The sequence below is a fragment of the Bradyrhizobium sp. USDA 3364 genome (assembly GCF_054056355.1).
Genome location: NZ_JBSRYG010000002.1, coordinates 4348397 through 4461907, shown reverse-complemented (window position 1 = coordinate 4461907; position 113511 = coordinate 4348397). Strand labels below are relative to the sequence as shown.

100 protein-coding genes and 3 pseudogenes (2 of these 103 only partly in view) are annotated in these 113511 nt (G+C 65.3%); 58 read left to right on the top strand and 45 right to left on the bottom strand.

Going from position 1 to position 113511, the window contains the following annotated elements:
• Window positions 1-108, bottom strand: partial view of a hypothetical protein gene (locus tag ACVILL_RS21040; protein WP_456730802.1) — the 5' end (the start) only. 255 nt of this gene lie to the left of the window's left edge; only the first 108 of its 363 coding nucleotides appear in the window; its start codon is at window positions 106-108; the stop codon falls past the left edge of the window.
• Between the two features lie 180 nt (window positions 109-288).
• On the opposite strand from ACVILL_RS21040, the gene ACVILL_RS21035 reads away from it, so the two are divergent.
• Window positions 289-660 carry a DUF4118 domain-containing protein gene (locus tag ACVILL_RS21035; RefSeq protein WP_456730801.1) on the top strand — a complete coding sequence of 124 codons (372 nt, stop codon included), beginning with the start codon at window positions 289-291 and terminating at the stop codon, window positions 658-660.
• Window positions 661-721: 61 nt separating this feature from the next.
• On the opposite strand, the gene ACVILL_RS21030 is transcribed toward ACVILL_RS21035, so the two are convergent.
• Window positions 722-862 (bottom strand): hypothetical protein, encoded by a 141-nt coding sequence (locus ACVILL_RS21030; protein WP_244071759.1) that lies wholly within the window; start codon window positions 860-862, stop codon window positions 722-724.
• A gap of 181 nt (window positions 863-1043) precedes the next feature.
• Here ACVILL_RS21030 and ACVILL_RS21025 point away from each other — a divergent pair, with 181 nt between their 5' ends.
• A complete protein-coding gene (locus ACVILL_RS21025) occupies window positions 1044-1268 on the top strand; it encodes a hypothetical protein (protein WP_456730800.1) in 225 nt (74 codons plus the stop codon).
• 329 nt (window positions 1269-1597) lie between these two features.
• Here ACVILL_RS21025 and ACVILL_RS21020 read toward each other — a convergent pair whose 3' ends face one another.
• Together ACVILL_RS21020 and ACVILL_RS21015 are read right to left on the bottom strand one after the other, a co-directional pair.
• Window positions 1598-2134, bottom strand: a complete 537-nt coding sequence (locus ACVILL_RS21020) for a hypothetical protein (protein WP_456730799.1) — start codon at window positions 2132-2134, stop codon at window positions 1598-1600.
• 50 nt (window positions 2135-2184) lie between these two features.
• The gene (locus ACVILL_RS21015; RefSeq protein ID WP_456730798.1) at window positions 2185-3732 is read right to left on the bottom strand and encodes an acetolactate synthase large subunit; all 1548 of its coding nucleotides are present in this window, start codon (window positions 3730-3732) and stop codon (window positions 2185-2187) included.
• Window positions 3733-3957: 225 nt separating this feature from the next.
• On the opposite strand from ACVILL_RS21015, the gene ACVILL_RS21010 reads away from it, so the two are divergent.
• The 4 genes from ACVILL_RS21010 to ACVILL_RS20995 all read left to right on the top strand — a co-directional run bounded on the left by ACVILL_RS21010 (window position 3958) and on the right by ACVILL_RS20995 (window position 7910).
• On the top strand, window positions 3958-4530 hold the full coding sequence (locus ACVILL_RS21010; protein ID WP_456730797.1) for a L,D-transpeptidase: 573 nt from the start codon (window positions 3958-3960) through the stop codon (window positions 4528-4530).
• Window positions 4531-4637: 107 nt separating this feature from the next.
• Window positions 4638-5438, top strand: coding sequence for a DUF2927 domain-containing protein (locus ACVILL_RS21005; protein WP_456730796.1), 801 nt, complete (start codon window positions 4638-4640; stop codon window positions 5436-5438).
• 357 nt (window positions 5439-5795) lie between these two features.
• Window positions 5796-6827 (top strand): MerR family transcriptional regulator, encoded by a 1032-nt coding sequence (locus tag ACVILL_RS21000; RefSeq protein ID WP_456730795.1) that lies wholly within the window; start codon window positions 5796-5798, stop codon window positions 6825-6827.
• Between the two features lie 87 nt (window positions 6828-6914).
• Window positions 6915-7910, top strand: a complete 996-nt coding sequence (locus tag ACVILL_RS20995) for a LysR family transcriptional regulator (RefSeq protein ID WP_456730794.1) — start codon at window positions 6915-6917, stop codon at window positions 7908-7910.
• A 241-nt stretch (window positions 7911-8151) separates the two neighbouring features.
• Here ACVILL_RS20995 and ACVILL_RS20990 read toward each other — a convergent pair whose 3' ends face one another.
• Window positions 8152-8598 carry a hypothetical protein gene (locus ACVILL_RS20990; RefSeq protein ID WP_456730793.1) on the bottom strand — a complete coding sequence of 149 codons (447 nt, stop codon included), beginning with the start codon at window positions 8596-8598 and terminating at the stop codon, window positions 8152-8154.
• Window positions 8599-8752: 154 nt separating this feature from the next.
• Window positions 8753-8965 carry a hypothetical protein gene (locus ACVILL_RS20985; RefSeq protein WP_456730792.1) on the bottom strand — a complete coding sequence of 71 codons (213 nt, stop codon included), beginning with the start codon at window positions 8963-8965 and terminating at the stop codon, window positions 8753-8755.
• A gap of 396 nt (window positions 8966-9361) precedes the next feature.
• Here ACVILL_RS20985 and ACVILL_RS20980 point away from each other — a divergent pair, with 396 nt between their 5' ends.
• Complete coding sequence (locus tag ACVILL_RS20980; protein WP_456730791.1) at window positions 9362-10510, top strand: ABC transporter substrate-binding protein; 1149 nt, start codon at window positions 9362-9364, stop codon at window positions 10508-10510.
• A 25-nt stretch (window positions 10511-10535) separates the two neighbouring features.
• Here ACVILL_RS20980 and ACVILL_RS20975 read toward each other — a convergent pair whose 3' ends face one another.
• Together ACVILL_RS20975 and ACVILL_RS20970 are read right to left on the bottom strand one after the other, a co-directional pair.
• Entirely contained in the window at window positions 10536-11660 is a 1125-nt protein-coding gene (locus ACVILL_RS20975) for a M48 family metallopeptidase (protein ID WP_456730790.1), read from the bottom strand.
• Window positions 11661-11765: 105 nt separating this feature from the next.
• Window positions 11766-12917, bottom strand: a complete 1152-nt coding sequence (locus tag ACVILL_RS20970) for a DUF898 family protein (RefSeq protein ID WP_456734318.1) — start codon at window positions 12915-12917, stop codon at window positions 11766-11768.
• A gap of 353 nt (window positions 12918-13270) precedes the next feature.
• On the opposite strand from ACVILL_RS20970, the gene ACVILL_RS20965 reads away from it, so the two are divergent.
• The 4 genes from ACVILL_RS20965 to ACVILL_RS20950 all read left to right on the top strand — a co-directional run bounded on the left by ACVILL_RS20965 (window position 13271) and on the right by ACVILL_RS20950 (window position 18494).
• A complete protein-coding gene (locus ACVILL_RS20965) occupies window positions 13271-13594 on the top strand; it encodes a hypothetical protein (RefSeq protein WP_456730789.1) in 324 nt (107 codons plus the stop codon).
• Window positions 13595-13838: 244 nt separating this feature from the next.
• Window positions 13839-15110: a cytochrome P450 gene (locus tag ACVILL_RS20960; RefSeq protein ID WP_456730788.1), complete on the top strand. Its 1272-nt coding sequence runs from the start codon at window positions 13839-13841 to the stop codon at window positions 15108-15110.
• A 72-nt stretch (window positions 15111-15182) separates the two neighbouring features.
• Window positions 15183-16457 (top strand): cytochrome P450, encoded by a 1275-nt coding sequence (locus tag ACVILL_RS20955; RefSeq protein ID WP_456730787.1) that lies wholly within the window; start codon window positions 15183-15185, stop codon window positions 16455-16457.
• A 180-nt stretch (window positions 16458-16637) separates the two neighbouring features.
• Window positions 16638-18494 (top strand): methyltransferase domain-containing protein, encoded by a 1857-nt coding sequence (locus ACVILL_RS20950; RefSeq protein WP_456730786.1) that lies wholly within the window; start codon window positions 16638-16640, stop codon window positions 18492-18494.
• 10 nt (window positions 18495-18504) lie between these two features.
• Here ACVILL_RS20950 and ACVILL_RS20945 read toward each other — a convergent pair whose 3' ends face one another.
• On the bottom strand, window positions 18505-19014 hold the full coding sequence (locus tag ACVILL_RS20945) for a MarR family winged helix-turn-helix transcriptional regulator (protein ID WP_456730785.1): 510 nt from the start codon (window positions 19012-19014) through the stop codon (window positions 18505-18507).
• 105 nt (window positions 19015-19119) lie between these two features.
• On the opposite strand from ACVILL_RS20945, the gene ACVILL_RS20940 reads away from it, so the two are divergent.
• On the top strand, window positions 19120-20019 hold the full coding sequence (locus ACVILL_RS20940; RefSeq protein ID WP_456730784.1) for an alpha/beta fold hydrolase: 900 nt from the start codon (window positions 19120-19122) through the stop codon (window positions 20017-20019).
• A gap of 72 nt (window positions 20020-20091) precedes the next feature.
• Entirely contained in the window at window positions 20092-20901 is an 810-nt protein-coding gene (locus ACVILL_RS20935) for an isocitrate lyase/PEP mutase family protein (protein WP_456730783.1), read from the top strand.
• A 1-nt stretch (window position 20902) separates the two neighbouring features.
• On the opposite strand, the gene ACVILL_RS20930 is transcribed toward ACVILL_RS20935, so the two are convergent.
• Window positions 20903-21856: an ABC transporter substrate-binding protein gene (locus tag ACVILL_RS20930; RefSeq protein ID WP_456734317.1), complete on the bottom strand. Its 954-nt coding sequence runs from the start codon at window positions 21854-21856 to the stop codon at window positions 20903-20905.
• A gap of 170 nt (window positions 21857-22026) precedes the next feature.
• The gene (locus tag ACVILL_RS20925; protein WP_456730782.1) at window positions 22027-23754 is read right to left on the bottom strand and encodes an adenylate/guanylate cyclase domain-containing protein; all 1728 of its coding nucleotides are present in this window, start codon (window positions 23752-23754) and stop codon (window positions 22027-22029) included.
• Between the two features lie 375 nt (window positions 23755-24129).
• Here ACVILL_RS20925 and ACVILL_RS20920 point away from each other — a divergent pair, with 375 nt between their 5' ends.
• Window positions 24130-24690 carry a thiamine pyrophosphate-binding protein gene (locus ACVILL_RS20920; RefSeq protein WP_456730781.1) on the top strand — a complete coding sequence of 187 codons (561 nt, stop codon included), beginning with the start codon at window positions 24130-24132 and terminating at the stop codon, window positions 24688-24690.
• Window positions 24690-25283, top strand: coding sequence for a thiamine pyrophosphate-dependent enzyme (locus ACVILL_RS20915; RefSeq protein ID WP_456730780.1), 594 nt, complete (start codon window positions 24690-24692; stop codon window positions 25281-25283). The genes ACVILL_RS20920 and ACVILL_RS20915 overlap by 1 nt, the downstream gene beginning before the upstream one ends.
• A gap of 157 nt (window positions 25284-25440) precedes the next feature.
• Here ACVILL_RS20915 and ACVILL_RS20910 read toward each other — a convergent pair whose 3' ends face one another.
• Window positions 25441-26364: a LysR substrate-binding domain-containing protein gene (locus ACVILL_RS20910; protein WP_076867181.1), complete on the bottom strand. Its 924-nt coding sequence runs from the start codon at window positions 26362-26364 to the stop codon at window positions 25441-25443.
• A 152-nt stretch (window positions 26365-26516) separates the two neighbouring features.
• Here ACVILL_RS20910 and ACVILL_RS20905 point away from each other — a divergent pair, with 152 nt between their 5' ends.
• The 6 genes from ACVILL_RS20905 to ACVILL_RS20880 all read left to right on the top strand — a co-directional run bounded on the left by ACVILL_RS20905 (window position 26517) and on the right by ACVILL_RS20880 (window position 32137).
• Complete coding sequence (locus tag ACVILL_RS20905) at window positions 26517-27686, top strand: acyl-CoA dehydrogenase family protein (RefSeq protein ID WP_456730779.1); 1170 nt, start codon at window positions 26517-26519, stop codon at window positions 27684-27686.
• A gap of 12 nt (window positions 27687-27698) precedes the next feature.
• Window positions 27699-28799: a CaiB/BaiF CoA transferase family protein gene (locus ACVILL_RS20900; RefSeq protein ID WP_456730778.1), complete on the top strand. Its 1101-nt coding sequence runs from the start codon at window positions 27699-27701 to the stop codon at window positions 28797-28799.
• A gap of 27 nt (window positions 28800-28826) precedes the next feature.
• Window positions 28827-29681 carry an FAS1-like dehydratase domain-containing protein gene (locus tag ACVILL_RS20895; RefSeq protein ID WP_456730777.1) on the top strand — a complete coding sequence of 285 codons (855 nt, stop codon included), beginning with the start codon at window positions 28827-28829 and terminating at the stop codon, window positions 29679-29681.
• Between the two features lie 103 nt (window positions 29682-29784).
• The gene (gene hisC, locus ACVILL_RS20890) at window positions 29785-30837 is read left to right on the top strand and encodes a histidinol-phosphate transaminase (protein ID WP_456730776.1); all 1053 of its coding nucleotides are present in this window, start codon (window positions 29785-29787) and stop codon (window positions 30835-30837) included.
• Window positions 30838-30931: 94 nt separating this feature from the next.
• Window positions 30932-31822, top strand: coding sequence for an MBL fold metallo-hydrolase (locus ACVILL_RS20885; RefSeq protein ID WP_456730775.1), 891 nt, complete (start codon window positions 30932-30934; stop codon window positions 31820-31822).
• Between the two features lie 123 nt (window positions 31823-31945).
• Entirely contained in the window at window positions 31946-32137 is a 192-nt protein-coding gene (locus ACVILL_RS20880; RefSeq protein WP_456730774.1) for a hypothetical protein, read from the top strand.
• Between the two features lie 15 nt (window positions 32138-32152).
• On the opposite strand, the gene ACVILL_RS20875 is transcribed toward ACVILL_RS20880, so the two are convergent.
• Entirely contained in the window at window positions 32153-32758 is a 606-nt protein-coding gene (locus ACVILL_RS20875) for a VOC family protein (RefSeq protein WP_456730773.1), read from the bottom strand.
• Window positions 32759-32872: 114 nt separating this feature from the next.
• On the opposite strand from ACVILL_RS20875, the gene ACVILL_RS20870 reads away from it, so the two are divergent.
• The 4 genes and pseudogenes from ACVILL_RS20870 to mdlC all read left to right on the top strand — a co-directional run bounded on the left by ACVILL_RS20870 (window position 32873) and on the right by mdlC (window position 36970).
• Window positions 32873-33379 carry a winged helix-turn-helix transcriptional regulator gene (locus ACVILL_RS20870; protein WP_456730772.1) on the top strand — a complete coding sequence of 169 codons (507 nt, stop codon included), beginning with the start codon at window positions 32873-32875 and terminating at the stop codon, window positions 33377-33379.
• Window positions 33380-33491: 112 nt separating this feature from the next.
• The gene (locus ACVILL_RS20865; protein ID WP_456730771.1) at window positions 33492-33875 is read left to right on the top strand and encodes a tautomerase family protein; all 384 of its coding nucleotides are present in this window, start codon (window positions 33492-33494) and stop codon (window positions 33873-33875) included.
• A gap of 128 nt (window positions 33876-34003) precedes the next feature.
• Window positions 34004-34891, top strand: a complete 888-nt coding sequence (gene blaBJP, locus ACVILL_RS20860) for a BJP family subclass B3 metallo-beta-lactamase (RefSeq protein ID WP_456730770.1) — start codon at window positions 34004-34006, stop codon at window positions 34889-34891.
• A gap of 449 nt (window positions 34892-35340) precedes the next feature.
• Window positions 35341-36970 (top strand): annotated as a pseudogene (gene mdlC, locus ACVILL_RS20855) (benzoylformate decarboxylase).
• 248 nt (window positions 36971-37218) lie between these two features.
• Here the strand turns inward: mdlC and ACVILL_RS20850 are convergent.
• On the bottom strand, window positions 37219-38766 hold the full coding sequence (locus ACVILL_RS20850) for a 4-hydroxyphenylacetate 3-hydroxylase family protein (protein WP_456730769.1): 1548 nt from the start codon (window positions 38764-38766) through the stop codon (window positions 37219-37221).
• 82 nt (window positions 38767-38848) lie between these two features.
• On the opposite strand from ACVILL_RS20850, the gene ACVILL_RS20845 reads away from it, so the two are divergent.
• The gene (locus ACVILL_RS20845; protein WP_456730768.1) at window positions 38849-39469 is read left to right on the top strand and encodes a TetR family transcriptional regulator; all 621 of its coding nucleotides are present in this window, start codon (window positions 38849-38851) and stop codon (window positions 39467-39469) included.
• 365 nt (window positions 39470-39834) lie between these two features.
• Here the strand turns inward: ACVILL_RS20845 and ACVILL_RS20840 are convergent, their stop codons facing one another.
• Entirely contained in the window at window positions 39835-40629 is a 795-nt protein-coding gene (locus ACVILL_RS20840; RefSeq protein ID WP_456730767.1) for an SDR family oxidoreductase, read from the bottom strand.
• A 216-nt stretch (window positions 40630-40845) separates the two neighbouring features.
• On the bottom strand, window positions 40846-41541 hold the full coding sequence (gene trhA / locus ACVILL_RS20835) for a PAQR family membrane homeostasis protein TrhA (RefSeq protein WP_456730766.1): 696 nt from the start codon (window positions 41539-41541) through the stop codon (window positions 40846-40848).
• Between the two features lie 187 nt (window positions 41542-41728).
• Here trhA and ACVILL_RS20830 point away from each other — a divergent pair, with 187 nt between their 5' ends.
• Window positions 41729-43192: a YcjX family protein gene (locus ACVILL_RS20830; RefSeq protein ID WP_456730765.1), complete on the top strand. Its 1464-nt coding sequence runs from the start codon at window positions 41729-41731 to the stop codon at window positions 43190-43192.
• The gene (locus tag ACVILL_RS20825; protein ID WP_456730764.1) at window positions 43189-44220 is read left to right on the top strand and encodes a YcjF family protein; all 1032 of its coding nucleotides are present in this window, start codon (window positions 43189-43191) and stop codon (window positions 44218-44220) included. Before ACVILL_RS20830 ends, ACVILL_RS20825 begins: the two co-directional genes overlap by 4 nt.
• A gap of 136 nt (window positions 44221-44356) precedes the next feature.
• On the opposite strand, the gene ACVILL_RS20820 is transcribed toward ACVILL_RS20825, so the two are convergent.
• Complete coding sequence (locus tag ACVILL_RS20820) at window positions 44357-45907, bottom strand: glycosyltransferase family 39 protein (RefSeq protein WP_456734316.1); 1551 nt, start codon at window positions 45905-45907, stop codon at window positions 44357-44359.
• Between the two features lie 208 nt (window positions 45908-46115).
• Here ACVILL_RS20820 and ACVILL_RS20815 point away from each other — a divergent pair, with 208 nt between their 5' ends.
• The 5 genes from ACVILL_RS20815 (at window position 46116) to ACVILL_RS20795 (ending at window position 50478) form a co-directional block, all read left to right on the top strand.
• Window positions 46116-47870 carry an adenylate/guanylate cyclase domain-containing protein gene (locus tag ACVILL_RS20815; protein WP_456730763.1) on the top strand — a complete coding sequence of 585 codons (1755 nt, stop codon included), beginning with the start codon at window positions 46116-46118 and terminating at the stop codon, window positions 47868-47870.
• A 168-nt stretch (window positions 47871-48038) separates the two neighbouring features.
• Window positions 48039-48266, top strand: a complete 228-nt coding sequence (locus ACVILL_RS20810) for a hypothetical protein (protein WP_456730762.1) — start codon at window positions 48039-48041, stop codon at window positions 48264-48266.
• Window positions 48267-48475: 209 nt separating this feature from the next.
• On the top strand, window positions 48476-49675 hold the full coding sequence (sorA, locus tag ACVILL_RS20805; protein WP_456730761.1) for a SorA family sulfite dehydrogenase catalytic subunit: 1200 nt from the start codon (window positions 48476-48478) through the stop codon (window positions 49673-49675).
• An 11-nt stretch (window positions 49676-49686) separates the two neighbouring features.
• Window positions 49687-49998: a SorB family sulfite dehydrogenase c-type cytochrome subunit gene (gene sorB, locus ACVILL_RS20800; protein ID WP_456730760.1), complete on the top strand. Its 312-nt coding sequence runs from the start codon at window positions 49687-49689 to the stop codon at window positions 49996-49998.
• A gap of 279 nt (window positions 49999-50277) precedes the next feature.
• Complete coding sequence (locus ACVILL_RS20795) at window positions 50278-50478, top strand: cold-shock protein (RefSeq protein WP_029080322.1); 201 nt, start codon at window positions 50278-50280, stop codon at window positions 50476-50478.
• A gap of 187 nt (window positions 50479-50665) precedes the next feature.
• Here ACVILL_RS20795 and ACVILL_RS20790 read toward each other — a convergent pair whose 3' ends face one another.
• The 4 genes from ACVILL_RS20790 to ACVILL_RS20775 form a co-directional block, all read right to left on the bottom strand.
• Window positions 50666-52741: a tetratricopeptide repeat protein gene (locus ACVILL_RS20790; protein WP_456730759.1), complete on the bottom strand. Its 2076-nt coding sequence runs from the start codon at window positions 52739-52741 to the stop codon at window positions 50666-50668.
• Window positions 52742-52783: 42 nt separating this feature from the next.
• Entirely contained in the window at window positions 52784-52978 is a 195-nt protein-coding gene (locus ACVILL_RS20785; RefSeq protein WP_456730758.1) for a hypothetical protein, read from the bottom strand.
• Window positions 52979-53599 (bottom strand): hypothetical protein, encoded by a 621-nt coding sequence (locus ACVILL_RS20780; RefSeq protein ID WP_456734315.1) that lies wholly within the window; start codon window positions 53597-53599, stop codon window positions 52979-52981. It lies immediately after the preceding gene.
• 123 nt (window positions 53600-53722) lie between these two features.
• A complete protein-coding gene (locus tag ACVILL_RS20775; RefSeq protein ID WP_018273295.1) occupies window positions 53723-54187 on the bottom strand; it encodes an Lrp/AsnC ligand binding domain-containing protein in 465 nt (154 codons plus the stop codon).
• Between the two features lie 117 nt (window positions 54188-54304).
• Between ACVILL_RS20775 and putA the strand changes: the two genes are divergently transcribed.
• Together putA and ACVILL_RS20765 are read left to right on the top strand one after the other, a co-directional pair.
• On the top strand, window positions 54305-57316 hold the full coding sequence (gene putA / locus ACVILL_RS20770; protein ID WP_456730757.1) for a bifunctional proline dehydrogenase/L-glutamate gamma-semialdehyde dehydrogenase PutA: 3012 nt from the start codon (window positions 54305-54307) through the stop codon (window positions 57314-57316).
• Between the two features lie 214 nt (window positions 57317-57530).
• Window positions 57531-58736, top strand: a complete 1206-nt coding sequence (locus ACVILL_RS20765; protein WP_456730756.1) for a CaiB/BaiF CoA transferase family protein — start codon at window positions 57531-57533, stop codon at window positions 58734-58736.
• A 152-nt stretch (window positions 58737-58888) separates the two neighbouring features.
• On the opposite strand, the gene ACVILL_RS20760 is transcribed toward ACVILL_RS20765, so the two are convergent.
• The 3 genes from ACVILL_RS20760 to ACVILL_RS20750 all read right to left on the bottom strand — a co-directional run bounded on the left by ACVILL_RS20760 (window position 58889) and on the right by ACVILL_RS20750 (window position 61891).
• Window positions 58889-59053, bottom strand: coding sequence for a hypothetical protein (locus ACVILL_RS20760; RefSeq protein WP_456730755.1), 165 nt, complete (start codon window positions 59051-59053; stop codon window positions 58889-58891).
• Window positions 59054-59165: 112 nt separating this feature from the next.
• Window positions 59166-60713 (bottom strand): hypothetical protein, encoded by a 1548-nt coding sequence (locus ACVILL_RS20755; protein ID WP_456730754.1) that lies wholly within the window; start codon window positions 60711-60713, stop codon window positions 59166-59168.
• A 191-nt stretch (window positions 60714-60904) separates the two neighbouring features.
• Window positions 60905-61891 (bottom strand): hypothetical protein, encoded by a 987-nt coding sequence (locus tag ACVILL_RS20750; RefSeq protein ID WP_456734314.1) that lies wholly within the window; start codon window positions 61889-61891, stop codon window positions 60905-60907.
• Window positions 61892-62148: 257 nt separating this feature from the next.
• On the opposite strand from ACVILL_RS20750, the gene ACVILL_RS20745 reads away from it, so the two are divergent.
• From ACVILL_RS20745 to ACVILL_RS20735, 3 genes are all read left to right on the top strand, one after another.
• Window positions 62149-62523 (top strand): Crp/Fnr family transcriptional regulator, encoded by a 375-nt coding sequence (locus ACVILL_RS20745; protein WP_456730753.1) that lies wholly within the window; start codon window positions 62149-62151, stop codon window positions 62521-62523.
• Complete coding sequence (locus tag ACVILL_RS20740; RefSeq protein WP_456730752.1) at window positions 62520-63329, top strand: MBL fold metallo-hydrolase; 810 nt, start codon at window positions 62520-62522, stop codon at window positions 63327-63329. Before ACVILL_RS20745 ends, ACVILL_RS20740 begins: the two co-directional genes overlap by 4 nt.
• A gap of 97 nt (window positions 63330-63426) precedes the next feature.
• Complete coding sequence (locus ACVILL_RS20735) at window positions 63427-64032, top strand: glutathione S-transferase family protein (protein WP_456730751.1); 606 nt, start codon at window positions 63427-63429, stop codon at window positions 64030-64032.
• A gap of 105 nt (window positions 64033-64137) precedes the next feature.
• Here ACVILL_RS20735 and ACVILL_RS20730 read toward each other — a convergent pair whose 3' ends face one another.
• From ACVILL_RS20730 to ACVILL_RS20720, 3 genes are read right to left on the bottom strand one after another with little or no spacing between them, the layout of a single operon-like run.
• Window positions 64138-64632 (bottom strand): TPM domain-containing protein, encoded by a 495-nt coding sequence (locus tag ACVILL_RS20730; RefSeq protein ID WP_456730750.1) that lies wholly within the window; start codon window positions 64630-64632, stop codon window positions 64138-64140.
• Window positions 64633-64636: 4 nt separating this feature from the next.
• Window positions 64637-65536: a TPM domain-containing protein gene (locus ACVILL_RS20725; RefSeq protein WP_456730749.1), complete on the bottom strand. Its 900-nt coding sequence runs from the start codon at window positions 65534-65536 to the stop codon at window positions 64637-64639.
• A 21-nt stretch (window positions 65537-65557) separates the two neighbouring features.
• Entirely contained in the window at window positions 65558-66172 is a 615-nt protein-coding gene (locus ACVILL_RS20720; protein ID WP_456730748.1) for a LemA family protein, read from the bottom strand.
• A gap of 157 nt (window positions 66173-66329) precedes the next feature.
• Here ACVILL_RS20720 and ACVILL_RS20715 point away from each other — a divergent pair, with 157 nt between their 5' ends.
• The 3 genes and pseudogenes from ACVILL_RS20715 (at window position 66330) to ACVILL_RS20705 (ending at window position 69549) form a co-directional block, all read left to right on the top strand.
• A complete protein-coding gene (locus ACVILL_RS20715; RefSeq protein ID WP_456730747.1) occupies window positions 66330-67184 on the top strand; it encodes an enoyl-CoA hydratase in 855 nt (284 codons plus the stop codon).
• Between the two features lie 8 nt (window positions 67185-67192).
• Window positions 67193-68338 carry an acyl-CoA dehydrogenase family protein gene (locus tag ACVILL_RS20710; RefSeq protein ID WP_456730746.1) on the top strand — a complete coding sequence of 382 codons (1146 nt, stop codon included), beginning with the start codon at window positions 67193-67195 and terminating at the stop codon, window positions 68336-68338.
• A 13-nt stretch (window positions 68339-68351) separates the two neighbouring features.
• Window positions 68352-69549 (top strand): annotated as a pseudogene (locus tag ACVILL_RS20705) (acyl-CoA dehydrogenase family protein).
• 199 nt (window positions 69550-69748) lie between these two features.
• Here the strand turns inward: ACVILL_RS20705 and ACVILL_RS20700 are convergent.
• The 9 genes and pseudogenes from ACVILL_RS20700 to ACVILL_RS20660 form a co-directional block, all read right to left on the bottom strand.
• Window positions 69749-70861: pseudogene (locus tag ACVILL_RS20700) on the bottom strand (integrase core domain-containing protein); the annotation flags it as partial.
• Between the two features lie 128 nt (window positions 70862-70989).
• Window positions 70990-73314, bottom strand: a complete 2325-nt coding sequence (locus ACVILL_RS20695) for a xanthine dehydrogenase family protein molybdopterin-binding subunit (RefSeq protein ID WP_456730745.1) — start codon at window positions 73312-73314, stop codon at window positions 70990-70992.
• Between the two features lie 147 nt (window positions 73315-73461).
• Entirely contained in the window at window positions 73462-74550 is a 1089-nt protein-coding gene (locus tag ACVILL_RS20690; protein ID WP_456730744.1) for a S1C family serine protease, read from the bottom strand.
• Window positions 74551-74647: 97 nt separating this feature from the next.
• A complete protein-coding gene (locus ACVILL_RS20685) occupies window positions 74648-75523 on the bottom strand; it encodes a dihydrodipicolinate synthase family protein (RefSeq protein ID WP_456730743.1) in 876 nt (291 codons plus the stop codon).
• Window positions 75516-76472 (bottom strand): NAD-dependent epimerase/dehydratase family protein, encoded by a 957-nt coding sequence (locus ACVILL_RS20680; RefSeq protein ID WP_456730742.1) that lies wholly within the window; start codon window positions 76470-76472, stop codon window positions 75516-75518. The genes ACVILL_RS20685 and ACVILL_RS20680 overlap by 8 nt, the downstream gene beginning before the upstream one ends.
• A 23-nt stretch (window positions 76473-76495) precedes the next feature.
• Window positions 76496-78136, bottom strand: coding sequence for a phosphoglucomutase (alpha-D-glucose-1,6-bisphosphate-dependent) (gene pgm / locus ACVILL_RS20675; protein WP_456730741.1), 1641 nt, complete (start codon window positions 78134-78136; stop codon window positions 76496-76498).
• 137 nt (window positions 78137-78273) lie between these two features.
• On the bottom strand, window positions 78274-79926 hold the full coding sequence (locus tag ACVILL_RS20670; protein ID WP_456730740.1) for an acetolactate synthase large subunit: 1653 nt from the start codon (window positions 79924-79926) through the stop codon (window positions 78274-78276).
• 78 nt (window positions 79927-80004) lie between these two features.
• Entirely contained in the window at window positions 80005-80415 is a 411-nt protein-coding gene (locus ACVILL_RS20665) for an ERAP1-like C-terminal domain-containing protein (RefSeq protein ID WP_456734313.1), read from the bottom strand.
• Window positions 80349-82673, bottom strand: a complete 2325-nt coding sequence (locus ACVILL_RS20660) for a M1 family metallopeptidase (protein WP_456730739.1) — start codon at window positions 82671-82673, stop codon at window positions 80349-80351. Before ACVILL_RS20660 ends, ACVILL_RS20665 begins: the two co-directional genes overlap by 67 nt.
• A gap of 246 nt (window positions 82674-82919) precedes the next feature.
• On the opposite strand from ACVILL_RS20660, the gene ACVILL_RS20655 reads away from it, so the two are divergent.
• Complete coding sequence (locus tag ACVILL_RS20655) at window positions 82920-84374, top strand: GH1 family beta-glucosidase (RefSeq protein WP_456730738.1); 1455 nt, start codon at window positions 82920-82922, stop codon at window positions 84372-84374.
• 1 nt (window position 84375) lies between these two features.
• Here the strand turns inward: ACVILL_RS20655 and ACVILL_RS20650 are convergent, their stop codons facing one another.
• Window positions 84376-85443 carry a maleylacetate reductase gene (locus ACVILL_RS20650; RefSeq protein WP_456730737.1) on the bottom strand — a complete coding sequence of 356 codons (1068 nt, stop codon included), beginning with the start codon at window positions 85441-85443 and terminating at the stop codon, window positions 84376-84378.
• Between the two features lie 20 nt (window positions 85444-85463).
• On the bottom strand, window positions 85464-86444 hold the full coding sequence (locus ACVILL_RS20645; protein WP_456730736.1) for a helix-turn-helix domain-containing protein: 981 nt from the start codon (window positions 86442-86444) through the stop codon (window positions 85464-85466).
• Between the two features lie 152 nt (window positions 86445-86596).
• Here ACVILL_RS20645 and ACVILL_RS20640 point away from each other — a divergent pair, with 152 nt between their 5' ends.
• Window positions 86597-87322 carry an alpha/beta hydrolase gene (locus ACVILL_RS20640; protein WP_456730735.1) on the top strand — a complete coding sequence of 242 codons (726 nt, stop codon included), beginning with the start codon at window positions 86597-86599 and terminating at the stop codon, window positions 87320-87322.
• Here the strand turns inward: ACVILL_RS20640 and ACVILL_RS20635 are convergent.
• Together ACVILL_RS20635 and ACVILL_RS20630 are read right to left on the bottom strand one after the other, a co-directional pair.
• Window positions 87319-88812 carry a flavin-containing monooxygenase gene (locus ACVILL_RS20635; protein WP_456730734.1) on the bottom strand — a complete coding sequence of 498 codons (1494 nt, stop codon included), beginning with the start codon at window positions 88810-88812 and terminating at the stop codon, window positions 87319-87321. The two genes, ACVILL_RS20640 and ACVILL_RS20635, sit on opposite strands and share 4 nt — an antisense overlap.
• Window positions 88813-88928: 116 nt before the next feature.
• The gene (locus ACVILL_RS20630) at window positions 88929-89378 is read right to left on the bottom strand and encodes a cupin domain-containing protein (protein ID WP_050424788.1); all 450 of its coding nucleotides are present in this window, start codon (window positions 89376-89378) and stop codon (window positions 88929-88931) included.
• A gap of 250 nt (window positions 89379-89628) precedes the next feature.
• On the opposite strand from ACVILL_RS20630, the gene ACVILL_RS20625 reads away from it, so the two are divergent.
• The 4 genes from ACVILL_RS20625 to ACVILL_RS20610 all read left to right on the top strand — a co-directional run bounded on the left by ACVILL_RS20625 (window position 89629) and on the right by ACVILL_RS20610 (window position 92662).
• A complete protein-coding gene (locus ACVILL_RS20625) occupies window positions 89629-90657 on the top strand; it encodes an AraC family transcriptional regulator (protein ID WP_456730733.1) in 1029 nt (342 codons plus the stop codon).
• Window positions 90658-90757: 100 nt separating this feature from the next.
• Window positions 90758-91624 (top strand): S1C family serine protease, encoded by an 867-nt coding sequence (locus tag ACVILL_RS20620; protein WP_456730732.1) that lies wholly within the window; start codon window positions 90758-90760, stop codon window positions 91622-91624.
• Entirely contained in the window at window positions 91621-91995 is a 375-nt protein-coding gene (locus ACVILL_RS20615; RefSeq protein WP_456730731.1) for a response regulator transcription factor, read from the top strand. The genes ACVILL_RS20620 and ACVILL_RS20615 overlap by 4 nt, the downstream gene beginning before the upstream one ends.
• A gap of 454 nt (window positions 91996-92449) precedes the next feature.
• Entirely contained in the window at window positions 92450-92662 is a 213-nt protein-coding gene (locus tag ACVILL_RS20610) for a hypothetical protein (protein ID WP_456730730.1), read from the top strand.
• 44 nt (window positions 92663-92706) lie between these two features.
• On the opposite strand, the gene ACVILL_RS20605 is transcribed toward ACVILL_RS20610, so the two are convergent.
• Window positions 92707-94068 carry a metallophosphoesterase family protein gene (locus ACVILL_RS20605; RefSeq protein ID WP_456730729.1) on the bottom strand — a complete coding sequence of 454 codons (1362 nt, stop codon included), beginning with the start codon at window positions 94066-94068 and terminating at the stop codon, window positions 92707-92709.
• A gap of 152 nt (window positions 94069-94220) precedes the next feature.
• Between ACVILL_RS20605 and ACVILL_RS20600 the strand changes: the two genes are divergently transcribed.
• The 7 genes from ACVILL_RS20600 to ACVILL_RS20570 all read left to right on the top strand — a co-directional run bounded on the left by ACVILL_RS20600 (window position 94221) and on the right by ACVILL_RS20570 (window position 103165).
• Window positions 94221-95312 (top strand): mandelate racemase/muconate lactonizing enzyme family protein, encoded by a 1092-nt coding sequence (locus ACVILL_RS20600; protein WP_456730728.1) that lies wholly within the window; start codon window positions 94221-94223, stop codon window positions 95310-95312.
• 276 nt (window positions 95313-95588) lie between these two features.
• Window positions 95589-97007 carry a M20 family metallopeptidase gene (locus ACVILL_RS20595; RefSeq protein ID WP_456730727.1) on the top strand — a complete coding sequence of 473 codons (1419 nt, stop codon included), beginning with the start codon at window positions 95589-95591 and terminating at the stop codon, window positions 97005-97007.
• A gap of 330 nt (window positions 97008-97337) precedes the next feature.
• Window positions 97338-99128: a peptide ABC transporter substrate-binding protein gene (locus tag ACVILL_RS20590; RefSeq protein WP_456730726.1), complete on the top strand. Its 1791-nt coding sequence runs from the start codon at window positions 97338-97340 to the stop codon at window positions 99126-99128.
• Between the two features lie 255 nt (window positions 99129-99383).
• Window positions 99384-100340, top strand: coding sequence for an ABC transporter permease (locus ACVILL_RS20585; protein WP_456730725.1), 957 nt, complete (start codon window positions 99384-99386; stop codon window positions 100338-100340).
• Window positions 100306-101223, top strand: coding sequence for an ABC transporter permease (locus ACVILL_RS20580; protein ID WP_456730724.1), 918 nt, complete (start codon window positions 100306-100308; stop codon window positions 101221-101223). Before ACVILL_RS20585 ends, ACVILL_RS20580 begins: the two co-directional genes overlap by 35 nt.
• Entirely contained in the window at window positions 101220-102200 is a 981-nt protein-coding gene (locus ACVILL_RS20575) for an ABC transporter ATP-binding protein (RefSeq protein WP_456734312.1), read from the top strand. The genes ACVILL_RS20580 and ACVILL_RS20575 overlap by 4 nt, the downstream gene beginning before the upstream one ends.
• On the top strand, window positions 102197-103165 hold the full coding sequence (locus ACVILL_RS20570) for an ABC transporter ATP-binding protein (RefSeq protein ID WP_456730723.1): 969 nt from the start codon (window positions 102197-102199) through the stop codon (window positions 103163-103165). Before ACVILL_RS20575 ends, ACVILL_RS20570 begins: the two co-directional genes overlap by 4 nt.
• Before the next feature lie 208 nt (window positions 103166-103373).
• On the opposite strand, the gene ACVILL_RS20565 is transcribed toward ACVILL_RS20570, so the two are convergent.
• Complete coding sequence (locus ACVILL_RS20565) at window positions 103374-104342, bottom strand: LysR substrate-binding domain-containing protein (RefSeq protein ID WP_456730722.1); 969 nt, start codon at window positions 104340-104342, stop codon at window positions 103374-103376.
• A 99-nt stretch (window positions 104343-104441) separates the two neighbouring features.
• Here ACVILL_RS20565 and bla point away from each other — a divergent pair, with 99 nt between their 5' ends.
• The 4 genes from bla (at window position 104442) to ACVILL_RS20545 (ending at window position 110079) form a co-directional block, all read left to right on the top strand.
• Window positions 104442-105341: a class A beta-lactamase gene (bla, locus tag ACVILL_RS20560; protein WP_456730721.1), complete on the top strand. Its 900-nt coding sequence runs from the start codon at window positions 104442-104444 to the stop codon at window positions 105339-105341.
• A 153-nt stretch (window positions 105342-105494) separates the two neighbouring features.
• A complete protein-coding gene (locus tag ACVILL_RS20555) occupies window positions 105495-106409 on the top strand; it encodes an ankyrin repeat domain-containing protein (protein ID WP_456730720.1) in 915 nt (304 codons plus the stop codon).
• Between the two features lie 270 nt (window positions 106410-106679).
• The gene (locus tag ACVILL_RS20550) at window positions 106680-107915 is read left to right on the top strand and encodes a hypothetical protein (RefSeq protein WP_456730719.1); all 1236 of its coding nucleotides are present in this window, start codon (window positions 106680-106682) and stop codon (window positions 107913-107915) included.
• Window positions 107916-108120: 205 nt separating this feature from the next.
• Window positions 108121-110079: a tripartite tricarboxylate transporter substrate-binding protein gene (locus ACVILL_RS20545; protein WP_456730718.1), complete on the top strand. Its 1959-nt coding sequence runs from the start codon at window positions 108121-108123 to the stop codon at window positions 110077-110079.
• A 388-nt stretch (window positions 110080-110467) separates the two neighbouring features.
• On the opposite strand, the gene ACVILL_RS20540 is transcribed toward ACVILL_RS20545, so the two are convergent.
• The 3 genes from ACVILL_RS20540 to ACVILL_RS20530 all read right to left on the bottom strand — a co-directional run.
• The gene (locus ACVILL_RS20540; protein ID WP_456730717.1) at window positions 110468-111034 is read right to left on the bottom strand and encodes a c-type cytochrome; all 567 of its coding nucleotides are present in this window, start codon (window positions 111032-111034) and stop codon (window positions 110468-110470) included.
• Between the two features lie 219 nt (window positions 111035-111253).
• A complete protein-coding gene (locus ACVILL_RS20535) occupies window positions 111254-112963 on the bottom strand; it encodes an outer membrane protein assembly factor BamB family protein (protein WP_456730716.1) in 1710 nt (569 codons plus the stop codon).
• Window positions 112964-113378: 415 nt separating this feature from the next.
• Window positions 113379-113511: the final stretch of an ABC transporter substrate-binding protein gene (locus ACVILL_RS20530; RefSeq protein WP_456730715.1), read on the bottom strand. 1358 nt of this gene lie beyond the right edge of the window; 133 of the gene's 1491 nt are visible here — the last part of the coding sequence; its start codon lies beyond the right edge, outside the window — the gene reads right to left on this strand; it ends in the stop codon at window positions 113379-113381.

Genomic DNA, 113511 nt, shown 5'->3' with positions numbered 1-113511 from the left:
AACAGGCAACGGAGACCGCCGTTTGCGGCGCGAGATCAACTCCCGGACGCCGTACCCCGATACGAACCCGACCCCGGCGACGAGAACGACAATCAGAAATTCCAGCATTGTGCTGTCCCCAATCACCCTGCTGCGGCGCAATAAGCGCGACAATGCGGCAGGGACTTGACCGGGTCGGTTCCTTTTCACGGTATCGCGCAGAAAGCCGTCCCACGGAGTCCTACGGGGTTTTTTTCGCAGGCCTCCTCGGCTACCTTCCCGGAACTCGCGGGGGCCGGGGGAGTCTCGATGCGCAAGGGCAACGACTACATTCTGAAGCTGCGGCCTTGGTCGCTGTCGACGTTCGTCGTCGCCCTGCTCGCCGTGGTGCTGGCCACCGCGACGCAGGAGATGTTCGCGAGCTTCGGCATGCAATTCTATTTCGCGAGCTTCGTCCCGGCGATCCTGATCGCCGGCCTGATGGGTGGCGCGCCGGCCGGCGCCTTCGCGACCATCATCACGGTTCCGATTGTCTGGTGGGTCTTCATGCCCCCCTGTTTCGATTTCGCCTGGCCCACGGCCGACGACTATGACCGCATCGCGACGTTCCTGCTGTCGAGCGCGCTTTTGGTCTGTTTCTCCCAGCTCTACCGGGAAGCGCTGGTCATCCTGCGGAAGTAAGCGGCCGCGATCGGCCGTCGGCGGCGGCAAGCTGGCCGCCTACTGCGCGGATCGCTCGCCCTCAGATCCCGAACATCCAGACCGCGACGATGGTGGCCAAGGTCGCCAGCCCGCTGATGGTCCAGCCCACCGCGTAGAAGGTGTCGTCGGGGGCGGTGTCGAGCACCGTATTGGTGGTTTCCGTCACTGATCGCCAGCGCATGGCGTCTCTCCTCGGAACTCCTGCCCGGCGACATAACGCGGCGCGCGGTTCCCGGTTCCCTCCTCTTCGCGGCGGCCGCGCCGATCACGCACAATTCACGGACTGCTGATCGGCGCAGCGGAACCCTGCGACATTCTGTCCCGTTGAGGGGCGCTGGGGACCAACTTGGGAGAACTATCCGATGCGAACACTGATCCTTGCTGCCACCGCGCTCGCCTTCATTTCGTCCGCCGCACTCGCACAGGACAAGGCAGGCGGCAGTCCGGCCCCCGCAGCGCAAGGCGCCAACACGACGACCAAGGGCGAGGCGACCAAGATGGCGCCGAAGAAGGCGAAGAAGACCGCAAAGAAATCGAGCACCAAGTCCGGCGCCGCCGCGGCCGGCGACGATGCGGCCAAGCAATAAACAGAAACAATCGCGCTCACGGAAAAGGCCGCCCGAAGGCGGCCTTTTTGCTGTCCCGGTGCGGAGGTGCCTCCGCGCGTCACGTCGCAATCAGATGTGCCGATCGCTTGCGGCCGTGAGGCTTGAGGCAGTGAAATCAGGTGCGGGAGAGGGAGCGAAAGAGGCGCAGAGCCGATAATCCGCACCGCCATCGGATCGTTCTGAAAATTGACCACCAGCTCCAGTAATTGCTCCACCTCCCGCGACTTCTGTTGTGCCGCGTGCGCAGCAAACACGCATGATCCAAACGGGCTATCACAGCAACGCGTAGAAAGATTCACCGATAGACCTTAATGCTGAGCGCCATCGTCGCGCCCGCCCGCGAGCCCGCTCTCGCGCATCCGCTCGGCAAACCAGAGCGTCACGGCGCTGTCGATCGCTCCGCCAGTATAGACCTCGGAAAGGCTCACTCCGTTCGTGCCGACAATCAGCAGAACGCCCATGGCATAGGCGAACCAGACATTCGGATCGGTCAGCGCCTGCAGCTTGCGCTGATCGTGCTCGAGGAGCTGATGATTGCTGTCCTTGCGAAGCTCGATGGCCAGCAGATTGTTCGGGATGTCGCGCTGATGCACGACGATGTCGGGATAGATCGACTTGCCGAGATGGTCGTCGGTCGAGATCGTCGAGCCACGCGGCAGCCGCAGCGTGCGCTCGCCGAGCCGATCGTAGTTGCAATCGATCTGCCAGCCGGAAAATTGCCGCTCGACATAGACGGCGAGCCGGTGAGTAAGCGTTCGCTCGCCGACGTCGCGCTCCAGCAGGAACATCTCCTGCGCATAGAATTCCTGTACGGCGGCGATCACCTTGTTCAGCTCGGTCTGCATTGGCGCCTCCGACTGGACTGGACCGCCGCCGCGGCCATGAACTCGCCCTGCTACATCTGAACTTCGATCAGCCGCGGTCCCGGTTCGGCAACCGCTTCCGCCAGCGCCTTGTTGAACTCGTCGGCCGTGGTCACCGCCCTGCCCGGTACGCCCATGCCCCTCGCGAGCGCCACGAAGTCGAGCGTCGGCCGGTCGATCTTCAGCATGTCCTGCGCCCGCTTGCCCGGCTCGCCGGCGCCGACGCCGTCGAACTCGCCGCGCAGGATCTGGTAGATCCGGTTGGCGAACACGATCGTCACGACGTTGAGCCCTTCGCGCGCCTGCGTCCACAGCGACTGGATGGTGTACATGGCGCTGCCGTCGCCGACCATGCAGATCACCTTGCGGTCCGGACAGGCGATCGCGGCGCCGGTCGCGACCGGTGTCGAGAAGCCGATCGAGCCGCCCATGTTCTGCAACCAGTCATGCGGCGCAGCGCCCGCCGTCGGCGGGAAGAAGCCGCGGCCGGTGGTGACGGATTCGTCCACCATGATGGCGTTCTCGGGGATCGCGCACGCAATCGCCTGCGCGATCGTCGCGTGATTGAGCGCGCCGGTCGGCTTGACCAGTTCCGGATGCTGCTGCGGCTTGACGTCCTGCGCGGTTGCATGCAGCGCATTGGCGAGCGCCTCGAGGGCTGCGACCGAATTCTCGCCCCAGGCGGTCATGCGATGCACCTCGCAGCCTTCCGCCTTCAGCATGCTCGGCTTGTTCGGATAGGCGAAGAACGCCACCGGATCGTTGGCCTCGGCCAGCACGATGTGACGAAAATTCTTCAGGATCGGCAGCGCCTGCTCGATCACATAGGGAATCCGGTTGACCGAGAAGCGGCCGCGGCCGCGCGCCATGCGCGGGTGATAGGTCTGGCCCATCACGGTGCAGCCGGTCTTGCCGGCGATGCGCTCGGCGAGCGCCAACCCGTGCTCGGTCAGCGCGCTGCCGGTGACCAGCAGCAGCGTGTGCGCGGCATCGCCGTGCAGGATTCTTGCCGCGGTGTCGACCGCCTGCGGCGAGTAGCTCGGGCGCTGCGTATCCACGGGCACCTCAGCGACACCGTCGGCCTCGTTCCAGGCGGTGTCGGCCGGCAGGATCAGGGTCGCGATCTGCGGCGGCGCGCTCCTGGCCGCGGCGATCGCGGCGGCACCATCGGCGGCCACCGACTTGGCGTCCGGCGAGGTGCGCACCCAGGACGACATCGGGCGGGCCAGGCCCTCGATGTCTGATGTCAGCGGCGCGTTGTAGCCGATGTGGTAGGTGGCGTGCTGGCCGACGATGTTGACGATGCCGGAATGCGCCTTCTTGGCGTTGTGCAGATTGGCGAGGCCGTTGGCGAGACCGGGCCCGAGATGCAGCAGCGTCGAGGCCGGCGTTCCTTTCATGCGGAAATAACCGTCGGCCGCACCGGTGACGATGCCCTCGAACAGGCCGAGCACGCAGCGCATGCCCGGGACCTTGTCCAGCGCCGCGACGAAATGCATCTCCGAGGTGCCCGGGTTGGTAAAACAGACATCCACGCCGCCTGCGACCAATGTCCGCACCAGACTTTCCGCACCATTCATGATCTCGCTCCCGCCAATGACGTTTCTTTGGGTTGATCCAGATCAACCATTCTTCATCCGCTTCGTCAAAGGCTTGGCCGGACAATGCAGGTATCGCCTCCGATCTGTTGCCTTTTTAAACCGTGTTGGCCGAAACTGCCTGAAGTCACGGCTTCGTCGCTTGCGAAACGCCGGCAATTGTGGCCTGTCTGACTTGATATTTGATTGTTCGCGAGGACGACGACCATGCGCCCGTTTGCCTTGATGTTTGCCGCGCTCACGATCCTGGCAGGTGCCGGCCAGGCCCAGGCCCAGTTCTTCGACTCCCGGGGCTACCAGTCCGAGACCCCGAGTTTCTTCGGCGGCGGCGGCTCCGGTCCGATCCCGCGCACCACCGTCAGCTACCCGACCAACTACGCCCCCGGCACCATCGTGATAAGCACCGGTGAGCGGAGGCTCTATCTGGTGATGGCGAATGGCCAGGCGCTGCGCTACGGCATCGGCGTCGGCCGCGACGGCTTCCGCTGGAGCGGTGTCCACCGCATCTCCGCGAAGAAGGAATGGCCGTCCTGGACGCCGCCGTCGCAGATGCTGCGCCGCCGCCCCGATTTGCCGCGCCACATGAACGGCGGTATCGAGAACCCGCTCGGCGCGCGCGCGATGTATCTCGGCTCCACGCTGTACCGCATCCACGGCTCGAACGAGCCGGAGACGATCGGCCAGGCGGTTTCGTCGGGCTGCTTCCGCATGACCAATGAGGACGTCACCGACCTCTATAGTCGCGTCTCGGTCGGCGCCACCGTCGTGGTGAGAAATTGATCACGGCGATTTCATCGGAACCGAATTCCGCCGTCCGGCAAGATCGCTGATCCCGACGGCTTGATCCCTCCTTGCGCTGCCGCAGACCTTGCGGCAGCGTTGTCAAAATGCCCCAGCCCCGCCCCTCGATCCTGCTCCTTCTCGCGGCAGCACTCGCCGCCTGCCTTGCCGACGCCACCGTGCCGGCAGCCGCCGCCGAGGTGCCGGCCGTCGTCGCGCGTCAGCGCAGCGAGAAGAAGGTCTTCACCGACGCCGAGATCGTCGAGGGCTTTTTGAAGACCGCGTTCGGCGCCGAATATCATCTGGCCGGGCGCGTCGACCGCATCCGCAAATACGACAGGCCAGTGCGCGTGTTCGCCGACGGCAGCCGCGCCGACCGCAAGGCCCAGCTCGGCAAGGTCGTCGCCGACATCCGCGCCAGGGTGCAGCATCTCGACATCGCGATGACCGAGAACAGCGAGGCCGCCAATGTCGTGGTCAAGCTGGTGCGCGACCGCGAGCTCTACCGCACGATCGCGACCTATTACGGGCAGGAGCGCGCCAGGGAAATCCGCTCCTCGCTCGACCCGCAATGCCTGTCCGGCTTCCGCAAGAACGAGAACTACGAGATCGAGCATTCCGACGTGATCCTCACCGTCGACAATGGCGATTTCGTCTTTCTCGACTGCGCCTATGAGGAGCTGCTGCAGTCGCTCGGCCCGATCAACGACACCGCGACGGTGCCGTGGACCATGTTCAACGACAGCGTCTCGATGGGCTATTTCGATGTCTACGACCAATATCTGCTCAATCTGCTCTACGACCGCCGCATCAAGCCCGGCATGAACGTGCAGGAGGTCAAGGCCGTGCTGCCCGCCGTGCTCGCCGACGTCCGCGCCTGGGTGACGAAGGTGAACCATCTGGAGTGAGCGTGGCGCGATTGGTGCGCACGCTCGCGGCACACCGCGCGTGAGGGACACACCGGCAGCAGGATTCCCTCTCCCCTTGCGGGAGAGGGTTAGGGAGAGGGGTGCCACACGACGTGCGCTCGCCGTATGCGTCGCGACAATAGGCGCACGCAGTTGCGCGACCAGTGCCCTCATCAACCGTCTCGCCCGGGGCTCACCCCTCTCCCCACCCTCTCCCGCAAGGGGAGAGGGAGCCTGAGATGCGTGCTCACCTCACGGTCGTCACCTCACCGGATTCAGCACAGCCCCCCTCCCCGCTTGACCTTGCCCCTGCGGCCGCCTCCATGGAAGCGCGGTCAGATGACGCGAGGTGATTCGATGAATGCTGCTGCCGCCCGTTTCCTCGGCCCGTCCGAAGCTGCGAGACAGCTCGGTATCTCGGCGAAAGCGCTGCGCCTGTACGAGGAGCGCGGCCTGATTGCACCCGTCCGCTCGCCGGCGGGATGGCGCGCCTATGGCGCCGCCGAGATGGCGCGCTGCGCCGAGATCGTCGAGCTGCGCGCGCTCGGCCTCGGCATCGGTGAAGTGGCGCGGATCCTGAACGGCGACGCGGCCATCCTCGGCCGCGTGCTGGCCGCGCATGAGGCCGCGCTCGACGCACGCATCCGCCAATGCAGCGACAGCATCGCGCGAGTGCGCCGGCTGCGCTGCGACCTCGGCCGCGGCAAGGTGCCCGCGACGCGTGATGTGATCGGTGCCGTCAGGACACGGCCGGCGATCGGTGTCGCGTTCGACCTGCCGTGGCCATGGGGCGGCGAGCGCTTCGAACTGCGCGACATCAAAGCCTTGAACTATATCGTCGGCCCGCTCGGCAGCGGCAAGACGCGCCTCGCCCAGCGGCTCGCGGACGTGCTGCCCGGCGCCACGTTCCTGGGGCTGGACCGCGCAGCCGACGGCGGCGCGGCCGCATCTGCGCGGCTCGATGCCGACGCGGCGCACAGGGCCAGGGTCGAAACGAGCCGTGCCGTCCTGTTGGCCGACGGCGCGGCGGACTCGATCGCCTTGACCGTCCTGCTCGCCTCGCTCGAGGCCGACGACGGTGCGATCCTCGTGATCGACATGCTCGAGCAAGGGCTCGATGCGGCGAGCCAGGAAGCGATCATCGCGCATCTGCGCCGTCGTGGACCGGAGGCGCGGCCGCTGTTCTTCCTCACGCGGTCCAACGCGATCCTGGACCTCGACACGGTCGGCGACGATGAAGCGATCATCTTGTGCCCCGCCAATCACAGCCGGCCGGTCTGCGTCAGGCCCGTCCCCGGCGCGGTGGGCTATGAAGCGGTTGCGACCTGCCTCGCCTCGCCGGAGGTGCGCGCGCGGACCGAAGGCATGGTTGCGTGGCGGTCGTCCTGAATTCACGCATTGGTTGTATTATCATTGCATGACAATGCACGACGCAGGTCGGATGCGCGCCTGAAAAGTGTGGTATAAGCGGCTGCGATGACCGAGCTTCCCCGTACCCAGGCCTTGCGTTGCTTCATCACGGTCGCCCGTGAGGGCACCGTGTCGCGCGCAGCAGCGATGCTGAAACTGACCCAGCCCGCGGTCAGCCTGCAACTGAAGGCACTCGAGGAAAGCACCGGGCTGCAGCTGTTCAACCGCACGCCCAGCGGCTTCACGCTGACCGAGGCCGGTGCGTCGCTGCTGCCGCTGGCGCACCGGGCGGTGGCGGCGGCATCCGACTTCAAGGCGATGGCGGACTCGCTGAACGAGGCGCAGCGCGGCACGCTGCGGGTCGGCACCATCCTCGACCCCGAATTCACCCGGCTCGGACCGTTTGTCCGCAGCCTTGCGATGTCGTCGCAACGTACCGAAGTCTTCCTGCGCCATGGCGTGAGCGACGACGTGCTGGCGCAGATCGGCCGGGGCGAGCTCGACGTCGGCTACTATGTCGACGCTACGCCGCCGGACCAGCTCATCCATCACAGCTTCGCCGAGCGGACCATTGCCGACGGCCGCTACCAGCTGGCGCCGCTGCTCAGCTACGATTACCGCGTCATCGCGCCGATCGGCTGGCGGGACCGGGTGATGGGCAAGGGCTGGGCGGAGCTTGCCGAGCTGCCCTGGCTCGCGACACCGCCGCACTCCGGTCACCGCAGGATGCTCGACGACATCTTCCGCCCGCTCGGCCCGTTGCCGAAGCGCATCGGCTACACCGACCAGGAAGAGGCGATGATCGACTTCGTCGAATCCGGCCTCTGTCTCAGCCTCGCGCGCGACAATGTGCTGGCGCCGCGGATGGCGCGCCCGCATCAATTCGTGGTCGCCGACAAGGTGAAGCTCACCTGCGATCTCTCCTTTGCCAGCCTCGCCGCCCGCCGCCAGGAGCCTGTGATCGCCCACGCCTTCGCGAGCGTGCGCGCGGTGTGGAATATCAAGCCGGCAATTGCCGGCGCCGGACCGACGCGGACGCGGAAAGTCGCGAAGAACGTGTAGCGCGGACGCGACGCCACGATCGAGACCGCACAAGCTAGAGACAAACCGGATAGAGCTTTCCCGTTACGGACGCGACCTTTCCATCTGCCGTCTGGTCGATCGCAATGAACTCGTTACAGGGTCCCGCATGGCGACTCCACAAAAGTTCGGCCGAGTTCGGTCGATCCGGCGGGACGCGCCTCAACGAAGCATCTCCCTTCAGTTACCCCCAAGCGCGGCGAACAACGACGGCTATGTTGTTCTACTTCAGCGCCAGCGTGGAGCAATACGCCGAGACTTCACCGCTTCTCCAGCCGTTCTTCAGTCCGGTTTCCGTGCAATCATTATAGCTCTTGAAGGGGACGCCGCCGGGCCCGATGTTTCTGCATCCGGTGTAGGCGGACGCGCCGGCCGACCAGGAGCAGCCGACCCAGGGGCGGTCACCCGACCTCATGCTCGAGATGCAGCCGCCGATGCAAAACACCGAAGTCGCAGCCGCATGCGGAGACGAAGACGAGGTGCCGCGGGCCGCCGCGCGCTGGTTCGGCCTGTGTTGCGCGGCGACATGCCTCGGCGCGTTGACCGAAATGTCGGGAAGCGGGCTGGGCTGCGACCATGCCGGGCTGCTCGACGCGCACAGCGGTGGGACGATCGACAAGAGTGCGACGGCGAAATGCGTGACGAAGAACGACGAGCCTTTCATAGCCATGTCCTCCCAAATGCCGGACGGTCATTCCATCCCGGGATGCAGGCTAGCACACATTCAACTGCGTGGGATTGCTATTCGGCGCGAGTTCGCTGCCGTGTGGCCACGCTCAAGATACAATCAGCAACATGGCGACCGCTCATGGGCCAGGAAAGACCTAGGCGGCGACGACCAGCGGCCTCGTCATATCCGCCATCGCGGGCACCAGCGACGGCGCCGCGCAATCCTGCCGGGCGAGCTCACTGACGAGCTCCCGCAGCCTCGGCGGCAAATCGGCGTAGTCGCCGCGCAGGGCATAGCGCAGCCTCTCGCCGATTTCTTCGCAGATGGCGCGCGCGTGCTCGGACGCGATCGGATGAGGTTCACGCATCGACGTGGACTGCGTAGACGTGGACTGCTTGCAAAGGCCGCGAGCCGTCAGACGGCATTTCCGCGTACGCGGATCCCGCATGCGCACATGCGATCAAAACCAGGATCCGAACGATGCTGAACATGGTTCGTACTCCCTTTTCCCGTCCATCAATAGCAGGAGGTCGTTGCCGCCGGATTAGGGAAACTGGTTCTCACCGCCTTTAGGGAAGTGGTAAACGCGAGGTTTCGGGACAGGTTTGCGACGCGGCAATTCCGGCGATCGATGCCGGCGCCCCAATCAGGTGTCCCCAATCCAGGGGACAGACGCATCCGGCGGAATCAATATGATGCGAGACCGGACGCCGGTCGGCTATCATCGGCCGCATACAAAAAGAACTTGCTGGGAGGATTTGCAATGAAGCTGGCCGTGGCCGGACTCTGGGTACTCGCGGGCGCGATGCTGGTTACGCCGGACGCACGTGCCGACATCAAGGTCGGCGTCGTGGTGTCCGGCTCGGGTCCGGGCTCGGCGCTCGGCCAGCCGCAGATGCGGACCATTGCCGCGCTCCCGAAGGAGATCGGCGGCGAGAAGGTGACCTATATCGCGCTCGACGACGAGTCCGATCCCACCAAGGGCACCCAGAATGCCCGACGTCTCGTGATCCAGGACGGGGTCGACATCCTGATCGGCTCCTCGCTCACCCCTGTGACCATGCCGATGCTCGACGTCGCGGTGGAATCCAAGACGCCGATCATCTCGCTCGCGGCGGCGACCGCGATCGTGCAGCCGATGGACGACCGCCGCCGCTGGGCATTCAAGGTGGTGCCCAACGACGATCTGATGGCGGCGGCGATCCTGAAATACATCGCCAAATCCGGCATCAAGACGCTCGGCTATATCGGCGTGTCCGACGGCTATGGCGAAGGATACTACAAGGAAGTGTCGCGGCTCGCCCCTCAGCTCGGCATCACCGTCACGACGCACGAGGTCTATGCGCGCGCCGACACCAGCGCGATGGGCCAGGCGCTGAAGGTGATCGCGACCAACCCGGAGGCGGTGTTCATCGCCTCTGCCGGCACGCCCGCCGTGCTGCCGCAGGAGGCGCTGCGCAGCCGCGGCTATGCCGGCAAGATCTTCCAGACCCACGGCGTTGCGTCGGAGGAATTCATCAAGCTCGGCGGCGCCAATATCGATGGCGCCGTCTTCACCGGCGAGGCCTTCACGATCGCCGACGACCTGCCGGCCAACGATCCGTTCCGCCAGGTGCGCGACGAATTCGTTTCGGCCTACGAGAAGGCCAACGGCCAGAAACCGAACATCTTCGGCGCGCATCTGTGGGATGCGGTCACGCTGTTCAAGCGCGCGGCGGCCAATGCGCTGAAGACGGCAAAGCCCGGCACGGCTGAATTCCGCGCCGCGCTGCGCGACGAGCTCGAGCGCGGCAAGGACGTCTACCTGAACAACGGCCTCTCGACCATGAGCGCGATCGACCACAACGGCTATGACGAGCGCTCTGCGTTCCTGATCAAGGTCGAGGGCGGCAAATTCCGGCTGGTGAAGTAGCGAGGGACCGTCGGCGGCTGCGCCATCACACCTTGCCGGCGCCGCTGCAGATGCCCTTCAGCGCCTGCCATTCGGCCGATGACAGCAGCGGCGGACCGTCGGGCCGGCTGGCGGCATCGGCCTTGTCCATGCGCGCGAGGCGATCCTCGGTCAGCGGATGGCCGGAGACGATCGAGAACCCCTTGCCGCCTTCCTTGCCGGTGACGCGGAACATCAATTCGCCCATCGGTTTCGCCGGACGGCCGAGCTTGTGCATGGTCTCGATCGCGAACGTGTCGGCGTTGGTCTCGGCGTCGCGCGAATAGGACGACGTCACCAGCGAGCGCGAGGCGAAGATCAACGCGCCGGAGCCGGTGATGTCGCCGAACAGCAGCCCGATCAGGAACGAGGTGCCGCCATTGTGGATCAGCTCGCGCATGCTGTCGCGGTGGCGGAGATGGCCGAGCTCATGCGCCAGGACGCCGGCGATCTCATCGGGGCTTTCCGCTTTCGCCAGCAGCCCGTCGAACAGATAGACCTTGCCGCCCGGCAGCGCGAAGGCGTTCGGAACCGGCGTCGCCAGCACGCCCGACTGCACCGAATTGTCGAGACCTGCGGCCGCCCGCAACTCGCCGACCAGCTTCTCGAACGCCGCTTGTCCCGCCGCGCTGGCGCTGCACGGCTTGCCGTCGAACACCACCTTGACCTGCGCCTCCGCGACGTCGCCGAGACGCCGCTCGAAGGAATCCGGCACCAGCGGCGTCAGCCGCTCGGCGGCCAGCGGCACGCCGAACAGCACCACCAGCACGATCGAGACCGCGGCCGCGAGCGACCAGCCGACGATCGCGGCGACGCCCCTGCGGCTCGGCAGCCCGTCCTCGAGCGCGTCGCAGCGCGCAACGAGCTCGGCGATCAGCTGCGCGTCGCGGATTTCCAGCCGCGCCAGCGACGGGGCGGTCAAACAGCTCAGCCGCAACAGGCCTGACGGACTGTCGGCGCGGCGGATGTCGTGGAACGGCCAGCGCGCCAGCGGCTCGCCGTTTTCCCTGATCTCCAGCGCGTCGGACAGTTTGAGCGCGACGATGCGCCGCCGGTTCGACAGGCCGTCGAAGAACACGCCGCCGCGAGCAGGCAGCGCCGCGGAGTTGGCCGGGCCGGACTCGGATTCCATGTTGCTAGAGCGCGCTGAGATTGGGTTGAATCGTCATCGCGCTTTAGCTCCTTTTTTGAGCATGATCTTTTCGGAAAACCGCTTCGCACTTTTCCGGATCATGCTTTAGAACCCACCGACGTCGAGGCCGTCGGCAAAGCCTTCGCCGAGCGCGTTGGCGAGATCGCCGCGCGCGGTGACGTCGGCCGCCGCCTCGATGTTGTGCACGATAGTCGACGACAGCACCCGGACCCAGAGATCGCGCATCAGATAGACCCGCATCACCACGTTCATCGCCAGCGCAAAGGCGAGATAGCCGATGCCGAACAGGACGATCAGGGGAATGCTCCTGGCGAACCCCTCGGTCTTGAAGAGGGTCTCGATCGAGGAGCCGTCGATGCTGGCGACCAGGAAGGTGCAGAGTCCAAGATAGGCCGCGAACACCATGCCGAGCAGCACGATCCAGCCGATCATCTTCCAGTAGAAGCCGATCAGCGCGCCGCGGGGAAGCGTGGATTCCAGCCTCACCTCGCCGAAGCGGATGCCCGACAGCCACCAGCGCCACTCGATCGCCTTGAACGCGGCATAAGCGAACGGGATGAAGACGTAGGAAATCAGCGCGAACGGCATCAGGAGCCAGAGCCACCAGCCGCGCTTGAAGAAGTCCCAGCCGCGGCCCTCGAACGAGCCCTGCAGATCGCCGTAATAGGAATGCCGCATCTTGTAGCGCTCGAGCGCCGCCTCGCGCCACGGCAGGGCGAAGCCGAGCGTGATCATGACCAGCAGGCCCCACAGCGAGGCCTTGAGCGCGTAGATCCAGCCCGAGCCGCTCATCCAGAAGCGGACGCCGCGCCACACCGTGCGGGTCAGCCGGTAGCGCCGCGCGCGGTAGATCGCGAACTGGCCGAACAGATAGAAGAAGGCGACCAGCGGCAGCGAGGCGAATGCCTTGAGATGCTCCGCCTCGATGCCGATCAGGAAGTAGCCGAGATAGATCGGCACCAGGATCGCGAGCGCGACCAGGAAGCCGATCAGGAGCTCCTTGCCGCGGCCGGTATATTCCGGCGCGTCGCCGTCGATCTGGGTGTTGGACCAGAGATGACGGCGGATGTCGGTGGTGAGCCAGAACCGGTAGAAGCCGACCGTGACCAATTCGAGCCCGGCGCCGCGCGCGATCAGGCGGAAAAACTCCTTCCGGTTCCCTGAAAATGCCACCGGCATCGGCGGCGGGACCGGTTGCGGCGGCGGCTGCGGCGGCCCCAGCGGGGTCCAGCTCATGTCGTTCACGGGATAGCTCCAGGACGGGACAATCTCTGCGTATCAAAAGCACAGGTTTGTCGCCGCGAGTGTGATCCAGGTTTCACAGGAGGTCGAGGGCCGGGGCGGTTTTTGGCGGGGTGCGGTTGGCTTTGCCTTAACGGGATTGCGGGGAGCCGCGCAGCCCAGGCGGCGCCGACGCCCTTCCAGGTGCCGCGGAGCGAGCTTCGAACCCAAAACAGCGCATTGCATACTTACGCTAGGCCGACGGAACGGCAGCCACGCCGCCGCAGGCGAGGAAAAGTGCGATGAAGACGTGGGTATTGTCGGCTTGCGTCCTGGCGCTCACGGCAGCTCCCGTTGCAGCGGCCGACGTGCGGCTGGATTCCTATCGTAATCCAAAGAGCGAGAACTTCCGTATCTTCAATCATATGTACCTGGACGGCGTCAGGGGCGGCCTGATGGCTTCCAATGCCTGGCTGAAGCGGCATGGTGGCCAGATGTTGTTCTGCATGCCGGGCGACCTCGCACTGAGCAGCGAGCAGACCGAAGAGATCATGCTCAAGTCGGCCGACAAGCGCTCCGCGAAAGGCGAGATGGTGGTCGCGCTCCTGCTGCTCTGGGGGATGCAGGACACCTATCCCTGCGAAAAGACCGGCAGCGAAAAAACCGGCGGCGCGAAAACCGACAACCAATAGGCGGCGCTTGCACCGTCCGCACGCCGCGGCTCGACCAAATCAAACGGCGTTTCAAACGGGCGTGGTCGCCGCCATGCCCCTCCACCAACCGCGAAAGGCCCGGATTCGGCCGCTTTGGTCTGGTATCGATGCGGCCAAATGCGCGTCGAGAGCCCTTGCGCAAACCGCCGAATGGGAATGTAATTCGGTAAAACATGCCGCGCCGGCGATGCCCCCGGCCGCTGCAACGGTTGAGGAGCCGCTCATGCACGGGACCATCGATCTCGCCGACACCACGAATCTCGACGCCGCCCGCGAGCGCGCCAACACGCTTGCGCTCGCGGACTACGATCCCGGCGATCCCGAGCTGTTCAAGAGCGATACATTCTGGCCGTATTTCGACCGGCTGCGCAAGGAAGACCCGGTGCACTACTGCAAGGACTCGATGTTCGGTCCGTACTGGTCGGTCACCCGCTACAACGACATCATGGACATCGAGACCAACCATTCGGTGTTCTCCTCGGCCGCCTCGCTCGGCGGCATCACCATCCGCGACGTGCCGCCGGATCTGCGCCGCGAGAGCTTCATCGCGATGGACCAGCCGCGCCATTCGGCGCAGCGCAAGACCGTGGCGCCGATGTTCACGCCGACGCATCTCGACGAGCTTGCCATCAACATCCGCAGGCGCTCGACCGAGTGCCTCGACAATTTGCCGCGCGGCGAGGTGTTCGACTGGGTCGACAAAGTCTCGATCGAGCTGACGACGCAGATGCTCGCGGTGCTGTTCGACTTCCCCTGGGAGGACCGCCGCAAGCTGACGCGCTGGTCCGACGTCGCCACCACCCTGCCCGGCGCCGGCGGCCTTGTCGCCACCGAGGACGAGCGGCAGGCCGAACTGATGGAATGCGCGACCTATTTCGCCCGGCTCTGGAAGGAGCGCTCGAGCCAGCCGCCGAAGAGCGACCTGCTCTCGATGATGGCGCACAGCGACGCCACGCGGAACATGGATCCGAAGAACTTCCTCGGCAATCTGATCCTCTTGATCGTCGGCGGCAACGACACCACGCGCAACACGCTGTCCGGCAGCATCTATGCGCTGAGCAAGCATCCGGAGCAGTATCGCAAGCTGCGCGAGAACCCTGATCTGATCGACAGCTTCGTACCCGAGGTGATCCGCTGGCAGACGCCGCTCGCCCACATGCGGCGCACCGCGCTCGCCGACTACGAATTCCGCGGCCGCCAGATCAAGAAGGGCGACAAGGTCGTGATGTGGTACGTCTCGGGCAACCGCGACGAGGAGGCGATCGAGCGGCCCTACGTGTTCGACATCGAGCGCGCCCGGCCGCGCACCCACATCTCGTTCGGCTTCGGCATCCACCGCTGCGTCGGCCTTCGCCTCGCCGAGCTGCAGCTCAAGATCATCTGGGAGGAGATCCTCAAGCGCTTCGACACCATCGAGGTGGTGGAGGAGCCGCAGCGGGTGTATTCCAGCTTCATCAAGGGCTACGAGACGCTGCCGGTGCGCATTGCCGCCTGACGCATGGTAGGTTTCTCCCTCTCCCGCTTACGGGAGAGGTGGGAGTGAGAGCATTCACTGGAGCTAGTTGAGATGAACGTCCAGACCGCCATCCGTGCCGACCGGGCCGAGCTAAAGCGCCAGGCGCGCGAGGAAGCCTATGCGACGCCGCTGAAAGATTTTCATCCCGGCGCGCCAAAACTGTTCCGCGACGACACGCTGTGGCCGTGGTTCGAGCGGCTGCGCAAGGAAGAGCCGGTGCACTACTGCACCAATGCGCCGATCGAGCCGTATTGGTCGGTTGTGAAGTACAACGACATCATGCATGTCGACACCAGCCACGGCATCTTCTCCTCGGACTCCACGCTCGGCGGCATCTCGATCCGCGACGTGCCGCCCGGCTACGACTATCCGAGCTTCATCGCGATGGACCAGCCGAAGCACGCCCATCAGCGCAAGACCGTGTCGCCGATGTTCACGCCCGATCATCTCGACGAGCTGGCCAAGCTGATCCGCCAGCGCTCGGCCAGCGTGCTCGACAATCTGCCGCGCAACGAGACCTTCAACTTCGTCGAGCGCGTCTCGATCGAACTGACCACCCAGATGCTGGCGACGTTGTTCGACTTCCCCTGGGAGGAGCGGCGTAAGCTGACGCGCTGGTCCGACGTCTCCACCGCCCTGCCGAAGAGCGGCATCGTCGAGTCGCCGGAGCAGCGCCGGCAGGAGATGGACGAGTGCTACGCCTACTTCTCGAAGCTCTGGAACGAGCGCGTCAACGCACCGCCGCGCAACGATTTGCTGTCGATGATGGCGCATAGCGACGCCACCCGGCACATGGACCCCGACAATCTGATGGGCAACATCATCCTGCTCATCGTCGGCGGCAATGATACCACGCGCAACACCATGAGCGGCTCGGTGCTGGCGCTGCACGAGCATCCCGACCAGTTCCGGAAGCTGAAGGAGAACCCTGCGCTGATCGACACCATGGTGCCGGAAGTGATCCGCTGGCAAACGCCGCTCGCGCATATGCGGCGCACCGCGCTCCAGGACACCGAGCTCGGCGGCAAGACGATCCGGAAGGGCGACCGCGTCGTGATGTGGTACGTCTCCGGCAACCGCGACGACGAGGTGATCGACCGTCCTGACGAGTTCATCATCGACCGCGCGCGGCCGCGCATCCATCTGTCGTTCGGCTTCGGCATCCACCGCTGCGTCGGCATGCGCCTTGCCGAGCTGCAGCTCAAGATCGTCTGGCAGGAGATGCTGAAGCGCTTCGACCGCATCGAGGTGGTCGGCGAGCCGAAGCGGGTCTATTCCAGCTTCGTGCGCGGCATCGAGAACCTGCCGGTGCGGATCCCGGGCTAGATCCAGATTATCCTTGGCTGCACCTACGTTCGGCCCTATGTCTTGCCGGCGTCTTGCGGTTTGGGCTAGAGCATGATCCGGAAAAGTGGAAACCGGTTTTACGAAAAGATCATGCTCAAACAAAGAGATGAGATCGTGATGCGTTTCCGTGGAAACGCATTACGATCTAGTTGACGGATCATGAACCGGAAAGAACGGCGTGCGGCCGGTAAGCAACGGGACGCGTCCGCCAAGAGTTCGCCTGCTTTCGGCGCCGCTGGCATCAGCATTGCCGGCCTCGCTGCCGAGGCCAGCCGCTTCTATGGGATGCGCCGCTTCAACGAGGCGCAGGAGATCTGCCGGCAAATTCTCGTGCGCGAGCCTGCGCATGTGCAGAGCCTGAACCTGCTCGGCCTGATGGCGCAGGCATCCGGCGATCACCGCGCGGCCGCGAAGATGTTCACGAAGGCGATCGCGTCAGACGAGGTGAACGCCGCCTGCCACTACAATGCCGGCAATTCCTACCAGGCGCTCGGCAATCGTGCCAAGGCGGCCGCGCATTTCAGCAAGGCCTTGGCGCTCGGCATGGATGCAAAGGCCGTCGGCTTCATCCTGCAGAGCCCGACCGTCACCAGCTATGTCGGGCGGATTGCCGGTAAGTGGCCGCTGCCGGTCACGAGCGACGAATTGTTCGGCCCCGAACGCGTCGCTCCGCTTGCGAGCGACCTGTTCCTGCGCTGTGCGATGGAAGCGACGACGCTGGCAAGCATGCAGCTCGAGGTGCTGCTCGGACATGCACGCGCCGAACTGCTCCGGCTCGCGAGCAAGCAAGGCCGAGAGGGTGAAGTCGAGGATGAAGTCGACGATGACGTCGTTGCCTTCGCCTGCGCGCTCGCCCGGCAATGCTTCATCAACGAATATGCCTTTGGACAGACTGCGGCGGAAACCGGACTCGCAAGCGCACTGCGCGATCGGTTGCAGCAGGATCTGACATCGGGCGCCGCGATCGCGCCGCTCACGCTGGCGGTCGTCGCGGCCTATTTTCCGCTTCATGCCCTGCCGGCCGCGGATCCGCTGCTGCGCCGGGACTGGCCTCTGGCCGCCGCCGGCCTGTTGCAGGTCCAGCTTCGCGAGCCGCGCGAGGAGATGGAAGAGCGTAGCGCCATTGCGGTGCTCACCCCGATCAGGAACGACGTATCGGTCGAGGTGATGCGCCAGTACGAGGAAAATCCCTATCCGCGCTGGACGGTGAACCCGCTGACCGCATTCGCGGCCGACCGGGCGCGCGGACGGACCATCGCGACCGCGGAACAGCAGGCCGAAAAGGAAATCCTGATCGCCGGTTGCGGCACCGGCTCGCACGCGATCCAGATCGCGCAGGTCTATCCGAATGCCCGTCTGCTCGCGGTCGACATCAGCATGACCAGCCTCGCCTATGCGCGCCGCAAGACGCACGAGCTGGGCTTGCACAACATCGAATATGCCCAGGCGGATATCCTGGAATTGGGCGCGATCGGCCGCAGCTTCGACAGCATCGAGTCGGTCGGCGTGCTGCACCACCTTGCCGAACCGATGGCCGGCTGGCGGGTGCTGGTCTCGCTGCTGCGGCCGGGCGGCACGATGCGCATCGGCCTGTACAGCGAGCTGGCGCGCCGCGTCATCGTTGACGCCCGCGCCCGCATCGCCGCGCGCGGCTATCGCGCCTCAGCCGACGACATCAGACGGTGCCGCCAGGACCTCTTCCGCGAGGCGGAGCAATGGAAACCGCTGATCGGCGCCAAGGATTTCTACAGCATGAGCGGCTGCCGCGATCTGCTGTTCAACGTCATGGAACACCGCCTCACGATTCCCGCGATCGCGGCATTCCTGAACGAGCACGGCCTGACGTTCCAGGGCTTCGAGCCGTTCGACGATCCCGCGGTGCTCGACCAATTCCGCAAGCATTTTCCGGGCACGGCCGACGAGACCAATCTGGATCAGTGGCACCGCTTCGAGGTCGATCATCCCGAGACGTTCTGGGACATGTACGTGTTCACAGCGCGCAAGCGCGAGCACTAACGGCACGGTGCTAACGCGCGTGCTGGCCCTTGTTTGTCGGCAGCGGGCAGTTGGTGCAGACCCGGTCGTCGCACATCCGGCAGATCGTGAAGCGATCCATCTCGGAGGTGTCCTGCCTTGCCAAGAGCTCGCGGATCAGCGTTGCAAGCTGCTTCCGCTCAGCCGCTGACAGCACGTCCAGCAGCGACGTCACGGCCGAAATCCGCGATGCCAGCAGCTCATTCCGCGACGCGGCGCCAGATGCCGTCAGGTGCAAGGCGACCTCGCGGCCGTCCTTCCCCGCGCGGCGTTCGACCAGCCGATCCGAAACCAGACGATCGACCAGCCGGACCGTACCGGAATGCGACAGGCCGAGGATTCGCCTGAGCTTGTCGTTGGTCATGCCCTGGCCGTAGCCGATCACGATGAGGGCCGCGGGCGTCTCGCCGCCGCGGCCGACGACCTCGCGCGCGCCTTGCTCGATGCGATCCATGACGGCGAGCGACAGCGCGCCCAGCAGATTGGCGATTCCGTTTTCCATGCGATCGATAATATGTGCGCTGCGCACAAAAAACAACTTGACCTGACATGTGCGCTACGCACATATTTATCCAGGAGAGCAGCCACGACAAAATGGAGAGTAGCGATGACGACCCGAAGCGCCGCACTTGCAACGCCCGACGCCGCCGGCCACGAGCCCACGCTGAAATACGTGCAGGCCAACGGCGTGCGCTTTGCCTATCTCGAACAGGGCAACGGACCGCTCGTCATGTTCATGCACGGCTTTCCCGACAACGCCTGGTCCTATCGAAAGCAGCTGCAGGTGTTCGCGGACGCCGGCTATCGTGCGGTCGCGCCGTTCCTGCGCGGCTATGCGCCGACCGAGATTCCGGCCGACGGCATCTTCGATCCGATCGCACTGGGCCAGGATCTCGAAGCGCTGATCGCGGCGCTGAGCGACGACGGACAGGCCTGCGTCGTCGGCATGGATTGGGGCGGCACCTCAACCTTCCAGGCGCTGGTCACGGCGCCGTCGGCGATCAAGGCCGCGGTCGTCATGAACACCGCGCACCCGATCACAATCCCGAGCCTCAGGAGCGATCCCGATGCCGTTCGATCGGTCTTCCATGTCTATTTCTTTACGGTGCCCGGCGCTCACTCGGCGGTCAACATCGAGGGACTTCCGTTCGTCGACTACCTTTGGAAGCTGTGGTCGCCCACCCTGCAGAACGACGAGCATCTCCGCTCGGTCAAGGAGACGCTCAGTTCTCCCGGTACCATGAAGGCGGCGCTGAAATACTACAACGGCCTGGTCGATGCGGGAGTTGCGGGCCGGCTGCCGATCAAGGACATGCATACGCCAACGCTCACGATCTATGGCGGCAACGATCCGACAGCGCGGTATTCGATGAAGGAAGAGCCGCTCTTCAAGGGGCCACATCAGCGCGTCGTCTTGCCCGATGTCGGGCACTTCCCGCATCTCGAGCGTGAGGCCAAGGTCACCGGTCTGATCATGGCCTGGTTCACGACGCACGCCGCCGACTGAGCTGGCGTGCCGCGACCTGCAGCCGACATCAGTCACACCATCCTGCAAATCTTCCGAGAAGGAGTGCGCGCTATGGACGCCTCGACACAGCAAAAATATGCCGAAGAGTTTCGCAGTCTTCACCGCACGGGCGACCCGCTCGTCCTGTTCAACGCCTGGGACGTCGCCACCGCCAAAGCCATCGCGAAGAGCTCGCCGGCGGTGGCGACCAGCAGCGGCGCGGTTGCCTCCGCGCTCGGCTATGCAGACGGAGAGAATGCCCCGCTCGACATGGTGGAAGGCCTGGTCTCCCGGATGACCGCTTCGGTGCCGGTTCCGGTATCGATCGATCTGGAGGCAGGCTATGGCGACACGCCGGACGCAGCCGCGAATTCGGCGGCGAGGATCCTGAAGGCCGGCGCCATCGGTATCAATATCGAGGATGGGCTTTTGGGCGGCAAACGGCAGCTCGTTGATCCCGGGCGGCACGCCGCGAAGGTCAGGGCGGTGCGGGACACCGCTCGGAGACTCGGCATCGATCTCTTCATCAATGCGCGAACCGATCCGTTTCTGCTGAAGTTCGGATCGCCGGAGCAATGCCTGGATGAAGCGGCACGGCGTGCGAAGGTCTATGCCGATGCCGGTGCAGATGGAATTTTTGTGCCGGGACTCACCGACCTCGCGCTGATCGAGCGGCTCGTGAAACTGACGCCGCTGCCGGTCAACATCATGGTGACACAGGGCGTTCCCGCAATCGCCGATCTCGCCCGCGCCGGTGTTCGCAGGATCAGCCTTGGGCCGTGGCCCATGCTGGCGGCGATGCGCGTCATCGGACAGGCGGCCGCCGCGGTTGTCACAAGCAAGCAATACGGCACGTTTCTGCAACCGAATGCGAACGCATAGCCTATTCGACCACCTCGTCTGCGCCGCTGACGACTGAAGGAGAGAACTCGCGGCCAAGCAGCTTGGCGGTCTTCAGGTTGATGACGAACTCGACCTTGGTCACCAGCTGTACCGGAAGATCGGCGGGCTTCTCCCCCTTCAGAACCCGGCCGGCGTAGATGCCCGCCCGTCTATGCGACTGCATGAAATCTCCGCCATAGCTCATCAACCCTCCGGCCATGGGGAAGTCCCGCGTTTGCGTGATTGCCGGAACGCCATAGGTCATCGCGAGATCGGCCAATCGCCGGCTACGAAACGCAAAATAGGGATCGGAGGTGAAGACCAACGCGTTTGCCGATTCTCGCGCCACCGAAGCGAATACGGATTCAAATTCTTCCTCCTTGCTCGCGCTCAGAATCTTCAGGTGAACCCCCAGGGTTTCGGCGGCGGCGTGAAGCCGCTGCAATTGCGATCCGGCGGTCGGACTTGTCGGGTTGGTGACGACCCCCAATATGGTCGCCGCCGGCAACAGCTCGTGCATCAACTCGAGCCGCTTCGGCGACACGTCGACGCTCAGGCTCGAGACGCCCGTGATATTGCCTCCCGGTCGCGACAGGCTGTCCACCACACCCAATTGAACAGGGTCGCCGCCCATCTCAAACACGATTGTCTTGGTGACGCCGGCCGCCTTTGCGGCAAGCGCGACAGGCGCGCCTCCGGGCGCAACCACCAGATCGACGTCTCGCGCGATCAATTCACCGGCCAACGCAGGCAACCGGGCATACTGCCCGTTGGCCCATCGATACTCGATCGCAACATTGCGGCCCTCGACAAAGCCGGCTTCGCGAAGTCCCTGGTGGAAAGCCCTCAGCCGGCTGTCAAACAGCACCGGCGATTCCGGACAGAGATAGCCGATCACGGGCATGGACGGCTTCTGCGCGTGCGAGGATCTGGTCCACGCCGCGGCGGCTGCCATCAACAACAGGACGTCGCGCCGCCTGGCGCGTCCGCGCGACGTTGCTGCACTAGTGTGAGCGCAACTCATGCTCGACCGACCCGCTGCCCGTCCGCCGTCAGGAAGAGCATATCCCACGATGCCCGGCCAGTCGCCCCGCGGATTGTGCCAGGCATCCGCAACCGTCTCGGCTAGAACGCATCATGGGAAATTCCAAATACCGGAATTGCCTCATCGAAGCCCTTGATTTGGCGACTTCCGAAATCCTCGACGGAGCGCTTGCCCCTCACACTTGTCGCGGTGTCGGTGTCGATCAGGATTTCGCGATCTGCGGCAGATGCGCACAGGCGGGCGGCGAGATTCACGACGCTGCCGATCGCGGTGTAATCGAGCCGGTCCTCATAGCCGATCCGCCCAACGGTCGCCGGGCCGCTGGCGAGACCTATTCCGAAGCCTACCTGGTAGCCTCGGGATCGCCAACTCGTGATCAGCCCTTGCACACGCTTCTGCATTTCGACCGCAAGGTCGACGGCTCTGAGCGCCGGCTCCTCGACCGGAACGGGCGCGTTCACCAGCACCATCAGTCCGTCGCCGGAGAAACTGATCAGTGTCGCTTCAAATTGCGCAATGACCCTGCCCAGAACCTCATAATACTCGGAGAGCACGCTCATGACTTCCTCAGGCGCAACGCCTGCCGAAAACGCGGTGAACCCGCGCAAATCGCAGAACACGACGACGACGTCGGTGCGGCGGCCATCCAGCACGCTGTCGTCACCGGCGCGATCGACGAGATCGGCGACCTGCGGCGCGAGAAATCGCTTGAGCTTTGCGATCCGCTCCTGGTGCTGTTGCGCGAGCGCGAGTTCGCCGGCCATCCTGTTGAAGCTGTTGGCCAGACGCTGAAACTCGTCCCCGGTCTGGATCGAAATGCGATGCTCGAACGATCCGGCGCCGATCCGCTCCGTCCCCTCCTCGAGCAGCCTGATCGGCTCCGTCATCCGGTGCGCGAATGCATAGGCGAGCAGCCCTGCGAATATGGTGCTGCCTGCGAGAAGCACCGTCGTCCGTCGCAAGGCGGCGTAGATCGGGGCGTAAGCCTCCGAGAGCGGCTGCGCCACCACGACGGTCCAATCCGGCCCTGCCACGGGCGCCTCGCTGGCGGCAACTTGATGTCCCTGTGCGTCACGGCTCGTTGCAAAGCCGTCTCCCGGACCGATCGCGTCGCGTATCGCGCGGAATGGCTGCGACGTCGTCTCTTCCACCCCGCGGAGGACGAGGCTGATGTCAGGATGGGCAATGAGGCGCCCCTGCCTGTCCAGGACAAAGGCGAGGCCGGTTTCGCCCACCGTGATCGCCGCGACGACATCCCAGATCAGCTTGAGATTGACTTCGGCGATGGCCGCGCCGACCGCGGGCCGGTTGCCCATGATCGCAACCGTCAAATAGGGTTCTGAGCCCCTGTTATAGCTGACGTCGCTGAACCAGACCTGGCTCGCGCGGGCGCCGAGCAGCGCGGGATCGGCCGACCGATCAGTGCGACTTTCAATTCGATTGAGGCCGACTCGCGAGACATGGAGACGCTCCAGCCCGTTATTGTCAATCAGCGTCAGGCTGACGATGGCGGGTGCCTGGCGGAACAGCCGCAGCGCATCGGTCCGCCGCCCCTCATCGAGCTCGTCGGTCCATGGCAACTGGACCAGCCACCCGAGCTGGCTTGGAATGTCGGAGATAAAATTATGAATTTCAGCGGCAGCGGATGCCGCCTCGACACCGAGCAGCTGGTCCAGCCTGGCGCGCTGGTCGCGGTAGCCGAACCAGGCTTCAATAGCGCCGTTGATCGCAAGCGGAAACGCGACGGCCAAGAACAGCGCGAGAAAATACTTCGGAAAGAGGCTGCGAAACCGATCTCGGACAATCATGCCCCGATACCTGAAAATACGACGGGTCGATCAATATGCCAAAAAAATGAAGCCCTGCCTGCAGCCCGGCGCTGCCGCCGTTCCGCAATCTGAAACATAGGCTCTTTGCCGCTCCGACCAAGGGGACGCAGCCGCTCCGGCCGCCGTTTCGCTCGCTTTGGCGGGTTATACAAATCCGGTATAGCTGCGCGCGCCAGATGCGAAGGGAATTATGGCTGCTCGCGGGCTAACGCTTCGGTGAGAGGACGCGCCACTGCGCGTTCCTCGAGCCTTTCGTTCCGGTCGAATCGGAACGGAATTCTCGATTGTTGTTTCGACGCGTTTGTTCACGCGAACCGGTAACCCGCTTCGCCTGAAGACGCTCTCACCGAGGCCATGATGGACCAGATTGCCGTTCACCAGGACAGCGCGACCAGCCGGGACTGGCCGGTTGCGATCTACCGCACGCTGAAGAGCTTTGGCGTGGCGCAGGTGTCCTACGTTCCTGACGCCGGTCATTCCACGCTGATCAAGCTCTCGCATGCGGACGCCGACATCACGACCACGGTGCTCACCACCGAGGAGGAAGGCGTCGCGATGGCCGCGGGCGCCTGGCTCGGCGGCGACCGCGCGGTGCTGCTGATACAATCGAGCGGCGTCGGCAATTGCGTCAACATGCTGTCGCTGATGGCGAGCTGCCGTTTCCCGCTGCTGACGCTGGTGACGATGCGCGGCGAATGGGCCGAGTTCAATCCCTGGCAGATTCCGATGGGCCGGGCGACGCCGCAGGCCTTCGAGATCATGGGCACCACCGTGCTGCGGCTGGAGAACCCCGACGACGCCGAGGAGGTGATCTCGGCCGCCGCCTCGCTCGCCTATGACGGCGACCAGCAGGTCGCCGTGCTGATCTCGCAGCGGATGATCGGCCGCAAGAAGTGGACCAAGGAGACGCATTGATGTCAGCCGCAACAGGCACTCTGGATCGCCGCGCCGCCGTGAAGGCGCTGCTCACTGAGCGCGGTGAGCTGCTCGTGATCTCCGGGCTCGGCTCCTCGTCCTACGATGTGTTCGATGCCGGCGAGCATCCCGGCAACTTCTATCTCTGGGGCGCGATGGGAGGTGCCGCGATGGTCGGGCTCGGGCTTGCGCTGGCGCAGCCGAAGCGTCCGGTGCTGGTCGTGACCGGCGACGGCGAGCAGTTGATGGGCATCGGCAGCCTGCTGACCATCGCAACCAAGCGGCCGGGTAATCTCTCGATCGCCGTGCTCGACAACGGCCATTTCGGCGAAACCGGTATGCAGCTCAGCCACTCCGGCCTTGGCGCCAAACTCGAGGTGATCGCGAGCGGCGCGGGCATCGGCAATGTCTCTGACATCGCCGACATGGCTGGCATCGAACGCTTCCGCGCCAGCCTGCGCGATCTCAAAGGCGGCCCGCGGCTGGCACGGATCCGCATCGCGTCCGGCGAGGTCGAGCGTGCGCTGCCGCCGCGCGACGGCACCTACCTCAAGAACCGCTTCCGCGGCCATCTCGGCTTCAAGGTGAGCTGAGCATTTGAATGAATGCAACCCCGTCATTGCGAGCGAAGCGAAGCAATCCATCGCAGGAGACCCGCGGAAGCATGGATTGCTTCGTCGCTTCAGCGCAAAATTGCCTTGCAATTTTGTCGCGAGCTCCTCGCAATGACGGAAATGAGTGCCGCCGCGCTCAGGCGAGCTGGATATCCCAGAGCCCCTCGGCGCGGCACGCGGCGACCTCGTCGCGCAGCAATCTTGCGATCAGCGTGATCGCGTTCGAGCCGGGATGCTCGACCGGCGACGCCAGTGTCAGCTCGCGCCGCGGCGCGGGACGCGCGATCGGCGCGGTCTCGAGCCGGCCTTCGGCGACCTCGCCGCGCACCGAGGAGGGCGGCAGCATGGTGTATCCGAGCCCTTCCTCGACCAGGCTGGTCAGCACCCGAAACGAATCCGCCTCGAGCTTGACGTCGAGCGTGACCTTCTTCTTCGCCGCCGCGTTCTCGATCATGGCGCGGAGCCCGTGCGAATGACTTGGCAGCACCAGCCGCTGGCGCAGCAGCCAGCCGATCTCGACCTGCTTCCTCTCGCTCAGCCCGCTGCCGCGCGGACCGACCGCAACGATCGAGTCGCGGCCGAGGCTCTGCACCGCCAGATGCAGATCGACCGACGGGCCGTAAATCACTGCAAGATCCATCTCGCCGCGATGCAGCCACTCGATCAGATGGCCGCTGTAGCTTTCGACAATGCAGAGCGAGATGCCGGGATAGCGTTCCACCGTGCGCCGCGCCAGCCGCGCCGAGATCACGCAGCTCACTGTCGGCACCAGCCCGAGCACGACGCGCCCGGACGGCGCGCCGCCGGCGGACTGGATGTCGTCGCGGATCTGGTCGATCTGCCGCACGATACCGCTGGTGCGCGCCAGCAGCAGCCGCCCCGCGTCGGTCAGCACCATGCCGCGGCCGTTGCGCGTGAACAATTCGGTGCGCAGCTCGTGCTCCAGCAGCTTGATCTGCCGGCTCAGCGCCGGCTGCGCAACCCGCAAGGTATCGGATGCCTTGCTCAGGCTCCCGAGTTCCGCGACACACGCAAAGGTCCTAAGCTGGCGGAAATCCATACTTGCCAATCCTGGAAGGCAGGTTCATACGCTATAACAAAACAGCATAGGGAGTTTACCGGGGCCCCACAACAGCGGGCGTTTTCTTCACGCGAACCGGCTTCCAGTTCGCTCGAAAACGCTCTGGCGCAACCTCTCGGCAAGACGAAACAATGACCGCACACGAGACTCAAATCGACGACCATTCCGACATCCGCGACGCGGTGGCAAAACTCTGCGCGCAGTTTCCCGGCGAATACTGGCGCAAGCTCGATCGCCAGATGGCCTATCCGAAGGAATTCGTCGACGCGCTGACGGAGGCCGGCTACCTCTCGGTGCTGATCCCCGAGGAATATGGCGGTGCCGGCCTGAAGCTGTCGGCGGCCGCGGCGATCCTGGAAGAGATCCAGCGCGCCGGCTGCAATGGCGGCGGCTGCCACGCCCAGATGTACACGATGGGCACCGTGCTGCGGCATGGCAATGACGCGCAGAAGGCGAAGTATCTGCCGAAGGTCGCGACCGGCGAGTTGCGGCTGCAGGCGTTCGGCGTCACCGAGCCGACCAGCGGCACCGACACCTCGTCGCTGAAGACCTTCGCGCGCCGCGAGGGCGACCATTACGTCGTCAACGGCCAGAAGATCTGGACCAGCCGCGCCGAATATTCCGACCTGATGATCCTGCTCGCGCGCACCACGCCGAAGGAGCAGTCGAAGAAGCGCACCGACGGGCTTTCGGTGTTCATCGTCGACATGCGCGAGGTGAAGGGCAAGGGGCTGGAGATCCGCCCGATCCGCACCATGATGAACCACGCCACCACCGAAGTGTTCTTCACCGACATGAAAGTGCCGGCGGAGAATCTGATCGGCGAGGAAGGCAAGGGCTTCCGCTACATCCTGTCCGGCATGAACGCCGAACGCATCCTGATCGCGGCCGAATGCGTCGGCGATGCCAAGTGGTTCATCCAGAAGGCCACCAACTACGCCAAGGAGCGCAGTGTGTTCGGCCGGCCGATCGGCCAGAATCAAGGCATCCAGTTCCCGATTGCGAAAGCCTATGCGTCGATGCGCGCGGCCGAGCTGATGGTGAAGGAAGCCACCCGCAAATACGAGGCCGGGCTCGACTGCGGCGCGGAAGCCAACATGGCCAAGATGCTGGCGGCGGATGCCTCCTGGGAAGCGGCCAATGCCTGCGTGCAGACCCATGGCGGCTTCGGCTTCGCCGAGGAATACGACGTCGAGCGCAAGTTCCGCGAGACCCGGCTCTACCAGGTGGCGCCGATCTCGACCAACCTGATCCTCTCCTTCGTCGCCGAGCACGTGCTCGGCATGCCCCGCTCCTACTGAGCTCTAAAGATCATGCTGCCGCTTGAGGGATTGACCGTCATTGCCGTCGAACAGGCCGTTGCCGCGCCGTTCTGCTCGTCACGCCTCGCCGATGCCGGCGCCCATGTCATCAAGATCGAGCGGCCCGAGGGCGATTTCGCCCGCGGCTACGACGCCGCGGCGAAGGGCCAGAGCAGCTATTTCGTCTGGCTCAACCGCGGCAAGGATTCCGCGGTGGTCGATCTCGCCACCAAGGAAGGCCGCGCAGAGCTGGAACAACTGATCGCGGGCGCCGACGTGCTGCTGCAGAACCTCAAGCCCGGCTCGATGGACAAGCTCGGTTTCTCGCGCGAGCGGCTGCGCAAGGATTATCCGAAGCTGATCATGTGCACGATATCAGGCTATGGCGACACCGGGCCGTATGCCGATCGCAAGGCCTATGACCTCTTGATCCAGGCCGAGAGCGGTCTCGCCTCGATCACCGGCGGCCCCGAAGGCGCCTCGCGCGTCGGCATGTCGATCGTCGATGTCGCGACCGGCGCCACCGCGCATGCTGCGATCCTCGAGGCGCTGATCGGCCGCGGCCGCACCGGAGAGGGAGCCGACATCCGGATCTCGATGTTCGACGTGATGGCCGACTGGCTCACCGTGCCGCTGCTCAATGCCGAGGACGGCAAGTCGCCCAAACGCATCGGGCTCGCCCATCCCTCGATTGCGCCCTACGGCGTGTTCCGCTCGAAGGACGGCAAGGAGATCCTGATCTCGATTCAGAGCGAGCGCGAGTGGAAGACGCTGTGCGCCAAGGTACTGGGCCAGCCCACTCTCCCCGACGATCCGCGCTTCGCCAACATGGTCGAGCGCGTGCGCAACCGCACGGCTACCGACCAGATCGTCAGCGACAGCTTTGGCAGACTGACGCGCGAGGAATTGCTGGCGAAGCTTGCGGAAGCCGATATCGCCTTTGCCGAGGTCAACAGCATGGACGATCTTGCGAAGCATCCGCATCTGCGCCGCATCGAGGTCGACACACCAAACGGCAAGGTCAGCTATCCGGCACCTGCCGCGATCGTGGTCGGCGAAGACAGGCACTACGGCAAGGTGCCCGCCATCGGCGAGCGCACCAAACGTTCCTGAAATTTCTCCCGCCCGGGCAACACAATCATGACCGAACAACTCGACCTCGATCATCTCCGCCAGTGGATCGGCCGCAGCACGGAGGCCTCCGACGTCGTCACCAAATATCTCGTCATGGGGCTGCGCGCGACGCTGTTCCAAGAGATCGGCGAGCCGAAGACGGGCGATGCCGCGCCGTGGACCACGCATTGGTGCCTGGCGCAGCCGGTGTTTCCGATGTCGCAACTGAGCCAGGACGGTCATCCGACCCGCGGCGGCTTCCTGCCGCCGGTGCCGCTGCCGCGCCGGATGTGGGCCGGCGGCGAGCTCGAATTCTTCGATAGCTTGCGGATCGGCGACGACGCCAAGCGCACCTCGAAGATCGCCGACGTCACGGTGAAATCAGGCTCGACCGGCACCCTTTGCTTCGTCTCGGTCAATCACGAGGTGACGACGTCGCGCGGACTGGCGGTCCGCGAGCGGCAGGACATCGTCTATCGCGAGATGACCGGCACGCAGGGCGCGGCGCCTGCCAAGGCACCGCCGCCTCCCCCGGTCGCACAACACCGCGAAAGCCACGTCTCCGACCCGGTGCTGCTGTTTCGTTACTCGGCACTGACCTTCAACGGCCACCGCATCCATTACGATCGCGACTACGTCACCAAGGTCGAAGGCTATCCGGGCCTGATCTTCCACGGTCCGCTGCAGGCCTCCTTCATCGTCGAGATGGCTGCCAGGCTGCGCGGCGGCAAGCCGCCGAAGAAGCTTTCGTATCGCGGCGTGCAGCCGCTGTTCGAGGGCAGTGAATTCTCGATCAATGCCAGCGACAAAGACGGCGGCATGGAGCTGTGGACCGCCAATGCCGAGGGCCAGCCGACCATGAAGGGCACGGCGACCTGGTAGGTCACGCGAACGACGCCGATCAGAATGCGAGGAAATCACGAGGCGCTTTCATCGGCGCCTCGTATTCCGTATTCTGATCGCATTCATCCCTGGATCGCAGATCATGAGTCGCTTCTGGAGTTCGGTGGTCCACAATCTGTCGCCATACGTACCCGGCGAACAGCCGAAGATCGACGGCCTCGTCAAGCTCAATACCAACGAGAACCCCTACCCGCCGTCGCCACGCGCCATGGCAGCGATTGCCGCAACAACGGATCGCCTGCGGCTCTATCCCGATCCGAGCGCGACCGTTCTGCGCGAGGCGATCGCGACGCGCTACGGCGTGACGTCAGGCGAAGTGTTCGTCGGCAACGGCTCGGACGAGATCCTGGCCCATAGCTTCCCGGCGCTGCTAAAGCACGACGCGCCGCTGCTCTTCCCTGATATCACCTACAGCTTCTACCCGGTCTATTGCCGCCTTTATGGCGTCAGCTACGAGGTCGTGCCGCTCGATGCCGCGATGCGGATCAATCTTGCCGACTACCGGCGGCCAGGTAGCGCCATCCTGCTGTGCAATCCCAACGCACCGACCGGCATCGCGCTGCCGCGCGCTGCGATCGAGGCGCTGCTCATTGAGCATCCCGACCGGCTGGTGGTGGTCGACGAGGCCTATGTCGACTTCGGCGCCGAGAGCGCCGTGCCGCTGGTCGCGCGCCATGACAATCTGCTGGTGATCCAGACGCTCTCCAAATCGCGTGCGCTGGCGGGACTGCGCGTCGGCTTCGCCATCGGCCAGCGCCCGCTGATCGAGGCGCTGGAGCGGGTGAAGGACAGCTTCAATTCCTATCCGCTGGACTGCCTCGCGATCGCGGGCGCGGTCGCCGCGATCGAGGACGACGCGTGGTTTCAGGAGACCCGGCAACGCATCATCGGGAGCCGCGAGGCGCTGACGCGCGGCCTCACCGGGCTGGGCTTCGAGGTGCTGCCGTCGCTTGCGAATTTCGTGTTCGCCGGCCATGGCGGTCATCGCGGCGCCGATCTCGCCGCGAAGCTGCGGCAGCGCGGCGTTTTGGTCCGGCATTTCCAGAAGCCGCGGATCGAGGACTTCCTGCGCATCACGGTCGGCACCGACGATGAATGCGGCCGCCTGCTCGGCCTGCTGCGTGACATGGTCTGATAGCCGCCCACCAACGACGCAACTTGCGATCGATGGCGCCAACCTGCATAGTGACCACGCGGCAAGATGCACGGTTCTCCGGGAAGGAGCTGTCATGCGATTTGCGATCGGCGATGCGACCGTCGACGTCATCGTCGACGATGACGATTTTGGGCTCCCGCTGTCCGAATTCCTGCCGGGATACGATCGCAGCTTGATCGAAGCGCATCGCGAAACGCTGGAGCCGGTGTTCATCGATTTCGCTCGCGATATCGCAAAGCACGCGATCCAGAGCTTTGTGATCCGAACGGGCGGGCGAACGCTGTTGGTCGACGCCTGCATCGGCGAGCACAAGGACATCCCCGAGATTCCGGCCTGGCATCGGCGACGCGGCAGCGGTTTCCTCGATCGGTTGCGCGCGAGCGGCGTCGATCCAGGCGATATCGATCTGGTGTTCTGCACCCACCTGCATGTCGATCACGTCGGCTGGAATACGCGCCAGGACAATGGCCGCTGGGCGCCGACCTTTCCCAACGCGCGCTATCTGTTCGGCCGCCGCGAGCTTGCCGACTGGATGGCACAGCATGATGCCGGCCGCGCCCCACCGATCCAAGCCCGCGCGCTGGAGCAGAGCGTCATTCCAATCGTCGAGGCCGGCCGCGTCGATCTGGTCGACGACGGCCATGAGATGGGACCGGGCCTGCGGCTCATCCCGTTGCCGGGCCACACCAATGGCCAGATGGGGTTGCGCGTCGATTACCCACAGCACCGCGCGATTTTTTGCGGCGATGCCGTGCACAATCCGGTGCAGATCTTCCAGCCCGATCTGTCCACCTCATCATGCACCGACCAGCAGCTCGCGCGCGAGACGCGCGCGAAGATCCTGGCGGAAGCAGCGGACAGCGGCCGGCTCGTCATACCCGCCCACTTCCGCGGCGCGCGCTGCGCCCACATCCGCCGGGACGGCGGTGGCTACGCGCCGGTGTTCGACACCGTAACTCGGTGAAGCTCCGGTGGCACGGGCCGTGCGTTGCGGCCGACGGCCAGTCAGCTCGAAGTTCAATCCTGTTATCCGGCCCGCTGGAACCGAATGCCGGCTTGCGCGTTCCCCGCCCTGACGGAGGACGCCATGCTTAGAGACGAACAGGTCGCGGTTCTCTGCGACATCGCCCAATCCATTGCCTTTGCCGACGACGTGCAGGGCGAAGTCGACCGGTTGATCAAGGAGGGATACGTCGCCAAGGACGGCGACCTCTACGAGCTGACGCCGAAGGCCGAGAAGATTTTGTCCGAGCGCGGCGCCAGCCTGAACCGGGCATGACATCGCCGATTGCGCTCACTCCGGCAACGGCTTGCCGGCCTGCTCGCGGACCATGTAGTCGGCATACCAGTCCGGCCAGTTCGCATCGTGTCCGCCGGTCCGCTTCTCGTGCTCGCCATGCGCGGCCGCCGCGCGCCGGAGTGCCGCGGCGAGATCGGATGACGAAACGAACGTCGTGGTGCTGCCGTCGACGCGCCCAGGCAAGCGCTGCGTGACCTGCTGGAGCAGCCAGACATTGCCGTCGGGATCGCTGAAGGTGGCGAGCGAGCCATAGCTCGGCCGCTCCGGATCGGGTCCCTCGATGCGACCCTTGGCGCCGCGATGAAACACTTCGCCGACATCGGCACCGCGCGCGATCAACTCGGCGCGCGCCGCCTCGATGTCGTTCACGATCAGGAAGCGCGGCAACGCGGAACCCTTGTCGAGATGGATCGACGTCGGCGAGCCCGGCGGCGTCAATTGAAGCGCCCGTGATCCGTCGGCCCTGTTGAAATCGGCGTCGAGCCGCCAGCCCAGATTTTCATAGAAGCGTTTGGATCGATCGACATCCGACACGGGAAGCACGACGACCTCGAGCTTCATGTCGACACCCGGTTTCGACCCCTTGCTTTCGGTACTCATGGCTTGCTCCTTGAAATGTGAGGGACCGGGCCGACGGCGCCCGTTGCACCGGCATTCACGATAGCGCATATTACTATGATAATCATAGCAACAATGCCAGATGAAGTAGACGTGATGGCAAAGTCAAAGGGCAACCCTGCTGACCAAACGATCTGTCCAGTGGCGCGCGCCGAGACCGTCGTGGGCGATCGCTGGACCGTGCTGGTGCTGCGTGAACTGTTCGCGCGCAACCACCGCTTCGAGGAGATTCAGGCCCATACGGGCGCGACCCCGCAGATGGTCACGACACGGCTGAAGAAGCTGGAGACGGACGGTCTGGTGAGGCGGCGCGCCTACAACAAGCGCCCGCTGCGCCACGAGTATCATCTGACCGAGAAAGGCGAGGCGTTCTTCCCCGTGATGTTCGCGCTGCGCGCCTGGGGCGAGACCTGGTGCAAGTCGCCCAGGGACGGCCTTTCCATGAACTACACGCACCTCGGCTGCGGCAGGCCGGCGGGGCTCGGTCCGCTCTGCCAGGCGTGCGGCGAGCCGCTGCACCGGGCGGACATGACCGCCGAGCGCACGCCCAAATATCAAAAAGAGCGCGATGCGCGATGGGAGGCCTTCAAGGCGGCCCGCTGAATTTTCCGACGCCGCCGGCGCAAGCGGACGACGCGAGAGCAATCACGCCGTCGCAGCGTCTCGATCACGCGGGGCCGATCCGGCCGGGCCCGCATCATGCAGGAGACCTGCCATGCCATTCGTTCGTATCGACCTGAAGCGCGGCAAGTCCGCCGAATATCGCAAGACCCTGGGCGAAATCGTCTACAAGGCGATGCGGGACACCATCAACGTGCCGGAGAATGACAAGTTTCAGATCATCACCGAACACGACCGCGGCGACCTGAACTACGCCGACAACTATCTCGGCAACACCTACAGCGACGATCTCGTCTTCATCCAGATCACGATGAATGCGGGACGTACGGTCGAGATGAAGAAGGCGTTCTACAAGCGGATCGTGGACGACTATCAGAACCAGTTGCAGGGACGGCCGGACGATATTTTCATCAACCTGGTCGAGGTTACCAAGGAAAACTGGTCGTTCGGCAAGGGCATCGCCCAGTACGCGAGCTGAACGCGCAACAGGCATGCGCCGGACGGGCGATCGCCTGTCCGGCGGCTTGCCTCCAGCCGCTTGCGATCGGCGTTGCCAGCACGCATAGTGCGGCCCGTGCACGAACAACAACAAGCAGGGAGGCAACCATGAGGACGATCGCAGCCGCGTTGTGCGCGCTCGCTCTGATCGCAACCGGTGCGCAGGCACAGACGCTCAAGGATTTCATGGCAACGGTCATGAAAAAGTGGACCGCGCCGTTCGAACCGTACGAGCTGATCGGCAATATCTACTATGTGGGCACGGACGGGATCGCGGTCTACATCATCAAGACGTCGCAAGGGCTGATCCTGATGGACACGGCGATGCAGCAGTCGACCGGCATGATCAAGGACAACATCGCCAAGATCGGCTTCAAGGTCGCCGACATCAAGATCATCCTCAACACCCACGCCCATCTCGATCACACCGGCGGCTTTGCCGAGATCAAGCAGGAGACCGGCGCGCAGCTGATCGCCGGTGAGCGCGACAAGCCCCTGCTCGAGGGCGGCTACTATCCGGGCGACGAGAGCAACGCCGATCTCGCCTTTACGCCAGTCAAGGTCGACCGCACGGTGAAGGAAGGCGACAAGGTCACGCTCGGCGACGTGACGCTGACCGCGCATGCGACGCCGGGGCATTCGCCCGGTTGCACGAGCTGGGAGATGACGGTGAAGGACGGCAACCAGGCGCGCAACGTGCTGTTCTTCTGCAGCGGAACCGTGGCGCTGAACCGGCTGGTCGGCCGCCCGACCTATCCCGGCATCGTCGACGACTACCGCTCGACCTTCGCCAGGGTCAAGGCGATGAAGGTCGACGTGCTGCTCGGACCGCATCCGGAGGTCTACGACATGCAGGCCAAGCGCGCCCAGATGAAGGACGGTGCGCCGAACCCGTTCGTCAAGCCGGGCGAGAACGTCACCTATGTGACGGGGCTGGAGCAGGATTTCGACAAGCAGCTCACCAAGCAGACCGCTGCGCTGCAGAAGGCCAATTAAAGACTACAGCGAAAGGAGATTCCGTCATCCTGAGAGCTTGTGTGAAGCTATTCACCCGTCATTGCGAGGAGGGATAGCGACGAAGCAATCCATGCTTCCGCGTATGCCGCGCGATGGATTGCTTCGCTTCGCTCGCAATGACGCAGATAGAGCTGCGCGCCCCGTCATCCTGAGGAGCGCGCACGGCGCGCGTCTCGAAGGATCGACGGCCCCACTCGGGCCACGGCACCCTTCGAGGCTCGCTTCGCTCGCACCTCCAGCGACAACGGCGAAGCCGTTGCGCGGGGACGACGTGGAACAGCCGTCGCATACCTTCGGCCGTTGCTAGGGCAACTATAGGCAACGCGGCCGCTTGACATCGACAGGCAATCCATCGACAGGTGGATTGCCTTTCCGCTTTTGCCGCGCGCAATGACGGAACGTAACAGAACAGAAATGGGAGCCGCCCGATGTCGACGCGCAAACCCGCCGCCAGCAAAGGCAAGACCGTCACCGTCAAGGATGCCACCTTCGGCCTGCTGCGCGCGTGGGGCATCAGACGTGTGTTCGGCAATCCCGGCTCGACCGAGCTGCCGTTCCTGAGCGACTGGCCCGACGACATCGATTACGTGCTCGGCCTGCAGGAAGCCTCCGTCGTCGGCATGGCCGACGGCTATGCGCTGGCAACGCGCAACGCCGGGTTCGTCAACCTGCATTCGGCGGCCGGCGTCGGCAACGCGCTCGGCAACATCTACAACGCCTACCGCAACCAGACCCCGCTGGTGATCACCGCCGGCCAGCAGGCGCGCTCGATCATGCCGCTGCAGGCGTTCCTCTACGCCGAGCGCGCCTCCGAATTCCCGCGACCCTACGTGAAATTCGCGGTCGAGCCGGCACGTGCCGAGGACGTGCCGGCCGCGATCGCGCGCGCCTATTATGTCGCGATGCAGCCGCCCTGCGGGCCGACCTTCGTCTCAGTGCCGATCGACGACTGGGCGCATGCGACGCAGCCGCTCGACGCGCGCCAGGTCAGCCGCGAGGTCGGCCCCGATGCGGCGGCGATGCAGGCGCTGGCGGCCGCGCTCGGCGAGGCCAAGCGCCCTGCCCTTGTCGTCGGCCCGGCGGTCGATCGCGCCGAGGCCGTCGATCTCATGGTTGACGTCGCCGAGAAGACCAAGGCTGCGGTCTGGGCCAGCCCGTTCTCGGCGCGCTGCTCGTTCCCGGAGCGGCATCCGCAATTTGCCGGCTTCCTGCATGCCGCACCGGGCCAGCTCTCCGATGCGCTGCGCGATCACGATCTTGTCGTCGTGGTCGGCGCGCCGGTGTTCACCTTCCATGTCGAGGGCCACGCCGCGATCTTCGACGGCGCGACCACGATCTTCCAGATCACCGACGATCCCGATGCCGCCGCGATGACACCTACGGGCCACAGCATCATCGCGACCATGAAGCCGGCGCTGTCGGCACTGCTCGAGCTGCTGTCCGAGACCAGGCGCACCGCACCGGCGGGCCGCATCCTGCCCCCGGCGCCCGCGGCCGGCGACCCGATCCCCGCCGAATACGCGCTGCACGCGCTCTCGGCCGCGATGGGACCGCATGACGCGCTGGTCGAGGAAATTCCGTCGCATCGCCCGCTGATGCAGAAGGCGATGCCGATGCGCGGCCAGGACAGCTTCTACACCATGGCGAGCGGCGGCCTCGGCTACAGCCTGCCGGCCGCGGTCGGCATGGCGCTTGGCCGCAGCGCAGGGCGCACCGTCTGCCTGATCGGCGACGGCTCGGCGATGTATTCGATCCAGGCGTTGTGGACCGCAGCGCAGCGCAAGCTGCCGCTGACGGTCGTGGTGATGAACAATTCCGGCTACGGCGCGATGCGCTCGTTCAGCCAGGTGATGCAGGTGCGCAACGTGCCGGGCCTCGACCTGCCCGGCATCGATTTCGTCAAGCTCGCCGAAGGCATGGGCTGCGATGCGGTGCGGGTGACGAAATCAGCCGAGCTCGCCGGCGCCTACCAGCGCGGCCTGTCGGCGAAGGGCACCAGCCTCGTCGAGGTGATGGTCGATTCCCGCGGTGCCGCTGCTCTACACGCAGAAGGGCTAGGGGCAGGCGCGTCTCCCACAGACTCGTAAGGAAGGCACCGGCGACTGGGTTCCCTCCCCCCTTGCGGGGGAGGGTTAGAGAGAGGGGTGCCACACGGCATGCTCTCTCGATATGCGGCTCACTCAATATGAGTCTCAACGAAACCCGATCGAGATTGCGAACGCGAAACTCACATCAATACCTCGCCCGGGGCTCACCCCTCTCCCCAGCCCTCCCCCGCAAGGGGGGAGGGAGCCCGATCAGCGTGCTCACCTCACGAGGGCGTTCTCGCTCTCCAGCACCGCCGTTGACGGCGCAGGCACCTCGCAGCCGGTGGCGCAGCAGCGACCAGGCTGCTTCGACACCCGCTGTCCCTCGTCGACGAGGCCGCGGCCGAGCAGGTTCTCGACCAGCTCGGCCTTCTCCATCACGGGATAGTTGCGCCAGATCTCGCGCTTCATCGCCTCCGGCGATCCGCCGCCATGCAGCGAGATCACCGAGTACCAGCCGGCCTCGTGCGACACGGTGAGGTCCTCGATCAGCCGCGCCACCTCGGCGCGCTGCTCGGCCGGAATATCCGGACGTCCGCCCATCACGGCGGCGAGCGATGCACGCGTCTCCGGATTGTGGTCCTCGTCCGGCCCCGGCAGCGCCACGATCAGCCCGCCGGAGACGTAATGAGCGACACGGTGCATGTCGTAGATCTTGGTCGCCAGCAGCAGCTTGCCGATGTTCGAGAACACGGCATCCGGCATCACCGAGCCGGCCGGATCCTTCGTGCAGTAGACCGACGACGCGACGCCGCAGGCGTAGAAACTCTCGGTGATGGTGATGAGCTCGACCATGGCTTCGCGGATATGGCCGTGCTTCGCGGCGTCGAGCCCGTTGGCCTCGATCATCAACGCGCCGGCGCCGATCAGGAGATCGCCGAAGCCGGCGCGCGCACCGATGCAGGAGTGACGATGGTGCGTGGCATAGGACGTGGTGAGGAAGCCGCCCTCCTCGGTCTCGCCGGCGAGGAACACGCGGTCATGCGGCACGAACACGTCGTCGAAGATCACGACGCCGACCGACTGGCCGTACTTAGCCGAGAACTTTGCCGACGCATCGCCGGGCCGGCCGGCCGGGCGCGCGACGATGGTGACGCCGGGCGCATCGACCGGCACCGCGCAACACACCGCAAAATCCTTGTCTTCAGGCACGTGGGTGCGGCACGGCATCACGAGGAATTCGTGCATGTAAGGCGCGCCGGTCACGATCGCCTTGGTGCCGCGGATCACGATGCCGTCGGGGCGACGCTCCCTGATGTGGACATAGACGTCCGGATTGGACTGCAGGCCGGGGCGCTTGGAGCGATCGCCCTTCGCATCGGTCATCGCGACCCCGAGCGTCAGGTCCTGGTCCTGCACCTCATGCAGATAGTTGAGGAAGCGCTGGCTGTAATCGGTGCCGTGGCGATCGTCGGTCAGCCTGGTCGCCTGATAGAGCCCGTTGAGCGCATCATGGGTGAGATAGCGCTGCGCGCAGCCCGAGGTCCGGCACACCAACCGCACCGCCTCGAGCTTGTAGAGCAGGTCCTGCGAGCTCTCGTTGATGTGGAGCATGCGGTTGACGGTCTTGCCGGAGGTCGCCTGCCGCGCCGTCATGATCGGCGCATGCTCGGGCCGGTGCGCGAAGTCGTAGGTCACACCGACACCAGCCACGCCCGGCGCCAGCAACGGCTCGTCCGCGACGCTCGCAACCGCTTCGCCGTTGACGAACACGCGTGGTCTGTAGCGGCGCAGGGATTCCCGGTAGTCCGCAGCCGTCATCAGCATGGCGCTTCTCCCTTGCTCATTTATTTGAACCTTGTTAAATTATTGAACACTGTTAGAATTGAGTCAAGAACGGATTCGCCGGATGCAGATGCGCGAGAGCAGGAAGGAAGCGGTCAGCCGCCACAAGCGGGAGCTGATCCTCGACGCGGCGCGCAGCGTGTTCGCCGAAGAAGGCCTCGAGGGCGCGAGCCTGCGGGCGATCGCGACGCGGGCCGGCTACACGCCGGCGGCGCTGTATTTCCATTTCGATTCCAAGGAGGCGATCTATGCCGAGGTGCTGCGGCAATCGCTGGCCGCGCTCGGCGAAACCGTCAGCGCGGCGATCGCGACGACACGCGGCGCCAAACAGAGACTGCATGCCGCGGGCATGGCGTTCTTCCGCTACTACGCCGACAACCCGCGCGACCTCGATCTCGGCTTCTATTTGTTCCGCGGCGGCATGAAGCCGGCCGGGCTCGGCCACGACCGCGACCATGCGCTGAACGCCGCGCTGGAGGCGGCGCTGCATCCGATCGCGGAGGCCGCCGAGGCGCTCGGCGCGTCCAGGCAGAAGGCGAACACGGTGATGGTGGACTGCTTCGCCCACGCGACGGGCCTGCTTCTATTGCTGCATACCGGCCGCATCAGGATGTTCGGCGCCTCGGCGCCCGATCTGATGGACGCCTATCTGCGCGACAGGATCGCGCAACTCGCGAAGGAGTGAGATTGCGCAAGCTAGATCGTAGTGCGTTTCCACGGAAACGCATCACGATCTCATCTCTTTGCTTGAGCATGATCTTTTCGGAAAACCGGTTTCCACTTTTCCGGATCATGCTCCAAGTGAGGAGGCCACCGGCAGAAGGATTCCCTCCCCCCTTGCGGGGGAGGGTTAGGGAGAGGGGGACCACACGGGTGCTCCCTCGACTGTGTCTCAACGGCGCGCGAGGGCAATAAGCGCTTCGATCGACGATCTCGCCCGGGGCCACCCCTCTCCCCACCCTCCCCCGCAAGGGGGGAGGGAGCCTGACCGGCGTGCTCACCTAACTCGATCGACCAACTTCGCAATGACGCTGAGACGCAGGCCGCGCGTCACTTCCCGTAGCTCTCGCGCATCTTGGCCTGGATCTTGGCCATGCCGCCGATCCAGCGGTCATAGTTCTCGGTCTTCTTGCGCATGTAGCCGAGCACCTGCGGATGCGGCAGGATCAGGAAGGTCTCCTGCTCGATGCCCTTCAGCGCATCCTGCGCGACCTGCTCCGCCGTGAGATCGCCGTCGCCGGATTGCGGGCCCTTCGGGATCGAGCGCAGCATGTTGGTGTCGACGCCCTGCGGGCAGAGGATCGAGACCTTGATGTTGTCGGCGCGATGCGAGATCGCGAGATTTTCCGCAAAGCCGACCGCGGCATGCTTGGTGGTCGAATAGGCCGGGCTGCCGACCTGCGACAAGAGGCCTGCCGCCGAGATCGTGTTGAGGAAATATCCGCCGCCGCGCGCCTTCATGCGCGGCACCAGGTGACGCGCGGCATAGACATGCGCCATCACATGGATCGCCCAGCTCCGCGACCACGGCTCGTCCGAGGTACCGCCGGCATTCTTCGACAGCGGGTCGAAGCCGCCGCCGATGCCGGCATTGGAGCAGAACAGCGCGATCGGGCCGAACATGCGCTCGGTCTCCTCGATCACGTGCAGGATGTTCTTCTCCTGTCCAACATCGCATTTGAAGGCAGCACCACCGACCGAAGCCGCGACCTTCTCGGCCGCGCCATGATCGAGGTCGACGACAACGACCTTCGATGCACCCGCGGTGTGGAACGCCTCGCACAGCGCCTTGCCGATGCCATTGCCACCGCCGGTGACCACCACCACTTTACCTGCCACCTGCATGGCCATCCTCCCGATTCTTTGCTTGCTCACGGTCGATTTGCCCGCCCAACCCCTGCGCCTCCCGTCATCCTGAGGAGCACGTGGCGCGTCTCGAAGGATGCACCGGGCCGGCTGGTGGCCGTCGACCCTTCGAGACGCCGCTACGCGGCTCCGTGAAAGGGTTGAATGGGCCTATCGAGAGCATGATAGCCCATCTACCGCTGATGGCGAGAAACTTCAGCTCGCCAGCACGACGTCGAACACCGCCGTGTAGTGGCAGGCGGCGCCGAGCAGCACGAAGCAGTGCCAGATCGCATTCTGGAAGCGCAGCCGCCGCCAGGAGTGGAAGATCACCCCGAAGCTGTAGAGAATGCCGCCCGCCAGCACGAAGCCGAGCACCTTCGCCGGCAGCGCCTTGACGACGGCATCGTAGAGCATGACGCCGCTCCAGCCCATCGCGAGGTAGAGCCCGACCGAGAGCCGGTCGAAGCGGCCGGGATAGCGCAGCTTCAGCCAGATCCCGACGGTCGCCACGCACCACACGCCGACGAGCAACGCGATTGCGAAATAGCTATCCCTCAGTTCCACGATGAACGGCGTGTAGGTCGCGGCGATCAACAGATAGATCGCGGAGTGATCGAACCGCCTGAGAATCCATTTGGCGCGCGACACCGGCCAGAGATTATAGGTCGCCGACAGCATCAGCATCGCGAGCAGGCCCGCGACATAGACCGACACCACGGCAATGTCGAACGGGCCGGCATAGACCGCGGTCAGCACGATCAGCGCGGTGGCGGCAACCAGCCCGAAACAGACGCCGATGATGTGAACCACGCCGTCGGCGATCAGCTCGGCGCGATCGTAGTTCCACAGCGCGGCTCCGGCCGCGTGGATCGAGGTCGAGGCAAGTTGCTTCAGGCGGAAGACCGTCATGCAGGCTTTCCTGTGGGCCGATTGCATATGGGTAGCGCGGGTGGCGTGATGCGTTCAATTCCCCCTCATTCCCTCGCCTGCAAAGGCGCCGGAAATGTGAAGCTTGATTTTGGCCCGATAATCGCCACCTTGCGGGTGATCGCCCGCCTTTTTTGGTCCCTCCTGCCGGGTTTGTCGTCAACCCTCCATGCCGCCCAGTCTCTCTGATATCGTCGAGGAAGCGCGTCTCTCGGCGCGGGCGCTGCGCGACTATGGCGGGGGTTTGTTCAACCCGACGGTACGGCTCGGCGTCACCGGCCTGTCGCGCGCCGGCAAGACCGTGTTCATCACCGCGCTGGTGCACGGGCTGACGCGGGGCGGCCGTTTCCCGGTGTTCGAGGCCTATGCCTCGGGGCGGATCGCGCGAGCCCATCTCGCACCGCAACCTGACGATGCGGTGCCACGCTTCGCCTATGAGAACCATGTCCGCACATTGGTCGAGGAGCGGCGCTGGCCGAGCTCGACTACCGACATCTCCGAGCTCCGCCTGGTGATCGAGTATCAGCGGCAAAATGGCGCGGACCGGAAGCTCACGCTCGACATCGTCGACTATCCCGGCGAGTGGCTGCTCGACCTGCCGCTGCTCAACAAGAGCTACGAGCAGTGGTCGGCGGAGAGCCTCGCATTGTCGCGCGAGCCGCTGCGCGCAAAGCTCGCGGCGCCCTGGCACGCGCATCTGGCAACGCTGACGCCCGAGGCCAAGGAAGACGAGCAGGCTGCGCTCACCGAGGCACGACTGTTCACCGACTATCTGCGCGCCTGCCGCGACGACCGCTTCGCGATGAGCCTGTTGCCGCCCGGCCGCTTCCTGATGCCGGGCAACCTCGCCGACACGCCGGCGCTGACCTTCGCGCCGCTCGATGTGCCCGCGGACGGCAGCGCGCCCGATCACTCGCTGTGGGCGATGATGCGGCGGCGGTACGAGGCCTACAAGCACGTCGTGGTGCGGCCGTTCTTCCGCGATCATTTTGCGCGGCTCGATCGCCAGATCGTGCTCGCCGATGCGCTCGCCGCCTTCAATGCCGGGCCCGAGGCGCTGCACGATCTCGAGGCGGCGCTCGCCGGCATCCTCGACTGCTTCCGGATCGGCCGCAGCACGATCCTGAGCGCGCTGTTCCGACCGCGCATCGACCGCATCCTGTTCGCGGCGACCAAGGCCGACCATCTGCACCACCAGAGCCACGACCGGCTCGAAGCCGTGTTGCGGCGGATCGTGGCCAAGGCCACCGAGCGCGCCGAATATGCCGGCGCCAACATCGATGTCGTGGCGCTCGCCGCGGTGCGCGCCACCCGCGAGGCGCAGGTCGCCCGCGGCCGCGACCGGCTGCCGTCGATCCTCGGCACGCCGGCGCCGGGCGAGGTCGCCAATGGCGAAACGCTGGACGGCGAGACCGAGGTCGCGACCTTTCCCGGCGACCTGCCGGACAATCCGGAGGAGCTGTTCAACGGCGGCTTCCGCGGCCTTTCCAGCGCCGGCGCTGACACGGCCGACTATCGTTTCCTGCGCTTCCGGCCGCCGAAGCTGGAACGCAACGGCGATGCGGAGCCGGCGCTGCCTCACATCCGCCTTGACCGCGCCCTCCAGTTCCTGATCGGAGACAAACTGCAATGAACGAGAAGACGCCCCCGCGGCGGCCGGCGACGTTCAAGCTCGACGATCCCGGCGTGGTCCTGATGGATCCGGATGACAGCGGCCGCCTGGTGCGCGGCACGATCCAGATCGTGCCCGAGGCCGAGCCCGCACAGCTGCCTGCGCCGATCGACGTGCCGCTGGTGCCGGAGCGCCGCGGCTTCCGCTGGGGCACGCTGTTCTGGAGCGCGGTCGCGGGCCTCGTGGTGCTCGGCACCGGGCTCGGCGTCCTCAACCTGGTCGAGGATCTGTTCGCGCGCAATGAAGGCCTCGGCTTCCTCGGCCTGGCGCTTGCCGTCGTCGCCGCGGTCGCGCTCGCGGTCGTCACCACGCGCGAGCTGATCGGCCTGGCGCGGCTCGCGACCATCGAGAAGTTGCATCTGCGCGCCGCCGAGGTGCTGATCAGCGACGACCGCGCCGCGAGCAGGGCTGTCGTCGCCGACCTGCTCAAGCTCGCGCACCGCACGCCGCAGCTTGCCCGCGCCCGCAGCGCATTGCAGAGCCATACCGACGATATCATCGACGGCGCCGACATGATCCGGCTCGCCGAGCGCGAATTGATGACGCCGCTCGACGAGGAGGCGCGGCGGCTGGTGTCGACGGCCGCGCAGCGCGTTTCCGTCGTCACCGCGGTCAGCCCGCGCGCGCTGTTCGATGTGGTGTTCGTGTTCGTGGCCAGCTTGCGGATGATCCGCCAGCTGGCGCGGCTCTATGGCGGCCGGCCCGGCGCGCTCGGCATGATCCGCCTGCTGCGCCATGTCATCGCGCACCTCGCGATCACCGGCGGCATGGCGGCGAGCGACAGCCTGATCCAGCAGATGCTCGGCCACGGCATCGCGGCAAAGCTCTCGCAGCGGCTCGGCGAAGGCATGCTCAACGGTCTCCTGACCGCACGGCTCGGCCTCGCCGCGATCGACGTGACCCGCCCGCTCCCCTTCAATGCCCTGCCGCGCCCGGCACTGACCGATCTGGCGAAGGACCTGATTCGCAAGCGCGACGAAGAGGAATAGCGCCTCGCCTTTCCAGCGCAGTGCCTGTTGTTGCGCCCTCTCCCCTTGTGGGAGAGGGCAACTCAGGTCGCCGTCGCAAACTCGCTTGGGTGACGGGTATCCATCCACGCGCACCGCGCCTGCGGAGAGAGACCCCTCATCCGGCAGCCTTCGGCTGCCACCTTCTCCCACAAGGGGAGAAGGTGATCTCACAAGCTTCTGGACGCATCGCCAGCACGCGCCAGCGGAAGAAGGTGGTGTTCGGCGGCGGCGACAGGTCGGGGGTCCAGCCTGAGATCTTCTCCAGCGAATAGGTGTCCATCACCATGCCGCGCCAGCTCCGCGTCACGCGCTCCAGCGGCTGGCGTACGGCTGATGTTTCGTTCCACAGCGGCAGATTGTTCTCGGGCTCGCGGCCGACATAAACGCCGACTTGATCGCGGATCTGGCTCATACCGGGATCGGCAAAGCCCTGGAAGCGGCCGCGCTCATTCACCTCGATGACAGGCGCCCGCCCGCGCAGCATCCAGCGCAGCATCGCATAGGTGCGATAGTCCGTGGTCGCGACCCAGGTCGCACCCGTGGCCTGCACCTGCGCCAAGGTGTGCGCAGCCACCACATCGTAGCCCGCCTCGGTGCCGATCGGATCGGTACGGCCGATCAGATTCCACGGCGCGAACATGTAATAGAGGAAGACGCAGACGACGAAGACGATGCCGGTGGAAATCGCAGTCCGCGCCCAATAGACCGTCGATTTCACAAGCCGGACCGACCAGCCCTCGAACGGCATCCGCGTGACATTGATGGCAACCGCCGCAAAGCCGGCCGGCCACAGAAACATCGGCCAGGTGTCGCCGACCCGCAAGGTCAGCGACTTCCAGACAAAGTAGACGAACGGCACCAGCACGGCGGTCGCGAGCAGGATCGCGACCGGCTCGCGCCTGCGATAGCCGCGCCATGCTGTCAGCGCTGTTGCGAACAGCGTCACCGGCAGCAGCACGAAGCCGACGAGGCCGAACTGCATGCCGATGAACTCGCCGACGGTGCGCAGCGTGAAGGCGCGCTCGGCGGTGGCGCGCACCGCCTGGAAGCGAAACGAGGCCCAATCGTGCTCGGCGTTCCAGATCAAGACCGGCGAGAACACGACGATTGCGATCAGCGCGGCGAGGTAGGGATACGGGCTGCGCAACCAGCGCCAGCGCCAGTCTGGCACCAATGCAAAGGCGAGCACCGCCGGCGCGAACATAATCGCGGTGAATTTCGACAGCAGCGACAGCCCGGCGAACAGGCCGGCGGCGAGCCACCAGCGCCCGTCATTGCTCTGCGCGAGCCGCACCAGCGACCACAGCATCGCCACCGAAAACGGGATCAGCGCGGTGTCGGGGGCAACCTTGGCCATCAACAGCCCGTAATAGAGCGCGGCCTCCGGCAGCAGCAGCGCCAGCATCACGGCGCGGATATTGTTCGCCGTGACGCGGCGGACGATATCGGCGAGCAGCAGCTGGGTCGCCAGCATCGCCACGATGCCGCTGAGCCGGACGCCGAGATTGGTGTCACCGAGAACAGCCGTGCCGAACCGGATGAACCAGGCGACCATCGGCGGATGGTCGAGGAAGGACAGCACGTTTTCCTTCGACCAGGTCCAGTAATAGGCCTCGTCGGTGCGCAGATCGAGCGCATGGGCGTAGACCAGCCGCATCGCGGTCATGGCAACGATCACGGCGATGACGCCCCGCCAATCCGGCGCACGCGAACGGGCCGGCCTAACGCTGATGTTATCGGAAGGGGCTATCGTCACGGCGCGCTTTTTGTTCGACTCTTAACGGAGTGTCAACGTGCTGCACGGCCCCCTGTCGCGGCCCGTCCGGACCCGTGGTGGTGTTCAGCCCGGGAATTAAGCACTAGAATTGCCGATCATGAATCACATGGCCTCCCCCTCGCGCGAGCACCTGCAGGACATGGCCCGCGGCGTCGGCCTGCGGCAGGTCCGCTTGGTCACGGGGACGATCATGTTCGCCTACTTGATCAGCCACTTCCTCAACCACGCGCTCGGCAATATCTCGATGGAGGCGCTGGCGATCGGGGTGCATTACCACACCGAGTTCTGGCAGTTTCTGCCGGTCGCCGTCGTGTTCTACACCGCCTGCCTGGCGCACACCGCGCTCGGCATCTGGGCGCTGTATCAGCGCCGCGAGTTCCACTGGAAGGCGATCGAGCCGCTGCAACTCACCCTCGGGCTCAGCGTCCCGATGCTGATCGTCGCGCACGTCGTCGGCGTGCGGCTCGGCCAGACCCTGTATGGACAGGAGAAGCTCTACCCGCAGGAGCTCTACACCTTCTTCATCTCGTCGCCGACCCGGCTGTGGCTGATGCTGGCGGTGCTGGTGATCGCCTGGGTGCACGGCTGCATCGGCCTGTATTTCTGGCTGCGGCTGCGCGCCTTCTTCAAGCGCGCCGCGCCGTTCCTGCTTGCCGGGGCCGTGCTGATCCCGACGCTGGCGATGCTTGGCATCTACCAGGGCGGCCGCGCCACGATGGCCGACTATCAGGATGCCGACTGGCGGCGCGAGGAGCTGTCGGTGCAGAAGCTCGGCACCGCGGCCCAGGGCACCGCGCTCGAGAACATCACCGACGGGCTGACGATCGGCTATCTCGGCCTGCTCGGCCTCGTGCTGCTCGCGCGCGGCGCGCGTGCGCTGCTGGAGCGCCGCGGAGGTATGATCGCGCTGTCCTACGGGGGGTGGGGTAACGGCCGCACACTGCGGGTACCGAAAGGACTGAGCGTGCTGGAAGCGAGCCTGCGCTACAACGTGCCGCATGCCAGCGTCTGCGGCGGCCGCGCGCGCTGCTCGACCTGCCGCATCCGCATCATCGGCGATCATGCCGCGCTGCCCGAGCCCTCGCCGCGCGAGGCCTTCGTGCTGCACCGGGTCGGCACCGACGATCCGTCGATCCGGCTGGCCTGCCAGTTGCGGCCCACCGCCGATTTGAACTTCTTCCAGCTGTTCCTGCCGAGCACGATGTCGGCCAACGCGCACGCCGGCAGTCCGACGCGGGTCGGCCAGGAGCGCTATCTGGTCAGCATGTTCGTCGACATGCGCGGCTCGACCCAGCTGGCCGAAAAGCGGCTGCCGTTCGACACCGTGTTCATCGTCAACCGCTTCCTCGGCGCGGTGTCCCAGGCGGTGCTGGAGGCCGGCGGGCGGCCGAACCAGTTCATCGGCGACGGCATGCTGGCGCTGTTCGGGCTCACCACCGAACGGCACGAAGCTTGCCGCCAGGCATTGCGTGCGGCGGCACTGATTGCGGCCAATATCGACGAGCTGAACCAATTCCTGAGCCACGATCTGCGCGAGCCGATCCGCTTCGGCATCGGCATCCATGGCGGCGAGGTGATCGTCGGGGACATCGGCTATCGCGACCACATGGTGTTCACCGCACTCGGCGATGCCGTCAACGTCGCGGCACGGCTGCAGGACATGACCAAGGCGCTGGCCTGCGAGGCTGTCATCTCCGACGAGGTGCGCGTCACCGCGGGGCTGGCCGACGATGCCCTGCCGGCGCAGGAGGTCGCGATCCGCGGCCGCAACGAGCCGATGACCGTGCGCACGGTCGAGACGACGCGCGTGCTGTCCGCGCTGGTCGACGACCGCCACGCCGTCGCGGCCTGACCGGGTTCATCTCCCTTCCCCTGACCCAATGTGACTTGCCGCACATCCGAGAGTGCGTTCAGCAGAGATGCTCGAACGTGCCCGGTGCCGAACACGACTGACTTGGCGATGGGTAACACTGCAACCGCGCCGCGACAGAGTTCAACGCGCATCTCGAAGGAGACGACCATGCTTTGCAAAGTCACGCTCGCTTTCGCTACTGCCGCAACCCTCGGTGCCGCCGCACTGGCGCCGACCGCAGCATCCGCCAAGCCGTTCTTCTGGCATCCGCACCATCATCACTTCTGGGGTGGCCCGGGCATCTCCGTCGGCTTCGTCGACTCCGGCTGTTACGTCACCCGCCTGGTGCTGACGCCCTACGGCTATCGCTATCGCACCGTGAACGTCTGCTACTGATCGAATCTTCGACTTGGCTGGAAATGCCCCGGTCGCCCGCGCGGCCGGGGCTTTTCGTTGTTGCGACGCACCGCGGCGAAAGCTCAATTGACTTGGGGTTGTCAGGTGCGACATTTGTGGCCGCGTGCTTTCCATGATGCGAAGGCGCGCAAGGCAATCCGGGCCTGGTGATGACCAGCGCAGGACAGAACAGCTTCGGAGGAAGCGGAATGCTCGATCGACGAGACTTGATGAAGCGCGCCGGGTTGGCGGCTTTGGTGACGGGGCTGGGATCAAGGGGCGCGTTCGCCCTCGACACCGTGACACTGCCCTTTGGCAATGGCGAACGGCCTCTGGTGCGCTACCCGCAGAAGCGCCCGATGATCGGCCTGACCAGCCGGCCGCCCCAACTGGAAACGCCGTTTGCGATCTTCAACGAGGGTCCGCTGACCCCGAACAACGCATTCTTCGTCCGCTATCACCTCGCCGGCATCCCCTACAATCTCGACCCGGACAAGTTCACGCTCGATATCAAGGGCAAGGTCGACAAGCCGCTGAAGCTGTCGCTGAAGGACATCAGGAAGCTGAAGGCCACTGAGCTCGTTGCAGTCAACCAGTGCTCCGGCAACAGCCGCGGCTTCTTCAATCCGCGCGTCGCCGGCGGCCAGCTTGCCAACGGCGCGATGGGCTGCGCGCGCTGGCACGGCGTGCCGCTGAAGACCGTGCTCGACATGGCCGGCGTGCAGGCCGGCGCCAAGCAGGTCACCTTCAACGGCATGGACGGCCCTGTCATGGAGACAACGCCCGACTTCGTCAAGGCGCTCGACATCGACCACGCGCGCGACGGCGAGGTGATGCTGGCCTGGGGCATGAACGGCGAGGATCTGCCGTTCCTCAACGGCTTCCCGCTCCGCCTCGTAGTGCCCGGCTATTACGGCACCTATTGGGTGAAGCACCTCCACGAGATCACCGTGATCGACGGCGTGTTCGACGGCTTCTGGATGAAGTCCGCCTACCGGATTCCGGACACGCCGAACAACGCGGTCGAGCCCGGCACCGCGCCGAAGGCGACGATCCCGATCAACCGCTTCACGGTGCGCTCGTTCATCACCAATGTTGCGGACGGCGCCAAAGTGAAGGCCGGCCGTACCATGCTGCGCGGCATCGCCTTCGACGGCGGCAAGGGCATCAAGGAGGTCGTGGTCTCGACCGACGGCGGCAAGAGCTGGACGCCGGCCAAGCTCGGCAAGGACCTCGGCAAATACGCCTTCCGCGAATGGAAGCTGAAGGTCGCGCTCCCGGCCGGCCCGGCGGAGCTGAAGGTGCGCGCCACCAACAATGCCGGCGACACCCAGCCGATGGATCCATTGTGGAATCCGGCCGGCTATCTGCGCAACGTCGTCGAAACCGTGCACGTCACCGCGGCGTGAGGAGAAGCATCATGACCAGCAAGCTGCTTGCCTCGCTCACAGCAATCGCCGCGCTGTCGATCGGCACAGCGATCGCCGCGCCCGTCAACTACACGCTCCCCGAGGAGACTGCGGCGTTCAAGCCGGGTCCCAACCTCGACGTGGTGCAGAACAACTGCACAGCCTGCCACTCGGCGGACTACATCAAGACCCAACCGCAGGGCGAGAAGTTCAAGAAGGATTTTTGGCAGGCCGAAGTGACCAAGATGATCAAGGTCTACGGTGCGCCGATCGACGAGGCCGACGTCAGTAAGATCGTCGAGTATCTCGCAGCGAGATACTGAGGCGGGGCGATCGATCCCTCCGTGCGCCGGCCACGAGGCCGCGCGCGGAGCCATTGATCCAATTCGGGTCAGCGTAATCCTTTTTTGCACTGCATCAATTGACCACGAAACAGGCAATCCGGCACCAAATCGCCGCAAAGCGGGTTGTTTCCGGTCAAAAACACACTGTCGTTTGATCTACCCAGCTTTTTTCAAACTGCTATCCTGTCAGTACGGACAAGCCGGTTTGTGCGGGGACCGGCTGGTCTGTTTTCGATTGATTCCGCGGAGACGACTGGAATGCCCAAAGGTACAGTGAAGTGGTTCAACCCGACCAAGGGTTACGGATTCATCCAGCCCGCAACGGGCGGCAAAGACATTTTCGTGCATATTTCGGCGGTTCAGAAGGCTGGTCTTCAGAGCTTGAACGAAGGCCAGACCGTTGAATACGAAGAGATTGCTAATCGCGGCAAGACGTCCGCCGAGAACTTGAAGGTCTAGCGCAAGAGCGCCAGATCCGGCGGCGCACTCCCGGACGCTATCCGGGAGTGGGGGGCCGATCCACACACTGGACCACGTGACGTTCGGCGGAGCGGGCACGATGCCCGCGCGCCACGCCGTTGAACTTTTCCCGGCCGCCATCGATCGCGTGCCGGTGATGATGGCTACCTGCAGCCGAGCTGCGCCGTCACAGGCAGGTGCCACTCTGGCCGCTTCCGCACGGCACCCTCTTCGACAACTCCTGGACCTTGCGCTTCGATTCCGCCTGCGCCAGCACGTCGAACACGCTCGACGGCGCGAGCTGCGTGGCCTTGCGAAAATCCTCGGTGGCCTTGTCGGCATGGTTGAGCGCCTCATGCGCCTTGGCGCGGGCGAACAGGCCCTCGACCGTCTCCTTCTGCGCGATCGCCCGGTCGAGATCCGCGACCGCCTTGTCGTAGTTGCGCAGCGCCGACCAGGTGATGCCGCGCAACGTCAGCGCCGGCTGATAGTCCGGCCGCGCCTCTAGCACGAAGTTGAGATCCTTCATCGCATCATCCGGCTTCTTCATTCCGAGATAGGCGCGCGCACGCAGCACATGCGGGAAGGCGTCGTTCGGCGTCCGCGTGATGATCTGGTCGAAGGCGGCGATCGCGCGGTCGAACTGGGACGAGGTCAGCAGCGCGAGCCCGCGCCCGAGCTGGGCGGTGGGATTGTTGGGGCTTCGCTCCAGCACGCCGTTGATATCGACCAGTCCCTCATCGGCGCGGCCCTTGAGCATCAGCGCGAGGCCACGCCACGATTTGGCGACCAGATTGGTCGGCGCCAGCGCCAGGGCCTGATCGAAATCCAGCAACGCCTTGTCGAGCTGGTTGAGACCGATATGGGCGAGCCCGCGTTCGGTGAACGCGAGCGTCTCCTTGGCATTGAGCGAGATCGAATGGTCGTAGTCGGCGAGCGCGTCCTGCACGTTGCCGGTGCCGGCCTTGACGAGGCCGCGCGCCAGATAGGCCAGCGAATTGTTCTGGTCGAGCGTGATGGCGCGGCCGGCATCGGTCTTGGCCTCATCGAACTGCCGCATGCCGGCGGCGTTGAGCGCGCGGAAGGCCAGCAGCTGGGGATCGTTCGGCTTGAGCTTGAGCAGCGCGCTGAGATCGCTGCGCGCCTCCGGCAGCCGGCCGAGCCGTGAATAGGCCAGCGCGCGCAGCCGCAGCGCAGCCTCGTTGCGGGGGTCGCCGCTCAGCACCTGGGTGAGGTTGGCAACGGCACCCGCATTGTTGCCCTGCGCGACGAACTGCCTGGCCTGCTCGACCTGCTGGTTACCCGCGGCCGGCGCCGGGCCGGCTGGTCGCGGCGGCGTTGCGGCTGGAGCCGGTGTCGCCGTTGATGGCGGGGCCGCTCCGGATTTGGCCAGTTCGGCCTGCATCGCGAGTGCCTGCTGGCGCTGCTGCCGGATCTCCTTGTTGTCGGGAAGGACCTTCAACAGCCAGTCGAAATCGCCAATGGCCCTGACGTAATCGCCCTTGGCGCTGTAGAGCTGGGCACGGGCGAAATAGGCATTGCGCTCGGTCTGCGGCGCCTGCGCGATCGCGCGCGAAAAATCCTCGATCGCGTGATCCATGTCGCCCTTGCGGCGATAGGCCTGGCCACGCCAGTAGAACGCATTCGGTGTGCTGGCGTTGACGGCGATCGCGGTGTTGGCGTCGGCCAGCGCCGCGTCGGGCTGCCCGGATTCGACATAGGCCCGCGCGCGCCCGACATGGGCCGCGGGGAGATCCTGTCGCAGCGTGATCGCCTGGCTGTAATCCGAGATCGCATCGGCCCAGGCGTGCTGGTCGGCGCGCAGATTGCCGCGTGCGAGGAAGCCGAACGGGTTCTTCGGCTCGAGCTCGATCGCGTGATCGAAATCGGCACGCGCCTGATCCAGGCTGCCCTTGCGCTGATGAACATAGCCGCGCGCGATCAGCGCCGGTACGAATTGCCCGTTCAGCTGCACCGCCGCGTCGGCATCGCTCAAGGCCTGATCGATCTTGTTGCGGGCGATGTAGAACCGCGAGCGGCCCGTGAATGCCTTGGTGCGATCCTCGGCGGAACGTGCGGTATCGTTGATGATGCCGGAGCACGCGGTCTCCGCCTTGTCGGTCGGGGGCCCGCCGCAGTCCTCGACATCGCCCGCGCGGGCCGTGCCCGCGAGCACCGGCCAAAGCAACAGCGCAAGCGCCGGCAACAACGGGAAACGAACGCCGCTGATCGCGACATTGAAGCAGATCGAACGTGAACGCATGTCGTAGCCTCGGGTTGACCGAATGCTGGCCGTGTTATCGCGTCACTTGGTTCTTATGGTGATGAGCGTGGAAACGTATTTTTGAACGACAGGTTCCGTCGATGGCTGTTCGAGGCGGTCGTTTCGTACCGGCGCTTCAGGATGCATAGTTCCAGCGCCAATGACGTAGTCATTGGCCAGCCCTGCAATCACCGGCGATGGAACGCTACGGAACGCGCGCGAGGCGGCAACCGCCATTCAATCTTCCGTCACCCATTTGGCGACGGTCATGACGTCAGGCGGTTGCAGATAGCCGCGGGGCCAGAGATCGACGGCCCATTCCACTTTGGTCGCGCGCTCGACTAGAACGGCGGTATTGTGCGGCGTTTGCCCGAACGAAAAGCCGCGGTAGTGGGGATCGCCGACGTCATGGAACTTGAACAGGTTCCAGGCCTGCATCACCAGCATCAGGCTCGTCGTGTTGCGCGTCGTGTCCCAGCAATCGTAATTGTGCTTGTCATCGTTGGCGCGGAAGTCCGCTTTCGCCACGCGCTTGTCGGTGCCGAGGATCGGCCCCATCCGGTGATCGAACCAGATCACGGCCTTTTGCACGGCGGCACGCTCGGCGGCGGCGTTGGCGCGACCCGTGGCCATGATCTTGGTCAGCGCCGCCCGGTCGGCTGCGTTGAAGTCGAGCATCTCGCGACGCCGGCAGACGAAGCCATAGCAGACGGTCATCGTCGACGCCGACGGCGGATAGATCGAGACCGACGTGTAGAGCTGCATGACGCCCGCGCTGAGTTCGGCCGCGCGGGCCGGAGCAGTCGATGGCAGCGACAACATAAGCACGGCAAGCGCGCCGGCGAATGCGGCGCGCATCGTTCGTATCGGCTGATCGGCGTCTGTCATGAACCACTGCCCCAGTTCCAGCAAAGGATTATCGCGGGGGCGCCGCTATGCCAATATGTCCGGCGCATGGCTGTGGATCGGATCGCAACGATGTCAGCCGACCGGCAGCGGCGCATCGCGCTTGACTTCCTCCATCACGGCGTAGGTACGCGTCTCGCGCACGCCCGGCAGCGCCAGCAGGGTCTCGCCGAGAAACCGGCGATAGGCGGTCATATTGGCGACCCGCGCCTTGACCAGGTAGTCGAAGCCGCCGGCCACCATGTGACACTCCAGCACTTCCGGCGCGGTCTGCACCGCCCTGGCGAACTTCTCGAATACGTCGGGCGTGGTCTTGTCGAGCAGCACCTCGACGAACACCAGCAGGCCGAGCCCGAGCCGGTGCGGGTTGAGCCGCGCGCCATAGCCTTCGACGAAGCCGTCGCGCTGCAGCCGCTTCAGCCGCTCGCCGACCGAGGTCGGCGACAGGCCGATGCGCTCGGCCAGCTCGACATTGGCAATCCTTCCATCCCCTTGCAGGATCGAGAGGATTTTGCGGTCAGTCTTGTCTATCTCTGTCATATCTGCGGCAATATTTGCAATGATCCTGATTTTCTAAGGCAAACCTGTTAATTTGTCTATCGAACTACGGTCCACGGGCGCGTAGGTGTTCCCGTGTAACCCAGAGGAACCGCCGCCATGCCCGACCCGTCCCCGCTCCCGCCCCCATTCAGCGCACCCTACGCACCCGATGACGCCACCATCGCAGGCCGGCTGCGCCGGGACGCCAGCCTCGGCGCGGAAGCTGAGGCCAGGATCGACCGCACCGCGACGCGCCTGATCGAGGCGATCCGGGCGAACGACGATCCGCTCGGCGGGGTCGAGGACATGCTGCGGGAGTTCGCGCTGTCGACCAAGGAAGGGCTGGCGCTGATGGTGCTGGCGGAGGCGCTGCTGCGGGTGCCCGACGCGCGCACTGCCGATCAGTTCATCGAGGACAAGCTCGGCCAGGGCGACTTCATCAACCACGAGACCCGATCGAGCGCGTTCCTGGTCAACGCCTCGGCCTGGGCGCTCGGCATGTCGGCGCGCGTGATCCAGCCCGGCGAGACGCCGCAAGGAACGATAGGCCGGCTGACGAAGCGGCTCGGCGCACCGGCGGTGCGCGCCGCGACGCGGCAGGCGATGCGGCTGATGGGCAGCCATTTCGTGCTCGGCGAGACCATCGAGGCGGCGCTGTCGCGCGCGCAATCGCATGCGGCGCGCGGCTCGCGCTATTCCTTCGACATGCTCGGCGAAGGTGCGCGCACCACCGACGACGCCCACCGCTATTTCGAATCCTACGCTCGCGCAATCGATGCGATCGGCAAGGCGGCCGGCGACCAGCCCCTGCCCGACCGGCCCGGCATCTCGGTGAAACTCTCCGCGCTGCATCCGCGCTTCGAGGCGGTCAGCCATGCGCGGGTGATGCACGAGCTGGTGCCGCAGTTGATCGACCTGGCGCGCCGCGCCAAGGCGTTCGACCTCAACTTCACCGTCGATGCCGAGGAGGCCGACCGGCTGGAGCTGTCGCTCGACGTCATCGCCGCCGCCTTCGCCGACCCGTCGCTCCCCGGCTGGAGCGGCTTTGGCCTTGCGATCCAGGCCTATCAGAAGCGCGCCACTGAGGTGATCGACTATGTCGATGCGCTGACGCGCGCGCTCGACCGCAAGATGATGGTGCGCCTGGTCAAGGGTGCCTATTGGGACACCGAGATCAAGCGCGCGCAGGAGCGCGGGCTCGACGGCTATCCGGTGTTCACCCGCAAGGCGATGACCGACCTGAACTACGTCGCCTGCGCGCGCAAGCTGTTGGCGCTGCGGCCGCGGCTGTTTCCGCAATTCGCCACCCACAACGCGCTGACGGTCGCGACCATCCTCGAACTGTCCGGCGATCCCGCGAGCTTCGAATTCCAGCGGCTGCACGGCATGGGCGAAGCGCTCTATGCGCAGCTCAGCGATGACCGGCCGGAGATCGCCCATCGCACCTATGCACCGGTCGGCAGCCACCGCGACCTGCTCGCCTATCTGGTGCGGCGCCTGCTCGAGAACGGCGCCAACTCGTCCTTCGTGGCGCTGGCGGCGGACAATCGCGTCTCCATCACCGACCTGTTGCACCGTCCGGCCGAGATTGTCGGCGCCGACAACAAGGCTTCTCACTCCGCGATTCCGTTGCCGGCCGATCTCTATCGTCCTCAGCGCGCGAACTCCCACGGCATTGAATTCGGCGAACGCAAGGCGCTGGACGCGCTGACTTCGGCGATAGCAGCCGAACGCAAGGTTGCGCCTGGCGCAATTACTACATCGACGGCCGAACAGGCGCATGCCGCGGTCACCGCCGCACGGCGCGGCTTCAGGGCCTGGAACGCCACGCCCGCCACACAACGCGCGGCGGTCCTCGACAAGGCCGCCGACCTGCTCGAGCAGCGCCGCGCCCACTTCCTCGCTCTGCTGCAAAGCGAGGGCGGCAAGACGATCGACGACGCGCTCTCGGAGGTGCGCGAGGCGATCGACTTCTGCCGCTACTATGCAGCTCTCGGTCAAAAGCTGTTCGGCAAGGGCGAGACGATGCCGGGCCCGACCGGCGAAAGCAATATGCTGGAGCTGCACGGCCGCGGCGCATTCGTCGCGATCTCGCCATGGAATTTCCCTCTCGCGATCTTCCTCGGCCAGGTGACGGCGGCACTGATGGCGGGCAATGCGGTGATCGCAAAGCCGGCCGAGCAGACGCCGCGGATCGCGGCCGAGGCTATAGCGCTGCTGCACCAGGCGGGCGTGCCGACATCGGCGCTGCATCTGGCCCAGGGCGACGGCGCGGTCGGCGCCGCGCTGGTCAGCCATCCCGCGATCGCCGGCGTGGTGTTCACCGGTTCGACCGAGGTGGCGCGCTCGATCAATCGCACGCTCGCCGCCAAGGACGGGCCGATCGTGCCGCTGATCGCCGAGACCGGCGGCATCAATGCGATGATCGTCGACGCCACCGCGCTGCCCGAGCAGGTCGCCGACGATGTCGTCACGTCGGCATTCCGCTCCGCCGGCCAGCGCTGCTCGGCGCTACGGCTCTTGTTCGTGCAGGACGACGTCGCCGACCGCATGATCGAGATGATCGCGGGCGCAGCGCGCGAATTGAAGATCGGCGATCCCTCCGAGACGTCGACGCATATCGGCCCGGTGATCGATGCCGAGGCCAAGCAGCGGCTCGATGCGCATATCGCGCGAATGAAGCAGGAAGCCCGGGTGCATCTCGCCGGCGAAGCGCCGGCCGGCAACTTCGTCGCGCCGCAAATTTTCGAACTGTCGGCAGCGAGCCAGCTGCGTGAGGAGGTGTTCGGCCCGATCCTGCACGTCGTGCGCTACCGCGCCGAGCGGCTCGGCGACGTGCTGGCCGCGATCGAGGGTACCGGCTTCGGACTGACGCTCGGCATCCATTCGCGAATCGACGACACCATCGAGCACGTCATCGACCGCCTTCAGGTCGGCAACATCTATGTCAACCGCAACATGATCGGCGCGGTCGTCGGCGTGCAGCCGTTCGGCGGCAGCGGCCTCTCCGGCACCGGCCCCAAGGCCGGCGGCCCGCACTACCTGACACGCTTCGCCACCGAGCAGACGATCACGATCAACACCGCCGCCGCGGGCGGCAATGCCGCGCTGATGGCGGGGGTGGAGTAACGGACATCGTCATTGCGAGCGACGCGAGGCAATCCATACCGTCGCTGGCGGAAATGTGGATTGCTTCGTCGCTTCGCTTCTCGCAATGACGGCGAACAACCCGTTGCATCGTGCCCCCGAGATGGGTCAAATGGCGCTCCGATCGGAATGATCGCACACGATAATTCCAGCTACCGGAAAAAACACCAACAAGCGCCACGGGAGCGACGGCACGATGGAAAAAGGCATTTTTGACGGGCTCAAGGTCCTGGACTGCGCGAGCTTCATCGCGGCGCCCGCGGCCGCCACCGTGCTGTCCGACTTCGGCGCCGACGTCATCAAGATCGAGCCGCCCGGCGCCGGCGACCCCTACCGCAATCTGCCCAATTTGCCCGGCTATCCCGCAAGCGAGCACAATTTCGCGTGGATGCTGGAGGCCCGCAACAAGAAGAGCCTGGCGCTCGACCTCACCAAGCCGGACGCGCGCGAGGTGCTCTACAAGCTCGTCACTGAAGCCGACGTATTCATCACCAACATGCCGCCGCAGGTGCGCGCCAAGCTCGGCATCACCCACGATCATCTCGCTCATCTCAACGACCGGCTGATCTACGCCTCCTTCACCGGCTATGGCGAGAAGGGCGAGGAGGCCAACAAGCCCGGCTTCGACTCCAATGCCTATTGGGCCCGCTCCGGCCTGATGGACCTGGTGCGCGCCGACGAGGACACCACGCCGGCCCGCTCGGTCGCCGGCATGGGCGACCACCCCTGCGCGATGGCGTTCTACGGCGCCATCGTCACCGCGCTGTTCCAGCGCGAGAAGACCGGCAAGGGCTCGCATGTCTCGACCAATCTGATGGCCAACGGTGTCTGGGCCAACGGCGTGCTGGCGCAGGCCAAGCTCGCCGGCGCCAAGTTCAAGAAGCGCAAGCCGCGCGAAGAGGCGCTGAACGCGGTCACCAACCACTACAAGTGCAGGGACGGCCGCTGGCTGATCCTGTCGCTGCTCAACGAAGACCGGCAATGGCCGACGCTGGCGCGCTGCATGGGCCGCGAGGACCTCATCGCCGACGCCCGCTTCGCCACCAAGGCGGACCGCCATGCGCGCTCGGTCGAGCTGATCAAGATCTTCGACGAGGTGTTTGCCGGCAAGGACCTCGCCGAATGGCGCAAGATCCTCGACGGCAATGGCCTCGTGTTCGGCGTCGTCGGCATCCTCGACGACATCCCGAACGACAAGCAGATGATCGAGAACGAGGTGCTGGTGCGCTTCGAGAACGACACCATGCTGACCGTCAACAGCCCGATCTTCATCGATGGCGCGAGGAAGGTGCAGCCGCGCAAGCCGCCCGAGGTCGGCGAGCATTCCGACGAGATTTTGCGGCAGGCCGGCTACGACGAGGCCACGATCCAGAAGCTGCGCGCATCCGGTGCGGTGGCGTAGCCGATCGACCCGTCGAGAGTAGCCCGGATGGAGCGAAGCGAAATCCGGGACCGGTTTCGCAACCGGATCGTGCAATCCCGGATTGCGCTTCGCTCCATCCGGGCTACGTAGCTCTTCCCCCTCTCCCGGTAAGCGGGGCGAGGTAAGAAGCTTCACCGCGTCATCCAGGCCCAGACCAGGGCCACGGCGATGACGGCGACGATGACCGCGAGCCCGATCGCCCAGCTGCTGACCCGGACGGCGCTGACCGCCTGACGCTCGGCCTCGTTGGCCGCGATCTCGCGGTCGCGCTGCTTGGTGTCCTCGGGAGCACTCATCGGGCCGGCCTCCGGTCAAGAGCTGTCAGGAGTCAAGGGCTGTCAGGCTTTGGGCAAGTTGCAGTCTAGCATCGAATAATGACGCCGGGACGCTTCAGTTCCGGTTGGCGAATTAGCGCGCCTTCACGAAGCACATCCCCATGCGCGAGGTTTTCCCCGCGACCTGGCATGCGAGCCCCTCGGCGCAGCTCCAGCCACGGAAACTGCGGTCGGTCTCGGCCGGCTTTGAGCCCGGCAGATAGCAATGCGCGCCCCAGCCGTCGCTGTATTCGGTGCCGGCAAGCTCGGTGCTGCCGCGCAGTTGCGGCCGGTTGGAGAAGCCGCGTGAAAAGTCGGGCGCCTTGCCGTCGCGGAAGCTTGCGAGGATATCGCGGCGGCGAACCTGGTCGCCGAAGAAGTGCGGCGAGGCCGGCACCACGGTGGAGTTCGACGGTTTCGCCGCCATCCAGTCGACGCCGGGGAAATGGAAGCCGCCGATGCCGCGGGTCTGGTGGCAGCCGGCGCAGGTGACGTCGTTGAGACGCCGCTCGAAGCCGGCCAGCGACTGGATGTTCTGCAGTTTCGTTCCGTCGGCCGCGGCCTTCTTCAAGGCGCCGACGACATCGCCGTCCGAGAACACCGCATCGCCTGACGTCCCCTCGCCCTGCACCATGCCGAACTCGGGCTCGAGGTCGCTGACGTCAAAGCCGGTCGGCGTCGGCGCGACCGCCGAGGTTGCGAGGAAGCGATCGGGGATCAGCAGGGTGCCGCGATCGAGCTCGGCAAAATGCCCGGGATCCAGCAGCCACGCCTTGAAGTCGCGCTTCAGCCCGTCGTCGGCAAGAATGCGGTCGCGGTCGATCTGGTTCTCCAGCGGCGCCTCGGTGAAGCGCTTCGCGGCGCCGTCATAGTCGAACACTTTCAGCAGATAGTCGGTGCGGAAGTCCCGCACCGCGGATTTCGGCGCGTGCGCGATCTGCAGATTGGTCTCGATGCGTTCGATATTCCGCGCATCGATCAGGTCGAGCGGACCGTCCTTGCCGAACAGCTTCTCCATCGTTGGCGGCGCGCTACCGGCCACGAGCCAACGCCGCGCGATCTCGCGGCAGGTGAGCGATGCTTCATTACCGTCGCCCTTCGCCTTCAGCACCAGGTTCAGCGTCATCGGCAGCCGCTGCGACACCGCGTTCTCGCCGATCAGCGGCACATCGGTGCGGGTCAGCCGGTAGATCAGCCGGATCTCGCCGCAGCTTTGGGGCGCCACATAGGCGCGGTCCATGCGGTTGACGATGCCGGCGAGCACGAAGCGGACATCGGGGGATTCGAACAGCGCGCGGTCGAACAACTGGAACGCAAAGTTGTCGCCGACACCGATGCTCTCGTCTGGCAGGCTTGCTTGATGCCTTGCGACATAGCGATCGAATTCGCGAGCGAGCGCCGCGCGCACCGGAACCATCGCAGGCAGGCTGAACAACTCGCGGTTCGACAGCGGCGTGTCGGCGGAACGTTCCGCCGCGAGCATCCGGCCGAGACCGAAGCGGCCGTGATCAAGCTCGCGCAAGGTCGCCGGATCGATCCCTGCCGCGCCGCGTTCGAGCGCGCGATCTTCGGCGGCACGCGCAGCCCCGGCGTCGCAGAGCAGAACGGACATCACGAGGAGGCATTTCAGCGCACGGCTCATGCCCCCACTAACACCGCGCGGCAAACCCTATTCAAGAAAAAAGGCGCTTCACATCGCGGTGAAGCGCCTTGCTGTTGTCGCGTTTCGGCAATGATAGCGTTTTCGAGCGAAGTGGGCACCGGTTCGCGGAAAAAAAACGCGTCAAAGCAGGAATCTAGAGCTTCGGTTCTGATTCAATCAGAACCGGAGTTCTAGCGCGAGACGATCAGACCCTTGCTGGTGACCACCACCCAACGGCCGTCCTGCTTGCGGATGGCGTCGACGCGGCCGAGGCCGGGGACGGGATCTCCGGCATAGACCTCGTAGATGCCGCTGCGGCCCTCGATCAGCGCGCCGCCATTGCCGACGTCGCGCAGCGCCCAGCCATCGACCACAGGCAGGCGGCCGACCTCGGGCCTCGGGGCGGCGGGCGCTGCCGCGGCAGTCGCCGGCGTCACCGACCCCGTGACCTCGCGGGCGGGGGTCGCGGCAGCGACGGTCGTCTGCGGCGCGGCACGCAGCTTCTCGACGGTCTCGCTGAGCTTGTTGAGCTTGGCCATCGGCTCGGCCTGGGCCTTCTCGACCTTCTCGATCCGGTCGCTGGCCTTGCTGAACTGGGTCTGGCCCGCCTTGGCGGTCTGCTCGACGCTGGTCTTCAGGGCGGCGATCTCGGATTCGATCCGGGCGAACGCGGCATCGGCCGCGTCCTTGGCCGTCGCGTCCTTGGCAGCCGCATCGGTGGCGGAGGCCACCGCCGGGGTGGCGAGATGGCCAAGGCCTGCGGTCGCGAGCGCGCCACCGACGGCGCCAGCCGCGGTCGCCAGCGCAATCACCGCGGCCATCGCCCCGATCCGGCGCGAACCGGCCGGCTTGCCCGCCGGCTTGGCCGCCTGCTCGGCGCCCGGCCTGGAGGCGGTCGCCTCATGGTCCCAGGTGCGGTCACCGGGCGCCATGATCATCAGCTTGCCCGGGAAACGCGGCTCCTCACGCTTGCCGGTCTCGACCTTGGGCACGTCCATGTTGGTCGGCTCGACCTTGGAGTCGACCCTGGAATCTACCCTGGGCGGCTCAACCTTCGGGGATTCGACGTGCGGCGCGTCCATCCTGGGCGCGTCGGACCTTGGCGACGTCTCTTCCTGCTCGGGCGCAAGCCGGGGAGCCTCGGCCGCAGCCAACACAGGCTCGCTTTTCGCCGCCATTTCGGCGCCGGTCTGACCGCTGACCGGCTCGCTCTGCTGCTCACTCACGTTTCAAAGTCTCCAGACTAGGTTGACAATTCGGTAACTTTTATTGCTTGCGAAATGGTTACCCGGCTCCGCCATTACCTAAATTTTAGGGAGTTTTCCGGGCCGGATTTGGGCGGTGCCGCGCTGCGGCAATCTGTCAGCTCCGTTTGCGCGCGGCGCTTTCCCGATTAACATACCGCCATCTTCCAGCCAGAAGGCAGGAGAGCGCCATGACGATCGAGAAATGCATCAAGGAATTTGGTGTCGATGACGTCATTTTTGAGGAAGGCTCGACCGGCCGCGAGTTATTTGTCGTGCTCGACGGCAAGGTCGACATCGCCAAGATCGATGGCCAAAACAAGACGATCATCGTCAGCCTCGGCAAGGGCGAGTTCTTCGGCGAGATGGCAGTGATCGACGGCTCGGCGCGTTCGGCGACCGCGATCGCCTCCGCACCCGCAACCCGGGTGATGCGGATCAACCACGCCCGCTTCGTCTATCTGGTCAGCCAGCAACCGGCCTTCGCGCTGATGGTGATGGATGCGCTCTCGAAGCGCCTGCGCGCCTCCAACGCCGTCACCTACCGGACGGCGGCCGCACCATGAGCGAACGCAAGCCGAGCCCGTTCAAGACGCTGTTCGACGCTGAGGTCGCGACGCTGATCCAGGCCGCCGACGACGTCTACCAGATCCGCTTCAAGAACCGCGCGGCGAATGCCTATCTCGTGCGCGGCAGCAAGCGGACCATCATGATCGACGTCGGGCTGTCGACCAATTATCCGTCGCTGGTCGCCTGTCTCAACCATCTCGGGATCACGCCCGAGATGATCGACATGGTGGTGCTGAGCCACGAGCATCTCGATCACATCGGCGCGGCCTATCATTTTCACGGCTCAGCCTACATCGCCGCGCACCGGCTCGCCGCCAACAAGATCATGCTGCGCGACGACTTCTCGATGCTGCGCAAGATGTTCAACGAGCCGAACGTTCCGATCGACATCGACATCTGGCTCGAGGAAGGCAATCTGATCGACCTCGGCAATTTCCGCCTCAACGTGATGTACACGCCGGGCCACACCTCGGCCTGCATCACGCTGTTCGACCAGGACAAGGGCCTGCTGTTTGCGGCCGACACGCTGATGCCCGGCGGCGTGATGGGCGGCGTGTTCGGCTCCGGCTCGATTGCCGACTACATCCAATCGCTGGAACGGCTGAAGGGCCTCAATTCGAAGATCCTGCTGTCGGGTCACGGCCGGCTGTCCGACACGCCGCAGGACGACGTGCTGATCGCATTGCAGCGCTCGCACGGTCTGCTCGAGGACACGGCGCAACTGTTCGACGCGCTCGATGCGCGCTCGAACTTCGAGCCGATCATGCAGTCGGTGCGCGACCTCAACAAGCTCGACGATTAGCCTTGCTCTCCTTCGCATTTGACAAATCCGCGCTCGGCCTGTTCAACAGCAAGCAACAACAACACTGAAGAACAGGGAGCGAGGACCATGAAACTCTATGACTCGATCGGACCCAAATCCGCGCATCGTGCGCATGTTCATGGCGGAAAAGGGCATCGACGTGCCCAAGGAGACCGTCGACCTGCGCAAGGGCGAGAACCGCGAGGAAGCCCATCTGAAGCGCAATCCGCACGGCCAGATGCCGGCGCTCGAGCTCGACTGCGGCAATTATCTCTCCGAGATCACGGCGATCTGCGAATATCTCGAGGAGAAGCAGCCCGCGCCCGCCATGATCGGTACCACGCCGGAAGAGCGCGCGGAATGCCGGATGTGGACACGCCGCGTCGACCTCAACATCGCCGAGCCGCTCGCCAACGGCTACCGCTTCGGCGAGGCGCTGAAATTCTTCGAGAAGCGGATCCCGGTCGCGCCCGAGGCCTCGCCGGGGCTGAAGATGATCGCCGCCAACCGCATCAAATGGCTTGATAACCAGATGGCCGATGGCCGCAGATACATCTGCGGCGAGCGCTTCACCCTCGCCGACATGCTGCTCTATTGCTGGATCGATTTCGGCAATCAGGTCGGCCAGCCGCTGGACCAGTCGAACGCCAACATCGTCGCCTGGTTCAACCGCGTCGGTGAACGACCGTCGGTGAAGGCGTAGGCTCGCCAGTCGTCATTGCGAGCGAAGCGAAGCAATCCATATTGCCACTTGCGGAGACATGGATTGCTTCGTCGCTGTCGCTCCTCGCAATGACGTCCAGAGGGCTCAAATCACCACCGGCTTGTCCGGCAGTTCGTTCGGGCCGGCGGGAGGCGGAAAATGCTTCGCCAGCTCCCGCGACACCGCTTCGATCCCCTTGATCACGCCCTGCTCGAACCGGCCTGCCCGAAAATCCGTTTCCATCGCGCGGCAGATCGCTTCCCAGCCGGCATGGCCAACCTTCGCATCGATGCCGCGGTCGGCGACGATCTCGACGTCGCGGTCGGCGAGCAAGAGATAGATCAGCACGCCATTGTTGTAATGGGTGTCCCAGATCCGCAAATGCGAGAACACGTCGAGCGCCCGTTCCCGCGCCGGCTGGTTGCGGAACAGCGGCACGCCGTCGAGCGCGCCCTCGACGACGAAGCGGATCTGGCCGGAATGGGTGGCCTCGCCGGCCTTGATCGCCTGCTCGATGGCGTCGAGCACGTGCGGCGGAAATTCGCGCCGCACACGCCAGCGATGCTCGATGAGATGCTTGCCGATGCGCTTGATGCTCATATGCCTACCAGCTCCCCGAGGCGCCGCCGCCGCCGAAGCTGCCGCCTCCGCCGCTGAATCCGCCGCTGTCGCTCGAGCTCGAGCCGCTACTCCAGCCCCCGCCGCCACCGGACCAGCCGCCGGAATAACCGCCACCGCGCCGGTACGGTCCCGAGCCGGCTGCCGGGCCGCCAAAATTCAATCCGCCAAAAATCAGCGCCGCGACGCCGGCGAACAGCCCGACCAGCAGGGCGGTGGCGAGCGAGCCGGCCAGCATCCAGGTGAAGACGCCGACGATGCCGCCGGTCGCGACCGAGCCCAACAGCCGCCCCAGCAGGCCGCGCAGGAAGCCTGCCACGATGATGACGCCGAAGATCACGACCGGATTGGCGAAGTCGACAAGGTTCGGCGCCTGCCAATGCTCGGGCTCGGGCGCCGGCAATTGCTCGCCATTGACCAGGCGGATCATCCGGTCGACGCCGGCAGAGATGCCGCCGGCGAAATCGCCGGCCTTGAATTTCGGCGTGATGTCCTCGTCGATGATGCGGCGGGTGACGACGTCGCTCAGCACGCCTTCCAGGCCGTAGCCGACCTCGATACGCAAATGCCGGTCGTTCTTCGCAACGACCAGCAGCGCGCCGTCATCGACCTTCTTGCGGCCGATCTTCCACGCCTCCGCAACGCGGATCGAGAACTGTTCGATCGTCTCCTCGCCTGACGTCGGCACGATCAGGACCGCGATCTGGCTGCCCTTGCGCCTCTCCAGATCCTTCAGCCTGTCGTTCAGCGACGCGACATCAGCTGATGACAGCGTGCCGGTCTGGTCGACGACGCGGCCGGTGAGCTGAGGCACCGCGACCTCAGCCCATGCGGGGCACACGAAGCCCAGCAGGAAAGCGAGCAGGATGACGCGTGCGGCTGGCATCGCGACGAGCGCCTGCCTGTGCTATTTCGACGGCGCCGGGGCCGGAGCCGGATTGAAATCAACCTTCGGCGCGGTCGAGATCTCCTTCTCATTCTCAACCGTGAAGTTCGGCTTGTCCTTGTAGCCGAACACCATTGCAGTGAGATTGTTCGGGAAGGTGCGGATGCCGACGTTGTACTCCTGCACCGCCTTGATGTAGCGGTTGCGCGCCACGGTGATGCGGTTCTCGGTGCCTTCGAGCTGCGCCATCAAATCGCGGAACAGCGCATCCGACTTCAGCTGCGGATAGTTTTCGGTGACGACCAGGAGCCGCGACAGCGCGCCGGTGAGTTCGCCCTGCGCCTGCGTGAACTTCTGGAACGCGGCCGGGTCGTTGAGCACCTCAGGCGTCGCCTGGATGCTGCCGACCTTGGCGCGCGCATTGGTGACGCCGAGCAGCACGTCCTTCTCCTGCTGCGCAAAGCCCTTCACCGAGTTGACCAGGTTCGGCACGAGGTCGGCGCGCCGCTGGTACTGATTCACCACCTCCGACCAACTCGACTTGACCTGCTCGTCATTGGTCTGGATCGCGTTGTAGCCGCAGTTGGTCAGGCTCAATGTCGCCAGCGCTGCCAGCACGGTCCAAAGCTTGCGCATGAAGGTGGTCCTCCCGGTGGATTCTCGGTCAGCGTAACAGATTTTCGCCGGATAATCCCGTGCGGCGGATTTCACGCCTGCTTTTGCGGATGATGGCGCTTGCCTATCCCTGCCCGCGCCGTTCATCATGGCGAAAAAATCGATCCGGGGAGGATCCATGACGTCTGAACAATTCGAGACGATTGTCGTCGAACGGCCCGAGCTTGCGATCGCGCGGATCGTGATGAACCGCCCCGAGGCCCGCAACGCCCAGAACCTGCAGATGACCTACGACCTCAATACCGCCTTCGACCGGGCGGTGCAGGACGACGCGGTCAAGGTCATCATCCTCGCCGGCAACGGCCCGCATTTCTCGGCCGGTCACGACCTGCGTCCGACCGGCAAGAATGAAGCGGGCGTCGATTTCCCGCCAGTCGGAAATTGGGGCGGCTTCGCCGAACCCAACGCCCACGGCCGTTTCGCGCGCGAGCAGGAGATCTACCTGCAGATCACGCGGCGCTGGCGCAATTTGGCGAAGCCCACGATCGCCGAGGTGCACGGCAAGTGCATCGCCGGCGGGCTGATGCTGGCCTGGGCCTGCGACCTGATCGTCGCCAGCCACGATGCCGAGTTCTGCGATCCCGTGGTGACGATGGGCGTCTGCGGCGTCGAGTGGTTCGTGCATCCCTGGGAGCTCGGCGCGCGCAAGGCCAAGGAGATGCTGTTCACCGCCGATGTCTGGAGCGCCGACGAGGCGCATCGCCTCGGCATGGTCAATCACGTGGTGCCGCGCGGAGATCTCTCGTCCTTCACGTTGGCGCTGGCGCGGCGGATCGCGGCGAAGCCCGCATTCGCGCTGAAGCTCTCCAAGGAGGCGGTGAACCGCACCACTGACATCATGGGGCAGCCCGCTGCGATTGATCAGGCCTTCGCGCTGCATCAGCTTTGCCACGCCCACAATCTTCAGGAATTCGGAATGGTAGTGGATCCCGCGGGTCTGCATCCCTCCGTCAAGAAAACCGCGAACGTGTAGAAAGCCAGATGGACCTCACCCTGAGCGACGAGCAGCGCCTGCTGCGCGAAAGTGCCGACCGCTTCGTGGCGGAGACGTTTACCGCCGACCATCGCAAGAAGGCGGCGAACGATCCGCTGGGTTATTCGCCCGCGATCTGGAAACAGTTCGCCGAGCTCGGCTGGCTGGCGCTGCCGATCAGTGAAGCCCATGGCGGGCTTGGCGGCGGCGCGATCGAGATCGGACTGTTGATGGAAGCGTTCGGCCGCGGGTTGGTGTCCGAGCCGTTCCTCTCCACGATCGTGATCGGCGCCGCGCTGGTGGCCGAATGCGGTACCGAGGCGCAGCAGCAGGCGATCCTGCCCAGGATCGCCGAGGGTGGGCTGACGCTCGCCTTCGCGCATTCGGAACGCGCCGCGCGCTTCGACCTCGCCCATGTCGACACGACCGCCAGCAAGACCGCCGACGGCTGGCGGCTGAGCGGCAGCAAGATCGCCGTGCTGGACGGCGCGGCCGCCAACCAGATCATCGTCTCGGCCCGCGCTGCCAACGCCAACGGCGCATCGGGCAAGCGTGCGCTGTTCCTGGTGCCGGCGGATACGCCCGGCGTCACGCTGCGCGACTATGCGCGGCTCGGCGGCGGGCGCGGCTGCAATCTCGATCTCAGGGATGTGCAACTGCCCGCCGACGCGCTGCTCGGCGACGGCAACGATGCACTGCCCGCGATCGAAACCGTGGTCGACCGCGCGATGGCCGCGCTCGGCGCGGAAGCGGTCGGCATCATGCAGACGCTGCTCGACGCCACGCTCGAATACACCAAAATTCGAAAACAGTTCGGCCGGCCGCTGTCGGCCAACCAGGTGATCCGCCATCGCCTTGCCGACGTGGCGATGCAGGTCGACGAGGCCCGCTCGATGGCGCTGCGCGCCGCGCTGATGGCCAATGCCGAGCCGGTGGCCCGCAGCCGCGCGGCATCCGGCGCCAAGGCCAAGATCGGCAAATGCGCGCGCTTCGTCGCCGAGCAGGCGGTGCAGCTGCACGGCGCCATGGGCGTCACCGAGGAGCTCGACATCGGCGCCTATTTCAAGCGGCTGCTCGCCTTCGACACGCTGTTCGGCGGCAGCGCCCATCATTATCGCCGCCACGCCGCGCTGAGCGGCCGTGCCCACGCGTAACGGAGAGCGCATCATGGATCTCACCTTCAGTGCCGAGGAGCGCGCCTTCGAGCAGGAAGTCCGCGACTACATCGCCTCCAGCCTGACGCCGGAAATGAAGCGCGCCACCGCGCTGACGCCGTCGGTGTTCTCCGACCCCGATATCGGCATGGCCTGGCAGCGCGCGCTGCACGCCAAGGGCTGGGGCGCGCCGGGCTGGCCGGTCGAACACGGCGGGCCGGACTGGACGCCGGCGCAGCGCTGGATCTTCGAGGCCGAATGCGCCCGTGCCGGCGTACCCAACGTCAACGTGATGGGCGTGAAGATGGTCGGCCCCGTTATCATCGGCTTCGGCTCGCCCGAGCAGAAGATTTTCTATCTGCCGCGGATTCTGTCCGGCGAGGATTACTGGTGCCAGGGCTATTCCGAGCCCGGCTCCGGCTCCGACCTCGCCTCGCTGAAGACCCGCGCGGTGCGCGACGGCGACGATTACATCATCAACGGCACCAAGATCTGGACCACGCATGCGCATCACGCCAACCGCATGTTCGCGCTGGTGCGCACCAATGAGGGCGAGCGGCAGCAGGACGGCATCAGTTTTGTTCTCATCGACATGAAGACGCCCGGAAATCACCACCCGCCCGATCCTGACCATCGGCGGCGATCACGAGGTCAACCAGGTGTTCTTCGACGACGTCCGCGTGCCCGTCGCCAACCGCGTCGGCGAGGAAGGCAAGGGCTGGACCTACGGCAAGTATCTGCTCGAATTCGAGCGCGGCTCCGGCATCGCATCCGCCAAGCTGCGCGAGGCGCTGAAGACAATTGCCGATCTCGCGGACTCCGACGTCACCGGCCGCGCCATCGAGGATCCCGACATCGCGATGCGGATGTCGGAGGTCGAGGTCGACATCGACGCGCTCGAGATGACCGAGCTCAGGGTGCTGTCGGCGCTGCAGACCGGGCAGAATCCCGGCGCGGTGTCATCGCTGATCAAGCTCCGTGTCAGCGAGATCCGCCAGGCCGTGACGCGGCTCGGCGTCGACGTGATCGGCCAGGACGGCCTTGCCGTCGAGCCGGCACGGCCGTTCTACCGGCTCAACCACGAGCCGGCGATTCCCGAGGAGCTGTTGCCCGTGATGCCGGAATATCTCAACGGGCGGGCCTACACGATCTTCGGCGGCTCGTCGGAGATCCAGCGAGACATCATCGCGAAGATGGTGTTGGGGTTGTAGCTCGCACCCGAGCGCTCAGCTGAGCAACCGGCGACTTAGGTAACACTTCAACCCGACGACATGGGTAACACAATTCTCGTTTCGTTCAGGTCTGTTGTTGTTGAGGCTGTGGACCCTGAGGGCAACGCGGAGCGTTGTCCTCAAGTCCACAGCCTTTTGTCGTTCGTTTGGGCTTGCGAAGCTGGTCCCCACGATGAGCGATCGTGCCGAGCTCGATCGGGCCATAGCTGACGATCCAACCGTCCTGATCCTCGGCCAGGCCGACGGGTTCGCCGATCAGCGCTTCGCTGATGTAGATCGTGTTGCCGAGCCACTTGATCTCTCCGTTGTGCCGGACCGAGCGGACGTCCTGGTCATCGTATTCCGGCTTGCGCAAGACACCGTCGAAGCGGCGTGAGGAGGCCTGGTAACGGTCGGCTGGCGTAGCGTTATCGAGCGACTGGTGCGGACGCTCCTCATTGTAGAGATGCTGGAAGTTGCGGAGGCGCTTGAGCTGCTCGCGCATGGTGGGAGCCGGCGGATTGGCGGTGTCCTGCAACAGCGTCAGATGCATCCGCTCATGGCGGCCATTCTGCTGAGGTTTGCCCGGCGCAATGCGCTCCGGCGTCACGCCGGCCTTGATCAGGTTGACCGACAGCCGCGACAACCCACCGGCACCACGCGAGGCAAACGGCGAGCCGTTATCCGAACGCATGTAGTGCGGCAACCCAAACTCGCGGAACGCCGCATCGAGCACCGGCCAGACATGATCCGTGTCGGTGCGCGCCAGAGCCTGGCAGCGCAGCAGATAGCGGCTGTACGCGTCGGTGATCGTCAGCGGCTCGCATCGCTTGCCGTCGCCGGTCAGGAACCAGCCCTTGAAGTCGATGCACCACACATCATTGGCCGCCGCGCACGTCGCAAACGGCATGTTCGAGGGCGGCCCGCGCCGGCGCAGCTTGCGCTTCACCGTCAGTCCTTCGCGGTCGAACAGTTCCCCGATCGTGCTCGCCGCAGGCCATGCCGTCCGCGGTGACTTCCGTTCAAGAAAGGCGCGCACCTTGATCGGCCCCCAGGTCGGATGCGCCCGACGCACCTCAAGGCAACGCTCGGCGATCCCCTCGGCTATGCTCTGCGGATGATGCAGCCGAGCCCGCGACCGGTTGAACAGCCCACCGGCGCCTTCCTGCTCAAAACGCGTAAGCCATTTGTACCCCACACGGCGGCTCACCCCGAACCGCCGGCACACCGCCGCAAATGATTCCTCGTGCTTCTCCACCGCCACCACAAATCGCATCCGTTCTTCCACTGCACAGGTCTCCGTCCATCCCATCGGCAAGGCCCTCCTCGCCGATCAGTTGACCTGTTACCCATGTCGCCGGTCTATTCTGTTACCCATGTAGCCGGTTAGGACCCAGCGTTACCCTCCCCTTCCAGGGGAGGGTGTTGACACTCGCGCGCTTACACCCCCGCCTTGGCGTCCTGGATCGCCTGCCAGATCTTCGCCGGCGTCAGCGGCGTATTCAGCTGCTTGATCCCGATCTCGCTCAGCGCATCCATCACGCCGTTGGTGATGCAGGGCGGCCCGCCGATCGCGCCCGACTCGCCGCAGCCCTTGGCGCCCAGTGGATTCGTCTTGCAAGGCGCGGAGGGATCGAGCGTCACTGTGATCGGCGGAATGTCCGAGGCGCGCGGGATGCAATAGTCCTGATAGCTTGCGGTCAGAAGCTGACCCTCCTCGCTGTAGGCGACGCCCTCATACAGCGCCTGGCCGATGCCCTGGACAACGCCGCCATGCACCTGCCCCGTCACCAGCATCGGATTGACCGCGACGCCGACGTCGTCGACGGTGGTGTAGCGCACCACCCGCGTGACGCCGGTCTCCGGATCGATCTCGACCTCGCAGATGTGCGTGCCGTTCGGCCAGCTCGGCCCGTCGACCTCACCCTCGCTCTCGACCGAGAGCTTGGCGCCCTTCTCCTTGCTCGCGATCTCGAACAGGCTGATGCGCTTGTCGGTGCCGACCACGGTGAGGAAGCCGTCGCGGTACTCGATGTCCTCGGCGGAGGCTTCCAGCAAATTGGAGGCCTTGTCGCGCGCCTTGTTGATCATGTCGTTGCTGGAGACCGCAACCGCGGTGCCGCCGACGAACAACGAGCGCGAACCGACGCTGCCGAAACCGGTGGCGAGATCGGTGTCGCCCTGGACGACGTCGATCTTGTCCATGGCGATGCCGAGCGTATCGGCGACCATCTGGGTGTACGTGGTGGCGAGGCCCTGGCCCATGGCCATGGTGCCGGAATGCAGGATGACGCGGCCCTCGGCGGTCGCGTGCAGCGAGACCTTCTCGGTGTGGGCGCGGCCGCCGGTCCACTCGATGTAGCTGGTCAGGCCGCGGCCGTAGAGCAGGCCCTTCTTCTTCGCCGCCTTCTTGCGCGCGGCAAAGCCGTTCCAGTCGGCCAGATCGGAGGCACGCTCCAGCATGCGCGCGAAGGCGCCGGAGTCGTACACCTGGCCGACCGCGTTGGTGTAGGGCAGCTGCGCCGGCTTGATGTAGTTGACCTTCCGGATGGTGCGCGGATCCATGCCGATCTGGCGCGCGGCGGCATCGAACAGCCGCTCGACGATGAACACCGCCTCGGGCCTGCCGGCGCCGCGATAGGCGCCGACCGGCGCGGTGTGGGTCATCACCGACTTCACCTCGAAATGCACCAGCGGCAGATCGTAGACGCCGGTCTGCACGAACGGGCCGAGCACCAGCGGAATGATGTTGGCGGTGCCCGACGAATAGGCGCCGGTGCCGCCGATCGAGCGCACCCGATAGGCCAGCACGCGGCCCTTGGCGTCGAGCGCGAACTCGCCGGTCGAGGTGAGGTCGCGACCATGGGTGCCGCCGACGAACTCGTCGGTGCGGTCGCCGCGCCAGCGGATCTTCTCGTTCAGCTTGGTCGCGGCATAGGCGACGATGCCGTCTTCCGGATAGAGGCTGGTCTTCTGGCCGAAGCCGCCGCCGATGTCGCCGACCAGCACGCGCACGCTGTCCTTCGGCCGCTTCAGGATCGATTCCGCCAAGAGGTCGCGGGTCGAGCCCGGGGTCTGCGACTGCACATGGAGAATGAGCCGGCCGGTCTTCTTCTCGATCTCGGCAATGGTCGAGCGCGGCTCCATCGCCGACGGCACCAGGCGCTGGCTCACCAGATCGAGCGACACCTTGTGCGCGGCGCTGGCAAAGGCTTCCTCGACCTTGGCGGCGTCGCCGTAGCTCATCGCGGCCACGATGTTGTCGGGCGCCTCGGGCCAGACCGCCGGCGCGCCCGGCTTGATCGCCTCGACCGGATCGACCACCGAGGGCAGCACCTCGTAATCGATCTCGATCGCCTCCGCCGCGGTCTGCGCCAGCACGCGCGAGGTCGCGACCACGGCCGCCACTCCCTCGCCCGCGTAGCGCACCACCTCATGCGCCAGCAGGCGACGCGGCGGCACCGTCATCGGCGAGCCGTCGGGCCGCTTGAAGATCGCGAGCGTCGGCAGCGTGCCGATATCGTCCTTCACGAGGTCGGCGCCGGTATAGACTGCCGTCACGCCGGGCATCTCCAGCGCCGCCTTGACGTCGATCGACTTGATATTGGCGTGGGCGTGCGGCGAGCGCAGCACGTGCAGCCAGAGCGCGCCGTCCTGCGGCTTGTCGTCGATGAAATGTCCCGTCCCGGTGACCAGCCGCTGGTCTTCCAGACGCTTGACTGGCTGGCCCGCACCAAAACGCATATTGCCGGGAAGAATGTTCATCAGTGTATCCTTCGACTTCCAAGAAGACTTCCAAGAATTTGGCGGGGGTTTTAGCGGATTTTGGCGGCCTGACAACCGCGCCCGGGGACGCCCGGCCTGCATCATGCGCGAGCACGTCCGGTGGCATTCCGCCGATCAGTGCCTACATCATTGCGCCCGGCCGATATCGACGACGGCGACCTCGACATCGCGCGCCGAGCCGTCGCGATTCACGGTGAGGTGCACCTTCTTGCCGACCCCGATCTGTTCGAGCTGATCAGCCAGATCCGAGAGCCGGTGGACCGGCTTGCCGTCGACCGCGGTAATGACGTCGCCAAGTTCGCCGGTCGACATATCGACCCCGCGGAGCCCGGCGCGCTCGGCCGGCGAGCCCTGGGTTGTGCGCACGATGATCAATCCCTCGGCGCCGATACGCGTGGCGACCGCCTCATTTGCGGTCACGATGCCGATCCCGGGCGTCGGCACGCGGCCGTTGCGGATCAGATTAGGGACGACGCGATTGACGATATCGACGGGGATCGCAAAGCCGATGCCGGCATTCGACCCCGACGGCGACAGGATCGCCGTGGTCACCCCGATCAGCCTCCCGGCGGAATCGAGCAACGGGCCGCCCGAATTGCCGGGATTGATCGCGGTATCGGTCTGGATCACGTTGGAAATCTCGCGCCCGCTGGAGGTCGGCAGCCTGCGCTTCAGCGCGCTGATGATGCCGCTCGACATCGATTGATCGAGCCCGAACGGATTGCCGATCGCATAGGCAAACTGGCCGACCTTGAGGTCGGCCGAGCTGCCGAGCGCCAATGGCGGCGGCAGGTTGCGCGCGCTGCGGATGCGCAGCACCGCCAGATCGTAGTTCGGCGCCGTGCCGACGATCTCGGCGCGCACCGCTTCGCCGGAGGCAAAGCGGATCGCGACCTGGCTCGCGTTCTGCACCACGTGGTTGTTGGTGACGACGTGGCCGTCATTGTCCCAGACAATGCCGGTGCCGGACGCCGAGCCGCTCTCCTGGTCTTCGCTCAGCGGATTGGCGGCGGTTTGCGTCACCACCTGCACGACCGACGGCGAGACCTTCTCGAAGATCTCGACATTGGCCTTTTCGGCCTCCGACAGCGCGCCGCGCTCGGCGACCGCGCGGGCAGCCGGACCCGTCCACGGCGCCTGCCGGATGTTGCCGGCCGCGACGATCAAGAGAATGGCCGCGACGACGGCCAGGACAACGGCGGTGCGCCGGTTCATGGGTATGCTCCAAGCAACAAACGCTTGGGATCAGCAGAGGTTTCCGGCGCGGCCAAGGCGGAATGCCCGGCATATTGCCGCGCGGCCAGTCGCGCGCTCAACCGAGATCCCGCAGGGCTGCCTCGACCACCTTGCGCTGCTCGGCCGTGAGCGGCGCCTGCGGCGGCACGGGATCGCCGACATCGTAGCCCTGGATCGAAAGCCCGGCCTTGATGCAGGCGGCGAGGTTGAAGCGGGCGAAGGCCTCGTTGATGCGCCAGAGCTTGCGCTGCAGGGCCATCGCCTCGTCCCAGCGGGTGCGGCGGCAGAGATTGTAGAGCTCAACGCTCTGCCGCGGGATGATGCAGGCCGGACCGGCCATCCAGCCATGGCCGCCGATCAGCATGACGGCCGCCGGGATGTGGGCGGAAGCCGAGAACACTTTCAGGCTATCACCGCAGCGGTTCATGATCGACAGCAGCCGGCCGGTGTTGGTCGAGGCGTCCTTGATGTAGCCGATCCGCGGATGCTCGGCGAGACGCGCGATGACGTCGAGCGTGAGGTCCGAGCGCTGGAAATTCGGATTGGTGTAGATCACCAAGGGAACGTCGACCGCGTCGGCGATGGCGCGGAAATAGGATTCCACCTGCGCATCACTGAGCGGAAAATAGGCCTCCAGGATCGCGAGAATGCCGGCAGCACCCCGCTTCTGATAGGCCTTGGCCTGCGCCACCGCATCGGCCGTCGAGGTCGAGGCGACGCCGGCGACCACCGGCACGCGGCCTTGCGCGGCCTCGATCGTGGTCTGCACCACCTGCATGCGCTGCGCGTTGTTGAGATAGGCGAATTCGCCGGTCGAGCCGAGCGGCGTCAACCCATGGACGCCGGCCTTGATCAGATCGTCGCAGAGCCGGGCCAGCACCTCGGTACGGACATGGCCGGCGGGATCGACCGGGGACACCAGATACGGAAAGACGCCGTGAAAATCAGCCATTTGCGAGCCTCGTTGACGGCGAGACATAGTCGGGATCGTGCGCAAAGGGAAGCGGCTCGCCGCTGCGCAGGGCGCCGAGTACGGCGGCAAAGTCGGCTTTCGCGCGAAAGCCGAGCAGATGCTCTGCCTTGCCGGCATCGTAGATCCGGCCGATCGATGTCGGCAGCTGCCAGCCGCGCTTGGTGAACAGCGCCGGCGCATCCGGGAAATAGCGCGCGATCACGCCGGCGGCGTCGGTTTTCAGGTCCGCGACGTCGCTGCGCGCAAACGGCGTCGGCGCGCTGATCACGAAGACCTCGAATCCCCTGATCTTCTCCAGCGCCACGATATGAGCATCGGCGGCGTCCTCGACCGTCAGGCGGCGATACAGCAGCTCGGTCGCCTTCAGGTTCTCGCCATGGATATCGCGGATGGTGTCGTCGTCCTCGGGGAAGAAGCGGCTGGTGCGCAGCACGGCGCAATTCAGCCCATGCTCGCGGCTGTACAGCCGGCACAGCCCTTCAGCGGCAAGTTTTGTCACGCCGTAGATGTTGCGCGGCTCGAGCGGTCCCGTGGTCTCGTCGAGCCACACCGCGGCGTGGCCCTCCTCGTCGCGGATCGCCTGCGAGATCATCAACGACGTCGTCGAGGTGAAGACGAAACGATCGTGGCCCGCGGCCGCGGCGGCCTGCAGCAGATTGAGCGTGCCCGTGACGTTGACATCGACGAAGGCCTGCGGGCGGAAGCGCGCGATGTCAGGCTTGTGCAGCGCGCCGCCATGGATCACCGCCGCGATGCCGTGATCGTCGAACACGCGCTCGACCACCGATCGCTCGGCTACCGATCCGACCACGTCGGTCGCGTCGCCCGGGACGACATCGAGGCCGACCACGGCATGGCCTGCCTGTCGAAGCCGCGGCGCGAGGAAGCGGCCGAGCCAGCCGGAAGAGCCGGTCAACAATACACGCATGAATTCCGCCCGGCCCCGCGCCTTCAGAACACCTTGGCGATCGCGGCCTGCGCGTCGCCCTGAATCTGCTTCAGATGATCCGGCCCGCGGAAGCTTTCAGCATAGATCTTGTAGACATCCTCGGTGCCGGAGGGACGCGCGGCGAACCAGCCGGCCTCGCTCTCAACCTTGATGCCGCCGAACGGCTGATCGTTGCCGGGCGCCTTGGTCCTGACCGCGCGCACGGCATCGCCGGCGAGCTCGGTCATGTTGAGCTGCTCGGGCCCGAGCGCCTTCAGCGCGTTCTTCTGCTTCGGCGTCGCCGCGACGTCGATACGCTCGTAGTAGGGAACGCCGAGCTCGGCGGTCAGCTCCTTGAACAGCTCGCTCGGATCGCGCTCGGTTTTAGCGATGATCTCGGCCGCCAGCAGGCCGAGGATGATGCCGTCCTTGTCGGTGGTCCACACCGTGCCGTCGCGCTTGAGGAACGACGCGCCCGCGCTTTCCTCGCCGGCGAAGCCGAAGCCGCCGCTGCCGAGTCCTTCGACGAACCATTTGAAGCCGACCGGCGTCTCGACCAGCTTGCGGCCGAGCTTCTTCGCCACCCGATCGATGATCGAGCTCGACACAATGGTCTTGCCGATCGCGGCGTCCTTGCCCCATTGCGGCCGGTGCGCGAACAGATAGGCGATCGCGGTGGCGAGGAAATGGTTCGGGTTCATCAGCCCGTTCGAGCGCGTCACGATGCCGTGACGATCGGCGTCGGTGTCGTTGGCAAACGCAACGTCGAACCGGTCGCGCATGTCGATCAGGCTCGCCATCGCGTAAGGCGAGGAGCAATCCATCCGGATCTTGCCGTCCCAGTCCGCGGTCATGAAGCGGAAGGTCGGATCGACCGTATCATTGACGATTGACGCGTTGATGCCGTAGCGCGCGATGATCGGCCGCCAGTAATGCACCGCCGCGCCGCCGAGCGGATCGATGCCGATCCTGACGCCCGCGGATTTGATCAGCGCGAGATCGACCGTGTTGCCGAGATCGGCGACATAGGGCGTGATGTAATCGTGCAGATGCGTGGTCGCGGCCTTGCGCGCGCGATCATATTGCATCCGCGCCACGCCCTTGAGCCCGGCCTCGATGTAGCGGTTGGCGTGCTTCTCGACGACGGCGGTGACGTCGGTGTCGGCCGGACCGCCATGCGGCGGATTGTATTTGTAGCCGCCGTCTTCCGGCGGGTTGTGTGACGGCGTGATGACGACGCCGTCGGCGAGGCCCGTACCGCGTCCCTTGTTGTAGCTCAGGATCGCGTGCGAGATCACCGGCGTCGGGGTGTAGCCACCCTGCGCGTCGATCATGATCTCGACGCCGTTCGCCGCGAACACCTCGACCGCGCTGGCCAGCGCCGGCTCGGCCAGCGCATGGGTGTCGATGCCGATGAACAGCGGCCCGGTGAGACCCTTCTCGCGCCGGTAATCGCAGATCGCCTGCGTGGTGGCGAGGATGTGGTCCTCGTTGAAGGAATTCTTCAGCGACGAGCCGCGATGGCCGGAGGTGCCGAAAGCAACCCGCTGGGTGGGGTCGCCGGCGTCGGGCTTGCCCGCAAAATAGGCCGTGACCAGCCGCGGCACATTGGCAAGCGCGGCGGGGTCGATGGGTTTGCCGGCGGCAGGATTTGGTGCAGTCACGTGACCTCTCAGATCTGGTATCGCCGACCATCAGCACAACGAGTCGTGCCGTAGCTTGATCGCCCGGCGTGCTACCATGGCGGCTTACGTTCAATCAAGCCGAGGGCATTTCGTTCCGTGCAGTCAGCGGCAATCCGCTATTCGACGTCGATCTGCTGCACCTTCTCGCGCAGCTCGTCGACCAGCACCCGCTTGTTCTCGGTATAGTCGACCGGCACCACCACGAGATGGACGCCGCCGCCGGAGAAGGCCCGCTCCAGGATCGGAACGATCGCATCCGTGCTCTCGATCCGCGAACCCTTGGCGCCGTAGCTCTCGGCGTATTTGACGAAATCCGGATTGCCGAAGGTGAGGCCGAAATCGGGGAAGTTATCGACCGCCTGCTTCCAGCGGATCATGCCGTAGGCGGAGTCCTCCAGGATCAGGATCACCAGGTTGAGCTTGAGGCGGACCGCGGTCTCCAGTTCCTGCGAGTTCATCATGAAGCCGCCGTCGCCGCAGACCGCGAGCACGCGGTTCTTCGGATAGAGCATCGCCGCCAACATCGCCGACGGCAGGCCGGCGCCCATGGTGGCGAGCGCGTTGTCGAGCAGCAGCGAGTTCGCGAGCAGCGTACGGTAGTTGCGCGCGAACCAGATCTTGTACATGCCGTTGTCGAGCGCGACGATGCCGTCCTCGGGAATGACCTGCCGCACATCGTGCACGATACGCTGCGGCGTCGGCGGCCAGCGGCCCTCGGTGGCGCGATCGGTGATCTTGGCCAGAATGCCGTCGCGCAGGCTGAGCAGCGCGCTGGCATGCGGCAGCTTGCCCTCGACCCGATCGGCCAGCAGTTTGAGACTCGGCCCGACATCGCCGATCACCTCGACTTGCGGGAAATAGACCTGCTCGACGGTGGCCGGCATGTAGCTGACATGGATCACCTGCGGCCCCTTCGGACCCATGATGAAGGGCGGCTTCTCGATCGTGTCGTGACCGATCGCGATGATGAGATCAGCGCGGTCGATCGCCTCGTGCACGTAGTCGCGCTCGCTCAGCGCGGCGGTCCCCATGTATTGATTGGTGCCGCCCGACACCGTGCCCTTGCCCATCTGGGTCGTGAAGAACGGAATTTTCGTCCGCCGCACGAAGTCGCCGATCCCGGCGGTCGAGCGCGGGCGCGATGCGGCCGCACCGAGCATGATCAGCGGACGCTGTGCCTTCAGGATCATGTCGGCGGCGCGGTCGAGCGCGGCGGCATGCGCGATCGGGATTTCGATCGGATGCGGATGCACCAGCTCGACCGGCTCCGTCTCCTCGCCGGCGATGTCTTCCGGCAATTCGAGCAGCACCGGCCCCGGCCGTTCCTGGGTCGCGATGCGGAACGCATCGCGGACCAGCGTCGGAATGGTCGCGCCAGAGACGATCTGCAGCGACAGCTTGGTCAACGGACGGAACGTGTTGACGATGTCGACGATCTGGAACTTGGCCTGCCGGCTGCTCAAGATGCCTTTCTGTCCCGTCAGCATCACCATCGGCATCGCACCGAGCAGCGCATAGGCCGCGCCTGTGGTCAGATTCAGCGCGCCCGGGCCGAGCGTCGTCATGCAGACGCCGGGCTTTCCGGTCAGCCGGCCATAGGTCGCCGCCATGAAGGCCGCGGCCTGCTCGTGGCGGGTCACGATCAGCTTGATCGAGGATTTGCGCAGGCTCTCGACGACGTCGAGATTCTCCTCGCCGGGAACGCCGAACACCCGTTCCACGCCCTCATTCTCGAGCGCTGCAACCAGCAAATCGGAACCCTTGACCATGTCAGCCTCGCCTCGTTGATTGCATGCCGTCGGCGGAGCATATCCGCATCACGCGCCGCCGGAAACTCCCTCGCGCTCTCACGGCTTGTGCGCCTTGATCCAGGCGTCGGCGGCAGGCAGCATGCGCGTGGCGAGATCGGTCGAGATCGCAATCGCCTGCACCGCGCGCGCCACCATCACCCGCCCGCCGCTGGTCGATTGCGACGGGGCGAAGGCGGCGAGCTGTGCGGCATGGGCCTCATCGGTGAAATTGGTCATGAAGTTCGGCACGAACTGGTCGCGGAAGTTAGGCCCCTGTCTTGCCAGCAGCGTATCGAAATTGGCCTGGACGAAACCCCAGGCGAGCTGCGGCTGCTCTCCCGCGGACGCGACCGCGTTGATCATCCCCGTCACGATCGTGTCGGGCAGTTCGTTGGTCAGGGTCAACGCGAGTGTCGCGCGCGCCAGCTCGGCATCGCGGGCGCTGGCCGCGGCGAAATAATAGCGCAGCCGCTCATTGGTGGCCGTGCTCTTGCGTGCGCGAGCACCAGCAGCTGGTCGTAGGTCGCCCGATCGGCGGTGATGCCGACGACATGGGTGACGGCATCGCGCAGCGTGGTCGGAAGCGAGTCGGGATCTTCCAGGAACGCCGCAAAGCGCCGCTTCGCTTCCGCCACGACAGCCGCATCACCGAGATCGCCAAGCGCCGAGATCAGGCTGGCGCGCAGCAGGGCCGTGTCGTCATCGGCCGGACCGTGCCCGTCCCATCCGATCCGATCCAGCACCGGGCGCAGCTTGGCGCGGGCATAGGCCTGAACGACCGGCCGCTCGGTCCGGTCGCGCGACAGTCGATTCAATGCAGCAAATGTCGAGATCACCTGGTCCCACACCGCGCGATGGTCACCGGCGTCGAGCGCGTCGAGCAGCGCGAGATAGGACGGTGCCTCGGCACGGCCCGCCTGCACCAGCGCCCAGCTGTCGGTGACGACATTGAGCCGGTCATCGACCTGCATTTGCGGGAATGCGTTCAGCAACGCCGCCCGGTTCTTCGGGCCGTATTCGACCCTGTAGTAGCCGACGTCGCCGAGATTGACCTTGATCGCATCGCCGCAGGCGCCGGCCGCGATATCGGCGCTACCCTTCAGCAGAAGCTCATCAAAGGGCTTGCCATGCGCCGGTCCGACCGCAACCGGGATCTGCCAGTTGTGGGCCGGCAGCGGCGGATCGTTGGCCGGCGCGATCACGAAGCGATCCTGCCGCAACGTCAGGCGCTGCGCGGTGCCATCGCAGGCGGTCTCGGCCACGACCAGCGGCACGCCGTCCTGCTCGGTGAAGGAAGCGGCGATGCCGGTGATGGTCTTGCCGCCGGCGCTTTCAAGCGCCTGCCAGAGATCCGCCGTGGTGGAATTGCCGTAGGCATGCGCGGCCATGTATTTGCGGATGCCGTCGCGGAACGCCTGCTCGCCGAGATAATTCTCGAGCATGCGGATCAGCGCCTGCCCCTTGTTGTAGGTGATGGCATCGAACGCCGTGACCGCCTCGCTGTGATCGGCGATCGGCTGCTGCACCGGATGCGAGGTGCGGCGCGCATCGAGCGCCATCGCGAACTGCTTGGCGCCGTAACCGTTCAACCAGCTCTGCCATTGCGGGTAGAAATGCTCCGAGGCCTTGGTCGCCATCCAGCTGGCAAAACCCTCGTTGAGCCAGAGATTGTCCCACCATGCCATGGTGACGAGATCGCCGAACCACATATGCGCCATCTCGTGCGCGGTGATGGCGAATATGCCGCGCCGCGCGGTCTCGGCGGAGGTCGCGGGATCGAACAGCAGCCGGCTCTCGAAAAAGGTGATGCCGCCCCAATTCTCCATCGCGCCGCCGAACCCGCCGGGAACAGCAATCAGGTCGAGCTTCGGCAGCGGATATTTCACGCCGAAATAGTCGTTGTAATAGCCGAGCAGCTTCACCGCGCTGTCCAGCGCGAACCGGCCCTGCCCGCTCTTGCCTTCCGTCGTCACCACGCCGACCGTAACGCCGCCGGCATCCGCCGTGACCCGCTCGAGTTCGCCGACCGTGAGCACGAACAGGTAGCTCGACATCTTCGGCGTCGGCGCGAACGCAACCTTCTTGAGATCGCCGGCGACCGGCTGCTCGCTCGTCACGGGCATGTTGCCGACCGCGAGCAGGTTGCGCGGGATCACGACCGTCAGCGCGAAGCTCGCCTTGAACGACGGCTCGTCCCAGCACGGGAAGATCCGCCGCGCATCGGCCGGCTCCAGCTTGCTCGAGATCAGCCGCTTGATACCGCCTTTGGTCGGATAATCCACCGAGAACAAGCCGCTGCCGAACTTGTTGATCTGCGCCGTGAACGCGATGCGCAGCCTGTGGCGGCCCACCGCGAGCGGCTGGGCGAAGGTCAGCGTCGCGGTCTGCGCCGCGGCGTCGGTCGCCACCTCCGCGCGCTGCGCGCCGTCATCGATCGTGGCCTCGGCGAAGGTGGTGTTGATCGCATTCAGCGTCAGTTGCGCGGTCGCCGCACGCACCTCGATATCGACGGTCTCGACGCCGGGTAATGCCAGACTGGTGAAGTCAGGCGTCAGCTCGATCGCGTAATTCAGCGGGATGATGGTCTTCGGCAGCCTTCCGGGCGTGGTGTCGAACGAAAATGTTTGCTCGGCCTGCGCGCCCGCGACCGTCGCCAGCAGCAAGCCGATCGCCGTGGCAAGACGACGCAGCAACGCAACTCGGACATCGATTGCAGGCTTGTTCATCGCGCGCGGCTCACGGGGATCGCAGGGATTTTCAGAGGTCATTGCGGAAGGACGTAGCAGGCAATCTAGTAGAGAAAATGTCGCCACAAAACTGACAACTCCGCGACATCGATGTAGCGACGGATCGATTGACGCGTGTTCACGCCGTCGCTTTCGGCCTCTCCGCCCTTGTTGCTCAACGGCGGGGCGGAAGGTTAACCTGCGGGCTGGCATTCCAGCCGCAGCGTCCGGCGACGGGAGACAACAATGTTCGGAAAATTCTCGCGCCGCCAGTTTGCGGGCCTTGCGGGCCTCTCGGCGCTCGGCCTGTCGGCCCCGGCCGAGGCCGCGAACCGGGCTTCGCGGCCGAACGGCGCGAACTTTCCGGCCGGCTTCGTCTGGGGCACCGCGACCTCATCGTACCAGATCGAGGGCGCGGTCAATGAGGACGGCCGCGGGCATTCGATCTGGGACACGTTCGCGCACACATCGGGCAAGATCGAAGACGGCTCGACCGGCGACCGCGCCAACGACCACTATCACCGCTACAAGGAGGATGTCCGCCTCATCAAGGAGCTCGGCACCAAGGCCTATCGGTTCTCGATCGCCTGGCCGCGGGTGTTTCCCGACGGCACCGGCGCCCCCAACCCGAAAGGCCTCGACTTCTACAACCGCCTGGTCGACGAGCTGCTCGCGAACGGCATCGAGCCCTATGCCACGCTCTATCACTGGGACCTGCCGCAGGCGCTGCAGGACCGGGTCGGCGGCTGGCGGTCGCGCGACACTTCGAAGGCGTTCGGCGACTACGCCGGCTACGTGGCGCAGCGATTGACCGACCGGGTGAAGAACATCTTCACCCTCAACGAGGTCGGGCGTTTCCTCCCCTTCGGCTATGCGCTCGGCGTCGATGCGCCGGGGCTGAAGCTGCCGCCGGCCGAAGTGAACCAGGCCCGCCACCACGTCGCGCTGGCGCATGGGCTCGCCGTGCAGGCGATCCGCGCCAAGGGTCGCCCTGGCACGCGGGTCGGCCCCGCCGAGAACATCACCGCCTGCGTCCCCGCGTTCAACACGCCGGAGAACATCCGCGCCACCGAGATCGCGACGCGCGAGCTCAATGCAGGCTTCCTCGGGGTCGTGCTCGAAGGCAAATACACCGAAGGCTTCCTGCAATTTGCCGGCGCGGACGCGCCCAAATTCACCGCCGACGAGCTGAAGATCATCGCGCAGCCCAACGATTTCGTCGGGCTGAACATCTACGCGCCGCAATGCTACGTCGCCGCGATGGACAGCGCCCCCGGCTGGAAGCCGCTGCCGATGCCGGCTTCCTTCCCGCACATGAGCTCGGAATGGCTGCGGATCGCGCCCGAGGTGATCTACTGGGCACCGCGGATTGCCGCCAAGCTGTGGAACATCAAGAGCATCTATATCAGCGAAAACGGCACGTCCGGCGAGGACAAGGTCCATCCCGACGGACAGATCTACGACCTCGACCGCATCATGTTCCTGCGCAACTATCTCGGCCAGTTGCAGCGCGCCACCGCCGACGGCGTCCCGGTCCACGGCTACTTCCTGTGGAGCCTCATGGACAATTTCGAATGGATCTTCGGCTACGAGAAGCGCTTCGGCCTGTACCGGGTGGATTTCGAGACCCAGGCGCGGGTGCCGAAAATGAGCGCGGCGTTCTATCGCGACGTGATCGCGCGCAACGCGGTCGGGGTGTGATCTATCCGGGTTGCGGCCGCGCACCGGACCACGCACGCCGGAGCAGGTCGCGGATGCCGCCCTCCTCGATCGGCCGCGGATTCCAGTAGGGATTTTTAGTCGCGAGCGCTGCCGCCTTGGCGATGCCGTCCTCGAGCATGCCAATCTCGGCGAGCGAGCGCGGCGCGCCGAGCTTGGCCGACAGATCGAACAGGCCATCGGCGGCGCTGGCCGCCCCAAGCGCCCGCGCGGCGCGGCCGATCGCCTCGCGCGCGGCTGGCGTATTGTAGGCGATGGTGTGCGGCAGCAGCACCGCATGGGTCTCGGCATGCGGCAGGTCGAACAGCGCACCGACGGTGTGGCAGAGCTTGTGATGCAGCGCCATCCCGACGGTGCCGAGACAGACCGCGCACAGCCACGCGCCGTAGAGCGCGTCCGAACGCGCGTCGAGATCGCGCGGCCGCGCGATCACCTCCGGCAGCGATGACGCGAGTTTTGCGATCGCCTCCTCCGCCATCAGCGAGGTGATCGGATTGCCATCCCGCGCATACAGCGCCTCGGCCGCATGCGCGATCGCGTTGAGGCCGGAGATTGCGGAGAATTTTTCCGGCATCGAGAGCGTCAGGTTGACGTCGTAGATCACGGCCTCCGGCAGGATCTTCGGCGACGACTGCGTGGTCTTGACGCCGTCCACTGTCTCGCCCAGCACCGGTGTCATCTCGGAGCCGGCATAGCTGGTCGGCATGATCAATTGCGGCAGATCGGTGCGCAGCGCAATCGCCTTGCTCAGGCCGGTCGCGGCGCCGGCGCCGATCGCGACCACGCCGTCGGGCTTGAGCTCGCCAACCAGCTCCATCGCGCGCTCGGTCACCGCGACCGGCGTATGCACCACCGCGCCATCGAACACGCCGGCCATGCGGCCGCCGGTCAAGGCTGCGAGATCGCCGAGCTCGGCCTGCTGCCGCCGGCTTGCGAGCAGCAGCGCGCGGGCGATGCCGAGCCGGTCGAGCTCGTCTGCCATCGCAGCGACCGTGCCGACCCCGAACACGACCCGCATTGGGCTGACTTGGTAGATGAATGAATGGGACATGGTGACTTCCGAACTCTGTGTTAACCGCGGCGCCAGTCGCGCGGCGTGCAGCCGAAGCGATGCCGGAAGCGGCGGGTGAAATGCGAGAGATCGGAGAAGCCCCAGTCGAACGCGATGTCGCCGATCGCGCGCCTGGCACTCGCCGGATCCTTCAGATCGCGCGCCGCGCCGTCGAGGCGGCGGTCCATCAGATGGCTGACGAATGTGGTGCCGGCACGTTCGAACAATTTATGGACATAGCGCTCGCTGATGCCGATCGCGCCCGCAACGGCGGCGACGCCGAGCCCGGGCTCGCGCAGCCGGCGATCCACGGCGCGGCGCAGCGCCAGCCAGGTCGCATCCGCAAGACCCGCGCTCTCGGCAACGCCTTCGCGGGCGGTCCGCGACAGGCTGAGCGCGACCAGATCGAGCAGCACGTCGAACAGACGGGCGTTATCCGCATCAGACGCACGCAGCGCCGATGTATTGAGCACCTGCGCGGTCTCGGCGATCAGATGACCGACGAACGGATCATCGGACACCCGCGCCGGCGCGACATCCGGCGACGACGGCAGCCGTTCATCGAGCGCTTCGGCCGGCACCCAGAACGAGGCGACCTGCAGCGCAGGGCCGCGGTCGTGCAGCAGCGAGAAGCGCTGCCCGCTGTCGAAAATTCCGACCTGTCCCGGCGACAGGCTGATCTCGCGCCCGGCCTGCCGGATGCGGCAGCGGCCGACGAGCTTGAGGTTGAGGTAGTAGCAGCGCCGGCTGGATGCGGCGATGTCGGCGGCCGAGCGCCGCACGACATGCTCCGGGAAGCTGACCCGGTTGACCGCGCCGTCGCCGAGCCCGACGGTCTCGACGCGCGCGAGGAAACCCGGCGTCGCCGGCGGCTCCGGCGTCAGGTTCATGAAGGCCTGGCAGATCGCCTCGCGATAATAGGCGAACTGCTCGCCTGGCCCTGTGTCCGCGGTGTTCCAGCTCAGCCTGCGCGAGCGATCCGCGGCGGCGATTTGCTGCATCAGTTCACTCCGAGCCCAGTCCGGTTCGGTTACAGCCAAGCGCGTTCCCGGGGTCCGGGTCAATATCCATCAGGAAGCACATGAAGCTTGCGCGTATCCCGGGCCGTTCCGGACGCAGCAATCGATCTCATGAACCACGAGGGAGGTACAACATGTCAACCTATGTTCTCGTCCATGGCGCCTGGCATACCGGCGCCGAGTTTGAACCGGTTGCGGCTGCGATCCGCAAGGCCGGCCATGTCGTCCACACGCCGACCATCAGGGGCAACCGCCCCGGCGACCGGAAGGACTCCGGCCTTGCCGAGGCGATCCAGTCGATCGTGGATTATCTCGCCGAGCACAATCTGAAGGACATCGTTCTGGTCGGCCACAGCTATGGCGGCATGGTCATCACAGGCGTTGCCGACGCCGCCGCCGATCGCATCCGGCGGCTGGTGTACTGGAACGCGTTCGTGCCGAACAATGGCGAGTGCCTCAACGACATGGTGCCGCCGCACTATGTCGGCCTGTTCGACGCCATTTACGCCGAGCGCGGCGACGGCTCGGTGGTGCTGCCGTTCCCGGTCTGGCGCGAGGCCTTCATCAACGACGCCGATCTCGAGACGGCGCAGCGCGCCTACGACAAGCTCAACCCGCACCCGCTGAAGACCTTCCAGGACAAGATCGCGCTGCGCACCAATCCGGCCGAGATGCCGATCGCGAAATCCTACGTCAACTGCACGGAAGATACCGCCATGCCGCACAGCCTGCCCTGGCATCCGCGGTTGTCGGAGAAGCTCGGCCTGTTCCGCCTGGTCCAGGTGCCGGGCAGTCACGAGCTGTGCTTCTCCAATCCGGAGCGGCTGGCGCAGGCCTTCCTCGACGCCGGCCGCGATTAGGTTACCGCCCTGTACGCCGGCGCGGTCGCGAGGAAGCGGGCATAGGCGTCCGCATCCGGCGGGGTGAACTTTTCGACGAGCGGGTTGCGGCGCGACGCCTTGGTGCCGATATCAGCCAGCAGCTCGTCGAAATGCTTGAAGTGATAGGGCGCGACGCACAGCCCGCCATAGACGCTCGCTGCCGGACGCTCGACGCGCTTGAAGTTCAGCATCATCGCGATGTTGTCGTGCATCTCGGCCGCGCTGGGCTGCCGCGCGAGCTGGCCGTCGGCATAGCGCACCAGCCAGTTCGCGGCGAGATCCGCGCACAGCACGGTGCAGAAGCTCGAATTGAAGCCGACGAAGCCCATGTCGGGCAGATCGGGATTGGCAATCAATCGATAGAGCCGGTACTGCCCGTCGGGCTCGACCAGCTTCTTCTGGTACTCCTCGGAAAGAAACGGCACACCGAGCTTGTAGCCGATCGCGAGCACCGCGACGTCGGCCGCGACGCGCTGGCCGCCGCTCATCACGATGGTCTTGCCGTCATAATGATCGAAGGTGCCCTGCACCGCCTTGATCCGGCCGTCGGCGACCATCGGGTAGAAGCCTGGGGTCGCGATCGGCACCGAGCAGTTGACGCCGTCCTCGATCCGCTCCTTGGGCACCATGCCGCACTGCTTGAGCTTGAGCTGCATCTTCAGCATGCTCTCCAGCCCGCGCCAGTTCGCCCACACGAACGGCTTGGCCACGACATGCGCAAGCCGCGCCATCGGCCCGATGCCCCAGCTCGCAAACATCTGCTCCTGCGCGCGGATGTAGAGGATGCGCTTGAAGTTGACGAGGCCGCCGACGAAATAGGGGATCCGCCACACCGGCTCGCGAAACACGATGGTGACTTCGCTGGCGCCGGAATTGACCGCATTCACCGCGATGTCGGTGGCCGATTTGGAGCCGCCGAGCACGACCACCTTGCGGCCCCTGGCGAGATCAGGATCGCCGTATTGCGACGAATGCAGGATCTGGCCGCCCTGCGCCTTGAAGCCGTCCTCGCCGGCAAGCGGCAATGTTTGCGGCTCGTTGAATTGCCCGGTGCAGACGGCGACGAAGTCGAAATCCTCGTGACCGGTGGCGCCGTCGGTCGAGCGCAACGCGAGCGTCCACCCTGGTTTGCCGTCGGTGCGACGCGTCATGCCCTCGACCCTGGTGTTGAACCGCATCGCGCCGTCGAGCCCATGGCTGCGCGCATAATCGCGCAGATAAGCATGGACCTGCGGGCCCTTCGGCCATTCCGGATAGGACTCCGGCATCGCCTTGTCGGTGTAGCGATAGAGCTCCTTCGGGCTCTGGGTCTGCACATCGGGATAGGAACGCGCCGGCTCCCAGACCCCGCCGAGATCGCCGCTGCGCTCGATGATGGTCACCCTGTGACCGCGACCGGCAAAGGCCTTGCCTGCAGCGAGCCCGGAAATGCCGGCGCCGATGACGCACACATGCTTCTGCTTGACCATGAAACCGCTCCGCAATGAATGAACAGATCCAATTCATAAGCGCACGCGTCCCCGTCATCACCGGAGGCCCCTCCGGCGACTGCCGCCTCGCGTGCATATTGCCTCGAACTGCCCGCCTAGTCGTTGGCTTCCGGCGGCAGGAAATCCACCTCGTGCTCGGCGGAGATGCGCACCACTTCGACCGGGTCCTGCAGATTGTGCAGCTTGTCGAACAGCGCCTCGAGCTTCTGCATCGGCGACACCCAGAACAGCGCCCGCGCCGGCTTGTCCGACTTGTTGAAATAGCCGTGCGGGATGCCGCGCGGCATGCGCACGAGGTCGCCGGCCTTGGCCTGCACCCAAACGCCGTCGAGCTTGAGGTCGAGCACGCCCTCCTGCACCAGGATGAACTCGTCCTGGGTTGGATGGATGTGCACCGGCACGAACTGGCCGGGATCGCTGTTGGTCTCGAACGCGAAGGTCGAGTCGGTGACCGCCTTCGGATAGTAGACCTGGCCCAGGATATTCCAGGTCTTGCCGCCGTAGCCGGTGCCGGTGCGGGTAATGCCTTTCTCGAGTGTGCCCATGTCAGCCTCTCCAGTTTTGATGCGCATTGCGGACACGGAGCCTGTCGCCGGCCGGTGGGGCTGTCTAGCCGATAAACGAATCCGCGCCCGGCGCCGATCATGCTGCAATGCGGGAGCATCTTCTGCCCTGCCGCCGCATCCGCCTGCGCACCGACCAGGCAGATTGCACGACGAAACGCCGTTCCCCTTTGCCGGCGAATGGACTAGGCTGCAGGATATTTTAGACCTCAAACATCTTCGGACGGCCGGCGTGACTGCTGTTGGCAACGAGGTTTCGGCAAGGGCAAATCCTGCGAAGGCAAGGCTCAAGGATTTCGCCCGCGTCGCGACGGCGCGCGTCGATGACGCGGCCGAGGCGATCGGCCGCATCTTCTGTCCGCATGAGCTGACGCCGGTCGATCATTCCGAGCACGATTTCTCCGCGCACCACAATTGCGCAGATTTCGACGGGTTCTCGGTCAACTACGTCGCCTATGGCGGATCCGTCGCGATCAATCCCGGCTGTCTGGACCGCTTCTTCCTGCTGCAGATGCCGCTGTCCGGCTCGGCCGCGATCCGCACTGCCGCGCGCGAACTCAGCACCGGGCCGCAACACTGCGCTTCGCTGCTGTCGCCGACCATTCCGACCGAAATGACCTGGCGCGGCGACTGCGCCCAGCTCATCCTGCTGCTCGACCGCAAGCTGGTCGAGCATCGCGCCGCGGCGCTTGGCGGCGTCGCCGTGCGGCCGGTCGAGTTCGATCCGGCCGTCGAACTGGGCGGACCACTCGGGCAGACGCTCGCGGCCCGGATCGAGCAGCTCGTGACGACTGCCGAACGGCTCGGGCCGCGTCGAACCCTGTCCGCGGTCGCGGCGGCCGACTGGCGCGAACAGTTTCTCAATGTCCTGCTCAACGACCAGCCGCACAGCCTGAGTTCGGCGATCGATGTCTTCAATGGCCGCACGGAGGCCCAGCCGGCCGCGCTGAAGCGCGTGCGGGCCCGTCTGGAGTCTCGCGCGGCCGAGCCGCTGGATCTCGCCGAGCTTGCGGAGATCGCCGGCACCGGCATCCGCGCGCTGCAACTCGGCTTCCGCCGCCATTTCGGCACCACCGTGTCCGAGATGCTGCTCGACATCCGCCTCGCCCATCTCAACGCCCGCCTCAAGACCGCGCGGCCGGGCGAACGCATCGTCGATATTGCATTCGACCTCGGCTTTACCCATCTGAGCCGGATGGCGAGCGCCTACCGCGCCAAGTTCGGCGAAAGCCCGAAGGCGACCCTGCATCGGCTGAGCTGAGCTGCGGCGGTTCCGATCGGGTCGCCCCGGCCCTGCCCATCCGGCCAGTTTCGCCGTCAGCCGCAACATCCCAGATTGAGGGAAGCCAACGGAGTTTCCCATGACCGAACCAAACATCCTTGCCTCGCTGTCGTCAGCCCTATCGGAGACCATTGCGCGCGCTGCGCCATCGGTCGTCTCGGTGCATTCGCATCGCGCGCGCGCCTCGGGCTTTGTCTGGAAGGCGGGCCTGATCGTCACCGCGGACGAAGCGCTGGCCGACGAGGGCGAGATCGAAATCCAGTTCGCCGACGGCAGCCGCAGGCCAGCGACCGTCGCCGGACGCGACCACACCACCGACATCGCGCTGCTGCGCGTCGATGGCGATGTCGCGCCGATCAAGCTGTCGGCCGGTGTGCCGGCACTCGGATCGCTCGCGGTGATCGTCGCGGCCGACCGCGGTGCGCCGATCGCGCGGCTCGGCATGGTCTCGCGGTCGGGCCCGGCCTGGCGCAGCCTGCGCGGCGGCGAGATCGACGCGCGGATCGAGCTCGACATCCGGCTGCGGCACAGCCAGCAGGGCGGGCTCGCACTGAATGCCGCGGGCGAGCCGTTCGGCATGGCCGTGCTCGGCCCACGCCGCGTGCTGACGATCCCGGCCGCGACCGTCGAGCGGGTCGCGGCGCAGCTCGAGAAGAGCGGCCGCATCGCGCGCGGATATCTCGGCGTCGGATTGCAGCCGATGCGCCTCGATGACGGCCTCGGCGCGATGGTGATGAATGTCGACAAGGCCGGCCCCTCGGCCGCCGCGGGCATCCGCCAGGGTGACGTGATCATCGCCGTCAACGGCGAGAAACTGTCGGGCGTGCGGGCGCTGTCGCGCGGCCTCGGACCGCAGAGCGTCGGCAGCGTCGTCGAGCTCACGGTGCATCGCGGCGGCGAGCCGCTGAACTTCAAGGTGACGGTCGGCGAGAGGCCCGAGACGTGAGCAGTGACCCTGCCACCGACATCGTGATTGCGCTCGAGATCGACGATCCCGTGCTCGCCGACCGGCTGGCGACCCTGCTCGGCAGCGTCGCCGGTCTGCGGCTCGCCGCGCCGGGCGAGCAGGTGACGGCTACGATCGTCGCACGCAACCGCGAGACCACAGGTGCCCGCGACTTCGAACTGACGCCGCGCGAGCTCGACGTGCTGGCGCTGCTGGCGGAGGGCGCATCCAACAAGATGATCGCGCAGCGGCTCGGAATTTCCGTCCACACCGCCAAGTTTCATGTCGGCTCCCTGCTCGACAAGCTCGACGCCACCGGCCGCACCGACGCCGTCGCGCATGCCGCGCGGCGCGGGGTGATCAATCTGTGAGGCGTGCGCGGAGGTCTCTCCACACGTCGTCCCTGCGAAAGCAGGGCCTCCAGCGGGTGTCGCAGGCGGGACCCACTGTTCGTCGTCCTGGCGAATGCCAGGACGACGAACAGGATGGTCGCGATGACAGCTGAGAATGGGTGAGCACACGGCTCCCCGCGCGTCGTCCCGGCGAGGGCCGGGACCCATAACCACCGCACTTGGTGATGAGCGGAATCGCGGCCCCGGCGTCGCACGACAATTCGCATACGTGGCAATGGGTCCCGGCTTTCGCCGGGACGACAGTGAGTGTGCGGCACGGTTTGTGAGTCATAGCCTACTGGACAGCGCGCCCAATCAGTGATTGCGCAAATTCCGCCGCGCGGACGCTTAGACCAAATATGTAGGTAGTCGTCCGGATACAGACGCCGCTTCGATCTCGCTATGCAAGCTTCAGCCAACAAGAAGAAACGGCATGAAGAAGCTGATCGACCGTCATCGGGACATACAATACACGCTCACCAATCTCGAACCCGACCTCTGGAGCTGGTCATTCGAAATCAACGGCAAGATCAAGCGCGGCACCACGCGGGCGCGGCTCGGCCTGCTAGCGCAGCGCCGGGTCTGCACGCTTATCGACCGCGAACTGAAAAGCGCGGAACGGGACAAGCCGGACAAGCCCGACTAAAGTGCGACGGGGTCTGGCTGACTCGTTATCGCGCTTTCATTCGCTCAAGATAGCGCGATGACAGAGGCCGCGACGTCGAGCCGTGGTCCGGCGTAGCGCTTGTCATCGGGCCCGCCCTCGCCATGGCCGACGCTCCAGTTGGCCGGCCACGCGAACCGTTCGAGCGCGGTCGCAGATATCGCCACGCACGATGTCCAGCGTGTGTCACCGCGGCGTCGCCACAGCACGCCGCCCGGTCCCATGTCCAGATAGAGCGCGATGTCGAGATCAAACTCCTGGTCTGCACCGAGATCGGGACCGATCCAATAATGCGGACTGCGGCCGCGTTCGCGCCCCAGGATCAAGGTGAGCGTCTGCCTCGGCCCGCGCAAGCCGAGCCAGAGCGGTGCGATCATGTCAGGCACGGGCGTGCACAGCAGCGTCTGCGGCGCGGCGACGTCAGCGGCGGTGCGGCCCGACAGTTTCAGGGCAATGAGCGTCGCGGGCGGCGCCGTCCCGGATAGTGGCGCGGGGCTGGTCCCGCGCGGCAGCGACGACCAAGCGGCTTGATCGAGCGACGGCAGCGGCCAGGCGAGTTGCTCGCGCACGACGCCTTCGGTATCGAGCACCTGATAGCGCAGACCGTGCTGATCGAGCGCCGCCTGCACGCAATGCAGATACTCGACGCCTTCGGGCATGCGGTGCGCGGTGCCCGCGCCCGCCGTGCAGATCTGCAGCACGCCGCGATGGACCTGAACGTCGAAGGCGAGGATGTGGCTGCACAGATAGGCGGCCACATCGGCGCGCACCAGGATATCCCAGAACCGCTTGCTGTATTCTTGGCCGATCTCGCGCTGATAGCTGCCGCTGAAGCCGTTGATCGGGTAGACCGGATGATGACCGAGCACCAGTTTGTGCCTGGCATCCTTGTGCTGTTCGAGGATTCCTTGCAGCCAATCGGTCTCGACGTGCCCCTCGCCGCCGAGGCCGCTCCAAAGCGTGTGCACGAACACCATCAGCAGATCGTCGCGGCGAACCCAGTAGGACAGGCCGTCCTGACCGGACGGGCCGTTGCACGGCAGCTTCAGCACCTCGCGAAACACCGCCTCGCTCATCTCGTCATAGGTGGTGTGGTTGCCGGTCGTGTGCCACAGCGGCACAGCGCGCCGGTCAAGCCAGGCCATCTCGACCTCGAGCCAATGCCGCCATTGCGCGCGCAGCGCGTCGGCATCGGGGGTGAGGCCGATGATCTCGTCGCCGGGGAACAGGATGAATTCGGGCCGCGGGTGCAGCCGGCGGACCACATCGTTCACCGACGCGAAAGTACGCTCATGCAGCGCAACTGCTACCCCCGAGCAGGCGTCGGCATAGATCACGAACTGGTGGCCCGAACCTCTCGGCAACAGAGACGATATCAAGTCATTCATGATCGGACCACGGCTTCGCGAGCCGCATCATAGAGGAAGCCAGACCGATCGCTCAAGGCAGACATTCGCACGCGCGAGGTTGCAGGCAGCCTGCGCATTTGGAATCGTATGCAGCGCGCATTGCATCCGACCTGTGATCAAGGAGTTCCGGCGTGGCCATTCTCAAGGACTTCGGCATCGGATTCTACAAGATCCCGCTTCCGGTCGTGCTGAGCGACAGCACGCATGGCGAGATCACGGCGTTCGAGCTCGTCACGATCCGCGTCCGCGACGCCGATGGCGCGGAAGGCACCGGTTACACCTACACCGTCGGCCGCAACGGCGGCGCCATCGCCGATATCCTGAACCGCGAAATCGGCGAGATCGCGCGCGGGATGGAGGCCGACGACACCGAGCAGCTCTGGCACAAGGTATGGTGGGCGCTGCACTATGGCGGCCGCGGCGGGCCGGCGGTGCTTGCGCTGTCCGCGCTCGACATCGCGTTGTGGGACCTCAAGGCGCGACGGGCGTCGCTGCCGCTGTGGCGGCTGCTCGGCAGCTTCGACCGCCGAGTACCCTGCTATGCCGGCGGGATCGATCTCGATCTGCCACTGGACGGTTTGCTGAAGCAGACCGACGACAATCTCGCCAAGGGCTTTCGTGCCATCAAGATGAAGGTCGGCCGGCCGAGCCTCGCCTCCGACGCGGCGCGCGTGAAGGCGATGCGCGGCCATCTCGGCGACGAATTTCCGCTGATGGCCGACGCCAACATGAAATGGACCGTCGAGGAGGCGATCCGCGCCGCGCGCGCCTTGCAACCGTTCGACCTGACCTGGCTCGAGGAGCCGACGATTCCGGACGATGTCGCGGGGCACGCAAGGATCCTGCAAGCGGGCGGCGTGCCGATCGCGGCCGGCGAGAACCTGCGCAGCCTGTGGGAGTTCAAGCCCTATATCGCCGGCGGCGCACTGTCCTATGCCGAGCCCGACGTCACCAATTGCGGCGGCGTGACCAGCTTCATGAAGATCGCCCGCCTCGCCGAGGCCTTCAATATCCCGGTGACCAGCCATGGCGCGCATGACATCACGGTGCATCTGCTGGCGGCGTGCCCGAACCGCTCGTATCTCGAGGCACACGGCTTCGGCCTCGACCGCTACATCGCAGACCCGCTGGTTCTCGAGCAGGGCATGGCGATCGCCCCCGACCGGCCGGGGCACGGCATCACCTTCGACTGGAAGGGTCTGGAGCGGCTCAGCGCGGGATGATGCAGGGCCAAGAAATCTGGCGAACGGCATCCCCGCGGCCATCCTTCGAGACGGCCGCTGCGCAGCCTCCTCAGGATGAGGTCTTGTTTTGCGGCGACAATCCCAAACCCTCATGGTGAGGAGCGCCGCTTGCGGCGCGTCTCGAACCACGAGGCCGCAGACGCACACCAGGACGTGATTTTCGGAAATGCTGCTCTGCCGGCGCGCGCTAGGCGGCGTCGCGGCAAACTGCTAGCGTTTCGCGCTTCAGATTGCCTTACTCGAGGATCGGAGCAAATGGACAACCGTAGTGATGTTTGGCGGGGCGTTGACGCGATCAAGCCGCGTTTCATCGAATTGAGCGACCGGGTCTGGGCGATGCCCGAGGTCTGCTACACCGAGGCGCGCTCCTCCGCCGAACATCTGGCCGAACTGCGCCATCAGGGCTTTCGCATCACCGAGAACCTCGCCGACATCCCGACCGCGGTGATGGGCGAATGGGGCGAAGGCGGACCCGTGATCGCCTTCCTCGGCGAATATGACGCCCTGCCCGGCCTCAGCCAGGAGGCCGGCATCGCCGAGCATCGTCCGGTCGAGAGCGGCGGCCACGGCCATGGCTGCGGCCACAATCTGCTCGGCTCCTCCGCACTGCTCGCCGCGACCGCGGTGAAGGACTGGCTCGCCGCCAACAAGGTGCCGGGCCGGGTGCGCTATTACGGCTGCCCCGCCGAAGAAGGCGGCGCGGCCAAGGCCTTCATGGTGCGCTGTGGCGCGTTCGAGGACGCCGACATCGCCATCACCTGGCATCCACACAGTTTCTGGGAGGTGGCGGTGACGCCGTCGCTCGCCAACACGCGCGCCGATTTCATCTTCACCGGCCGCACCTCGCACGCGGCGGCCTCGCCGCATCTCGGCCGCAGCGCGCTCGATGCGGTGGAATTGATGAATGTCGGCGTCAACTACATGCGCGAGCACATGCCGAGCGACGCGCGCGTGCATTACGCGCTGCTCGACACCGGCGGCATTGCGCCGAACGTGGTGCAGGCCCATGCCCGCGTGCGCTATTCGATCCGCGCCCGCGACCTGCCCGGTATGAACGAGCTGGTCGAGCGCGTGCACAAGATCGCGCAGGGCGCGGCGCTGATGACCGAAACCAAGGTCGAGATGAAGATCATCTCCGCGGTCTCCAACATCCTGCCGAACACGCCGCTGGAACAGACGCTGCACCGGATCATGGAAGAGCTCGGCCCGCCGCATTTCGACGATGCCGACAAGGATTTCGCCGGCAAGATCCGCGCAACCCTGACCGACAAGGACATCGCCTCGGTGTATTACGCGATCGGCATGGAGCCGACCGACCGGCCGCTCGCCGACTTCCTGGTGCCGATCGACGCCAAGCGCAATCCGCTGATCGGCTCGACCGATGTCGGCGACGTCAGCTGGGTGGTGCCGACCGTGCAGGTGCATGCACCGACGGTTGCAATCGGCACGCCGTTCCACACCTGGCAGGTTGTGGCGCAGGGCAAGATGCCGGCCGCGCACAAGGCGATGGTGCAGGCCGCCAAGGCGATGGCCGGACTCGGCGTCAAGGCGCTGATGGAGCCGGAGCTGATCGAAGCCGCCAAGGCCAATCTCAAGAAGCGGACCACCCGCACGCCCTATGTCAGTCCGCTGCCGGCCAATGTTGCACCGCCGTTGGACATGTCGGTCGCCTGAGATCTGTATCTGCACCGGACCCGCGCGCCGAAGCGCGGGCCGGCAACCGCTTCGCGCAAAAACGCGCTCGCGTGGCAAAAAAACATCTCGGAACAAAGGATAACGAACAAATTTTCCGCAGTGCGAGGCGCGCACAGCCGCGCTTTGGCGCCGATATGCCGAACCGATGTGCGACCCGGAGAGGTTCTGCACAAGCGATAGCCAAAAGACCTAGGCGCGGGAGAGCGGGAGGCGTTGACCTTCGCGGTCATTCGGTGTGGCATCTGCCGCCAGCACGGCGGCTGGTTCCAAGGCCCGCCGCAATCACACGTGAGCCGGACCGAGGGGACAATGTTCGACAAGAATCTGCGAGGCATGATCGACGACGTGAAGGACGGGCGGATGGACCGCCGTGCCTTCGTCAAGCGAATGATTGCCGTCGGCCTCACCGCGCCGATGGCCAACCAGATTCTGGCGATCGGCGGCGTCGCGATGGCGCAGAGCCCCAACCCCTACAAGCCGACCAAGCGCGGCGGCGGCGGTCCGCTGAAGCTGCTGTGGTGGCAGGGCCCGACCCTGCTCAATCCGCACTTCGCCACCGGCACCAAGGACCAGGACGGCTCGCGGCTGTTCTACGAACCGCTCGCAAGCTGGGACGTCGACGGCCATCTCAATCCGATCCTCGCCGCGGAGATCCCGTCGATCCAGAACGGCGGCCTCTCCGCCGACGCCAAGACGGTGACCTGGAAACTCAAGCCCGGCGTCAAATGGCATGACGGCAAGCCCTTCACCGCCGACGACGTCGTGTTCAACTGGGAATATGCCAGCGACCCCGCGACCGCGGCCGTCTCGAGCGGCACCTATGCCAACATGACCGTCGAGAAGGTCGACGACCTCACGGTCCGCATCAAGTTCAAGGATCCGACGCCGTTCTGGGCCAACGCCTTCGTCGGCGCCTATGGCTGCATCATCCCGAAACACCTGTTCGCCGAGTACAAGGGCGGCAAGTCGCGCGAGGCGCCGAACAACCTCAAGCCGATCGGCACCAGCCCCTACAAATTCGTCGAGTTCAAGCCGGGCGACCTGATCCGCGGCGAGATCAACAATGACTACCACATGCCGAACCGGCCCTATTTCGACACCATCGAGATGAAGGGCGGCGGCGACGCGGTATCGGCGGCGCGCGCCGTGATCCAGACCGGCGAATATGATTTCGCCTGGAACATCCAGGTCGAGGACGAGGTGCTGCTGCGGCTGGAAAAGGGCGGCAAGGGCAAGACGCTCTACGCCGTCGGCGGTGACATCGAATTCATCGCCATCAATTTCACCGACCCGAACACCGAGGTCGACGGCGAGCGCTCGTCGATGAAGACCAAGCATCCGATCCTGTCGGATCCGGCGGTGCGCAAGGCGCTGGCGCTGCTGGTCGACCGCGAGTCCGTCAAGAAGGCGATCTACGGCCGCGCCGGCCGCACCACCGCCAACTATCTCAATGGCCCCGAGGAGTTCGTCTCCAAGAACACCAAATGGGAGTTCTCGGTCGAGAAGGCGAGCGCGCTGCTCGACCAGGCCGGCTGGAAGGCGGGCGCCGACGGCATCCGCGAGAAGGATGGCAAGAAGCTGAAGCTGCTGTACCAGACCTCGATCAACGGCCCGCGCCAGAAGACCCAGGCGATCGTCAAGCAGGCCTGCCAGAAGGCCGGCATCGACGTCGAGTTGAAGTCGGTGGTGGCCTCGGTGTTCTTCTCCTCCGACGTCGCCAACCCCGACACCTATTCGAAATTCTACGCCGACATCGAGATGTTCCAGATCCCGATGACGCAACCCGATCCGGGCCTGCACATGCGCCGCTATCTTTCGCGCAACGTCGCCACCAAGGAGAACAAGTGGCAGGGGCAGAACTTTCCGCGCTGGGTCAACAAGGATTTCGACGCAGCGATCGATGCGGCCGAAACCGAAACCGACCCGATCAAGCGGGCTGACCTTTACATCAAGTGCAACGATCTGATGTGGCAGGACACCGTGGTGATCCCGGTGATGCATCGCCTCGCGGTGGAAGCCTGCTCCAACAGTGTGCGGCCCGCGCTCTCCGGCTGGGCCAACCAGACCGACAATCTGCAAGACTGGTATCGTGAAACCTGAGCCGTGTAGGGCTCGCAATCGAATCGGGGCGCCTCTTCTCCCTCTCCCCGTTCTTACGGGGAGAGGACTGGGGGTGAGGGGCTCCAACCGCAAATGCCGTGACAGATGAGTTCGTGGAGAATCCCCCTCACCCGGAATTCAAGCGGCGCTTGAATTTCGACCTCTCCCCGCACGCGGGGCGAGGTGCCGCTCGCCTTTCGATTGGAAGCGAAATCAACGTGCTCAAGGTGCGAGCGTTAGTTAGATGATCTCTCGATGAGTCAATATGTCCTGCGTCGCCTGATGATCGCGATCCCGAGCCTGCTCGGAATCTCGCTCGTGCTGTTCGTCGTGCTGGCGCTGGCGCCGGGCGATCCGTTCAGCGAGCTCGCGACCAATCCGAACGTGCCGCCCGAGGTGCAGGCCGCGCTGCGCGCCAAGTTCGGCCTCGATGACCCGATCTATCTGCGCTATTTGCACTGGCTCGCGGCGATGGCGCAGGGCGACTGGGGCTTCTCCTTTGTCAGCCGGGTCGATGTCGACACGCTGATCCTGCAGCGGCTGCCCACCACGCTCTACGTGGTCGGCTCGTCGCAGCTATTGGCGCTCCTCATCGCGATCCCGGTCGGCGTCTATGCCGCCACCCGGCCCTATTCGATCTTCGACCAGCTCGCCAACACGTTCGCCTTCATCGGCTTCTCGCTGCCGACCTTCTTCACCGGCATCCTGTTCATCCTGGTGTTCTCGGTGAAGCTCGACTGGCTGCCCTTCGTCTACACCGAGGTGCCGGGAAGCGGCATTCCCTGGCTGCTGGAGATGATCCGGCAGGCGATCATGCCGGTGATGGTGCTTGGCCTGTTCCAGGCCGCGTCGATGACCCGCTTCGTGCGCTCGGCGATGCTCGACGTGATCCGGCTCGACTACGTCACCACCGCCCGCGCCAAGGGGCTCGGGCAGGCCAAGGTGATCGTCAAGCATGTGATGCGCAACGCGATGATCCCGGTCGTCACGCTGATCGCACTGCAAATGCCCGCCGTGTTCGGCGGCGCCATCGTCACCGAGCAGATATTCCGGATTCCCGGCATCGGCTCGCTCTTGATTTCCTCCATCCTCGCCAACGATACGCCGGTCGTGATGGCCGTGACCTTCGTCTTCGCGTGTCTCGTGGTGCTGTTCAACCTGATCGCAGATGTCCTCTATGGCTGGCTTGACCCTCGCATCTCCTTCCGCTGAGCGGCGCGGCTATTCGCCCCTGCGTGAAACCTGGCGGCGCTACCGCCGGCACAAGCCGGCCGTGGTCAGCGCCGTGCTGCTGCTGCTGTTGATCGCGGCCGTCGTGATCGGGCCGTTCGTCTGGCGCGTCTCGATCAGCGACATCGACGTGCTGGCCGGCATGCAGGGCCCGTCGCTGGCGCATCCGTTCGGCACCGACGATCTCGGCCAGGACCTGCTCGCCCGCATGATCTATGGCGGCCGCATCTCGCTCGCGGTCGGCCTCGCCGCGATGCTGGTCTCGGTATTCGTCGGCACGCTGATCGGCGCGCTCGCCGGCATGTCGCGCGGCGCGCTCGGCTACGCACTGATGTGGCTGACCGACCTGTTCCTGTCGCTGCCGCAGCTGCCGCTGCTGCTGATGCTGATCTATCTGTTCCGCGACGGGCTGAAGGCGGTATTCGGCCCGGAGGGCGGCATCTTCATCCTGATCGTGCTGGTGATCGGTGGCCTGCGCTGGATGCCGGTCGCCCGTCTGGTGCGCGCCCAGTTCCTGTCGCTGCGCGAGAAGGAATTCGTCGAGGCGGCGCGCGCGCTCGGCGCGAGCCCGGTGCGCCAGGTGGTGCGCCACATCCTGCCCAACGCGCTGGGACCTGTCATCATCGCCGGCACGATCGACGTTGCCGCAGCGATCATCGCCGAATCGACACTCTCGTTCCTCGGCCTCGGCTTCCCGCCGGATACGCCGACCTGGGGCCGCATCCTCTATGACGCCAAGGACTTTCTCGACATCGGCCCGCATTGGGCGCTGTTTCCGGGCGGCGCGATCTTCATCGCGGTGGTCGCCATCAACTTCATCGGCGACGGGCTGCGCGATGCGCTCGACGCGCGCAAGGTGATCTGATGGCGCTGCTCGACATCAAGGGCCTGAAAACCCATTTCACCACCGACGCCGGCGTGCTGCAGGCGGTCGACGGCGTCGACATCTCGATCAACCGCGGCGAGACGCTCTGCGTGGTCGGCGAATCCGGCTGCGGCAAGACCGTCACCGCGATGTCGATTTTGAAGCTGATCGCGATGCCGCCCGGCAAGATCGTCGAAGGCGAGATCATCTTCGAGGGCCGCGACCTGGTGCCGCTGACCAGCCATGAGCTCGACGACATCAGGGCCAAGGAGATCGGCTTCATCTTCCAGGAGCCGATGACCTCGCTCAATCCGGTGCTGACCATCGGCGAGCAGATCGCCGAGAGTCTGCGCCGCCACGAGGCGGTGACCAAGAAGCAGGCGCTGGAGCGCACCATCGAGATGCTGAAGCTGGTGCAGATCCCCAATGCCGCGGGACGCGTGCATCACTATCCGCACCAGTTCTCCGGCGGCATGCGCCAGCGGGTGATGATCGCGATGGCGCTCGCCTGCCGACCCAAGCTCGTGATCGCCGACGAGCCGACCACCGCGCTCGACGTCACCATCCAGGCGCAGATCCTCGACCTGCTGCAGGACATGAAGGAACGCTTGGGCATGGCGGTGATGCTGATCACGCACGCGATGGGCGTGGTCGCGGAGACCGCCCAGCGCGTCGTCGTGATGTATGCCGGCAAGGTGGTGGAAGAAGCGCCGGTCGACGAGCTGTTCGGCAATCCGGGCCATCCCTACACAAAGGGCCTGATCCGCTCGATCCCGCGCATCGATCTCGACGCCGAGCACAAAACACGGCTGGAGGCGATCGGCGGCTCGGTGCCGATCCTGATCAATCCGCCGCCCGGCTGCCGCTTTGCGCCGCGCTGCAAATACGCCATGAGCGTCTGCACCGAAAAGGAGCCGCGGCTGCGCGAGATCGCACCCGGCCATCGCATGGCCTGCCACCTCGGAGACGCGTCATGAGCGAACCGCTGCTGCGCGTTTCCAATCTGAAGAAGCATTTCCCGGTGCTGGGCGGCCTGCTCTCGCGCGAGGTCGGCCAGGTCTATGCGGTCGACGGCGTGTCGTTTGCGGTCAACCGCGGCGAGACGCTCGGGCTCGTCGGCGAATCCGGCTGCGGCAAGTCGACCACCGGCCGCTGCGTCTTGCGGCTGATCGAGCCGACCTCGGGCGAAATCGTGTTCGACGGCCAGAGCGTGACGGGCCTCGGCGGCGGCGACCTGCGCACCATGCGGCGCAACATGCAGCTCGTGTTCCAGGACCCGTTCGCCTCGCTCAATCCGCGCATGACGGTCGGCGCGATCCTCGGCGAGCCCTTCATCATCCATAACCTCGCGACCTCGGCGAGCGAGCGCGAGGACCGCGTCGCGAGCCTCCTGGTCAAGGTCGGGCTGAAGGCCGAGCACATGCGGCGCTATCCGCATGAGTTCTCCGGCGGCCAGCGCCAGCGCATCGCGATCGCCCGCGCACTCACGCTGGAGCCGAAGCTGATCGTGTGCGACGAGCCGGTCTCGGCGCTCGACGTCTCGATCCAGGCCCAGGTCATCAACCTGCTCGAGGATCTGCAGGCCGAGCTGAACCTGACCTATCTGTTCGTCGCGCACGATCTCTCTGTCGTGGAGCACATCTCCGACCGCGTCGCGGTGATGTATCTCGGCCGCATCGTCGAACTCGCCAAGGCGAGCGACCTCTACCGCAACCCACAGCATCCCTACACCAAGGCGCTGCTGTCGGCGGTGCCGGTGCCTGATCCAAAGGCGAAGCGCGACCGCATCCGGCTGAAGGGCGACGTGCCGAGCCCGATGAATCCGCCGAAGGGCTGTCACTTCCACACCCGCTGCCCGATCGCCGAGGAGCGCTGCCGGCAGGCGGCGCCGGAATTGCGCGAAGGCAGCAACGGGCATTTCGTGGCGTGCCATCTGGCGTAGGCCGCTGGCTGCTTCGACTTGCTCCGCCCGCCTCTCGGTGCGCCGCAGATGCGCGGGACCAAAATATCGAAAACAACCCCATGCAAAGGAGCCGGCGGCTGCCGGCGTCCGACCAGGCAACTTGACACGTCGGGCAACTCAGGAATACATTTCCAATATTCCGAAATCGTATGAGCACTGCTCGCCGAAGCAGCTTGCGCCCCATCCGCTAGCGAGGGCGTTTGTTCGATGCGGACTTGACCGGCTTGCGCTTTGCCCTGGCCTTCGCCCTTGGCCGCGGAGCCGATGCGCTGTTCTCGCTCTCATTCACTTCCGCTCGCAGCGTGTCGAGCAGCCAGTCGCGGAAGGCGCGCATGCCGGGCGTCACCTCGCGCGACTTCAGCCAGGTCAGCCAGTACGACCCCGCCGGGACCTCGGCCGCGAACGGCCGCTTGAGCCGGCCGGACGCCAGTTCGTTCGCGAACATCGCAATCGGCACCAGCCCGACACCGACGCCGCGCGCCGCCGCCTCGGCCATGCCAACCGAACTGTCGAAGATCGGCCCCTGAATCTTCGGACATGGCGCGCCGGCCACCGCGAACCACAGCGGCCATTCCTCGGCGCGGTAGGAGCGCAGCAAAAATTCCTGCGCGAGATCGGACGGCTTGCGCAGCCGGGCCGCGGCATCGGGGCAGCACACCGGTGAGAGCGGAGCGGACAACAGATGGATCGCCTCGGTACCGTGCCACGAGCCGTCGCCGAAGCGCAGCGCGAGGTCGAGCCCGTCGCCCGCGATGTCGACCCGGTTGTTGTTGGTGAGCAGCCGCAGGTCGATATAGGGATGCGCGCGCTTGAAGCGGTCGACCCGTTGCAGCAGCCATCCGGTCGCAAAGGTGGTGACGCAGCCGACGGTGACGACCTCGCGCGTACCCTTGGCCTCGATCCGGTCGATCGCGGCGCCGACGCGATCGAATGCATCTGACAGCACGGGCAGCAGCGCCAGCCCCTCGTCGGTGAGCACCAGCCCGCGCGGCAGCCGGCGGAACAGGCTCGCGCCGAGCAGGTCCTCGAGCTGCTTGACCTGATGGCTGATCGCGGTCTGCGTCACGCGCAGCTCCATCCCCGCACGGGTGAAGCTCAATAGCCGCGCGGAGGCCTCGAAGGCGCGCAACGCGTTCAGCGGGAGATGCCGGCGCATCGCGTCATGACCAAGTTTTTCTCATGCCTCATTGTATAAATGATTGTTTGTGCGCCGTCACGCCGTTCGGCAGGTTCGCGCCGCCAACGGAGACGGGACATGCTGACGAGACGGACATTTGGATTGCGCGCGCTGGGCCTTGCGGCGGCCTGCATCCTGCCGCGGCAAAGTGCAGCGGCGGGACCGAGCGAACCGGCGCAGCGGTTGCAGCAGGAATTTGCGCGCATCGAGCTCGCGACCAGCGGCCGGCTCGGCGTCGCCGCGCTCGACATGGAGACGGGATTGCGCGCGAGCCGGCGCGGCGACGAGCGGTTCCCGATGTGCAGCACCTTCAAGGCGATGCTGTCAGCTGCCGTGCTGCACCGGGTCGATCGCGGCGAATCCCGCCTGGATCAACGGATGCAAGTCGAGGCCAAGGATATCTTGGCCTACGCCCCCGTCGCCAAGCAACGCGTCGGATCGGGCATGACGCTGGCCGAACTCTGCGAGGCCGCGGTCACGCTCAGCGACAATACCGCGGCCAACCTGCTGCTGCGTGATATCGGCGGGCCTGCCGGCTTGACCAGCTTCTTCCGCGCCATTGGCGACAATGTCAGCCGGCTCGACCGCTGGGAGGTGGAACTGAACGAAGCTGTGCCCGGCGACCCGCGCGACACAACCAGCCCTGTCGCGACGCTGAAGAACCTGCAGCGCGTGGCGCTCGGCGATGTCCTGCAGGCCGCCTCGCGCCAGAAGCTGGTGGACTGGATGATCGGCAACAAAACCGGCGACGCCCGGCTGCGCGCCGGCGTGCCCCGCGACTGGCGGGTCGGCGACAAGACCGGCACCGGTGAACGCGGCACCTATAACGATATCGGGGTGTTCTGGCCGCCGGGCCGCAAGCCGATCGTGGTGACGGTCTACCTGACCGGAGCAAGTGCTCCGATGGACAAGTGCAACGAGGTGATCGCCAATGTCGCGCGCGCCGTTGCGAATGCTAGCGCCGGGCAGAGCGGCTAGCGCGGCGGAGCAACGCCGCGCGGCACAACATCGCTGCGCGGCTTGGCCTCGCTGCGCGGCTTGGGATCGCTTCGCGGCTTGGCAGCAACCAAGGATCATGCGACGCTCGCTCCGGATGGCAATGCGCTGGGCAGGCCATCCGGAGGACAGGTCTTGTATCGCCGCATCGCCCTCGCCGCGCTGTTTGTTGCCGGTCATATCCATGCCGGCTTTGCTGCGGCCGACCCGGCCCGGTGCCGCGAGCAGACCCGCAAATACGGGACCGACAAGGCCCAGCTCAGCGCGGTCGAGATCTCGCTGGCGCTTTTCGCCGCTGCCAACGCCGACTGCATCAACCTTGCCACCGCGCTGCTCGACGGCGGTGCCTCGGTGGACGCGCGGGACCGGCTGGGCGCACGGCCGCTGAGCCACGCCGCCCGCTCCGGCCATCTCGACATGGTCGACCTGCTGCTGGCGCGCGGCGCGCCGGTCGACGCGCGCAACCTCGCGGGATCGACCGCGCTGTATCTTGCCGCCGAGCGCGGCCATGCCGCGATCGTGCAGCGGCTCATCGACCGCGGCGCCGACGTCAATCTCACCGGGCGCAGCGGCGCCTCGCCGGTCGCGGCCGCGGCCTATGCCGGCCGGGACATGGTGGTGCGCATGCTGCTCGCGCACGGCGCCGACGGCGGCAAGGCCGATGACACCGGCAAGCCGCCGGTCGTGTATGCGGCGGCCGGCGGCCAGCTCGGCATCGTCAAGCAGTTGCTCGCGCGCGATATCGACGTCAACGCGCGCTACGCCAACGACCTCACGCTCTTGATGTGGGCCGCCGGACCGGATGAGGCCGTGCCGGAGGCGCAGGCGCTCGAAGTCGTCGCGTATCTCCTGGACGCCGGCGCCAAGGTCGACGAGCGTGACGCGCGCGGACGCACGGCGCTGATGATCGCAGCCGAAGGCAATCATCCAGCGATCGCGAAAGCGCTGCTGGCCCACGGCGCCGATGCTGCATTGGCCGACAAGGCGGGCAAGCACGCAGCCGACCTCACTATCCTGTCGGCGCTACGCGATGAGCTGACGCCGCATTGAGACCGCTTACGAACCAGGACACGTACTCATCAATCGTTCGCGATGTCCGCTTTGCTCCGATGCCGACCGCCTTTGTGCATTCGCGGCAAATGCCGCAATGGGCCAATACCAGACTTGCGCCAAAAGAGCCGCGCAGGCTTCAAATTGGCTAATGATGTGTGAAAGCGAAGTGAGAAAGTATCAGTAGACGCTCATTACTCACGCAACCTCTGTTTGCTACGAGACCGGGATGCTATGCGGTCAGAACCGCGATTGCTGGGTTGGTTTGGCATGAAAACAATCACTGCATGGCTCAGCGCTGTCGTCATCCTCGTGTTCGGCACGGGGCTCGTACTGGTGATCCGGGAATTCCGGGCTCTCGGCGGCTGGAGCTTTACGAAGTCGGTCGAGGTCACCACTCCCGGCCAGGATCGCGGCTACTATTACCGGTTCAAGGCCAGCCTCGCTTACAATGGCAAGCCGCTCGATTTCGATATCGTGGTCGGCTGCAATGTCAGGGTCACGACCTACAAGGACAACGACCGAACCGTCGAGATCGGGCTCATACCGACGATTTTCGGACTCAAGATGAAGGATGGCCATGGGATCGTAGTGCGGCCACCTCAGGCGTGTAACGGCGAGACCACAGAGAACGGCAAGGTGCCTAAAACTCTGTTGCCTCTCATCGCGACCTTTGAAAGCGCTGACCAGCCATGGTCTGGGGTGGCTTATGCTTCGGACGACGCCTACGACAGCCCGCTTTCCGAATTGAAATTCTTCGGTGCGACCATCAGCAAAGCGACGCGAGAGGAATGGCAGGAATGGCGCCAGAATGAAGCACCAAAGAATTTTGTCACCTACGCGCTTCTCGGCATCAACGCAAAAAACCACTGGGACGGCCCGTATTGGAAACCCGGCTATCGCGTCATGGCGACCGATTGTCTTGCCGGCTCCCGGGTCAAGATTCCCGACTCGCTGCGCGACATGATCAATCGCTTTTGGCCCGCCGATCGCCCGACCTATTGGTATCCGGGCAGCGACGCTGGGCGAGAGCTCTGGAGAACCGCCTATCACCCGAAGGATCCCCCATTATTCGAGGGAAACCGCTTCAAGGATTACCTCGATAATGGATGGAGGAACGGTCTGTCCCGACGTGCGCCAGGCGCCGTTATCTTCTTCCGCAACTCCGTCTCTGGCGAAGTTTATCCTGCACGAACCGATCACTCGATCAACAAACTGGGAGACGATCCCGACCTTCCGACTGAAATGACTGCGAAGAGAAAGCCGAGTTGGTCGGATATCGAAGTAAAGCCGGAGCTGCGTGGCTTTGCCTTCTGCGAGGGGACGGCCGTTACGATCTGGCGCACGCCATTTCAGAACATTCGATATGCGAACCGGGTCAATGGAGAGGAGATCAACGAGCAGCAAGCAATATGGGGAACCAATTTCTTCTACGCGTTCGAACGGGATGAATACGTCATATTCGCGCGGCAGTATGGGCTCGCGGATAGTTTCGCTGCGCTGTAGGTCAAATGCGATTGCCTCAGCAATACCTCTCGTCCGGTTCGGGTCAATCGCTACAGTCTGGCCCGGTGTCAGTAAGGTCCGGTCTACCCCACGCAGCGGACAGGTGGCCGGTCGGGTGCATTGGTGGCGAAGGGCCACAAGCGGAAGTTGACATCGTGGGTATGCCTTTTGTTATTGTCGTCCCGAAGATACGGAGGCTCCACCGATGAAATGGCCGCTCGCGGCATCGGCCGCCCTCGTTGCGATATTCGCCTTCGCGGATTCGGCCCTCGCATGCAGAGCCCCGACGTATCAATCGATCTTCTTCGAAGAAGGCCGTCTTCCGGTAATCGAAGGAACTGTGGCGGTCGAAATCGAAGTTATTGGGACCGCTTCGGCTTCCGGTCCGGTCGCCGTTCGCGTGTCACGGGTAGTGCTTGGGAACCTCGATCCGGGGCCGCTGTCACTCGCCGTCGAGGTCTCGTCTTGCGGAGGATACCCGAGAGCGGGATCCAAAGGCGTGGTGGTCGGCCACGTTTCCAGACAATCCGACGGCAGCAACGTGATCGCGGCGTTGTGGAATTATCCCGAACGATCAAAGTCGACTTCAGGGACGCCGTCGTGCCCGATCCCGGCGCCGCGTGCGGAGTCCGAAGTGCTTGCTCTCGGAGGAGGCCGCTCGCGCGGAATTTCGCCGATCTCCACGGTAGGGCTCGACAAGATGACCACTGTTTCGAACATCAGGATCGAGGGAGACCGTCCGCTCTATCTCATTCTCGGAAGCCGGACACCGACGATATGGAACCTCGATGGCGATGTGGGCCTGATCGATCGTGTGGTCGTCGAGTCGGACAAGAGTCTGGGCGGGATGTACACATCCGCGGTTTCGGGCGTACCGCCGGAGAAGGTCTCGTTCACAACGTGCCTTCCTATTGCGACTGGAAGACTCGAAGACGACGCGCTGAGGACGATGTTGCTGCAGGAGATTGGGCGCGCCGATCGGATCGTCTACAGCGAAGATCTGACGGGGACCAAGATGCCGTCGTTCGAGCAGTTCGTTCCGGAGGACGTGGCGAAGCCGGTCCGTCTCGACGAGAATCGCATGGTATCCGTCGGGCGACTGGAGCGATACGATGTCCTACCGGGCAAGGCCGGGTTCGAAGCGCTCGTCGGAGATCAGGCCGTCGAGGAAGACGTGGAAGCGTCGCGACGCCAAGTGTTGCGCGACAACAAGGTCTATCGGATTTTGAAGCCGATCCATCGTCTGCCAGCGCTGAGCCGATACACGATCTACATATTACCGGCCGGCATGGATCCTCCGGTCAATGCGTCCGACTACTGCGTCTTCGACGGTAGAACCGGGCATCTGATCGACGCGTCGCTGAATCATGAGGGCTGTAGCGTGCGCAACATCCTCACGGAGAACAGTAAAGATCCGACGGCGGTCGTCCCTTCCTGTCGTCCCAGCTTCCAATGTACGGCATCGATACCGATGCCCGAGCTGCGTCCCACCGAAATCCCGTTGAGGCCCGAAGCCTACGTCAGGGTTGAGTATCTGAAACAAGACGTCAATATGCAGTCCATGCGCGGATTTCTACAGTACGAACTGGAATTCGCGTTCAACAGGATCACCGGCGCTCCGACCGATCGGAAGTGGCCACCGCCTGCGGACACGTCGCTTGACTACCATTTCGTGATGTTTGGAAGCGATGCGTTGCCTCCCGAGGACGTCGTACCGCTTCGTGGCTTCGCTCGAGTGCCGTACGTGCTGCTCGCCACCCCCAAACTTCCGGTACGGACAGTGGCGGATCTGGTCCGATACGCACGATCGGAAAAGACTCCCATCAGATACGTCGATAGCGGAGGGACGGCGACCAAGGTAGCGGAGAACTTCCTGAACCATTTCGACATCCGGGGCGAGCGGATCCCAGCGTCGGGCGACGACGCCTACGCGGCCGTGATCGCCGGTCGGGCGGACCTGATGATGTCGACCATTCTCCATGCGGCGGACGTGACGAAGACGGGACGCGTTCGAGCGCTCGCGGTGACCGGAGGCCGGCCGCAACGCGCGTCTTCAGGACGTACCTACCGTGGCGGAGTTCTTCCCCGAGTATTCCGACGGAGATTGGTACGCCGTAGGAGCGAGAAAGGGCGTCGCTGCCGAAGAAATGCTTGCCTTGGCTGACATGATGAAGACGGTCGATCATGACCCGGCCACCTCGGTCAAATTCAGGGAACTTGGGGTCGACCTATTCGATGTCGGTCCCGAGGAGATCGCGAAACTCTTGAAGCGATAGACGATCGCGGCAGCGGCCTCCGCACGCCAACGCTGGCGCGAATGCGCGCAGGCCACCGAGCCTACCGAACGGAAGCGGGAATCCGCTTCGGGTCAGTCTCGACGGTTTCGGCTGAGTTTGTCGGTTGATTGATGTCCGCTCCCGTCCAAAAGCACCGAACCTAGGGCCGGGCCAGTAGCGCTGCGTTCGGCCAGACCCCCGTGATGGCTTGGCTGCCCCCAATGAGTCCGCGCCCTGGCTGCACTGCTCCTTGCCCGCAGGACAAGACTTCGCGCCTCAAAGCCCCGCCAGATAGTCCACCAGCGCGGCGAGGTCGTCGGGCGACGTCGCCAGCATCAGGTCCGACATGCCGGGATTGTTGCCGCGCGCGCGGGAGCGGAAATCGGCAATGGTCCTGGCGAGATAGTCCCGCCCCATCCCGGCGAGCCGCGGCACCGTGCCGTCGCCCTGGAAGCGATCGAGATGGCAGGCCGGACAGCCGACCGAAGCACTCGCCGTGAGCGCCTTCGCCGTGACGTCCTTGGGCGCGCGCGGCTGGCCGAGGTCAGGCCATGGCTTCTGCGAGAAATATTCCGCGATCGCCAGCATGTCGTCGCGCTCGAACTGCGTCGCGATCGGCTGCATGATCTCGCTCTTGCGATCGCCGCGCTTGAAATCGCGGAGCTGGATGTAGAGATAGCCGGCCTGCTGGCCCCAGATCGTCGGAATGGTCTTGTCGACCGGCTTGCCGTCGGCGCCGTGGCAGCCGGCGCAGACCGCAGCCTTCTCCTCGATGGTCTCCGCGCGCGCCTGCGCCGCAAGCAACAGCAGCGCGGCGCCGCAAATCATCCATCTTCCAAACATCGGTTGATCCCGAGAGGCTATGACTCCCGTCATTGCGAGGAGCGCGCGACAAAATTGCAGAGCATTTTGCGCTGAAGTGACGAAGCAATCCAGGCTTCCACATACGCGGAACGATGGATTGCTTCGCTTCGCTCGCAATGACGCCAGTGGATTTTTCATCCGAAGAAACAGAAGCGGGACCGAACGGGTCCCGCTTCTGCCACTATTGTTGTCCCTCGCTCAGTCGAGCGTGAAGGCGATGATGTTGTTGCCACGCTTGTAGTCGAGCTGGGTGTTGCCGCCCGCGCCGACCACGACATACTGCTTGCCGCCGATCATGTAGCTTGACGGCGGCGCGTTGACGCCGGCGCCGGCGCGGAAGCTCCACAGCTCCTTGCCGTTCGACGAATTGTAGGCCGCGAACTTGCCGTTGCCTTCGCCGGTGAAGACCAGGCCGCCGGCAGTGGCGAGGATGCCGCCGATCATCGGCTCGGGCGTCTGGACCTGCCACGTGATCTTGCCGGTGTTGTAGTTCACCGCCGTGATGTTGCCCGACTGCTTCTCGCTCGGGATCACCTTGAAGGCGCCGCCGAGCCACAGCTTGCCGTTCGGATAGGCCGAGGTCTCGACGTGGTAGGTCATCGGCTGGTGCAGGTTGATGGCATAGGCCAGCGACTGTCCCGGGTCGGTCGCGATCGGCGACCATTCGACGCCGCCATTGGCGCCGGGCAGCATGCGCGCACCTTCCTTGGTCGGCAGCACCCACATGTTCTCCTGCGGCACCATCGCCTCGGAGAAGCGGATCAGGCTGCAGTCCTTGCGATCGTGCACATAGATGTGCCCGGTCTTGCCGGCATGAATGACGCCGGGAATGGTCTTGCCGCCCTTGTCCTTGACGTCGACCAGCACGGTCGGGCTGACCGCGTCGAGGTCCCACACGTCATGGGCGATGTACTGGAAGTGGCAGACATACTTGCCGGTGTCGAGATCGAGCGAGACCAGCGAGTTGGTATAGAGATTGTCGCCGGGCCGGTTCGAACCGTCGAGGTCGGGCGACGGGTTGCCGACGACGAAGTAGATCCGGTTGGTCGCGAGATCGACCGACGGGTTCTGCCACACGCCGCCACCGAGCTTGGCATAGGGATCGCCGATCTTGGCGAGCATGTCCTTCTCGGCCTGGATATTGCGATGCATGTCGCGGCCGGTGGCGTCCTTGGTCGCCCAGACGCCGACCGAGTTCTCCGGAATGGTATTGAAATTCCAGAGCTGCTTGCCGGTCTTGGCGTCATAGGCGCGCACGAAGCCGCGGATGCCGTATTCGCCACCATTGGTGCCGATCAGGACCTTGTCCTTGACCACGGTCGGCGCCATCGTCTCGCTGTAGCCGAGTTCGGGATCGGCGATGTTGGTGGTCCAGACCACCTCGCCGGTCTTGGCATTCAGCGCCATCAGCTTGGAATCCAGCGTCGCCAGATAGACCCGGTCGCCGAGCACCTGGACGCCGCGATTGTTGGGACCGCAGCAATAGACGGTGATCGGGCCCATCTTGTGGGCGTAGTGCCAGAGCTGCTGGCCGGTCTTGGCGTCGAGCGCATAGACATGGCTGAACGACGTCGTGACATACATCACGCCGTCGACGACGATCGGGGATGTCTCGAGCGACTCCTTGACATCGGTCTGGAAGATCCAGGCGACGTGCAGGTTCTTCACATTGTCCCGGCTGATCTGCTTGCCCGGATAAAACCGCGTCTGGGCATAATTGCCATTGGTGAGCAGGAAGTCCTTGGCGTTCTTGTCCGCGGCGTTGAGCTGCTCCTGGGTCACCGGCGGGACATTGGCGTTGCCGAGGACCGACTGCTTCTCCTGCTTGACTTCCTGCGCGATGGCGGCGCCGGACAACAGGCCAACGCCGACCGCTGCGGCGAATGCCGCGAGCCCTTTCACATGCATGATTTCCCCCGTTATTTCTTGGTCGCAATATTAGGGATGGTGTTTGCTACTTCCCATCCGAGGCCTGGCCGCCGGAGCGAGCGCGCACCAATGGTGGCTCTCGTTGCGTTGCAATAGACAGTCTGAAATCAGCGACAGGTATCGATGGACGGGTTGCATGTTAGCGCCGTCCTTCACAAAGACAACCGATCCGCTCAATGCGAAGCCGGAACAGCATGCGTCCGCGCGCTCGAAATGCAGCGATCGCGGGCAGGCCATCTATCCGAGTGATATCGGGGTTTCCGGCGTCCTCACGCCGCGCCGGACGAATTCGCCTTCGCAAGCGCAGCACGCAAAATGAGACTAAGCGTCAAACGACGGCATCGCGCGGCGAGCCGCGCCGGCGGAGGCCATTGCTCTCCGCCGGCGCGATCACCTACTCCCAATACCAGGTCGAGAAATCATTCTCGAACTGCGGGACGTCCTTCCACACGCCCTTCAGCTTCTTGCTCGCAATCGTGATCAGCTGCGGCTGGAACAGGAAGCCGGCCACCGCATCGGTCGCCAGC

Excerpts from the sequence above, each read along its gene's own strand:
- ACVILL_RS21035 (WP_456730801.1), top strand. The coding sequence starts at position 289 with ATGCGCAAGGGCAACGACTACATTCTGAAGCTGCGGCCTTGGTCGCTG.
- ACVILL_RS21030 (WP_244071759.1), bottom strand. The coding sequence starts at position 862 with ATGCGCTGGCGATCAGTGACGGAAACCACCAATACGGTGCTCGACACC.
- ACVILL_RS21025 (WP_456730800.1), top strand. The coding sequence starts at position 1,044 with ATGCGAACACTGATCCTTGCTGCCACCGCGCTCGCCTTCATTTCGTCC.
- ACVILL_RS21020 (WP_456730799.1), bottom strand. The coding sequence starts at position 2,134 with ATGCAGACCGAGCTGAACAAGGTGATCGCCGCCGTACAGGAATTCTAT.
- ACVILL_RS21015 (WP_456730798.1), bottom strand. The coding sequence starts at position 3,732 with ATGAATGGTGCGGAAAGTCTGGTGCGGACATTGGTCGCAGGCGGCGTG.
- ACVILL_RS21010 (WP_456730797.1), top strand. The coding sequence starts at position 3,958 with ATGCGCCCGTTTGCCTTGATGTTTGCCGCGCTCACGATCCTGGCAGGT.
- ACVILL_RS21005 (WP_456730796.1), top strand. The coding sequence starts at position 4,638 with ATGCCCCAGCCCCGCCCCTCGATCCTGCTCCTTCTCGCGGCAGCACTC.
- ACVILL_RS21000 (WP_456730795.1), top strand. The coding sequence starts at position 5,796 with ATGAATGCTGCTGCCGCCCGTTTCCTCGGCCCGTCCGAAGCTGCGAGA.
- ACVILL_RS20995 (WP_456730794.1), top strand. The coding sequence starts at position 6,915 with ATGACCGAGCTTCCCCGTACCCAGGCCTTGCGTTGCTTCATCACGGTC.
- ACVILL_RS20990 (WP_456730793.1), bottom strand. The coding sequence starts at position 8,598 with ATGGCTATGAAAGGCTCGTCGTTCTTCGTCACGCATTTCGCCGTCGCA.
- ACVILL_RS20985 (WP_456730792.1), bottom strand. The coding sequence starts at position 8,965 with ATGCGTGAACCTCATCCGATCGCGTCCGAGCACGCGCGCGCCATCTGC.
- ACVILL_RS20980 (WP_456730791.1), top strand. The coding sequence starts at position 9,362 with ATGAAGCTGGCCGTGGCCGGACTCTGGGTACTCGCGGGCGCGATGCTG.
- ACVILL_RS20975 (WP_456730790.1), bottom strand. The coding sequence starts at position 11,660 with ATGGAATCCGAGTCCGGCCCGGCCAACTCCGCGGCGCTGCCTGCTCGC.
- ACVILL_RS20970 (WP_456734318.1), bottom strand. The coding sequence starts at position 12,917 with ATGAGCTGGACCCCGCTGGGGCCGCCGCAGCCGCCGCCGCAACCGGTC.
- ACVILL_RS20960 (WP_456730788.1), top strand. The coding sequence starts at position 13,839 with ATGCACGGGACCATCGATCTCGCCGACACCACGAATCTCGACGCCGCC.
- ACVILL_RS20955 (WP_456730787.1), top strand. The coding sequence starts at position 15,183 with ATGAACGTCCAGACCGCCATCCGTGCCGACCGGGCCGAGCTAAAGCGC.
- ACVILL_RS20950 (WP_456730786.1), top strand. The coding sequence starts at position 16,638 with ATGAACCGGAAAGAACGGCGTGCGGCCGGTAAGCAACGGGACGCGTCC.
- ACVILL_RS20945 (WP_456730785.1), bottom strand. The coding sequence starts at position 19,014 with ATGGAAAACGGAATCGCCAATCTGCTGGGCGCGCTGTCGCTCGCCGTC.
- ACVILL_RS20940 (WP_456730784.1), top strand. The coding sequence starts at position 19,120 with ATGACGACCCGAAGCGCCGCACTTGCAACGCCCGACGCCGCCGGCCAC.
- ACVILL_RS20935 (WP_456730783.1), top strand. The coding sequence starts at position 20,092 with ATGGACGCCTCGACACAGCAAAAATATGCCGAAGAGTTTCGCAGTCTT.
- ACVILL_RS20930 (WP_456734317.1), bottom strand. The coding sequence starts at position 21,856 with ATGGCAGCCGCCGCGGCGTGGACCAGATCCTCGCACGCGCAGAAGCCG.
- ACVILL_RS20925 (WP_456730782.1), bottom strand. The coding sequence starts at position 23,754 with ATGATTGTCCGAGATCGGTTTCGCAGCCTCTTTCCGAAGTATTTTCTC.
- ACVILL_RS20920 (WP_456730781.1), top strand. The coding sequence starts at position 24,130 with ATGATGGACCAGATTGCCGTTCACCAGGACAGCGCGACCAGCCGGGAC.
- ACVILL_RS20915 (WP_456730780.1), top strand. The coding sequence starts at position 24,690 with ATGTCAGCCGCAACAGGCACTCTGGATCGCCGCGCCGCCGTGAAGGCG.
- ACVILL_RS20910 (WP_076867181.1), bottom strand. The coding sequence starts at position 26,364 with ATGGATTTCCGCCAGCTTAGGACCTTTGCGTGTGTCGCGGAACTCGGG.
- ACVILL_RS20905 (WP_456730779.1), top strand. The coding sequence starts at position 26,517 with ATGACCGCACACGAGACTCAAATCGACGACCATTCCGACATCCGCGAC.
- ACVILL_RS20900 (WP_456730778.1), top strand. The coding sequence starts at position 27,699 with ATGCTGCCGCTTGAGGGATTGACCGTCATTGCCGTCGAACAGGCCGTT.
- ACVILL_RS20895 (WP_456730777.1), top strand. The coding sequence starts at position 28,827 with ATGACCGAACAACTCGACCTCGATCATCTCCGCCAGTGGATCGGCCGC.
- hisC (WP_456730776.1), top strand. The coding sequence starts at position 29,785 with ATGAGTCGCTTCTGGAGTTCGGTGGTCCACAATCTGTCGCCATACGTA.
- ACVILL_RS20885 (WP_456730775.1), top strand. The coding sequence starts at position 30,932 with ATGCGATTTGCGATCGGCGATGCGACCGTCGACGTCATCGTCGACGAT.
- ACVILL_RS20880 (WP_456730774.1), top strand. The coding sequence starts at position 31,946 with ATGCTTAGAGACGAACAGGTCGCGGTTCTCTGCGACATCGCCCAATCC.
- ACVILL_RS20875 (WP_456730773.1), bottom strand. The coding sequence starts at position 32,758 with ATGAGTACCGAAAGCAAGGGGTCGAAACCGGGTGTCGACATGAAGCTC.
- ACVILL_RS20870 (WP_456730772.1), top strand. The coding sequence starts at position 32,873 with ATGGCAAAGTCAAAGGGCAACCCTGCTGACCAAACGATCTGTCCAGTG.
- ACVILL_RS20865 (WP_456730771.1), top strand. The coding sequence starts at position 33,492 with ATGCCATTCGTTCGTATCGACCTGAAGCGCGGCAAGTCCGCCGAATAT.
- blaBJP (WP_456730770.1), top strand. The coding sequence starts at position 34,004 with ATGAGGACGATCGCAGCCGCGTTGTGCGCGCTCGCTCTGATCGCAACC.
- ACVILL_RS20850 (WP_456730769.1), bottom strand. The coding sequence starts at position 38,766 with ATGCTGATGACGGCTGCGGACTACCGGGAATCCCTGCGCCGCTACAGA.
- ACVILL_RS20845 (WP_456730768.1), top strand. The coding sequence starts at position 38,849 with ATGCAGATGCGCGAGAGCAGGAAGGAAGCGGTCAGCCGCCACAAGCGG.
- ACVILL_RS20840 (WP_456730767.1), bottom strand. The coding sequence starts at position 40,629 with ATGCAGGTGGCAGGTAAAGTGGTGGTGGTCACCGGCGGTGGCAATGGC.
- trhA (WP_456730766.1), bottom strand. The coding sequence starts at position 41,541 with ATGACGGTCTTCCGCCTGAAGCAACTTGCCTCGACCTCGATCCACGCG.
- ACVILL_RS20830 (WP_456730765.1), top strand. The coding sequence starts at position 41,729 with ATGCCGCCCAGTCTCTCTGATATCGTCGAGGAAGCGCGTCTCTCGGCG.
- ACVILL_RS20825 (WP_456730764.1), top strand. The coding sequence starts at position 43,189 with ATGAACGAGAAGACGCCCCCGCGGCGGCCGGCGACGTTCAAGCTCGAC.
- ACVILL_RS20820 (WP_456734316.1), bottom strand. The coding sequence starts at position 45,907 with ATGACCGCGATGCGGCTGGTCTACGCCCATGCGCTCGATCTGCGCACC.
- ACVILL_RS20815 (WP_456730763.1), top strand. The coding sequence starts at position 46,116 with ATGAATCACATGGCCTCCCCCTCGCGCGAGCACCTGCAGGACATGGCC.
- ACVILL_RS20810 (WP_456730762.1), top strand. The coding sequence starts at position 48,039 with ATGCTTTGCAAAGTCACGCTCGCTTTCGCTACTGCCGCAACCCTCGGT.
- sorA (WP_456730761.1), top strand. The coding sequence starts at position 48,476 with ATGCTCGATCGACGAGACTTGATGAAGCGCGCCGGGTTGGCGGCTTTG.
- sorB (WP_456730760.1), top strand. The coding sequence starts at position 49,687 with ATGACCAGCAAGCTGCTTGCCTCGCTCACAGCAATCGCCGCGCTGTCG.
- ACVILL_RS20795 (WP_029080322.1), top strand. The coding sequence starts at position 50,278 with ATGCCCAAAGGTACAGTGAAGTGGTTCAACCCGACCAAGGGTTACGGA.
- ACVILL_RS20790 (WP_456730759.1), bottom strand. The coding sequence starts at position 52,741 with ATGCGTTCACGTTCGATCTGCTTCAATGTCGCGATCAGCGGCGTTCGT.
- ACVILL_RS20785 (WP_456730758.1), bottom strand. The coding sequence starts at position 52,978 with ATGGCGGTTGCCGCCTCGCGCGCGTTCCGTAGCGTTCCATCGCCGGTG.
- ACVILL_RS20780 (WP_456734315.1), bottom strand. The coding sequence starts at position 53,599 with ATGCGCGCCGCATTCGCCGGCGCGCTTGCCGTGCTTATGTTGTCGCTG.
- ACVILL_RS20775 (WP_018273295.1), bottom strand. The coding sequence starts at position 54,187 with ATGACAGAGATAGACAAGACTGACCGCAAAATCCTCTCGATCCTGCAA.
- putA (WP_456730757.1), top strand. The coding sequence starts at position 54,305 with ATGCCCGACCCGTCCCCGCTCCCGCCCCCATTCAGCGCACCCTACGCA.
- ACVILL_RS20765 (WP_456730756.1), top strand. The coding sequence starts at position 57,531 with ATGGAAAAAGGCATTTTTGACGGGCTCAAGGTCCTGGACTGCGCGAGC.
- ACVILL_RS20760 (WP_456730755.1), bottom strand. The coding sequence starts at position 59,053 with ATGAGTGCTCCCGAGGACACCAAGCAGCGCGACCGCGAGATCGCGGCC.
- ACVILL_RS20755 (WP_456730754.1), bottom strand. The coding sequence starts at position 60,713 with ATGAGCCGTGCGCTGAAATGCCTCCTCGTGATGTCCGTTCTGCTCTGC.
- ACVILL_RS20750 (WP_456734314.1), bottom strand. The coding sequence starts at position 61,891 with ATGGCGGCGAAAAGCGAGCCTGTGTTGGCTGCGGCCGAGGCTCCCCGG.
- ACVILL_RS20745 (WP_456730753.1), top strand. The coding sequence starts at position 62,149 with ATGACGATCGAGAAATGCATCAAGGAATTTGGTGTCGATGACGTCATT.
- ACVILL_RS20740 (WP_456730752.1), top strand. The coding sequence starts at position 62,520 with ATGAGCGAACGCAAGCCGAGCCCGTTCAAGACGCTGTTCGACGCTGAG.
- ACVILL_RS20735 (WP_456730751.1), top strand. The coding sequence starts at position 63,427 with ATGACTCGATCGGACCCAAATCCGCGCATCGTGCGCATGTTCATGGCG.
- ACVILL_RS20730 (WP_456730750.1), bottom strand. The coding sequence starts at position 64,632 with ATGAGCATCAAGCGCATCGGCAAGCATCTCATCGAGCATCGCTGGCGT.
- ACVILL_RS20725 (WP_456730749.1), bottom strand. The coding sequence starts at position 65,536 with ATGCCAGCCGCACGCGTCATCCTGCTCGCTTTCCTGCTGGGCTTCGTG.
- ACVILL_RS20720 (WP_456730748.1), bottom strand. The coding sequence starts at position 66,172 with ATGCGCAAGCTTTGGACCGTGCTGGCAGCGCTGGCGACATTGAGCCTG.
- ACVILL_RS20715 (WP_456730747.1), top strand. The coding sequence starts at position 66,330 with ATGACGTCTGAACAATTCGAGACGATTGTCGTCGAACGGCCCGAGCTT.
- ACVILL_RS20710 (WP_456730746.1), top strand. The coding sequence starts at position 67,193 with ATGGACCTCACCCTGAGCGACGAGCAGCGCCTGCTGCGCGAAAGTGCC.
- ACVILL_RS20695 (WP_456730745.1), bottom strand. The coding sequence starts at position 73,314 with ATGAACATTCTTCCCGGCAATATGCGTTTTGGTGCGGGCCAGCCAGTC.
- ACVILL_RS20690 (WP_456730744.1), bottom strand. The coding sequence starts at position 74,550 with ATGAACCGGCGCACCGCCGTTGTCCTGGCCGTCGTCGCGGCCATTCTC.
- ACVILL_RS20685 (WP_456730743.1), bottom strand. The coding sequence starts at position 75,523 with ATGGCTGATTTTCACGGCGTCTTTCCGTATCTGGTGTCCCCGGTCGAT.
- ACVILL_RS20680 (WP_456730742.1), bottom strand. The coding sequence starts at position 76,472 with ATGCGTGTATTGTTGACCGGCTCTTCCGGCTGGCTCGGCCGCTTCCTC.
- ACVILL_RS20670 (WP_456730740.1), bottom strand. The coding sequence starts at position 79,926 with ATGGTCAAGGGTTCCGATTTGCTGGTTGCAGCGCTCGAGAATGAGGGC.
- ACVILL_RS20660 (WP_456730739.1), bottom strand. The coding sequence starts at position 82,673 with ATGAACAAGCCTGCAATCGATGTCCGAGTTGCGTTGCTGCGTCGTCTT.
- ACVILL_RS20655 (WP_456730738.1), top strand. The coding sequence starts at position 82,920 with ATGTTCGGAAAATTCTCGCGCCGCCAGTTTGCGGGCCTTGCGGGCCTC.
- ACVILL_RS20650 (WP_456730737.1), bottom strand. The coding sequence starts at position 85,443 with ATGTCCCATTCATTCATCTACCAAGTCAGCCCAATGCGGGTCGTGTTC.
- ACVILL_RS20645 (WP_456730736.1), bottom strand. The coding sequence starts at position 86,444 with ATGCAGCAAATCGCCGCCGCGGATCGCTCGCGCAGGCTGAGCTGGAAC.
- ACVILL_RS20640 (WP_456730735.1), top strand. The coding sequence starts at position 86,597 with ATGTCAACCTATGTTCTCGTCCATGGCGCCTGGCATACCGGCGCCGAG.
- ACVILL_RS20635 (WP_456730734.1), bottom strand. The coding sequence starts at position 88,812 with ATGGTCAAGCAGAAGCATGTGTGCGTCATCGGCGCCGGCATTTCCGGG.
- ACVILL_RS20630 (WP_050424788.1), bottom strand. The coding sequence starts at position 89,378 with ATGGGCACACTCGAGAAAGGCATTACCCGCACCGGCACCGGCTACGGC.
- ACVILL_RS20620 (WP_456730732.1), top strand. The coding sequence starts at position 90,758 with ATGACCGAACCAAACATCCTTGCCTCGCTGTCGTCAGCCCTATCGGAG.
- ACVILL_RS20610 (WP_456730730.1), top strand. The coding sequence starts at position 92,450 with ATGAAGAAGCTGATCGACCGTCATCGGGACATACAATACACGCTCACC.
- ACVILL_RS20605 (WP_456730729.1), bottom strand. The coding sequence starts at position 94,068 with ATGAATGACTTGATATCGTCTCTGTTGCCGAGAGGTTCGGGCCACCAG.
- ACVILL_RS20595 (WP_456730727.1), top strand. The coding sequence starts at position 95,589 with ATGGACAACCGTAGTGATGTTTGGCGGGGCGTTGACGCGATCAAGCCG.
- ACVILL_RS20590 (WP_456730726.1), top strand. The coding sequence starts at position 97,338 with ATGTTCGACAAGAATCTGCGAGGCATGATCGACGACGTGAAGGACGGG.
- ACVILL_RS20585 (WP_456730725.1), top strand. The coding sequence starts at position 99,384 with ATGAGTCAATATGTCCTGCGTCGCCTGATGATCGCGATCCCGAGCCTG.
- ACVILL_RS20580 (WP_456730724.1), top strand. The coding sequence starts at position 100,306 with ATGGCTGGCTTGACCCTCGCATCTCCTTCCGCTGAGCGGCGCGGCTAT.
- ACVILL_RS20570 (WP_456730723.1), top strand. The coding sequence starts at position 102,197 with ATGAGCGAACCGCTGCTGCGCGTTTCCAATCTGAAGAAGCATTTCCCG.
- ACVILL_RS20565 (WP_456730722.1), bottom strand. The coding sequence starts at position 104,342 with ATGCGCCGGCATCTCCCGCTGAACGCGTTGCGCGCCTTCGAGGCCTCC.
- bla (WP_456730721.1), top strand. The coding sequence starts at position 104,442 with ATGCTGACGAGACGGACATTTGGATTGCGCGCGCTGGGCCTTGCGGCG.
- ACVILL_RS20550 (WP_456730719.1), top strand. The coding sequence starts at position 106,680 with ATGAAAACAATCACTGCATGGCTCAGCGCTGTCGTCATCCTCGTGTTC.
- ACVILL_RS20545 (WP_456730718.1), top strand. The coding sequence starts at position 108,121 with ATGAAATGGCCGCTCGCGGCATCGGCCGCCCTCGTTGCGATATTCGCC.
- ACVILL_RS20540 (WP_456730717.1), bottom strand. The coding sequence starts at position 111,034 with ATGTTTGGAAGATGGATGATTTGCGGCGCCGCGCTGCTGTTGCTTGCG.
- ACVILL_RS20535 (WP_456730716.1), bottom strand. The coding sequence starts at position 112,963 with ATGCATGTGAAAGGGCTCGCGGCATTCGCCGCAGCGGTCGGCGTTGGC.